The following is a 102,483-nucleotide window of genomic DNA, read 5'->3' as shown; positions in this document are numbered from 1 at the left end:
TCGAAGTGTAAACCTTGCTCAGACACACCCCCCATCATCGAAGTGTAAACCTTGCTCAGACACACCCCCCATCATCGAAGTGTAAACTGGTCTCTCTCGCCATTCTTGTGCGGATCCCCCCCGATTTTCACTTCGAACACGGGGGGTCGATTGATGCCAGTTGGACCTCCCACGACGCTCTCTCAGCGAGTCGTCGGAAATCAACCGGGCCCGTGTATTTGGAGCGGATCTTGTCGGAATCTCGCCACTGTCAGTAGTGATAGCGATCGTCGTTGATCTCCTTGATCGTGATCGTCGCTTTCGTCGGCACATCACCCGGGAGATCCTCCGGCCGCTCTTCGACCTCGTCTCTCCTTTTCCTCAGCAAGACGAGCCTCACGCTCACGGTATTCGTGTCGCAGGGCAGCGTGTGGACGTGATGGCTTCTTCATCAATGGACGCCGACGCCTAGGCTGTCAGGCGAACGTCTCCGACCTCGACGACCCAATTCGAGTAGTGCCGCTCTTGTACCAACTCTTCATCAATGCTCTTGCACCAACTCCTTATCAAGGATCTGGTCGTCGACATGGACCACTTCTATGAGCGGATGGAGGCCGTCGAACCGTACTGCTTGTACCGTTAAAACGCGGTCGTAGAAGTCGTTCACGACGCTCTCGACTGCCTCGTGACTGCCGAGACGGTCAAACACCGTTTCGTCCTCGCTCATTACGTGACTAACTTCTAGTGAGACGGATAATGTTGTGAACTCGAAGGCGTGAAGGGAGTTGGAATGGAGGCAAACGCTGGTTCGCCTCGCGGTCAATCGTCGTCTTCGGCCATCACCCGGTCGGGAATCGTCCCTCCCCCCGGCGTGTCACGCGGCATCGAAACCGAGCGCAACGTGAATCGCTTTGCCACCATGTCGTAGAGGAAGACGAGCGTCCCGAGGATGATCATCGTGTCGCCGGGGAGCCGTGCCCAGAAGAGGAACTGAACGAGATCGCTGTTGTAGAACGCGAGGCTCCGCGCGGCGGCGTAGCTCTGCGTGAATGCCGTCTCCAGTTGCAGGAATCCAACGGGGAGGACGGAGACGAACACCATGACCGCGAGGCCGACGTTCCACAGCCAGAACGCCCACCGTAGTCGGCGTTCGGCCCACTCACTGGGCTTCGTCGAGATGCGCAGCATATACGTGGCCATCCCGAGCGCGAGGAACCCGAACGCCCCAAACATCGCGGCGTGGCCGACCGTCAGATAGGTGCCGTGTTCGTAGTAGTTGATCAGGGGGAGGTTGATGAAGAATCCCAGCACGCCCGCGCCGAGGAAGTTCCAGAACCCGCTGGCGATGATGAACATGAACGGCAGCGTGTACGGGAACGCCTCGTCGCTCGTCGCGAGCGCGCGATACTGTCCCATCGCCTCGAAGAGGATGAGGATCAGGGGGATGAGCTCCAGCGTCGAGAACACCGAACCCAGGGGGATCCAGACGTCGGGCTGACCGACCCACCAGTAGTGGTGGGAGGCCCCGATGATACCCGATCCCATCACGAACAGGGCCTGGAACGCCACCGCCTTTTTGGCGGAGGATTTTCGAAGCAGGCCCATGCTTACGAGCGTGAGCCCGACAATCGCGACGATGAAGAACTCGAATGCGCCCTCGACCCACATGTGGACGACCCACCACCGCCAGAACTCCGTCATCACGATGTTCGTCTGGGGCGTGTAGAGCATGCCCGCGACGAACAGCAGGCCGATGGACCCACCCGCGTAGATGATCATGTGTGCCAAGCCGTAGCGAGCCTCCCGGTCGAGCATCGGCTTGAAGCCGCGCCAGACGAGGGCGGTCCAGAGGACGAAGCCGACGAGGAGGCCGACCTGCCAGAGTCGGCCGACTTCGAGATACTCTAGCCCTTCGTTACCGATGATCCACCAGAGCGGGCCGTCGATGTAGCCCTGCGCGCCGAGCCAGATCCCGGCGAGGCCACCGACCGCGGCGACGATGAGCGCCCCGAGGAGGACGTGAATAGCGGTCCGTTGCCGATCGGGTTCGTGGTTGGTCAGCAGTGGCGGGAGGAACAGTCCAGCACCGAGCCAGAGCGACGCAATCCAGAGGATTCCCAGATCGAGGTGGAACGTCTTCGCGAGTGCGAACGGGAAGGCCTGTACGATGTTGATGCCGAACACCTCCTCGATGCCGAAAAACGCGTGGCGCTCGACGTAGTAGTGGGCCAGTAAGCCACCGAGTAACACCTGTAAGGCAAACAACGCTCCCGCGAGCGGGATGAATCGCGTTGCGGCGCGCTGGCTGGGCGTCAGACTGATTTCGTCGGGAGCTGGAATCTCGAGGTCGTTGACTTCCGGCTCCGGAAGTTCGACGGATTTGTAGGCGAACACGCCGATACCGACGGCTGCGATGAGGAGCACCATACTGATGACGCTCCAGGTCATGGTCGCTCCGGTTGGCGTATTCCCCGCAGCAGAGTTGTACGGCCACTCGTTCGTGAAGCTGTGATCGCTCCCCGGGCGGTCCGTGTGTGAAATCCACGCGGTCCAGAGCGCGAAGTCCGCGAACTGTCGTGCCTCTTCCTCGGAATCGATGAAGTCGGCCGGGGCCACTTCACGGTACGTGACCTCGATATGGAATCCACCGTTCGTGAGCTCTATTTCGATGCGTTCCAGTCGCGCTCTGTACGTGATGGCCGTCCCTGTCGAGCTGGAGTCGTTCATCGAGCAGATCGTACTCCTGGAGTCGCTCGATCCGGCGGTAGATGGTCGAGACGGAGGCGTTACACGCCTCGCTCAGTTCCGGGGCGGACATCTCCTGGTTACTCGTCTGGATGAGGATTGCATGGGCGTACTCGTCTTCGAGTAGGGCACCGATTGCCCGAACGTCACTTTCCTCCGTCATTCACGGTAGACTACTGAGAGCGTACGCGGAGCTGTATGTAGTTCCCCGCCCGATTCTGCCATATGTTCGTGTGTATCCGTGGAGGGAATATTTAAAAGATCAGACTCGGTTGCCGAACACGCAACTGTGAATACGGAGTAGCATTGCGTGGTTGAGTTCGGCTCTACCGGACTCAGTTGATTCGTCAAATATGGAGGACCCGATTGCCGAGACATTCAATCGACGAGGTGAGCAGACCACGCTTATTGATTCGAGTGTGGAACGTAGCACACTGTTTTTGTCGTCGTACGGATAGCTGATGAATGTATGCCCGATCTCCATAGTTCGTATTCTCTCACAGATATTCAGTATGGCAAACTAACATATGATATTATGTGCTATCTCATGATAGATGCAGTGTGGAACAAGCGCCATCACTCACATCGGAGACAGGCCACGGAAAGGCTCGAGCACTCGGGGTGTCGGTAGGATTAACGATCGCTGCGACTGCCCTCTCGGCCATTGCGGGTGTTCTCATTGCCGTTCCGTTGTTCGTGCTTGGACTCGACATCGAAAGCACAGCCGTCATCGTGTCCCTTCTCATCAGCGGGCAGATCGGCTTTTTCGCCGTGGGCTATCTGTACGTTCGCCGTTATTCCCTCTCGATCCCTCTCGAACGCCCGGAGCGTCGTGACCTCGGCTATGCTATCGGTGGGGCCATCGCCGCACTCGTATTCGCTACCGGTGCGAGCGGCGTCCTCACGTGGCTTGGACTCACACCCGGAGCAGTCCTCGAGGAGATCGTTGCCCAGAACCCGATCGTGGCGCTCTGGATGGCGCTCCTCTCGATCGTTGTAGTCGCTCCGGTCGAAGAGTATCTGTTTCGCGGCGTCATTCAGGGTCGGCTCCGACGAACGTTCAGCCCGCCGAGTGCGATCGTTCTCGCCAGTGTGCTCTTTGGCTCCCTGCACTTCGGGAATTACGTCGGGTCAGCGAGAACCGTTGTCGGGTGGTCGCTGTTGATCGTCGGCGTTGGCGTCGTCTTCGGGAGTATCTATGAGCGCACGAACACCCTGATCGTTCCCATTATCGCCCATGCGATCTACAACACGGTTTTATTTACGGTCGGGTATGTCGCGCTGTAATGTCGGTATCGCGGACGTTCACCCTGACGTCGGGGATCGGATCGAGCGCCTCGTTCGTGTCCCCGAGGACCAACAGGGCGTAGTAGCGGAGATCGGTCTGCATTGGGACCTGCACGAGGAGCGCCGCGAGGATCAGCCCGATGAAAAAGACGATCACCGCGAGTACCAACAGCCGTTCGACCGACAACGATGTCAGAAACTCCCGATCCACGCATCGTCCGGGTCTTCGGTTGCGTATAACACCAGAGTACCGGCTATCGGATTTGACTAAAACGCTATCGGGATGATATATACGATTGGATGAACCAAGTCGCTGAGTCGATGATGAAACGAACGCGAATCGAATCGCACTCAGTCCTCCCGAATCAGGAGCGAAACGGCATCCACTCGAAGCGTGACATCCACGAATCGTACTTCTCGTCGAGCGTATACATCTCGAATCGGCGAACGGTGTACCAGTAAGCACCCAGCGGTGTGACCACACCGAAGAAGACCGCCAGTAGTCCGCCGACGATCCGAACGGCCTCGACAGGAATCGTGATGGGATCCCAGAGGACGGTTGACCAGAACTCGATCATCGCCGATACCATCGCCGCGCCCGCCGGGACTGCGGCCACTGCCGCGGCGCCGAAGCCGAGTACGACTACCAGCGAGTAGACGGCGAAAGCGGTTTTGCTCGGGACGACGACGTGTCTACTCCGTGTCACACGTACCTCGCCGAATCGCGGGAACACGGTGCCGATGCCGATTGCGACGACCGTCCCGACGACGCCAAGAATCGCACTCGCCGCGGTCAGCGCAACCGTCTCGATCGAGTCGAGAGGGCTCACAACACTCGAAATCGCCGTCGCTACGCCTGCCAATGGGAGACCGACTAATATCGCCGCCAGCGCGTACCCCCGAACGAACTGCTCACCGCGTATCGTCGATGTGAGCGTCAACGGCAGCATCGCACCCTCGTCGCCGAACGGGTTGAGCGCCGTCGCGCCGATCACCCACGTCCCATAGAGCGCTACCATGACCGGAAACGCCGCCGGTACCTCGCCCGTGGAAACGATCCCTTGAAGGAAGCCCGTGAACAAGAAGAGCGGATAGACGACGTAGACGAGCCGGATCGGTGCACGAATCGTCCGCCGCCAGACGTTCACAACCACCGAGCGGGTCGGTCGAGACGCCACGCTAGCGAGCACGCCGTTGCTCACCGAACCCGGTCGTGACGTCGTGGACGATGCCGGCCTACGCGTACGACCCTTCGTATCGGGTTTCACTGCGTCCATGTACCAGAGCCGCGTGGCTGCTCGCACATCCACGAGCAGCAACGCAGGGACGCCTACCACGACGAGGGCGACGGCGCCAATGGCCCGCACGAGCGAGGGATCGACACCGGAGACGCCGAGAAAGAACGCGTCGCCGAACCACGCGAGAGGGACGTCCTGTAACAGGGTGCCGAGCCGCGCCATGACCGTCCCGAGCGTGTTCGACATACCACACCCATATAGGCGAGGAACATGAGCGCGAAGATGACGGTCTTGTAGCGCGTGAGCAGTTCCGAACGCGCGAACACCGTCTTGAACAGGACGCCGAACAGGTGGCCCGCGAGGAGCGCGGAGACGAGAACCATCACTGCCGTGCTGAGGATGGCAGCGGCCGGCGTCGGCGTCCTAAGCACGACTGTCCACGTGATACTCACGACGAGCAGTGGTATCGCCACGATCGATAGCACACGAGCGAGTTCCGCGAGGAGGAGACCGCCAACCACATCGCGGGGCGGCACAGTCGTCAACATCCCAGTCTCGTGGTCGATCCGGGCTGTTTTTCCGACCGCCCGCATGGCGAATACGATGGTGAGGCCAAGCCAGCCGATCGCCGCTCCGCCGCGGGCGACCGGGAGCAGAAACGGTAGTTCGGCGATCTGGTGGCCGAAATGGTAGATAACGTACACGCCGCCCGCGGTCGGGAGGGCGATGAACAAGAGGACGAAAAATCCCATCCCCAGCAGTTGAATTGGATTCTTCCCTATCGCGCGGAGGCTGCGTCGGTACTCGATCCGAGCGATCCGGCGGGTGCGTTCCGGTGTCAGCCACTTCATCGCTCGATGACCGCTCGCTCATCGCTCGTCACGTCGAGGAAGACGTCTTCGAGCGTTCGCTCCTGTTCGGCACGGTGCGTGAGTCGTTCCGGGGTGTCCTCCGCGACGAGTGTTCCGTCGTGTAGCACGCCGACGGTATCTGCTACCTGCTCGACGACGGGAAGGATGTGCGTCGAGAGAAAGACGGTCATCCCCTCAGCCGTCAGTTCAGCGATGAGATCTCGAACTGTCCGAGCAGCACGGGGATCCAATCCTGATGTGGGTTCGTCGAGGAAGACGACGTCCGGTTCGTGCAGAATCGTCTGGATCAGGGCCGTCTTTTGTTTCATCCCCTTCGAGTACGTGTCGATACGATCGTTCGCCGCATCCAGTAGATCGAAGCGATCGAGGAAGGCATCGATTCGGTCGTTCATTACCATCTCGTTCATGTCCCGCAGCCCGGCGATGTATCGCAGTTGTTCGCGGGCGGTCAGTTCGTCGTACAGCGGCGGTTCTTCGGGCAGGTAGCCGATGTGGGGAACGACCGCGTCGCGGTCGTGGATCGGGTGGCCGGCGACATGCGCGCTTCCACTCGTGGGCCGGATCAGCGTCGTCAGCATCCGCATCGTCGTCGTTTTCCCGGCCCCGTTCGGGCCGAGAAAGCCGTAGACGGATTCAGGGGGGACCGACAGGTCGATCCCGGAGACGACGGGAGTGTCGCCGAATCGTTTGGTCAGACCCGTCGTCTCGATGGCTGGATCAGTCATTGGACGACCCCCACTCGAACGGGATGATTCGGACTGAGATGCCGATCGTGAAGAGCTACCATGTTCATTTCTCTAATCTTAACTGTGAATAATCTACCCATCTCTGTTAGTTTATAAAAACGTACGAATCCACAGAGGTATTACCGCCGTCTATGTCGGATGCCTCCGCTTCGCCGGATTGGGTCGGCGAGCAGCCCGGACTGACCGCGCTTGCACTGCTGAGCGGGCTCCTCGCGCTACTCGTCTTCCTGCCGTATCTCCAGTACGTCCTGTTTGGCGTCATCCTCGCGTACATTCTGATACCAGTCCAGCGGCGCCTCGAGCAGTACGTCATGCCGGCGATCGCAGCGATGACTGTCGTCGTAGCCACGGGACTCGTCGTCCTCATCCCGCTCGTCTGGATTATCGGGGTCGCTGTCCAACACTCACTCGGGATCGTCCACGTATTCGCCGAGGACAACTCGCCATCGAGACCATCGAGATCGCCCTCGAGGCCAACGGATACGTCATCGATCTCAACCCCCTCTACGAAGCGAATCAGGATCGCATTGCGACGGGCATCCAGGAAATCACGAGTGGAGTGCTCGACCTCGTTGGTGGGTTGCCGAGTCTCTTCATCGGGCTGACCATCGCGCTGTTCGTTTTCTTCGCCCTGTTGCGGGACGGGGATCGGCTCGTCGCGTGGTTTCAGTGGGTACTGCCGATCGATGAGGAGGTCCTCGAAGAGCTCCGCACGGGACTGGACCAGCTCATGTGGGCCTCGGTCGTCGGCAACGTCGCCGTCGCCGCCATTCAGGCGATACTACTCGGCATCGGACTGGCGATCGCCGATGTACCCGCCGTTGTCTTTCTCACCGTCGCCACGTTCGTTCTGACACTGCTGCCCCTCGTCAGCGCGTTCGGGATCTGGATTCTGGTTGCGGTCTATCTCGTCGCGATCGGCCGACCGACCGTCGGTGCGGCGATGGCCGTGTATGGACTGCTCGTCAGCCTCTCGGATTCGTACCTTCGTCCCGCGCTGATTAGCCGGACCGACGCCTTCGATTCCGCGATCGTCGTCGTTGGTATCTTCGGCGGGCTCGTCGTCTTCGGTGCGGTCGGATTGTTCATCGGCCCAGTCGTCCTTGGCGGCGCAAAGCTCGTACTCGATTGTTTCGCTCGAGAGCGCTAACTCAAACCCAGGACGTTCGATGCACTATGGCGCTTCTCGGCCACTCCAACGACCCGTCATCCCCACTGGATGTGCGATACGTGCGAACCGTGGTCTTCCTTGGTTCCTTATAGGCTATGTAGTCAGCGACCTCCTCGTCCGGTGTTCGTCCATCGAGCGCTTAATGCGGGCTGTGGAAGTTATAGTATTGTGTGTATCGTACCAATCACTCGCGGACGTCCGACCGACCGTCCACCCACGAATCGTGAGAGTGGTTCGACCCGCACTTTGAGGGCATGAACCGTTTCCCGATCGGGTTTCACTCGACGTAATCGAGCCGATCGCTCAGACCTAATCGAGAGATAGCAGTCCGATAACCGAATCCATCGGCGAGAAACACGGCCTCCGAGGGATCGTATTTCTCGCCGAGCCGATGCAGAAACGCAGCCGCCGGATCAGTGCCATGTCGTCCGAACAATTCTATGTGAACACGAAGCTGATTCTCGATGTCTATTGTATCGTATAACCAAGATCACTCTCTATTGATCTCGACAGCGGTCTCGTCGACCGCGACCCGATTCGGCCTCGCCGAAGGCAGGTTACATCAATCCGAATCGAGCAGTCCTAATAGAATATATCACTAAATACCTGGATCATATTATTTCTACATCAACTAATAAAAAAGGAACAAAGATATAAGTGAGACATTTTCATTAATATCTAAAATAAATATGAAGGAATCACCGACGATATCAGATACACCGACCAGTGTATTGTAAGATATCGTCGGCACCAACTCATACCAGGCAATAGCGCTTATTCAACGTTATCATATCTATTAGAGCAAGTTATTTCATAAAATTGTCAAGTAGGCGCCGTAATATTCCAAAGTATCTCCAACGTGGGTAGGCAGTTTAATTGGTACATACCGTTTTATACTAGCTCATCTATCTATTAGACATGGAACGCGTGTCACGAGATAGCACTGCAGCCCGTAATCGAAGAGTAATATCATATGTGAACAATGCGCTGTGTGGGAGGTATTATCCATTTTTATTATATAAGAAAGAATATGAGATCAGAAATACATTAGAAGTATATTCATACGTGATCGACGTAGTAATAGCAACAAAAAACGATGAGAACAAGAGCAATCCTGATAAAAGGACTAAAGAGAGTGACCGTGAATGATCTTCGTTTCCTCAGGCGAACCGATAGTGTAGAATAATTCGTAAGAGACGAACACGAGAACGTGTGTGATATTTATGGTGTGACTCTGTTTCGGAGGTAGTCACCGCTCTAGAATTGAGCATACGATGATAACAGACGTATGGCTGTAACGACTAGAGGGTTGCGAAGAATCAATCATAAAAAATACGATTACGATCTCTGGAATGTTATTTCAGATTATGCCTCTATGAATTATTGTATCTACTGCCCTCGATTGTTCGTTACATGCGAACAATTATGTAGGGCGGGTACGTGCTGCAGATATATGGTCAATAACGAATCACGCACGGTAGAAGCAGTCAATATCACACTGAAGATTCTCGAGGAACTGGAGCGGCAAAACGGGGCACGAGTAACCGAATTATCATCCGAACTAGGATATTCGAAAGGAACGATACACAGCCATTTAGCTACGCTTCTGAATAGGGAGTACGTCGCTAAACGAGGGAACGTCTACCGATTGGGTCTCCGATTTCTCAAACTCGGCCAAGTGGTGGCGGATCGGATTGAATTCTACGACATCATCAAAGAGGAATTGGAAGATATGGTTGAGCAGTGTGGAGAACTATCCCAATTTGCGATTGAAGAACACGGCAAAGCGGTATATCTACACAAAGCAGAGGGTGATAAAGCGGTACAGACCGCCTCTACGGTTGGTGCCCGCGAATACATGCACTGTATCGCGCTCGGAAAAGCGATACTGGCCCATATGCCCGAAGAGCGTGTCGACGAAATCATCGATACGCATGGTCTTCCAAAGTACACCGAACGGACGATCACGACTCAACCAGAACTCAAAGACGAACTGCAAGAGATCCGCGAACGTGGCTACGCGTACGACGACGAGGAGAAGATCGATGGACTTCGCTGTGTCGCTGCGGTGGTCAAACCGAACGACGAACTCATCGGAGCGGTCAGTGTCTCCGGTCCAGCGAGCCGAATGGAGGGAAAGCGGTACCGTGAGGAGATCCCAAACCTCGTGACGCGGGCAGCGAACGTCATCGAGATCAACTCGAAGTTCTCCTGATCTCAAGCGTCCCCACCTTTGTTCGCGACGTGCGAACTAGAGGGCTGATTACCACTCCATCCAATCCGGGTCCTCACAGCGGACGGTGTCGTCGACCGACTCAATGCGATCGAGGTCTTCCCGATCGAGTTCGAGGTCGCGCGCGTCGAGATTCGCCCGAGCGTGAGCGACGTCACTCGACCGGGGGATCGGTACGACGCCGTCTTTGTCGAGCAACCAGGCGAGGCTCACGGTTGCGGCCGATGTCCCATGTTTCTCGGCTATCTCCGTGAGTTCCGGAACGTCGAACACCGTCCCCTGTGCGAGCGGCGAGTACGCTACGAGGTGGATATCGTTCTCACGGAGGAACGCGTGAAGTTCGTGCTGCTGGAGGAGTGGATGCATCTCGACCTGATTCGCGTACAGCGGGACATCGATGAGATCCCGGGCGCGTCGAACGTCGTCGATCGTGTAGTTGCTGACGCCGATGCGATCGACGGCACCGGCTTCAACCAACTCCTCGAAGACCGGTAGCACTGTTTCGATCTCGCCGGATCGACGTGGCCAGTGGTGATAGAGCAGGTCGATCGTCTCTACGTCGAGTCGCTCTCTGCTCTCTTCGACACCCGAACGGACGTACTCAGGCGTCTTCTCCGGTTCCTCGAAATGACCAATCTTCGTGGCCACGAAGAGATCCTTACGGTCAACCGACGCGCGGTCAATCGCGTCGCCAACCTCCGGCTCGTTACCGTAGAGACGGGCCGTGTCGATGTGGCGGTAGCCCGACTCGATTGCGGCGGTCATCGTCTCTATGCCGCCCTCGCCGGTAAGGCTGTACGTTCCGAAACCGAGTCGATGCTGGCTATCGTCGAGCACGGAACCGACCTCGATCGCCGGCGACAAATACGTGCTGGTCCGAGATCGAACTCGATGGCAAGGGGACGATAATTTATATATCTCGCCCGAGTTCGTTCAAGCGATGACACTCGATACGATCCTCGTAGCCTTGGAAACCGACGGTGAACACGAGTCGCTCATAGAGGCGGTCCTCAACGTCGCGACGTCCGCCGATGTATCCGTGGTTCTCGGCGTCGTCCATCCCGAAGAGACGTTCGAGTCCGCGGTCCAGGGACTCGACGAACCCGCTCGATCCCCAGATGAGGTCGCCAAACGTAGCGAGTCCGTTCGCTCTGCTATCGAACGCTTCGAGGCCGAGGGCGTGTCCTGTAAGGTGCGTGGAGCCGTCGGTGATCCCGATGAGCTACTCGTTTCAATGGCAGAACAGATCGCTGCCGATCAGCTGTTCATTCAGGGACGTAAACGGACGCCCGCCGGGAAAGCGCTCTTCGGCAGTACGGCTCAAGCCGTACTGCTGAACGCCCCATGTCCCGTCACTTTCGTCCGGCAGTGAACCCGGACGTCCCGTATCCGATCGCGATAGTGATAGGAGTTCGACGCCTCCGTGGCGTCACCAACTAGATTCCGGATCGACGGGGTGGTCCGGATCCCCTCCGTCGAGAACCTGGAGCACATCCACGAAAACGGATCGGGTGAGTTCCGAGCGCGACGCCTCGGAGTACCACCCGACGTGTGGGGTGAAAACGACGGTTTCGAGCTCCGATAGCGGCGTGGCGGTCGGAGGCTCCTCCTCGCGGACATCGAGGCCGGCGGCAGCGATCTCGCCCGAAACGAGCGCCCCGTGGAGCGCGCTCTCGTCGACGATACCGCCACGCGCCGTGTTCACCAGAACGGCATTTTCACGCATTGAGGAGAATGCGTCGACGTCGAATAGACCCCTGGTTTCGTTGGTGAGCGGTGCGTGAACGGAGACGACGTGCGATCGATCAAGGAGGTTGCGGAAGGATACCTTCGTTACGTCGAATCCCGCCATTTCGGGCTCGGATACGTACGGATCGTAGACGAGCACGTCGACGTCGAACCCGCGGAGCTTCCTCGAGAGGCTCCGGGCAATCTTACCGAACGCGACGAGTCCGACCGTCTGCCCTTGAAGCCGGTCGATCGGCCGGCCGACGGTCCAGTCCCACGTACCGTCCCTAACGGCTCGATCGAACGTCGGAATCCGCCGCACGCACGCGAGCATCAATCCAAGCGCATGCGTCGACACCTCGTCGAGACAGTAATCGGGCACATTGACGACGGTGACGCCGTGGTCGGCGGCGGCACGCACGTCGACGTTGTCAACGCCGATACCAGCCCGACCGACGACCTCGAGACTGTTGAGCGACGAAATGACCCGTTCAGTAACGTGGGTATTCGCATCGACGACGAGGCCGTCGATCTCCGCCGCGACGTCGATCAGGTCATCGGGCATCCGAGCATCGGTCCTCTCGAGGCGCACGTCGGACGCGTCGAGCTCCTCCCGTATCGCTTCGGTGTCGATCACCTTGGTATCCGAGACCAGCAGTCGATGTGTCATACGTATACGGCTCGTAGGACTCGAACGAGGGGTAAAAAACCACCGTCGAGCGGTCACGTGGCAATCGATCGTTCACCGGTCGGGACTGCTTGATCGAAACGCGAATAGAGCGTCGTCCGGAGCCGTACTACGCGTCCGCGGGGGTGAACTCGGTCAGGTCCAGCTCTTCCAGCGTCGACGTCTGGGGGACGCCGTGGTCGTCCCAACCGCGGAACGCGTAGTACTCGTCGAGCATCCGGTCGAGCTCCTCGGGCGGGCAGTACATCCCCTCGGCGGGCCCCTTGGGGATCGGTTCGTTCATCACCCGGTACGACAGCGTGTCCGTCTCCCTGCTGGCGATTCCCCGTTCGACGTTAATCAGCCGCTCGAGGTTGTAGATCCGCTCGCCGATCCGCTCGACCTCCTCGATCGAAAGGTCCCATCCGGTCGCGGCGTTGATCGCGTCCCGGTAGTTCTCGTTGATCTCGGTGCCCCAGCCGCCCTCGCTGACGAACCGACACTGAGTAAGCGAGTCGCCGAGCGCGGTGTAGTGCTGGGAGCGGGCGGCGAACTCCGGCGTTCCCTCCGCCGTCTCGTCGTGTTCGCCGTCGTACTGGCGGGTCGGTCGGGTGTCGTGGTGTGAACCGCCCCGGGTCGCGGTCGCGTAGCCGATGCTCATCCCCTTGAGACCCCGTGGCGAGTGGGCCGCGAACTCAAGGCCCTTCGTTCCGTGTAGGTACCGCTCGGCCTCGTCTGAGCCGAGCGACGCCGCGAGCCTGAACGACCCCTCCGCGAGGTCGTCGCCGAACCCCTCGCGGTGGGCCGTCTGTGTGGCGAGTTCGACCAGCCCATCGGCATCGCCGAATTCGAGGTGATCGGACGCGTCCTCGGGGATCAGGCCCTTCTCGTGGCATTCCCTTGCGAAGGAGACGGTCACGCCCCAGCTGATCGCGTCCATCCCCAGCCGATCACAGAGATCGTCGGCCTCAATGACGCGCTCGACGTCGAACACCTCCTGCATCGGCGCCGTCGCGAAGAGGTTCTCGAACTCGGGGATCTTGGCCTCGGTGATCCCCTTCGCCTGGACAGAAACGTGCTTGCCGCACCTGACCGCGCAGTTCGCACACGTCGTGTCCTCGGTTACGTACTCGTCTTTCAGCGTCTCGCCGCTGATCGCTTCAGCCTCCTCGTCGGCGACCTGCTCGCCCTGGTAGTTTCGACGGCCCAGTTTTCCCATCTCGTTGACCGGGTTGACCAAACCGCTGGTCCCATATTCCTGGAGGCTCTCGGTCCCCTGCATGAGCGGTCCCATGCGTTGACCGACCAAGTCGCGGAGCGCGTTCTCGTCCGCCGGCGACGGCTCGAAGTCCCCCTCCTCGATCGCTACCGCTTTGAGGTTCTTCGAGCCCAACACGGCGCCGGTACCGCCTCGTCCCGCGACCCCCTCGCGGATCTCCGAGTCGTGAAGGAGACAGGCGAACCGGACCCCGTTCTCGCCGGCGGGTCCGGCAGCGATGACGTGCGTGTCGTGTCCCCGTCCCTCGCGGTCGCGGATGGCCTCACAAGTATCGTAGGTGGTCTCGCCGGCGAGGTCAGTCGCGTTCTTCAACCTCGCCCCATCCTCGTCGACGTGGAGGTACGAGAGGTCTTCCGCCGCCCCGTGGACGGCGATGGCCTCGAACCCGATCGACTTCTGTGCGCGGGGAAAGGTCCCACCGAAGGTGCTGTCGAAAAATCCGTTCGTCATCGGGCTGACGAACCCGACAACCCCACGACTCGTGCTCTGGAACGGCGTGAGGTTCATCGGGCCGACGGCGAAGACGACGGTGTTCTCCGGGTCGAACGGGCCGGCGTCGGTCGGAACGTGTTCGTGGATCAACTTCGCGGCGAGGCCGTTGCCGCCGAGGAATCTGCGTGCGTCCTCGGGATCGATCGATTCGACTTCCGTCTCGCCCGTATCGAGGTGGACGTGAAGGATCTCGCCGCCGTATACGGGTGGTAGGTCGTCTGGCATGTATTATCTCCTGCGTTCAGTCGAGCGGGCGGTTCGTGAAGACGGCTTCTCCGTACGCGTCGGGTTAATCACTCCGCCTCCGTCGGTTCGAGGTCCGCAAGGTCCCACTCGCCGGTGATGATCGCACCGGATTCGGGGTTGTCGGGTTCGACGATCACCTCGACGAACGAGGGCCCGTTGTGTTCGAAGGCTTCCGTCAGCGTCTCGGTGAGGTTCTCGGGCTTGACCACGCGGTCGACGTAGCCGACGTTGAACGCCTCGGCCATCTTCACGTAGTCGACGTCCGTCTCCTCGTCGAAGGGCGTGTTGAGCACGCGATCCCAGCCGTACTTGTCGACCTGGAGGTTCCGGATCGACTTCCAGCCGTGGTTGTTGACCACGACCCAGTTGACGTCGATGTCGTGTTCGACGGCGCAGGCGACCTCCTGGTTGCACATCAGGAAGCTCCCGTCGCCCTCGACGTCGACGACCTGCTTTTCGGGCTGGGCGAGTTTCGCCCCGATCGCCGCCGAGACGCCGAATCCCATCGTCGAGAAGCCCCCACACGAGATATTGGTCCGGGGTTCGTACACCGGGAACTCCGGGTTCGTCGTCTCCTGGGGCTGGCCCGCGCTCGAGACGACGAGCCCGTCGCGATCGAGCGCCTCGCGGACGCTCGCCAGGGCGCGGGAGATACTCATCGGCACGTCGTCGGTGTGGCGCTCCTCGACGCGTTCCTGCCAGTCGGCCCACAGCCGCTGGATCTCGTCGTAGTACGCGTTGTCCTCGGTGCCGATCTCCTCGATTCGGTCGGAGACGCCCTCGTAGAGCTGTCGGGTGACCACCTTCGCGTCGCCGAGGATGCCGACCTCGACCGGGTAGTTCTTCCCGACCTCCCGGTTGTCGATGTCGACGTGAATCAGCTTGCTCGGCGGGATCTCGAAGCTCACGCCGGGTTCGAACGACGAGGTGTGGAGGTCCGAGAACCGACAGCCGATGGCGAGAACCACGTCGGCGTTGCTCGCGAGCTCGTTGCCCGCCGTCGAGCCAATCCAGCCGGCGTAACCGACGAAGAGGTCGTGGTCCTCGGGGATGATCCCCTTGGCTTGGAACGTCGGGATGACGGGCGCTTTGAGGTGTTCGGCGAGGTCCTGGACCTCGTCCCAGGCTTCGGCGAGCATACAGCCCCCGCCGGGGACGATCACGGGTCGCTCGGCGTCGGCGAGTAGATCGGCCGCCTCCGCGATCGACTCGGGGTCCCCACCGGGTCGGCTGTGGGCGCGGGTATTCGCCGGGTCGGGGATCTCAACGTCCGCGGCCGCGCCCTGAACGTCCATCGGCACGTCCACGTGGACGGGACCGGGCCGACCGGTGACGGCAATCTGGAAGGCGCGTCGCAGGGTTCGCGGCAGGCGTTCGACGTCGTCGACGACGAAACTCGCCTTCGTGATCGGTTCCATCACGCTCGGAAAGTCGCCGGGTTTCTGGCGGTCGATCTCCTGGAGGATCCCCTCACCGTACTCGTGGGTCTGTGGCGCACCGGTGAAGACGACCATCGGGATCGAGTCGACGTAGGCGGTCGCGACGCCCGTGACGGTGTTGGTCGCTCCCGGGCCGATCGACGTGAACACCGCCATCGGCTCGCCGCTCGCACGCGCGTATCCATCGGCGAGGTGGGCCGCACCCTGCTCGTGGCGGGGCTGGATGACCTCGACCGCGGAGTCGTTGAACGCGTCGAGCAGGTTCGTACTCCCGTGACCTGGGATCCCGACGAGGTACTCTACGCCTTCCTTCTCGAGGTACTTGGCGATGATCTCGCCGCCTGTGAGTCTCGGCATACGTGACTTATCGGTCGAACCCCTCTATGATAAAGATTCGGCCTCGTCGCATGCCGATCACACGAGCCGTCGTCTACCGATGACCCGCCTCCCCGGACGGAGCGAGCGACGACTATCGTCCTCGACCATCGGCGCTTCGTCGGCGATCGTCCAGATATCGGCCGGCGGCCCGGTCACGGAAAGTCCGTTTACCGCCGTTACAGCGAGGGGATGACGTCGGACCCCATCACCTCGAACAGCCGCTCGGGTTCCGGGCTCGTGTTCGCGAGCGCGACCCGGTCGAACCCCTGCTCGGCGAGCCGTTCGACCTCGGCGGCGATCGTCGACGGGTCGTCGGCGATCAGGAACTTCTCCTCGACCTCCTCGCGGGTGGCCTGGTCGCCGAGGGCCTCGATCTCCCGCGGGTCGGCGATCGCCTTATCGAAGACGTCCTGGGTCGTCGCCCACCACGGACGGGTGGCGTCGTACGCCCGTTCGTACTCCTCGTCGTAGGAGACGATCACCAGCACCGTCGTCTCTATCTCATCGAGGTCGCGCCCCTCCTCCTCGGCGTAACGCCGGACCGCGGGGTACAGCCGATCGGTGAACTCCTCGCCGGTGAGGACCGTCATGAACCCGTCGGCGTAGCGCGCCGCGAGTTGCGCCGTGCTCGGACCGTTGGCGGCGACGTGGACCTCCGGGCGGGTCTCCGGTTTCGTATAGAGGTGTGCCTCGTCGAGTCCGAAGTGCTCGCCGTCGTAGCTGACGAACTCGTCGCGTTCGAGGAGTTCGAGGGCGATCTCGAGGGTCTCCTCGAGACGATTCCGACGGACGGGGTACTCGTCCCAGGACTCCCCCAGCGGCTTTTCGTTCATCGCCTCGCCGGTAGAGAGCCCGAGCACGACCCGATCGTCGTGCATCTCCCCAATGGTGGCGAACGCCTGAGCGATCCGACCCGGGTGGTAGTGGCCGGCCGACGGGGTCACGTACGTCCCGATCGGGATGTCGACCCGCTGGCTCGCGGCTCCCAGCCACGACCACGCGAAGCCCGCCTCGGCGTCGGTGTGAAACCAGGGGTGGAAGTGATCGGAGGTCCAGACGAACTCGTAGCCGGCCTCCTCGGCGAGTTGAGCGTACTCGAGGAGTTCGCTCGGGCTGTACTGCTCCTGATGGGCCATGTAGTCGATCGCGACCATGCTGGTCTTCCGTTCCGGGAGCGACCGTAAATGCGTTTCCAAACACGTAACAAATACGTCACAAATCGAGGGTATCGGCACGAAACGTTTTTGTGGCGCGTGCGAGATCCGAAGGCATGGGTGTTGGATACGCGACCCTCATGTACGACCCCGAGGAGATCGTCTCGGAGGGACTCGGCGACGTCGCCGCCTGCCGGTACGATGGCGTCGAGATCGGGCTCCCGAAGGTGAACCACATCGGTCCCGACCGCCTCAAGGGACTACTCGAAGATTACGGCATCGAGATCTACTGCGTGATGGCCGGCTGGCTGAACGACGCCGGCGACGTCGAGGAGGCGGTCGATGGCGCCGAGACCGCCGCAGCGCTGGGCGCAGAGTTCCTCGGCATTCTCCCCCCGCCGCGGGGCGTCGTCAACGACGAGACGTTCGGCGAATGGCTTGAGGAGATCGGCGCGGCCACGGGGGATGCCGGCGTGACGCCGGTCGTCCACCACCACGCGGGCGCTCACGTCGAGGGGCCCGACGAGATCCGCCGCTGGCTCGACGACGGGCCCGACGAGCTAGAATTGCTGTTCGATACGGCCCACTACTACGCGTACGGCGACGTCTCCGAGGGGATCGAACGCTTCGTCGACGACATCGCCTACGTCCACCTCAAGGACATCGACCCGCCGTCGGACTTCGAGAGCCATGTTGAGAACCTGACGGCCGGGAAGGTCGACTACGACAGTATCGTGACCTACTTCGGCTCATTCACCGATCTGGGCGACGGCGTCCTCGATTTCGGCGAGATCGATCGAACGCTCGAGCGCGTCGGCTACGACGGCCACACGACGGTCGAGATCGACAATCAGCACTCGCTACCGCTGGTTCACGCCAAGCGGAACATCTCCCACCTACGGGACGATTGATCGTGGTTCTGAGCGTCTCGACCTGTTCCGCTTCGTCGTGTTGGGTGGGACCGATGAACTCTCCTGTCCACCCGTTCCTATTCAACCCGTCGTTCATCCCTGCGATCGCCGTCTGCATGAATTCGTCCACGACGTGCGTCACGAACACCATCTCTCGCTCGACGTTCTGGGGGTTCGATAGATCCATCTCGCCGGCGGTCGGCGGGGGGACGAGCGGCACCCGTAGCGCCGGCGGGAGTTCGTCACCGCCCCCACCAGTGGCTGCTTGATCCTCCCCCTCGGCAACTGCCTGATCTTCACGGAGGGCGCTACAGCCGGCGAGTGCGGCGATCCCTCCACCCAGTCCCGCTGCACTCAGCTGTCTCATGAGATCACGCCTCGACACGCCGAGTTCGATTGACACTAGCCCCTCGTCTGCCGAGGTACTATCGTCCCGTGGCATGTGACACACTTGACCATGATCGGAATATAAACCTTTGGTAACCGTACCAAATCTGCAAAGCAGGGGAAAACGGCTATCGTGCGCCTCGATCGGACGGTCGAGCGATGTTGGTCTCAGATTCGTGTCCGCCGGCCTGTCTCGTTGCTCGTCTGAACGGCGTCCAGAACCCGTTGTACCTCGAAGCCGTCCTCGAAGTCCGGCCGATACCGTGTTCCGTCGGCCACGCTCGTCAGGAACTCGTAGTTCTCGTGGACGAACGTGTGCTCCCAGCCGACGATGTGGCCTGGTGGCCACCACGCATCTATGTAGGGATCGTTGGGATCCGTAACCAGGATCCCCTGGAATCCACGGTCGTTAGGACCGAGAACCCGGAGTTCGTTCAGCCGTCGGAGACTGAATTTGAACCCGCCTTCCGAACCGTATACCTCGATCGAGTTGTCCGCCTTCCGGCCGGTAGCGACGCGGGATCCCTCGAACACACCCACTGCACCGGAATCGAACTCGGCGATGGCGGAGTACTCGTCGTCGGTCGTCACCTCGCGCGTCCCGTCCCCGTCGGGCGCCGGTCGCTCGGGGATCTGAATCGTCAGCTGGCCGCTGACCCGCTCAACGTCCCCGATCAACCACCGGGCCAGATCGATCGTGTGCGAGCCGACGTCGCCGAGGACGCCCGTTCCAGCCCTTTCTTCGTCGGTTCGCCAGTTCCAGGGATCCTCCAGATCACCGAGCCAGTCCTGCAGACACCGGCCCCTGACTCGGTAGATCTCCCCGAACAGCCCCTCATCAATCAGTCGTTTCGCCAGCTGGAGGGCCGGTACGTAGCGGTAGTTGAAACCGACCCCCGCGATCGCGTCGCTGTCACGGGCCGCCTCGCGCATCCGACGGGCGGTCTCCAGATCCGTCGCGAGCGGCTTTTCACACATCACGTGGACGCCTGCCTCTAGCGCCTCAATCGTCGGTTCGGCGTGGACGTGCGTGGGCCCGAGGTTGTAGAAGACGTCCACCTCGTCGATCGCTTCGCTCCAGTCGTCGGTCGTCCGATCGAAACCGAAGCGATCCGCGGCGTCGGCGACCGCCGCCTCGTCGCGACCCACGAGGACCTTCCGGTTGACCGCGGGAGCGTCGGGAAAGAACATCGGGAGACGAGCAAGTGCGTTGGCGTGTGCCTTCCCCATGAACCGATATCCGAGGAAGCCGACGTCAAGCGTCATCGGTCACATCTCTCCTGTGTTCGGTCTTGGTCCGACGGGAGTGGGGCTCTAGCTTGAGTTCGTTTCCTGCCCGTGGTACGTGCGGTATCTGCCTGCCGACATCCGTGACTCCAAATCGCATCATTACATCGCTTGTCATATGCTGGCATAAAAGTTCCGTGACACAACGAACCGGACCGGTCAGGCGACGCCGAACGTCTCGATTTGCGTCATGACCGAGTCTACGTTCTCCGCGCTAACGAACGTCGGGCCCGTCGGCGTGTGCTCCGGGGTTAGAATACCCCAAAGCGCGTTCGATGTGAGATAGTGGGCCGCCAAGTAGCCTTGCAGCGCCGGTTGCTGTATAACCTGTGCCAAGTTGTAGCCCTCTTCGACCGCGTTGGCCTGATTTTGGGAGATGTCGACGCCGGCGTGGTACACTTCGCCTTGGAGACCTTCGTCCTCGATGTAGCTCAACGCCGGCTCCCCGGCGACCGGACCAAGCGTGAAGACGAGGTTCACGTCAGGATTGTTTGAGCGATGGCTGGCGAGCTGACTGATCACACCCGATGGATCGCCCGCCGGTACCTCGATCCAGTCGTGAGGGACGTTGTTGTTATCGAGGACGCTCTCGATCCCTTCTTGGCGGAGTGCGAGCGCCGAGTGACCTGGGTCATGGTTGAGAATCACGGCACCGCTTGGCGGAGAGCCGGTTTCACTCTCGAACAGCGGGAGACTCCGACTCGCCAGTTCCTCGCCAACCTCGCCCTCGTCCTGGCCAATGTAGCCGGTCCAAGGCATCGTCTGCTCGCCCCTCTCTGTGACGTTTGTGACGGTAACATAGATGCCCTCGTCTTCGGCGCGTTGGAGTGCGTCCTGGAACAGCGGTGGATCGGGTAACGTCACTGCAATGGCATCCACGCCGGCGTCGATGGCCGTTTCGATGTTGTCGACCTGCTCGGTGAAGGCCGACGACTCCTCCGGACCTTGGTAGGATGCAGTCACTCCGAGCTGATCGACGGCCGTGTTCCAGCCTTGATCCTGGGCCTCCCAGAACGGGTCTTCTCCCGGAGCTCCGTGGGGGATGTATCGTATCTCGATGTCCTCTGCCTGGGTGTCGCCTGCGGTTCCGCCATTGCCGTCAGCACAGCCGGCGAGACCGGCCACTCCGGCCGCACCGATCGCCGCCAACGCCTGGCGACGGGATAGCTGTTCGGACTCGAAGCTGTCAGGCAGCTGCCTCGGGATCATAGTCGTTTGGTATCAATAATCACGATATTATAAATGTACCGATTATCCGTTCAGATCTAGTATACGCCACCACTCGTGCTCCGCTCATCGCGGCGATGACGTACGCGGCCGTCTCGGCGACGTCGCTGACGTCCCGCTCAGCTATGGGGACGGTTTCCGAGTGGCGACCGTCTTCATCTCCTCAATCAGATCCTTCGCGCTATCTATGTCCTCTTTCGTGAACTCGTCCACTGTCCTTCCCGAATCGAGGAGGTGGAATCGATCGGCGATCTCGTAGGCGTTGAAGATGTTGTGCGAGATGTATATGGTGCCGATCCCCTGCTCTTTCGTCCGCTCGACCGTCTCCAGAACCTTCTCGGATTCCTTCACCGAGAGGTTCCGGAGCGGTTCGTCGAGGATCAGGAGGTCCGCATCGAAGTGTAGCGCCCGGCCGATCTTGATGCTCTGGGCTTCGCCGCCCGAAAGGTTCTCCGCCGGCAACTCGGGGTCGTTTAGCGACGCCAGGCCGATATCGTTCAGGACCGTCTTCGTCTCGTCGTACATCAGATCGAAGTCGAGCTGTCCGAAGCGGTTCGTCGGCTCCTTGCCGAGGAACAGGTTTCGGGCGACCGTCAGCGACGGGATCAGTTCCATGTCCTGGTAGACGACGCTGATCCCCCGCTCTAACGCTTCGTCGGGGTTCTTGAAGCTGACGCGCTCGCCCTTCCAGTAGATCTCGCCCGAGTCAGGCTGATGGTAACCGACGATGTTCTTGATGAGGGTGCTTTTGCCGGCGCCGTTGTCGCCGATGAGTGCGAGTACCTCTCCTTCGTTCACTTCCAGGGATACTCCCTTGAGTGCCTGAATGGACCCGAAACTCTTCTTGATGTCTTTCAGTCGCAGTAGTTGGTTTCTTTCGCTCATGGTGATCACCGTTTCTCCTGTCGGAGTCGATCGACGTATCGGTTGAAGACTACCGCGCCCACGAGGACGACTCCGACGAAGAACTGGTACCAGGCCGAACTCGCACCAGCCGCGACCAGCCCGGCACCGAACGTCCCGAAGGTCAGCGCGCCGAAGAATCCCGCGTTCGGGCTCCCGCGGCCGCCGAACAGCGCACAGCCGCCGAGGACGGCTGCCGCGATCGCCACCAGCGGGAGTTCCGTCTGGAGGACGGGACGGGCGGACCCGAACCGCGCGACGTGCATCAGGGCAGCGAACGAGGCGGCCATACCGGTCAGCATGAACGCGATGAGACGAGTCCGGGTAACTCGAATACCTCTGGCGCGCGCGGCGTCTCTATCGCTCCCGACCGCATAGAGATGGTTTCCGTAGCTCGTCCGATGGACGAGGTACAGCGCCCCGAGCAGGACGAGGAACATCCACAGGACCAGTGCCTCGAACCCGGCACCGAACTCGTAGCTGAAGATCTGCATGATCGCGATATCGCTTTCCAGCCTCGCGCTCCCGCTAAAGAGCAACAGCAGGGCCCCACGGATGGAGAACCAGCCACCCAGCGTGATGATGAAGGAGTGGATACCGGTAGCCGTCACCAGAACCCCGTTCAGCAGCCCGACCGTGCCACCCAGTGCGAGGGTCATGAGCATCGCAACAGATGGTGGAATTCCCTGATTGACGATGAGGATGAAGGCCATCGCCGACATCGCGTAGTTGGCACCGACAGTCATGTCGAAGTCACCACCGATCATCAGTACGGCGACCATGATCGCTACAGGGCCGATTAGCGCCGTTTGGCGGAAGATGTTCCCCCAGATGTTCGGCTGAAGCATCACCGAGGGGTTCAGGACAACGAACAGCGCGGTGACGCCGATCCACGTCAGAATGGCGACTAAGACGGGATACTTGATTAAGTACTCCAGTAACGGAGCTCTGACTCTGTCGACTACTGCGGACTGTGTTTCCGCACCCATGAGAATGTCAATCATTCCTGTGGTACATAAATGTTGTTATCGACTGAAACGAGCCATTCGTTCGGAAGAGCGCAGCGTGGAACGCGTCGAAGGTTGTGAGCCTGGCGTTCTGCTGAGTTTCCAGTGCTATTGTGGGAGAGTCGACGACTGAACGGCGTGGTTCGGAACGTGAGCGTACCGACACTCGTGTCGGTGCGTGAGCGTTGACCCGTCGTTTATCACGTCCTTCATGAGCGCGGGGACCAACCAGCCTGTCGTACCGATTGCTGCGATTACCCCTCCCGATCGGTTCGGGGGCGCTCGCCCTGGTACGCCCGGAAGAGGTCGACGATGACACGGAGGTCCTCGCGCGCCTCGGCGAACGTGGTGCGGACATCGGCGTCGCCCTCGACACACTGGATGAAGTACGCTATCTCCCGTTTGAAACTCTCGTCGTACGACGGCGTGGAGACCGTCTCCGAGAGTTCCTCGATGCCCCGTTTGACGCGGAGTTCGGTCGGTGTGTTCTTGATGAACGGGTTCGAGAAGTCGACCTCGACCATTCCGTCGGGTCCGTCGACGCGGATGAACTCCTCGAACCACTTCCGGTCAGAGTCGCCGGTTTCCAGTACACACCGAACGCCGTCCTCGTAGACGAGGTGCGCTGACGCGTACCGCCCCCCGGCGAAGACGTCGACGTGATCGATGCGCTCGACCTCGCCGAACAGTCCGCGGAGCGCGTTCACGTCGTGACAGAGGTGGTCGAGCTGGAAGTCGTAGGCGTCCGTGAGCACCTCGTCGTCGGTTCCGATCGCTTGCTCGATGTCGCTCCGTCGCTTGGCGGCGCTCTCCTCGATGAGGTCCGAAGGGGGGCTCCCACCGACGAGGTCGTACACCTCGTCGATGATCCGTCCGTGGTCGGGATCCACGTCGTAGGCCGTGACGAGGTCGATGGCCTCGAGGCCGTCGATCCGCTCTCGAGCCCGCTCGTAGGAGGGATCGTACCGTTTCATGTACGCGACCATCGCCGTCGCGTCGGAGACCTCGTCCGCCTCGACCATCGCGGTCGCGTCCTCGAGCGTCGCCGCGATCGGTTTCTCGACGAGCGTGTGGATGCCCGCATCCAACGCGTCGACGACGACGTCCGCGTGCGCCTGCGCCGGCGTGAGGACGATCACCGCGTCGAGTTCGTCGCCGCGTTCTTCGAGAAGCGGTTCGTGGGTCGCGTACACGTGGGGGACGTTGTACCTGTCCCCAAGTTCGGTAGCCCGGTCTTCGGCCGGGTCGACGAATGCGTACAGCTCTGCGTCCGGGAGCTCCGCTAGGTAGGGGATGTGCATGATCTGTGCGACCGTGCCACAACCGATGACTCCGAATTGCATCGTCCCCTGGTTTCCGACAGGTGGTGTTATACCTTCGGGTGAGGCGCCTCCGCCGTTCGTGGGCAGTACGGGAACGGCTGGCGAGTGGGAGCGTATCCTCGTCACCGACGACCACCCGTATATGGATGCGTGGTGGCCAACGGGCCACATCATCGGCTGGGAGCACGCCTTCGTCCATGAGAACTACGAGTTCCCGGATTCGAACGAGACGATCAAGACAGTCGTCTCGTTCGAACGATGAGGGAGCGACACGCTCCACAGAGGTCGACGTCGTCAGCCCGACTGCATCGGCGTGACCCCGGCGACCGTCTACTCCGTCACGAGTTCTCGGATCGCGGCTAGTGCTCGGTCGTCGTCCCCCGCGGCGCTGTACTCGAACCCGACGTGGCGGTCGTATCCCGCGTCGTCGAGCACGGCGAGGATGTTCGGATAGTTCAGCTCTCCCGTCCCGGGTTCGTGGCGGCCCGGGACGTCCGCGACGTGGACGTGACCGATGGCGTCGAGGTTCTCCGTGATGGTCGAGATGATGTTACCTTCGGTGATCTGCTGATGGTAGATGTCGAAGTTGATCTTCACCGCGGGACTCTCGACCTCGCGGACGATGTCGAAGCCGACGCTCGACTCTTCGAAGAAGTAGCCCCCGTGGTCGACGGTAGTGTTGAGCGGCTCGACGATCAGCGTGACGCCCGCGGCTTCGGCCGTCGGCGCGACTTCCCGGAGGCAGGCGACGACGCTCTCGTACATCTCTGCGCGCGTGTAGTCCTCTACCTCCGGTCCGACGAGGACGATGAGGTTCGGGCAGTCGAACCGCTCTGCGACCTCGATCGACTCCTCGATATCGCCGACGACGGCGTCCTGCTTCGTCGGGTCCGTCAACGCCCGCTCGAGTTCCTCGGGACGCCGGGGTTCCGTGTTCGCGGCCATCCCGGCGACGGACACGTCGTGTTCGTCGAGGCGGGCCTCGACGGCGTCGAGGTCCTTGTCGGGCCAGGTCCAGAACTCGACGGTGTCGAAGCCGTGATCGGCGACGCGGTCGATGCGGTCGACGAACGGCACGTCCTCGTAGATCATCTCCAGACAAATCGACGGTCGAATCATCGACGTCGACCCCCTCGTTCCGGACCGGTATCTTGCGGTATCGTCTTTGCTTCGAGTGATGAGTTCATGTGGTGGAACCTCTCTGGTGTGGGACGCGAGGGAGACCCCTTACGGTTCGACTAGGATCTTCACGTGATCCGTCTCGGAGTCGAGCAACGCCTCGAAGCCCTCCTCAGTGATGTCCTTAAGGTCGATTCGGCCGGTGATGAACGCGTCGGTGTCGATGTCGCCAGCCGCGAGCGACTGGATGATGGCGTCGAACTCGGTCCTGAACGACCGCGGGGGGAACCCGTAGCAGTTCGTTCCCACGACCTTCCGTTCGGTCGTGACGATATCGTTTATGTTAGTTGATATATCAGAATCGTTGAGACTCCCGACCGTGATCGTTCCGTCGCGCTGTGTACTCTGGACGGCTGCGTTGAACGCGGGACCGATTCCGGCGAACTCGAATGCGATCTCCACACCGTCGTCGGTCTCTTTCTTGATCGCGTCGACTGCGTCTTGGTCCATCGGATCGATGCCGACGTCGGCCCCGAGTTCGAGAGCGACCTCGCGGCGGCTCTCGTTCGGTTCCGACACGAATATGCGCTTCGCCCCGGCCGCAGTCGCGGCGCGGACGACCGTGAGTCCGATCGGACCACAGCCGAACACGCCGACCGTGTCGCCCGCCTGGAGCCCCGACTGCCGAACCGCATGGAGGCCGACGGCGAGCGGTTCGACGAGCGCGCCGTCCTCCAGCGTGACGTCGTCGGGGAGAACGTGCACCTGCTGTTCGGGAACGACTGCGTTCTCCGCGAACCCGCCAGCCCCGGTGTGGAACCCGACGGCGGCGGCGTTTTTACAGAGATTGTACTTCCCGTCCTCACAGTAGAGACAGTCGCCACAGGGAATGTTCGGCTCGACCGTCACGCGATCGCCGGTGGCGATGCGCGACACCCCCGCGCCGACCTCGCTCACCGTCCCGCTGAACTCGTGGCCCAACGTGATCGGGATGTTTTGTCCGGTTCGGGGGTTCGGTTCTCGGGACGTGATGTGGGGACCGATCCGGTACTCGTGCAGATCGGACCCGCAGATACCACAGGCTTCAATCTCGATGCGGATATCCGTCTCACCGACGGGGGTACTTTCGATGTCCTCTACACGAACGTCTCCGCTGTCGTGGAATCGTGCTGCTCTCATTGGTTGGCTCCCAGTTGTCGCTTTCGTGTCGACGAACCGTATGATCGGATACACCATGGGGTTAAATCGCTTTCCATCAGTTTCAGTACATACGTCGTATCACGAGCGTTGGCCGCTTTCCGAGGTGTACTCTCCGATCCGGTCGTCCGAATTCGGTGCGGTGTGGCCCAGCACGGTGGCATTGACGCGGACGTCTTCGTCCGCGACCCCGAGCGTAGCATCGAGGGCGATCGCCCCCTTCGTCGGACCGTAGGGGACGTGCGGTTCACCGCGAGACCCGTTTCAGTCCCGCTGGACGTACATCACGGGACAGGACCCGTTGAGGAGTACCTGCTGGGCGTGGTCGCCGAAAACGGCCTTGCCGGCCGGCGACCGACTGGCCCCTCCGATGACGATACGGTCGACGTCGAGGTCGTTCGCCATGCGAACGATTTCGGAATCCGGATCCCCGATGACACCGAGGATCTCGTAGTCGACGTCGGACTCCTCGAGTCGGGCCGCTGGCGTACTGATGCTGTCGTGGCGTGCCGCGAGTTCGTCGGGTGGGATGGTGCCACCTGCGGATTCGATCTGCATCTGTTCGAGGAGATCCTCGTACTCATTGCGCGGGAACACGTGGAGGAGATGGACCGTCGCTCCGGTCGGGGCTGCAACGGCGAGTGCTTCGTCGAGCAGTGTATCGACGTGATCACGGTCGCTCGGACCGGCAGCGAGAAGAATGCTGTCTATCGACCTTGGCATATACTAGCGCACTCGATATTCGCATATATCGTTTGTGATTCCGAAAGCGTACGCCTATACCGTTCGTCCGGGAGTGACGTGACGAGACGAGTGGAACGCAGGTGACGACGACCGGAAGCGTCACTACGGAGCGTCTGCCCTATCTCGAATCCAGAAACTATTTTTCGACGTGCTACGACGATGTTTCTCATGGGTACCGGATACGCCACGATAATGTACGGCGCTGAGGAGATCGAGCACGCACTCGGCGACATCGCCGCCTGCCAGTACGACGGGGTCGAGATAGGTATCGAAAAGATCCGAGCCGCGGGGGCCGAGAACGTCGACCGGTGGATCGACGACTACGGACTTGAGCTCTACCTCGCCATGGGAGAGTGGATCGAAACCGAGGCGGCGGTCGAACGAATGGTCGACGTAATGCCGACGATTGCCGACCTCGGGGCCGAGTTCGTCGGAATACTGCCACCACAGCGCGGTCGACACGACGAATCGACCGTCGAAGGGTGGCTGTCGCGGATAAGCGACGCGGCCCTCGATGACGGGGTGAGGCCGCTTGTCCACCATCACGGCGCGACGGCGGTCGAGCAACCCGACGAGATACGCCACTACCTCGACGCCGTCGACGGGCTGGAACTCGTGTTCGACACCGCCCACTACTACCCGTACGGCGAGAACTACCCCGAGGGAGACGTCACCGACGGCATCGAGCGGTTCGCCGACGACATCGCCTACGTCCACCTCAAGGACATCGACCCGGTCAAGGACTTCACCTCGAACCGTGACGCGCTGTCGAACGCCGACTTCCATCTCGACAACGTCATCAATTACTTCCGATCGTTCGTCGACCTCGGACAAGGTATTCTCGATTTCGAGGGGATAAACGAGGCGCTGTCGGAGGCCGGCTACGACGGCCACTACACCATCGAGATCGAGAACCAAACGGAGAAACGGCTCGTCCACGCGAAGCAGAACTACGACGTCTGGCAGCAGGTTCGCGGCGACTGAGCCCACGATTCGCCGGAACGCTCCGGTATCCCGATCGTGAAACGACGGGGGCGGGACGCGCGCCTAGAACAGTGAACGACTCGGGAACGAATAAGAGAGACTCACGCGGGCAAACGACACCTCACCGACGTTCTTCTTCGCCCGACTCGAGTTTGATAGCCACACAGAGGTCTACGAGAGGGGGTGATCCGACGCCCCAGTGTTCTTGTTCGTCGGAGCGGACGACGACCGCTCCACAGAAACCGGCAGTGACGTCCGAGCAGCTACGACTTCTCGTGTTCGCGGACGACGTTCCAGTCGAGTTCGATGCCCAGTCCGGGTTCGTCGGGTACAGCCATGGTCCCGCCCTGAATCAGATCGTCACCTACGACGAGGTCCTCCCACCACCCGACTTCCCGGGCGTGGTACTCGAGGCCGTAGAAGTTCGGGACCGTCGCGCCGACGTGTGCGGTCGCGACGGTGGCGACGGGACTCCCGATGTTGTGGGGGACGAGCGTCTGATAGTAGGCCTCGGCCATGTCGGCGATCTTCTTCGTCTCGGCGATCCCGCCGGTCTTCGGAACGTCGGGTGCGAGGAAGTCGACGGCCTGTTTTCCGATCAGGTCGCGGAAGTCATGTCGGCCGTAGCAGTTCTCGCCGGTCAGCAACGGCACGTCGACGCGCCGTTTCAGTTCGCGCAGCGCGTCGACGTTCTCCGGCGGGAGCGGGTCCTCGACGTACGCGAGATCGTACGGCTCGATGGCGCGACAGAGCCGTTCTGCCGTCTCGGGGTTGAAGTTCCAGTGAAGGTCGACGCCGACCTCGGCGTCGGTTCCGACCTCCTCGGTCACGGCCTCGACGATGCGGCGCTTGTGCTCGATCTCCGGCGGGTCGAAGTGGCGCGACTTCCGGTTGAGTTCCCGTCCGGACGGGACGTCGAGGTCGAACTTCACGAGATCGAAGCCGTCGTCGACCGCCATACGAGCGGCACGCGCGTAGGCCTCGGGCTGGTACGTCTCCTCCTGTTGGCCCTCCTCTGCGGATTCGACCATCGCTTCACCGGCGTGGCAGTCGGCGTACACCATCACTTCTTCCCGCATTTTGCCGCCGAGCAGCTGGTAGATCGGCTGGTGGAGGAGTTTGCCGGCGGCGTCCCAGAGTGCGATCTCGACGCCGCTGATGGCGATCGTCCCGATACCCTGTTGGGAACCACGTCCCGAGAGACTCGCGCGCATCAAGTTGTAGAGGCGCTCGACGTCGGTCGGATTCTCCCCGACGAGGACGGGTCGAAGGTAGTCGGAGATGACCTCGTGGACGCCTGGCGAGGGATACGCTTCCCCGATCCCCGTCACGCCCTCGTCGGTCTCGACGGTGACGATCGTCCACGGGAAGTTCCCGTCGATTACGGTCGTCGATAGGTCGGTGATCTCGGCCGGGTGGCCGTCGGTACGGTCGGGTTTGTCGTCGAAATCCGCCCACATCGTGGCGGCGAGCTTCGACGCGAAGTCCTCGTACATGAATACCGTGAACCGAGTTTCTTCGAGAATGCCTTGTATGTTATGCTCAACGGTCCGAGGACTTCCGTCGAGACGGCCGATGAACGATGCACCGGCTCGAGCGCGATCGGCCACCCCCAAAGTTATTATCTCGTACCGATCTATCGATAGGACATACGCCATGCGAGATAGACCACTTTCAGTGCCGATCCGTATCGCTCCCGATCACGCCTACGATCAACCCGCTCGTGGAGGCGGACACAGCCGATGACCGATCGAACCAAAGAGGCCATCGAATCCGGAGCCCATCCGATCGGCACGTGGATCTCGATCGGGCATCCCACGGTCGCGGAGGTCAATGCCCGCCTCGGCCTCGACTTCCTCGTCATCGACATAGAGCATACGACGATCAATCTCGAGACCGTCGAGGACATGGCGCGGGCGGTCGACGCCGCGCCGGGCGAGACCGACACCGTCGTTCGGGTCCCGTGGAACGATCCGGTTCGGATAAAACGCGTTATCGACATCGGCGTCGCCGGCATCATGGTTCCCATGATCGGCTCGGCGAAGGAAGCCCGGGATCTCGTCAATGCGCTTCGGTATCCGCCGGAGGGGATCCGCGGTATCGCGGGAAGTCGCGCGACGGGCTACGGACGAAACATGGAGGAGTACGTCACCACCGCGAACGGATCGATCCTCACGATCGCGCAGATCGAGACCGAGGACGGGTTGGATAACGTAGCGGAGATCGCCAACGTCGACGGTATTGACGCCTTGTTCGTCGGGCCCGCCGACCTCTCGGGAACGCTCGGCATGTTCGCCGAGTGGGAACGCGAGGAGTTCAGGGACGCGGTCGAACACGTCATCGAGACGGGACACGAAGCGGGGGTCCCCGTCGGAACGCTCACGGTCGATCTGAACGACATCGAATCGACTGTTCGGGACGGCTTCGACTTCCTCATCGCGGGCAAAGACACCACGCAAATGATGGAAAGCACCGAGCGCGCCATCGAGACGTACGAGAACGCGCTCGCCTCCTCACCGGTCTCGGACCGCTGAACGCGGTGAGCGCCCAACGGAAAGCGACGTCAACCGGCCGCCCGAGGATCGACCGTTCGACCCACTCTTCGCTATCGCCTTACCATCATCCCCGAGCGGCGCTACGACGGGACGGATGGCCACGCATTCGTCGGCGTCGGTCCACTAGTGTTATCCGTGGACCAGACCATCGTGAGGACATGGGACGGACGAAGTTCGATTTCGAGGGAGAGACCGTTATCGTGACTGGCGGCAGTTCCGGGATCGGGCGTGCGATCGCGTTGGAGTTCGGACGGGCGGGCGCGACGGTGCTGAACGCCGATATCCGTGCGACATCGAAGGACGTCGATGCGCAAACCCCCACACACGAAGCGATCGAAGCCGACGGAGGAACCGCGGAGTTCGTCGAGACGGACGTATCGGATCCCGACGCGTTGGCTGCCGTCGTCGAGCGAGCCGAAGAGATCGGTGTCGACGGACAGAACTCGACTGCTCGGAGGACGTCGTCCCCCGGCGTCGACGTGATGGTCAACAACGCGGGTGTGTTCGTGCGTGAGGAGATGCTCGACGTCTCGATCGACGACTTCGAGTTCATTCACGACATCAACTCGAAAGGTGTGTTCTGTGGGTGTCAGGTCGCAGGCCAGGCCATGAAAGACCGTGGCGAGGGAGGGGTGATCATCAACACGGCCTCCATCAGTTCGACACACGCCCAGAAAAACCAGGTGCCGTACGATTCGACGAAGGGAGCCATTCGGATGATCACGCGGGGGGCGGCGCTCGAGTTCGCTGAACACGACGTCCGCGTCAACGCCGTCGCGCCCGGACACATCGCGACCGAGTTCGGCGCCGGCGCCGAAAAGAAGGAACAAGCGGTTGTGGCCGACGATCTCGTCAAACCGATTCCATTGGATCGCCCCGGCTACCCGGAGGACGTCGCGCCGGCAGTCCTCTTTCTCGCGAGCGATCAGGCCGGGTACGTGACCGGCGAGACGATGTACGTCGACGGCGGCTGGCAGGTCTTCTGAGGTCCCATAGAATTATATCGGGGGGCCGGCTTGGTGTACGCATGCGGGCACTCGTACTCGATGCCGACTGGAGTCCCCGATCCGACTACGACCTCTCCGAGTCGGAGCAGGAGACGAGAAAAGCGATGAACAGCGCCGCCGTCTGGAAGGACCCGTCCATGTCGGTCGAGCAGCGATCGCGGCCGACGCCGGACGACGACGAAGTGCTCGTCCGGGTTCGGTACGCGGGCATCTGCGGGAGCGACGTCGCGATGATCGAGACCGACGACGACGGCTACATGCATTACTCGGCGTACACGCGCTTTCCGAACGTTACCGGACACGAGTTCTCGGGGGAGGTCGTCGAGACCGGCGCCGACGCGGACCTGTTCGACGAGGGCGATCTCGTAACGGCCGAAGTGACTGATTACTGTGGCCGATGTCAGATGTGCCGACAGGGCTTTCATGGTCACTGCGAGAACTTCGAACAAGTCGGCTTTACCATCCCTGGCGCGTTCAGCGAGTACGTCGCTGTTCCTGAAAAGATTCTCTGGAACATCGACCCGTTATGGGAGAGCTACGACGACGAAGAGACGGTTCTAAAAGCCGGAGCGACGATCGAGCCGAGCACCATTTCCTACTACGGCCTGTTTCAACGGGCCGATGGCATACTCCCGGGCGACTATCACGTCTACCATGGTCTCGGACCGATCGGACTAACTGGCATGAACGTCTCGCGGGCTGCAGGCGCAGGCAAGGTCATCGGATTCGAACCATCGGATCGACGACGCGCCGTCGCTAACGAACTCGGCTTTGAACACGTTTACAACCCGATCGATACGGATCCGGTAGAGGTAGTCAATGAACTGACTCGAGGTGAGGGAGCTGACGTCCACGTCGAAACAGCCGGTGCGGTGACACAGACGTATCCGGCGATTCAAGACTCGCTCGCGGAGCGGGCGAACGTTGTCCACATCAGTAACGCGGCGACGGCGCCCGAGGTCGAACTCCGGAAACTCCAAGGAAACAGTGCACAGCTCTACGGCTCCGAGGGTCATACTGGTCATCAAGTGTACCCCCGAGTGATTCGTCTAATGGCCGCAGGCCACCTCGACAACCTTCCGATAGTTACTTCGACGTTCGGTCTTTCGGACGCGGACAACGCAATCGAACAAGCCGCTGAACGCGTCGACGGGAAGGTCCTGATTGAGATGTGAGTTCGGGCTAGGGACGCTGGTCGAGCGGTCGCTAACCAGCACCGATAACCCCTGCCAGAACGATTTTCGAAAACTTCGTTCGAACGTTCGTTCGTCACACTCGAACATCAGCTCGGAGTCGTCGTCATATTTGTCTAACAGAAAACAGCTATCATATCGTACGATTCGGGAATAGAGAGGCGAGGACGACTAGCGACCGGCCGTCGATGGGAATTTCGAACATCGATCGTCGCAACCAGGATCTGTTCGCAATGGACGAACGATAGTGTGAGGAACGTTCCCAACGTCGATTGGACGCCGTTATACGGAACGGGTACTTAGCATCGAAAGACGTGGTCGATTTCGCCACTCTAACGGCGGGTCGAGTAATGCATTTGCGAGTCGCGAACGGACGGCCCGCGGCATGTCCGGTGTTCCGAAGCGACGACTTCAACTTTCTATTACAACCGTATGTCTGTTACCCCTCCACTTTTCGATCATAGATCCCTTATATACAATGGTATCCTATATTATATATTGACAAAATGAAATAGAGTAGTGGCTGAAGTGGTTCCACATGTCGTGGATAAGTAAATACTTCTCCGGCGAGGGCGGTCGCACGCTGAGGAAAACCGGTAAGCAACGAACGATGCCGGTCGGTCGCTTCATCAGTACTCGACCCCCGCGGCGATACGGTTCGAGTATCGTGACTAGGAACCAGTAATAAGATCCGGTTCACTACATTATATTACAACATACTGTTGCCGTTCGAAACTCGCTCAATGACGAGATCAGCTAATCACTACGACGTCATCATTATCGGCGTCGGTGGTATGGGAAGTGCAGCAACGTATCACTTATCAAAGCGCGGGCACGACGTTCTCGGATTAGAACAGTTCGACATTCCTCACGAGAACGGTTTCAATCACGGCGTCACTCGGATCATTCGCAAGGCGTATCTCGAGGACCCGGAATATGTACCCCTTGTTCACCGAGCTTACGAAAACTGGAGAACGTTACAGGAGGAGAACGGACGCAAGTTGCTTCACCTTCACGGGTCGGTTACGGCGGGTCGACCGGACGAGAGGAATTTCAACGGTACGATTGGGGTCTGCGAAGAACACGATTTGCCGTTCGAAGTGCTGAGAAGCGACGAACTCTCGGCCCGATTTCCCGGGTATCAGCTACCGGACGGATTCAAAGGCGTGTACCAGCCCGACGGCGGCTTTCTCGCGTCCGACCGGTGTCTCGTCGCTCACGTCGAAAAGGCGTTCAATAACGGTGGCGAGATACACGCTCGAGAGTGGGTCCGCGACTGGGACGCGACCTCGTCAGGCATTCGCGTCGAGAGCGAGGACGACGTGTATACGGCGGACAGACTCGTCATCAGCGCCGGTCCGTGGGCCCAAGAACTCGTTGAGAAACTTCAGGCGAACGCGACTCCTGAACGTCAGGTACTCGGTTGGTTACCGCCTGACGAACCACCGAACTTCATCCCCGAACGCTTCCCGGTTTTCACTGTGACGCTAGACGGCGAACCGTTCTACGGTCTCCCGACGGTCGAGGTTCCGGGGTTCAAGATTGGCCGCCACCACCACCTCGAACAGGAGACGACACCCGCCACCCTCGACGAAACCCCGCGTCCAGAGGATGAGAGGCCCCTCCGTGACGCCGCGGAGGAGTACTTCCCCGGCAATGCTGGTCCGACGATGCGACTCACGACCTGTCTATAACGAACTACCCTCTCTATATGAACCGCTCTACTCGTCAAACGTTATTCCATACCCCCACTGTTGTAACTGTGTTTCTACCTCATCGAGATGATCGAGACCGACTATGACGAGCGCTTCCCGGAGATCAGTCAACGAAACGTTATCGCCGAACTGATTCTCGAGTGTCCGGAGTGCATCCCGTTCGTCGCTTTTTGTCTCAGCATGAAGAAACAACGGGACACGATCACGTCCATCTTGCACGCTACTTCGGCGAAACTTGTATGGGATTTGCATTGGTTGCGATTCCACCTGCTGTGGATCGTCTGCTTTCTCCTCTTCAGGAGCGTTCGGATATGATATATCGTCATGTGGTTTATCAGTCGACGAGGGAGCGCTTTCTGCGTCCGGATCGGGATCCTCGGCGAACGGATTCTCTCCTGCTCCCTGTTTCATGCCCGTCATGCTACCACCACCTGATGGTCTATATCGCCTGGCTCGGGCGGATTCGGCGCCTCAAGTCCGACTTCCGATTCCAAGTGTCGGGCTATGAGATCGAATTGAGCGAGTGTCTCGATCTCGTAGTCACGACGCCGGTCGCGAAATTCTCGAACGTACCTAAATGCCGAGCATTGTCGCATCCAGCATCCCTCCATCAAGGATGCACGTTCACCGATGATCTCCGGGATCGGGTAGTCCATCTCGCCAAGAATTGTTCGCTGATCACGTGTATCTTTGAATCCGATAGGTACTGCTGCTAGTACACCGACTTGAACGCCGAGCTGCTCCTCGAGGCCTCCCACAAGTGATTCAAGTCCTTGGACGGCTGCTTTGCCCTTCGCACTCGGTTCGACTGGAATGACAAGTGATCGAGTGGCGTGAATCGCGTTGTAGAGATGGGGGCCTTCCGTTGCTGGTGGGTCACAGATGAGGACGTCGTATTTGTCGGGAACGCCTGCCTCTCTGAGTACGCGAAGGAGTTGTGCGTGCATTCCGAACGCTTCTCCCATGGCTTCGGATTGCTCTTTTTCTCGCTGAAGGTACTCTGCGAGATCCGAGAGCATGTTGTGTTCCGGTATGATGTCGACCCCTTCTACAGTACGGATGAGATCGTTCAGATCGCCTTTCGGTCGGCGGATCATATGTCGAACGAGATTATCGACGGGCTCCGTTCGTTGGTCATCAACGCCAAAGAGACGCGAGAGATCGCCGTCTTGCGGGTCAAGCGGAACGACAAGCGGTTTGAGGCCCGCTCGCGCGTGAGCAACAGCGAGATTGGCGGCTGTCGTGGTCTTCCCGACTCCACCAGCCTCGCTGTACGTTGAATACGCCAACATACCTTGTTCATGACTTTGGATCTTTATGAATGTTCGTCAGACAAACTAAGGAATGAAAACATTTCTGTGTTGTAGTGAACATCATCGATGAACACCATCACTGAACAACTATAATGGATGTATTCTATGAACATACTTAATGAACACGATCGATAGATGAATACAATGAACACTAGCTGCTGATGCGGTTCATGCAGGTTATTAATTCGTATGTATGCGTATCACGCGGGTTGGCGTTGCTGGTTCTTTCCGCGCACGGGGGCCGTCTGTTCGTCAAGATCGACGTCGCGCCAGCGAATGCCTTGACGACCGGTGCGGCCGTCGTGTTCGGAGCGAAAGACCTCGGCTGCCTCAGTCCGGCGAGGCGAGCTGGCGGTCGTGAATCGGATCGATCCGGTCTGTGAGGCACCCACCGGTGTGACCGTGCCCGACCGCGACGACCTCCGATACGATACTCAGTGCGATCTCCATCGGTTCACCGCCGCCTAGGTCGAGACCGACCGGAGCCGCGATACGGTTTCGATCGTGGTCGGACAGTGTGGTTCCATCGTCCTGCAGCGCCGATTCGAGCTCCTCGAATCGTTTTCGTGGCCCCATTAGCCCGATATACGGCACTTTCGTCTCGAGGGCCGCTTCGAGAGCGAGTCTATCGTCGATGAAGTTATGAGACATAATGACAACGGCTGTTCGTTCGTCAAGCCCGGCCTCGGAGAGATCAGTCGGATGGATCGCCAGAACGCGTTCTGCTGCAGGGAACGCTTCCTTATTCGCTCGCCCGCCACGGGCTGAGGCGACCGTGGCCCGAAGACCAACTTGCGTTGCGAGGCGCGCAACCGCTTGGGCATCCGGCTGACTCCCGAATATGACTAGCTGCTGTGGGGGCTCTACGCCGTCAATAACGAGCATGATCTCTCCTGATTCGGTCGAAACATGTATTCGGTCGATTCTTCCATCAACTGCGCACGCTCGCGCATGATCCTCGATATCACTGACGACCGAGTCGGGCAGTGAAACACGGCTGTGTACATGGTCAGTATACGCTGATTGAAATTCTCCAATGCTAGTCCGTGCCCCGACCGGGATCGATGGATCATTGCTTTCGACGACTGTTATGAGGCTACACGCTCGGCGGTTCGCGTAGGCATCAACCGCTTGCTGCCAGGAATCATCAACCGGTTCGATGAGGACATCGATAACCCCATTACAGCCGAGACCAAGCCCCCAGCCGTCGTTATTCGTGAGGTCATACGTGACAACGGTCGGGCGTCCCGATTCGAGAACTTCGCTTGCGACCGTTCGTAGCGGGTCCTGGAGACAACCAGCGGTAATACCGCCATATGACGTTCCATCGGGTTCGATAACCATTTTCGCTCCCGGTCGTCGATAGGCTGCCCCCTCGACATCGACCACGGTCGCAACTGCAAGCGAAGAATCGTCCTCGATAGCATGCCTAATTCGTTCGAAGAGTTCGGGCGTGGTGGCACTCCACGAACCCGTCGCTCCGTGCATAGAGTAGCTATTCGACCGGCACATATATGTGTTATCGTCGCACATGACTTCTTCATACCCATGGAAATCGACATTATATTGAACGGGACTAAACGGACGTTTGAAGCCGAACGCTCGGATTCACTTCTCGATGTCCTCCGACGCAACGGTTACACCGGCGCGAAACGCGGCTGTGACACGGGTAACTGTGGATTCTGTACCGTGACCGTCGATGGAGAACCCGAACGCTCCTGCATCAAGCCGGTTGCCACCATCGACGGGACGGACGTCGAGACTATCGAGAGTCTCGGCACGCAGGACGACCTCCACCCCGTTCAAGCAGCGTTCGTCGACAACGCTGCTCTCCAGTGTGGATTCTGTATCCCGGGAATGATCATGCAGTCGCGAAGCTTGCTTGAAGACAATCCCGACCCAACCGAAGTCGAAATCCGCGAGGGTCTCTCGGGGAATCTCTGTCGATGCACCGGCTACGAGAAGATCATCGATGCCGTACAGGACGCCGCCGGACGAATGAGCGGCGATCAGACCGTTGCTACTGACGGTGGCGACCTGACCCACGATACAAGGACCTGTTCGAATGGGGTGTTTAACGACGGTGAGCACAAATGAGTAGGACTGACGACTCAACAGGCGATGACGATCGGCACCAGTCCTCGTCGGTCGAAATCGAACATCCACTCGAATGGGAAGAGACGCCGAACAATCGGAAAGCAAAGAGCGAGCGACGGGCCATCTCCAAACGCGAAGAGAAAAACGACGCTCGAAAAATCGTCACGGGCGAATCGAAATACACCGCCGACTACGCGCAGAACTTCCCTGATCTCGCCGAGGCGGCCGTCTTGCGATCTGATATCGCACACGGGTACGTAACCGAGATCGATACGAGCGCTGCCGAGGACATGGACGGCGTTTACGCGGTTATCACACCGGATTCGGAGGAAGTACCCGATGCGATGTACACCTCCGCAGGACAGTCCTACCCCGAGCCGAGTCCGTGGGATCTGAACGTCCTCCGGCGCAAGGTACGCTTCGTCGGTGATCCGATCGCAGCGGTAGCGGCCAAGGACGCCAGCACTGCAAACAAGGCTACCAGAGCGATAGACGTCACGTACGAGGAACTGGACGCCGTGTTCGACACGGAGGAGGCGATGAAGCCCGACGCGCCGCAGATACACGATGATGACCGGGTGGAGAACAGCCAGTCGGGTGCGGACTACGCACGGAACATCGAGGCTCACACGGATGGCGAGATCGGTGATGTGGATGGCGCATTCGAGGAGGCAGCGACCAGGGACGACTGGATCGTCACCGAAACCGAGTGGGAGACGCCCTATCAGTCCCATTGTGTTCCCGAGCCGCATACGACGATCGCGCATCGCGATGAGGACAATCGGTTTCACCTCATCACGAGCACGCAGGTCCCGTACCACACGCGCCGGCAACTCGCGCACTTATTCGACGTCCCGATTCGGGATATACGGGTGAGCAAACCGCGCATCGGTGCCGGGTTCGGCTCCAAGCAGTCGATGCTGATCGAGCCCATCACGATGGCGCTGATGCTGGCCGCCGATCGGCCGGTGAAACTAGAGGTCACGCGCCGCGAGGAGTTCTACGCGATGCGCTCGCGACGTCCCGCCCGCGTTCGACTACGGAGCGTCGTCACCCAGGAGGGCGATATCGAGGCCCTCGACATGTCGGCGGTGACGAACTCCGGTGCGTATGGTCCGCATGGACTGACCGTCACGGGATCGATCGCGACCAAACCGCTGCCGCTGTACACCCACACGCCGAACATCCGCTTCGAGATGAAAGCTGTCCACACGAACCTCCCGATTGGGGGCGCGATACGCGGTTACGGAGCCCCTCAGGGGCACTTCGCGCTTGAGGGCCACGTGGACGAGGTCGCCGCCGAACTGGAAATGGACCCTCTCGAACTCCGCTCGCGGAACCTCATCGGAAACGGCGATATTGACACCGCGTCGGGCATCACGATGAAGGGCGAACACGTCCGTCGGATCCGCTCGTGCGGTCTCGACGATTGTATCGCCCGCGGGAAGGCCGCCATCGGTTGGGATGACGTCGAACAGCCCGACGAGGACCACCTCCACCGAGCCTGCGGTGTCGCCCTCACCGCGCAGAAAAGTGGCGTCGCCGGCGACGAACTCGGCACTGCACACATCAAAATGAACGAGGACGGCTCGTTCATCCTTCAGACGGGGGCCGTCGATATCGGTCCCGGCGCGGACACCGCGATGGCCCAGATCGCCGCGGAAGTGCTCGGGATCGAGCCCGAGAACGTTCTCGTCCAGCCCTCGGATACGGATATCTCCCCGTTCGATTACGGCGCCTACGCCTCCTCGACGACGTACGTTACCGGGAGTGCGGTGAAAGAGGCCGCCGAGGACGCGCGAACGCAGCTGCTCGAGTTCGCCTCGCGGATGCTCGAGGAGCCGACGGAGGCCCTCGAGACCCGCGAGGGAGCGGTCCACTCCGAGCAGACCGGCGAATCAGTTACGATAGAGGAGATCGGTTACGAGTCGATCTACGGCGACGAAGTGCGCGCACAGGTGATGGGCCAGGCGAGTTTCTGTACGGACGAATCGCCGCCGCCCTTTGGCGCGCAGTTCGCCGACGTGACCGTAAACGAACACACCGGCGAGTTCGAGATCCAAAAACTCGTATTCGCGGTCGACTGCGGCGTCGCTATCAACCCGGATCTCGCGGAGGGACAGGTCGATGGAGCGATGCATATGAGCTACGAGCTCGCGGTATCCGCGGGGCTCTCATTCGACGAGGACGGGACACCCGAGACGCTCGGATTTCGTGAGTACGGGATGCCGACGGCAGCCGATCAGCCCCCGCTTGAATCGATTCTCGTCGAAACGCACGAACCGACGGGCCCCTTCGGCGCGAAATCCGTCGCCGAGATCCCCGTCAACGGCGTTCCGCCGGCCCTGAGCAACTCGATTCGCCGCGCAGTCGGGGTTCGAGTCAGCGAGCTTCCGATCACAGCCGAGAAGATACGGGCGCAACTCGAAGAGAGCTGACTGACGCGCTACGGGTGCGCTTCGTGTCGGCTACGCGTCCTCCTGCCGTCAGACGTTACCTTGGTCGATTCCGAGTCGGTCACTCGTTCGGTCTCCGGGATGGCTGCGGTAGTCACCTTCGCCCGCTGGAACTCTCCCTTCTCTCAAGAACTAAGACACTCCTCCTACAATCGAAACGAGTTCCGCGAGAACGACTGAATCGATGCGACGATCACCGACAACATGACAGACTTACTGATAACCAACGGAACGATCATCACACAGAACGAGGACAGACAGATCATTATCGATGGTGCGGTCGCCGTGACGGGCGACCGGATCACCGATGTCGGTTCTGCCGACCGCCTTGAGGCCGAAACATCACCAGATCAACTACTCGACGCCGAGGGCGGCGCGGTGATACCGGGGTTGATCAATGCGCATACGCACGTCTCCGATATCTTCTTGCGTGGGGCGTTCACACAAGATCGGGGCCTGTACGACTGGTTGTTCAACGTGAAACAACCGGCACTCTTCGAGATGCGTCCCGAGGAGCACGCACTCGCGGCGCAGTTATACTGTATCGAGTCGATACAGTCGGGGATAACGACGTTCGTCGAGAACGATACGGCACTCGACTGGACGGACCTCGAACCGACACGACGCAAGCTTGACGTGTATGACGATATGGGCGTACGAAACATCTACGGTGCCGGGATACGGGATCTCGTGCCTGATCGGGGATTCGAACAGCTGTTCGAGGACATCACGGCACGAGATCCTAGATCGGTTCATCCGGGTTCGGACGCGCTCATCGTCGAAACCGAAGACGCTCTCGACAACACCGCTGCTCTCATTGAGGAATTTCACGACACCGAAGGTAGACAGTCGGTCTGGCCGGCGCCTGCAACGCTCGCGACGACGACGTCGGACGCGCTTCAGGGTGCGTATCGGCTCGCCGAGGAGTACGACGTGATGACGACGACCCACGTTGCAGAAGCAAAAGCCGAAGTCAGAGAGCGGGGTGCACTCTCGAGTATCGAGTATCTCCGTAATATCGGGTGTCTCGGCGACCGTGCCCTACTCGGTCATTGCGTTCAGATGAACGCCCGCGATGTTCGACTGCTCGCCCGGTCCGGTACCGCAGTCGTGCATAACTACCGAGCGAACATGCGACTCGCAACCGGGTTCGCACCGGTCGTCTCAATGCTCGATACCGGCGTGCTGACGGCGATCGGCACGGATAACTCGATCCTGAACGACACCGTCAATCTCCTCTCCGACGCGGGTGCCGTCGCGACCGCACACAAGGGATATCACCGGGATTCCAGCGTGATCCCTGCGCAGAAAGCGTTCGATATGGTGACCTGTGATGCCGCCGAGGCTATCGGACACGCCGAGAACCTCGGATCGATAGAGGCCGGTAAACGCGCAGATATCGCTATCGTGGATCTCGATAAACCACACCTTACACCGTCGCCCGATCCCGTACATGCGCTCGTCTACGGCGCCCAAGGGTCCGAAGTGGAGACAGTCCTCTGTGCGGGCACTGTACTCATGCAAGACCGGGAAATCATCCCGATAGATGTGTCGCTTTCTGCGGTCCTCGCAGACGCCACGGCGACCGCCGAAGATCTCATTGGAAAAGCGAAGATCGAATAGCGATCCCGTGTCCCTACTCCGAGTGATCTTCTATAGATCGTTAGGATGGTCCCGGGAGGGATTAGTCGTCCTCGACCGGTTCGGAGACGGGTGGAACGGTATCCGGTGCGTCGAACAACGGGCTGGAGTGACCCGGAACGAACGTGTTCAACGCGAGTGCAGTGAGGCCGGTGACGATGACCGACTCCCCGAAGAACGTCTGTGCACCGGGGGGAAGTCCAGCGAGAGCCTCGGGAACGAGTTCGACCCCTAGCCCGAGTCCGAGCGCGGTAGCGATGATCACCATGTTGCGTCGGTTCATCTCGATGTTCAGAAAGAGGAGTCGCATGCCGCTCGCGGCTACCATGCCCACCATGATCAACACCGCACCGCCGAACACGGCATCGGGAATCGTCGTCACGATCGCCCCGATCTTCGGGACCAGTCCGAGAACGACGAGGATGCCGCCGCCGATACCGACGATGTGTCGGCTCATGATCCCGGTGAAGTTGATGATACCGACGTTCTGGGAGAAGGAGGTCTGGGGAAACGATCCGAAGACGGCGCCGATGGCGCTGACGAATCCGTCAGCGAAGATACCGCCACGGAACTCATCCCCCGTTGGGTTCCGTCCTTCCGCAGCGGTTATACCAGACATGTCGCCGATCGTCTCCATGCCCGAGACGAGGAACAGGAACGCGAACGTGAGGAGCGGAACGGCTTCGAGGCTGAACCCGAATTCGCCAGGCGTAGGCACCGCGAACCACGCGGCGTTGGCGACCGGACTGAAGTCAACGACTCCGAGCCCGATCGCGATAGCGTAGCCGACGCCGATACCGATGAGGATGCTCATCATTCGCCAGACGCCTTTCAGGAGCAGGTTGAACAGGACGGCGATCACCAGAACGACTAGGGCGAGCCCGATGTTCTCTATCGACCCGAAGTCCTCCGCTCCGACCCCGCCCGCGGAGTACTCCATTCCGACGGGGATGAGATATAGCCCGATGATGATGACGATGAGGCCCGTAACGAGCGGCGGGAAGAACGACTGGAACCGCTTGAACTGCCACCCCAGCAGGAAGGGGACCGCGACCGCTGCGACGACGATCGACCCGAAGACGACGTCCAGCCCGGAGCTCGCACCGATGGAGGTCATCGCCCCGACGAAGGCGAAACTGGTCCCCATGACGATGGGGAGTCCGGCGCCGACCGAGCCGACGGTGTAGGCCTGAACCATGGTCGCTACCCCGGCGAACAGGATTACCATCTGAACCAAGTACGTCGTGTCCGCGGCGTCCAGCCCGACTGCCCCCGCAACGATAAACGCGACTGCGGTCGAGGGAACGATCATGACGGACACGTGTTGCAATGCGAGGAGAATTGATTTGGGCAACGGTGGTTTTTCGTCGAGACCGTACGCTAATTCAATCCCTTTATCGCTTTCATTGGACATTTTCTAACCGAGTGATGTGTGTGGGATATGTTAAACCTTTGCATTGGTGTGGTCTCCCGACCGTTCCCGCCAGTCGCCGTCAGGGGACTGGCCGCGGCCGGAACACGCGTTCAATATATACAAACCCCGCCGTTCATGGCGGGTTGGCCTCGTACCTCCGACGCGGTTCGTGCGGTGTCTCAGCCAATCAATTACAATAGTATGTTTGTAATTACTGCTGCTATCCCCCACTGCCCGCTCGTTCTTTCGCCTTGTTCACCATACACAAACGGGCCGTTAGGAGCCTCGACGAGGGCGGATATGACTACCCTGCCAATCGCTCCAGGCGTGCGGCCGGGGCACCGCTTTCTACCGCCACTGTTCTCATGGTCCGGACGAAATCCACTGAATACTTGACGTATCGGTGAACGGTCGTCACTGCTCGTCGTCGAGTATCTCGGAACTCCTCCGTGACATGTTGACGTTTACTTCGATGATGTTCGCCGTCCGTATCACCAGATCAATGATCTCTCGATACTGGGACTCGTCACCGAACATGCTCTTCGGGCCGGAAACGCTCATCGAACCCAGTACGGATCCGTCGCGGGATCTGATCGGCGCACCGATCGCTTGAAACCCTTCGATCTCCTCCTCGTCGTTTTGCGAGTATCCCTGCTCACGGACCTCCGCCAGTTCCTCGAACAACCGCTCCCGTCGGGTGATGGTCCGTTCAGTACGAGCGGGTAACCCGTGGTGGTCGACGATCTCCTCGACCCGCTCTCGGGGGAGATACGCGAGGATCGCCTTGCCCGAAGCGGTGATGTGCAGGTAGTCCCGTTGCTGGAATTTGGCCAATTGATAGTCGTCCCCGACCGCCTGCTCTCCCTTCGATTTGTACAGGTTGTGGCCGCGCCCGTTTTCCTCGACGACGAGATGAGCATACTGCCCCGTTTCCGCGGCTACGCTGTCGATCTCGCTCCTCCCGATCGTGTAGAGGAGGCTTTGGTTCCGGACGTACTCGCCGAATATCAGCATCTCATACGACAGCCGATAGCCGGTGTCGGCCTTCGTGACGAGACCGCCCTTTTCGAGCGATTTGAGATAGGTGTACGTCGTACTCTTGGACTCGCCGCGGTGATCGGCGAGCTCCGTGACTCCCGCTCCATCCAGCCGCATCAGGGCACGCATGATATCGACCGCCTTGAGCACGGTCGTCAGTGTCCGCGGTTCAGAGGGCGTGTCGTTAGTTGGCATGGTCTGGTATCTCGTGCAGACCCCCTTCAATATTTTGCCGATGTTCGTTATATACAAACGACAGGCGCCGTCTAGTCGAGAGCGAGCAGGCAGAAGGGCCAGTATCTCCACTTCGTTCAAATCGGTTTGGGGTGGGTTTGGACGCGGGACTCGTAACCGTGGACGGCAAAATCGAATCGCGACGTCGACGGACCTGACGCGTCTCGTTTACGTACTAGGATCGTCGGCCGACTATGCCATATCAGCCCCGCCCTCGGTTGCGCCGAGGGCGGGTCGCTGTTGGCGGGACCAAGAGACGAGATCAACGGGGAACGTCTCGTGTACACGCCGTAATAGCCCTCTCACCTCGAGAGGGGCGCCTCCGCTCCAGGATCGGTCGAAGACGTACCACTACCAGTTATGTAGCCATACGGAGAAAGACGAACGATGGCTGTCGAGACAGTGATCGAAAACGGGACGATCGTCACCGGCCGGGACACCTTCGACGGGGCGCTCGCGATAGACGACGGAACGATCGTCAGTATCGGGGCCGAACACGCCATGCCGGAAACCGAGCGAACCGTCGATGCCTCGGGACTGCTCGTGATGTCGGGCGTCGTCGATCCGCACGTCCACATCGACGACCACGTCTCGCTCGATACCTATGAGACCGCTACCAGTGCTGCTGCACTCGGCGGCGTAACGACGGTTATCGACTTCGCGTGGCAGGCGTACACCGGTGCGGGAAGCCCGTGGGACGAAACGGGATCGCTACGGGAGGGCGTCGAGCGAAAACGCGAAAACGGTAGCGAAGCCGTGGTCGATTTCGGGCTTCACGGTGGTATTCTCCGGGAGGATTCGGCCCTGTTCGAAGAGATGGGCCCCCTCGTCGACGAGGGCATCACCTCGTTCAAGATGTACACCACCTACGAATTCGGGCTCTCGAACGGCTTCATTCGCGAGGTTCTCGAACGGTTACGCGAACTGGATGCCGTCGGCGTCGCTCATACGGAAGACGATAGCGTCTGTGAATCGCTGACGACCGAGTTCCGGACCGAAGGTCGAGACGATCCGAAATGGCTCCCCGAGGCCCGGCCGGATTACGCGGAAGCCATGGCCGCCGACGACGTCGCCAGACTCGCGTCCGAAACCGGAGCCAAGTACTACGGTATCCATACTTCGTGTCGAAAAGCGGCCGAAGCGCTCGCACGATACCGGGACGACGGGAGCCGTATTCGCGGGGAGACCTGCACTCACTACACGACGCTCACGGATGAGATCTATCGGGAGCTGGGAAACCTCCCGAAGATTGCGCCGCCGATTCGTACCGAGGACGACACCGACGCGATGTTCGAATACCTCCGCAACGACACGTTGAGCGTCGTTTCCACCGATCACGTGGCGCAAACCCGCGAACGGAAGGAGACCAGCGAGTGGTGGGAGGACCCCTTCGGCGCGAACGGTCTTCAAACCAGCCTCCCGGTGTTTCACGACGAAGCGGTGAACAACCGAGGGTTGTCCTATCCGTTTCTCGTTCGCGTAATGTGTGCGAACCCGGCTCGGACGTTCGGGCTTGCGAAAAAGGGGACGCTCCAACCGGGAACCGACGCGGACATCGTGCTGTTCGATCCGAACGAGACGTACACGATCTCGGCTCGGAACAACGCTTCGGTCGCCGACTACACGATCTACGAAGGTCGTGACGTCACCGGCAAGGTAAAGCGCACGTATCTCAGGGGGCAACTCGTCGCGGACGAAGGGAACGTCGTCGGCGAGCCCGGTCACGGGGAGTTCGTTCCGCGCGAACGTCCCGTCTGGAGTGACGAGTAGCCGAGATCGATCAGCGAGACGTGATCCCGTCGCCGTCGCTGTAGAGCCGAAAGAGATAATTACGCCGACTCTCGATTCCGAAACGGCTACACGCTAGCACCCACTATGAGTTCGTTAGAGTTCGAGATCGAAGAGCGGACGTTTACGGCGGAACTGCTCGAGGACGAGGCACCGGAATCGGTCGAAGCGATGCGGGAGTTCCTCCCGCTGGAGTCGGAGCTGATGCACGTTCGGTGGAGCGGCCACGCGACCTGGATCAACATCGACGAGATCGAGCTACCGGAGCTTCCACGGGAGAACCATACGGTGTATCCCTCCTACGGGGACGTCCTGCTGTATCCGGGCTACCGGAACGAACAGGAGATTCTCGTCCCGTGCGGATCGACGTGTTTCAAGAGTCCAGCGGGCGAACTCGCCGGCAACCACGTCGCGACGCTGGATGCATCGCGCGAGGAACTCCGGGAGATGGAACAGGAAACGCTCCGAACCGGAATGAAAGACGTGACGGTTCGTCTGCTGGAGTAAGCAGCCCGCCGCGTCTCCGCAGTACTCGCGGGTTCGTTCTCCGAGGCGTTACTCGGTCGCCAGATCATAGAGCGTCTCCGCGAGCAAACGTGTCGTAGTAGCGCAGTCGTTCCAGTCGGTCCATTCCGCCGCGCTGTGCGAGTGCCCGCCTTCGGAGGGTGCGAAGATAAGCCCCGCATCGGTCGCTCTCGCGACGTGCATCGTATCGTGCCCGGCTCCGGAGTGCAGTTCCAGAGTGTCGATCCCCGTTCGGGCGGCTGCGCCGCGAAGGGCCGCGATACAGCGTTCGCTCATCGAGGTGGGTTCGATGTCGTACGGGCGGCTGAACGCCGTCTCCACGTCGCGCTCGTCTTCCAACCGGCTCAGACAGTGACGGATACTCGAGACGATCCGTTCCATAGACTCGTACTCGACGTCGCGAATATCGACCCCGAGATGGACTGCGCCGGGAATGACGTTGATTGAGCCCGGTTCGACGTCGAACTGACCGACGGTTCCGACGGCGGTGTCGCTGTCCGTCTCGACGATATCGTTCGTCGTCGATTCGATCTCGAGCGCCAGTTCGCTCGCTGCGGTCAGCGCGTCGGTGCGTGCCTCCATCGAGGTGGTCCCGGCGTGATTCGCCTCACCGAGGACGTCGATATGACAGCGGATAGTGCCGGTGATGTGTGTCACGATGCCCGCAGACGCGGGGGCGTCCTCCAACCGGGCCCCCTGTTCGACGTGGAGCTCGAGCCACGAATCCCACTCGGTCGCGTCCAACCGTCCCTCGCCTCCGAAGCCGATCCGGTCGAGTGCCTCGCCGAGCGTCACGCCGGTGTCGTCGGTGACCGCGAGTGCATCCGCCACGCTCGTCGCACCGATCGCGACCGACGACCCGAGCACGCCGTCGGAGAACCGTCCACCCTCCTCTTCGGTGAACGCCACGACCTCGATGGGGCGGGTCGGGGTCCGGTCGGCGTCCTGCATGGCACGGATCGATTCGAGGCCGGCATACACACCGAGCACGCCGTCGAAGATCCCACCCGAAATGACCGAATCGAGATGGCTGCCGGTTGCAACCGCCTGCGCGGCCGGATCCACGCCGTCGGGCACCCACCGTCCGGTGACGTTGCCGACGGAGTCGATCGACACGTCGAGCCCTCGCTCGTCGAGTCTCTCGACGAAGTACTCCCGAGCGTGCCTGTTGGCGTCCGTCCCCGTCAGAACCGTTCGGCAGTTCCCCTCCTCGACGGGTACGGTCCCGAACTCGGCGGTCCGCGTGATGTCCGTCCGGAGCCTCTCCGCATCGATATACTGGTGGAGCTGCTGATCCATTCGTCTGGCCGTGATATGGTACCACACGGCTTCTTTTGAAGGTATCGGAAATATGTCCCCCTGTACCGCTCGGGAACTGCCCGTCCGTCCGCCGTCGGGTCCGGGTATCCGTCGATTGGGGAACGGTACCACCGTCGGTGGACCCTGTTTCCGGGGGCTGGCCGTCGGATACGACGTTATTCCCCGTCGTTCCCCATGGATGTCGTGTCAACTACCCCACCCTAAGCGCCTTCGGCGCTTTGAGGGCGGGGCTTGTCCATGAACTTGAAGAAAGATTTAAGTGAAGAGTGACCCCCATTTGAGATGCGATGACGAAACTCACGGCCGAGGACCTGAACCAAGCCGACAAAGAACGGTTCGTCGACGTGCTCGGTGGCGTGTACGAGGAGTCGCCGTGGGTGGCCGAGCGAACCTGGTCGAAACGGCCGTTCTCCTCTATCGACGATCTACAGCAGTCGATGGCCGATACCGTTCGAAACGCCTCACGGGAGGAACAGCTGGCGCTGTTGCGGGCCCATCCCGATCTCGGTGAACGGACCGAAATGACCGACGAATCACAGGAGGAACAGGCCTCCGCCGGGCTCGACGAGTTGCACCCCGATCGGTACGAGACGTTCCAGCGACTGAACGAGACCTACCGGAAGAAATTCGGCTTCCCGTTCATCATGGCGGTGAGGGACGAATCGGTCGATGCGATTCAGGGGGCGATGGAGGATCGCATCGACCACTCTCGGTCTAGGGAGTTCCAGACCGCGTTGGACGAGGTCAACGTCATCGCCGAGTTCCGACTCGAGGAGCTAACGGTCCCGCGCGAGGACACACGAGAACAACGCACCCGATGACGACCGGACGGCCCGGTACTACGATCACCGCAGTACCGAGACACGAACCATCGACACAGCACACATGAGTCAGAGCAACGAAACCGATACCGATTCACGGAGTACCGATCGACGAACGATGAACTACGGGAAGAAGAAGGTCGCAGTCTACCGGACGTACGCGAGTCCGCTGGAAAACGTCCGTACGATTCCGGAGTCGCCGTTCGACGGTCGGGACAACATCCTCTTCGGGCTTGAGGTCCGCGTACAGTTCGAGGGCGAGGAGTTCCTGCCCTCGTTCAGCGAAGCGGACAACAGCAAGGTGGTGGCGACGGACTCGATGAAGAACTTCGTCCTCCACCAGGCAGGGGAGTACGAGGGGGCCACACCGGAGGGGTTCCTCAATTTCGTCGGGACGGAGTTCCTCGAGACGTACCCTCACGTCGAAGCGGTGAAGATGTCAGCCGAGGAGTACCCGTTCGATAAACGGCTGGTTCCGGGCGAGGACGGGTTCGAACCGAGTGACCTCGTGTTCCGCGTCTCCAACGACGAATCGGCGTTCGGTGAGGTCTACCTCGTGCGGGACGACGACGGCCCCCGGATCGAAGAGCAGACGAGCGGCCTCACGGGTCTCGAACTCGTCAAGGTGAAAGGGAACTCGTTCACCGGCTACGTTCAGGACGAGTACACGACGCTCCCGGAACGGGAGGATCGTGCCCTCTATATCGCTCTGGACGTCTTCTGGACCTATACCGATCCCGCGGATGCGCTGGGAGAGGAGCCACAACGGTACGTGCCGGCCGAGCAGGTCCGTGACATCGCCCAGGTCGTCTTTCACGAGGTCGATTCGAACTCGATCCAGGACCTGATCTACCGGATCGGCCTTCGCGTCCTGGAACGATATCCCCAGATCGAGTCCGTCAGTTTCGAGGCGAACAACCGAACGTGGCTTGAGGTCCGTGAGGACCTGAAGGGGGACGCAAAGGTCCTCAAGGAACCACCCCGGCCGACCGGCTATCAACAGTTTTCGATGGACCGCAGCGACCTGGAGGAACGATGAGCGCGGGATTGACGACACACGTTCTCGATACCAGCCGCGAAGGTCCCGCGTCCGGTGTCGACGTGACGCTCCAACGGGTGGACGACTCGGGCGCTACGGAGACGATCGATCGAGGGACGACCAACGACGACGGGCGGCTCGACGAACCGTTGTTGACTGCGGACCAGATGGAAACCGGCACGTACCAGCTCCTGTTTGACGTCGGGGACTACTACCGCCAGGAACAGTCCGAATCGTCGTTCTTAGAGACGGTTCCCGTTCGATTCATCATCGATGACGTAGACGAGCATTACCACGTGCCTCTCCTCCTGTCGCCAGGGGGGTACACGACTTACCGCGGGAGTTGACTCCCCCTTCACAAACGGCCGTCCTCGGACGGCGGATCGTTGCTGAGCGCTTCGGACGACGGGGAGCGTCGACACGGCTGGTACGCGATGATCGCTGGAGATGACGGTGGCGATAGCGGATGGATCAGAGCGAGGTGATGGGTCCCCCCATGCGTTATGATATATTCGTGCTCGAGGAGCGTCTGCAGGTGTGTGCCGTGCTTTTCGGGAGGTCGAGGTGGGCCGCGAGCTGGGTCGTGCTCGCTCCGTTCAGACTCGCCAACCCATCGATGAGCCGGAGACTGGTCTCTACAGCTTGTACCGTGTCCGCCTTCCTTAACGCTATACGTTAGTACGGACCACGATATTTGACGTGATAAGTATATGGTCGCTCCGGCCGGGCTGACGGGTCGATCGAACCGAACAGCGGCCGTTCGATGTGTACAACGACTACGCGAACGGCAATCGCCGCTGGCTGCTCTACTGCGGTGACAGGTTCCTCCCCATCGTTCGATCGCACTCACGACGTCGTGACACGTATCGGCACTCGTGAACAACGACGTCGTAGCGGGATCGAACGGTGAAAACCCCGTTCGGACCGAGGATGCCGTAGTACCATGGCCATCGACCGTGATCACCGTCACGGATCGGACCGGATGCGAGCGAATCTATTCAGGTCCGTGGGGGTATCGATGTCTCGAATCACCCCCGGATCCCCGGTTTCGACGAGGACGGCATCGTCGCTCCCCACGACGAGGTGACGCGCCCCGGTGTCCCCTGATAGCGTCGAGAGCGCTCCGAAATACGACGCGTCAAATAGAACCGGGTTGCCACGTTGGCCTCGATACGCCGCCACTACTATATCGGCGTCATTCGACCGGTAGGCCGCTACGAGCCGGTCGATCGTAGCGGGGTTCACGAACGGCATGTCCCCCAGTGAGACCACGGCGGCATCGACGGACGCATGCCGCCGGACGCTCTCGATACCGGTTCGAACGGATGTCGCTTGTCCGTCCGCGTACGCCTCATTAACGATGGTCCTGGCCTCACGGGACTCGATGGCCTCCCGTACCTGACGACGGTCGCTACCGACGATGACATACACCGGTGTGATCCCGGAGTCAACGAGTGACTGAACCGACCGCGTGATGACCGATTCCCCATCGATCTCGGCGAGGAGCTTGTTCGCATCGCCGAACCGGGAACTGGTCCCGGCAGCAAGGACGATCCCTGCGACAGCATCCGATCGCGTAGGCGAATAGCGTTCGGGCGGCGTAACCGTGGGAAGTTCGGCCTCCTCGACCATGGGTGAGATGGATATCCCGCTCTGCGGGTATCGCTTTTACCCCACGACTCCCACCCGTAAAGGGTTATCGGCACCGTTCTGTCGGCAGGGATCGGCGCTTCCAGCTTCGACGATAGATCTCTAGTCTCCGTTCAAGTTAATTGACCACGCCGACCGACGACCTTCACTCGGTCGATGATGACAGCAGCGCTGTCGTCTCAGTAGCTCGTGTATCACGTCCCTCCTCCGGCGGGAGCAGTGAATCCTCTTTTCACTGTTCGGCGCTACGCACGATCGACTCCTCCTTTCAGAAGGGGGACAGACCTGTTATCCTCCAGTAACGGATGCGAACGGTCGAGCGAGTCGTGGGGCGAGTGGCCGGGATGACCGTCCGGCGGCGACCTACTGACGAACTCGGGGGTCGCGGGTCGCCGATCGGCGACCCGTTCCATCACCGGCGTGCTCGACGTCCATGCCCTTGACGGAAAGTGTCAGGCGTGGCGAAGGCGGGCTCACAGAGTTCGAGGTGTACTAGGTCGTCGGCGCCGTCGTGTTCGTTCGCGAGGTCAAATAGCCGGCGAATCTGTTGGGTTCGACTCGTGCTACCCGGCGTGATACGGACCGATCGGTCACCGGTTCCTGTCCGCGGGGCGTCCCCTTGGCTGTTAGGACCGGTCGGACGGTTCCCGGTCGGGCCGGTGGTTTCCACCCACCGCCACCGTCCATACAAGACCACCCTTATGTCAACGCCGGACCACACATCTCGGAATGGCCGATCACGCGACGGCCCTCCTCGACGAACTCGAACTCGACGAGAAGGTCAGCCCCGTCCACGGCGCGATCGATCCCGAAGGCACCGCGACCGGCTATTTGCCGGGCGTCGAGCGCCTCGATATCCCGCCGCTCTGCCTCGTTGACGGGCCGATCGGCGTCCGGATCCCCGGTCGAAAGGCGACCGCGTTTCCGGCTTCTCTCGCGCTTGAGGGAGGGGACTCCGCGCTACCGCTTAGTTGAATGAGTATCGATCTCTATAGGTTTCTTTTAAAGGACTTGTTACAACTACTCGTTACAAACAAGCATTTCAAATAGCTATTGTAAACTCCACTAGTCACCTGACTTGTCCGTTTTGAACCTTCTATTCCCCATATAATGGAGATAGCGTTATGGGCTGTCTGTGGCTCATTCGAGCAACGCTACAAATGCTTGTTGCAAATAGATGTTTGAAATACGTCCTACAAATGTTTCTATCACATGTTAGTTTTGTTTGCATTGTCTGACGAAAGCTTATGATTCAAGCGCTCACTGGTTTGCTCAATGCTCTCGTATGCAGTATACAGCGAAGCCGGGGGCGTAGGGAAGACAACACTCAGTGCGAACCTGGCAATTGCACATGCTCGAGCGGGATTAGACGTTCTCGTGATCCCGTTAGATCCACAAGATGGTGATTTGAGCTATCTATTCGATGCGGATCAGAACCGGGCAGATAGCGAGACTGATACATTGGTTCATCATCTCGTTAACCGTGAGAAAGGGGATTTCTTGGATCTGATACAGACCGTTGAGCACGGTGTCGATATCATTCCAGAACATAACCGACTGGAGGATCTCGGTGAGGCACTTCGACAGGAGCAGGAGGCGCGGAGCGACTTCGGTGAATCATTCCCGATGTGGACACAGCTACAGCGCGTGCTACGGGAAGCAAACGTCCACCAGCATTATGATGTCCTGATTGTCGACCCCCCGGCGAGCTCGGGCCCACAACTATACAACGCCTTAGATGCCACTCGAAATCTAGTTCTTCCACTTGAGCCGTCTGGGAAGGGCCAAGCATCGGTCAGTGGCTTGGACGACCTAGTTACGAACCTCGAAGAACAGTTAAAGATCAACATTGGCGTCCTCGCTGCGGTCCCGAATCGAGTGAAAGGGACTCGAGATCAAGATGCGATTATCGAGGAAATCCAGTCACAGGGCTTTGATGTCCCAGTGATCTTCCGTGATCGAACATCCCTGTTAGAAGGGTGCTGGCGCAAGAAATGCAGCGCCTTCACCTATATCGATAAACACCGCGCCCGCCAGCGTGACTATGAACTCGAGACACTAGCTCAGTTCGATCAACTCGCTCGTCATCTCGAAGCGGAAGGAAACATCGATGCTCCAAATCCCCCTGATTCAGGACGCCTAGATCACGAACGTGAAACTAAGGAGGTCCAAGTATGACGGGCCTGAAATCTGGCTCGGGTGACGATCTATGGGGTGACGAACCAGTCGACGAGGGCGAAAAGGACACAACGACTTCCGAACCCGAGTCTGAATCCGAATCGACAACGACTGCAGAACAGACGGATAAGACGGCGGATACACCAGCTAAATCCCCTTCTAGTACCAGAACTGAAGGTCCAGACTCGACGGGGCAGGAGCAACCCTATATTGTTCGACGAGCGATTCAGGATAAATCAGTGCAGTTCGAGCGAGACGAACGACTGACTTTTTTCGTTCACGATGACGTGATTGAGGGCGAACGCCAGCTTCTCACGAATGTCGAGACAGCCTTCGGGCGGGATGTTCCTAAATTCGATGTTCGGGAGGCGGTCTACCGTGCTGCACTCCAGAACCAAGACGATGTTCTCAACGAACTCATAGAGATGGGGTACTCTCCCAATACGGAGTAACGGCAGTTTTGTAGAGAGTACCTCTATCCGTCGTTTTGGGCTGAGACAGCTTAGTCTTCGGCTCGATCAAGCATTTCACTCGCACGTTTGGCCCCTTCATTTGCGTCGATATGCGAATAATGATCTTTGGTTGTTTCGAGACTCTGGTGGCGCATGAGATCCTGCGCGGTCCCGCGATCCATTCGGTAGAACGTATCGCCAATTCCACGGCGAGCTCCGTGAAGCTGGAGATACCCGGGGCCTTCGGGTGGGGTCGGGATCTCGAGCTCTGCGGCCTCACAGAGTCGTTTCATCACACTTCGGGCACCAGTCGTCGTGATCGCGGGCGGAACGATTTGGTACTCCCGTAACATCTCCTCAATTGAACTCTCCTCGAGAATCGCTTCTATCGACTCTTCGTCTTCACCCTCTACTTCGCGAAGGTGCGTGCGAGCACACTGATAGAGCGATGGTGCATGTCGCGTCGGGAAGACGGGCCAGTCATCGGTTGGTGGATCGCTAATCGTTCGATAGCGTTCGACGGCGGGAATCGCCTGCTTGAGTAACCATGCTGACTGCCGCTGCTGATTTTTCCCGAGCACGGAGATCGTCTGCTCGTCGAGATCGACATCCCGCCAGCGAATGCCTTGGCGGCCGGTGCGATTGTCGTGTTCGGAGCGGAAGACCTCGGATGCACGCACTCCAGTGAACGCGAGCACGGTGACGAGAGCGCGATCACGCGCTTCAACCTTGGCGTCGAATCCTTTTTCGTCGATAGCGTTGTGAGCGCGTTTATTGACGTAGTTAAGGATCTGGGTCCGTTGGTCTGGTGTCCAGAACTGTTGTTGGGACTGCTGGGAGGCGGATCGTTCGGGCATCGATTCTTGCGCGAGTCCGGCTCGCGCGTAGTTCTCTTGGAGATAGCCCCACTTGGAGGCCCAGCCAAGGAAGGCTGAGATCGTGTTATAGTAGGTCCAGGCGGTTGAGCGGGCGATGCCACCGCCTGTCGTCTCGGCTTCGTTTGCGGCGACACGGCGACGGAGGTGTTCAGCGTAGTGAGCGAGAACGGTTTCGTCGAGCTGTTTGGAGCTCTCGATATCCCGTTGAGCGAGCCAGTCGATCCAGCGGGTGATAACGCGTTTTGCGTTGCGCCGGTAGTTTCCTGAATCGTCACCTTTGGCTTTCGCATTGAGAAACTGCGTCAACCCTTCTTGGAGGGTCGGTAGACTGGATGCAGTGGTTGAACCCTGGGGTTTTGGGTCTGGCATGGGGGTGGATGAGTCGAGGGCGCGGGGGGTGGTAAATCTACTTATGACTTGTGAGTTAATCAAAAGTGGACTTCCTACCCGACGCATCAGCTGTATTTCGCAGATACAACGCTGCTATCTCGAGGATAGTATTTTATAAACTCCATAATGCTACATAGAAATCCGAATAGTGCCTTTCTACCCGATTCCAGTCTCCTTCTTCAGCAGCGTCAGCGTATTATCTGCTGTCACCATCGGCGAGTGCTTGTACTCACCAGTCAACTCCACCTGGACGAGCAGATCCACCGCGCGCCAGATCGAATATAGCAGACACGCGAACGCGAAATAGAAGAACCGCAACCCGAAATTCTTGGAGGTGGTTGCCGCCATGAAGCGTTTAATCGACTTGTAGCCACTCTCGATTTCCCACCGGTAGCCGTACTCAGTGAGGAAGCCACTGCCTCGGTTCGTCATAAACACCGAGTACTGCCGGTGGTCGTCGTGCTCAGCGTTCTCTTTGCGCCGGTAGATCAGCGTCGTCTCGTGCCACTCGTTGTTTCCGAGATGGAGCTTGCGGTTGGTCTCGTACCGATTCTGGCCGTGTTGGAGCAATCGCTTTGCCTGAGCTTTCTCGCTGGTCTGCATCCGCTTCGGTACGACGTAGGAGAGCCCGCGCTGACTGATCATCTCTAGGACGTGCTGACTATCGAACTCCCGATCCATCAGCACGTTGTCGACGTGAACGAGGCCCTCAGCAGAGTTGAGCAAGTCTTCGACTATTTCTTTGCGTGATTCACCCCTCTTGACCGGGCGAGCATCCAATACAATTGGAACCGCATTGCCAACCAACTGTACAGTGGCCCACTGATAGGCGTACTCGTCGGTCTTTTCTTTCGTGCCGATGATCTCGTCTTTGTAGCCCGCTCGATCACCCGTGAAGGGATCCGCTTCGGTGATGTCGATGGCGACAATCCCGGCACGGAAGAACTGCTCTGTCTCCGCAACGCCGTTCAGGAGCCGATTGATGACCTGGCGGTACATCTCTCGGACTTGTGGAATCGAGAGATCACGGATGTGCTCGCGATGGGCGTGCCCGAGTGGTGTTCGCTCCCGTGTTGACTCGTGAATATAACTGCGAGCGCCCTCGTTGGCGGCCAGGTTCTCACGCAGCCCCAGATAGGTCTGTAAGCCCCAGTAGGCATTCTCGTGAATCTCACAGCCGCCTCCACGGTCTAACGAGAACGCAGGGAAGACGACACGACTGACGTGCTCGGTAACTGTCTCTGCTTTGCTGAGGATGGTTTGATTGTCTAGATCCGTTTCGTCAGCGTCCTCAGCTCGAGGCGGGAGGTTTCGTTCTGGCTCGCGCGGAACGGCAACATTTGCGTTCTGCGCTTTGATGAGAATTGTTCGAGCCGCCGTCTCGACGGTGTCGCGGAGGTCGGCTGTAAAACGCTGGTGCCAGCTACGCCACAGTGTCGACTGATCTGGTACCATCTCAAGACCGAGTCGCTCGCAGAGATCTGGGTGTTGGCTGAGGTATTCGACAAGTGCGGTCTCGTGGTCCCACCCGTGGCATTCTTTCAGAAGGAAAACGCGAAACAGCGTACCATCGGATAGCGTGCCGAACTCTCGTAGCAGTCGTATAGTTCGAATTGGAAGTAGGCCAGCGGAAGCGAACAGACGAACTGCTCGAGTGAGTTGTGAGCTTCATGATCGAACCACGCTTCCGAGACAGTTCGAATGTCTTCCTCATACTCACGGCCATAAATACGTAAAGAGATTTGGTGGATTAATGCTGTCGAGTGCAGCGAGCGCGGCATCCTGAAGTTCGTCCAGTGAGTCGAACAAACGGTTACCGAGTACCTGATTAAGCTTCTTCCAGCACTCCTCCGCGGGGTTCACCGGAGCTGAACCCCGCGGCAGGTAACACAGTTCTATCGGCGTATCCTCGACGAACTCTTGGACTGCGTTCGCCGTGAAATACGAAGCGTTGTCCAAGACGACGCAGATTTTCTCGCCAAATTCTGTCTGAAGAGCGTCCAACAGCCGGATCGTCGTGTCGCTGTTGAAGTTCTCCTCACACGGCAGGAAGAACGACTCGTCTGTATCGCTGACCGCACCGAGTAGCCTAATGGAATCCCACTTGCCCGTCACTGGCAGTGACGGGCGTTCGCCTTCGGGAAACCACGCAGAAATCAGCTTCGAGAGAACCTGTCGCGTCTGGTCTATGGCGAGGATCGTGTACTCGTCGTCCAAATCGTCCGTCTTTTTTTGAACCCGTCTTGAAATGCATCCTGTGCTCGCTCGTCGGACTTGTAGTACTCCGGCCGGGCTGTCTTCCACGACAGCCCGGCCTCAGTCATCAACCGCCGGACGTGACGGTCGCAATAGTCGACGTCGAACTCTTCGGAGAGGTACTCGCTGGCGAGCGGAACAGACCACGCGGGCGCGTCAATATCGACTTCCTTCGGCGATTCGTGGAGGACATCCACGAATCGCTCGTGTTCCTGATCGGAGAGTTCGGAGGGACGACCGGATCGTGGCTCGTCGTAGACAACGTCCTCGAACGGCTCAGTTTCGAGCCGTTCGAGACGGCTGAACCATTTCGACGCCCAGCTCTCGGAGAATCCGTAGAGTTCGGCGGCGGCTTTCTGGGTGAGATCATCGATCTCTTTGTAGGTGATCGCTGCCATCAGCCGCTGTACCGCAGCACCGTCATCGACCTCCGCCAAGATCTGGCGGAGGTCTTCGGTAGAGACGTTCTCCAGATTCGCCATATCGACGACAGGGACTCGAACTCTATGAACTTTTAGCCGTCAGTATCAGAGTCCGGGAATTTCTACGATGTCGATGTCGCTGCTGAGACGTGCACTTGTCTCGACTGGCAGCGACGCGAACCGGAAGGGGGCTGTAAGCATATGCGCCGCGCCGATATCGAAATCGATGCAGGGCACGTTCCCCGACCAGACGGACGCCTCCCTTGCACAGAATCGGAACAGCAGCCAAATTCGATACTGTAGGCTGTCAGCAGCCAGATGGGCTTAATCTTATTCTTAACATTAAGGATGGGCTAGACCGAAGCCCTGGGAAGCTAGCTAACGGAACTCTCGTCCACGGTGAATTCTGCAGTCATAAGTGCCGACTCGAGGCGCGCGATTTCATCGGCACACTCCAACTCGCCGATCCATCGATCGGGGAGTGCATCTGCTCCGAATCGAGCTCCCGCGATAGCTCCCGTAACTGCACCGACGGTGTCGGTGTCATCTCCCATATTTACAGCAGAGATGATGGCATCCTCCGCCGTGTCCGCTGTAAGTCCGTGATACAGCGATGTTTGCAGCGTATCGACCACGTAGCCGCTTGCACTGAGCGTGTCGTGATTGATACCGTCCGGAACCGATCGTATCGCTGTGAGGAGTTCCTCGTTTATCCGGCGATGGACACGCCGATGAGCGTCCCAACGCCGTAGGTAAGACCAGCTGCGGCGAGTCCGATCACGACCTGTCTGGTGCCAGAATAGAGCACGCTGCGGCCCGTCAACACGGTGATTGCAGCACCGACCACAAAGAGAGCAATTGCACTCAACAGGAGACTCGCCCCGACAGCAGTGAGTCCGGTGAATGCGAAGAACGGGATGACGGGGACGATCGCTCCCAGTGCGAAAAGGATGAACGACGCACCTGCAGCCTCCCAGGCAGACCCGCCCAACTCTTCGGGATCGATGCCTAACTCCTCACGAGCAAGCGTATCGAGCGCTGTGGCCTCGTCTGCTACCAGACGTTCTGCCAATTGCTCTGCTTGCTCTCTGGAGAGGCCTTTCGCTTCGTAGATAAGCGCCAGCTCTTCTGCCTCCTCTTCGGGAACTTCAGCGAGTTCGGCGGCCTCGATGTCGATCTGGCGCTGGTAGAGTTCCCGCGAACTCTGGACGGAGAGCCACTCGCCCATCGCCATCGACCCGGCACCGGCGAGCAGCCCGGCTAATCCAGTGATGAGGATGGCTGTCGCGTTGAGAGCGGCCCCTGCGACACCCATCACGAGACTCAGGTTCGACACGAGGCCGTCGTTCGCACCGAGAACGGCCGCCCGGAGGGCGTTACCACTCGATGCGCGATGTCGCCCTTCGAGGCGGGCAAGGACGTTCCCTTCTGCGCCACGGCCGGGTGCCTCGGCGATTGCAGCAAGCAGGCGATCGTGGGATCGTTCGTCAGCCACCATCCCCGTTCCTTCGACTTCCGGTTGCGTGGCGTATCCTGCACCACCAGCTGCTTCTCCGGCACGCATCGTCGGGGCGACGACGTCAGGACCGAACCGTCGGGCGAGCCACGCGAGAACACGAGCTCTCCAAGACGGCCGTGGAGTAGACATATCGGTGCCCGCCTCGCGAAGTTTCTCGACCCAGAAATCCGCGTGTTCACGCTCGGTCGCCGCCAAGCGTCGATACACGTCGGCGAGCTGCGGTTGAGATTCCGCTGCGGCCATGGCCTCGTAGACGGTCGCACTGTCTATTTCGTCCTGTATATTTCGACGATACCGCGTAACGTCGTCACGCACGCTCATTGGCGAGACTTCGGTGAGAAGTGCCTTAGTAATATCAGAGGAATAGCAGTCTGCGGATGGGAATTGAGTGCGAAACGAAACTCCCGCCGGTTCTCAAACGCGATCTTGAGCGAGTGGGTGGGGAAAAGTCACTCTATGTAGATTGTCGGCTGTTTCTCGAACCGCTCCCGACACTCGTCGCTACAGAAATAGTACGTCTTCCCGCCGTGCTGAAACGTAGCGACGGCGTCATCAGACGTGAGTTCCATCCCACAGACCGGATCGGTAGGCATTCATCAGAATGCTTCGGCGCCCACCCGAATGGTGATTTCGGAACGCCGCCAACACGTATCTATTAGGGAACGACGGCCGAATTCGGCGGTAACTCTGATGGTTCGATTTTCTCTCCGACTCTTCCGGATTCTGGGCAAACTCGTCCCGTTTGTGATACTCTTTCTTTGCGATCGGCGTCGGTTTTTGCTCTTCGGACGCTCCCGTTCGATCTCTCGAGAGACGCACGCCCAGCGTGCCCGCCGGCTTCGCGACGCAATGCTCGATCTCGGGCCGACGTTCGTGAAAATTGGACAGGTCCTTTCGACTCGCCCCGATGTCGTCCCACAGGTGTATGCCGAGGAGTTCGTCACGCTCCAGGATGCGGTTCCGACGGGGCCGTATCGCGAGATGATCCCCGCGCTCGCAGATGATGTCGGCTATCACTCCTACGATGACTTCGAACCGGAACCGATTGCAGGTGGGTCACTGGCGCAGGTCTATCGGGCGACGTATCAGGACGATCACGTCGTCGTGAAGGTTCGACGACCTGGTGTCAAAGACCTCATCGAGACCGACCTTCGCATCATCCGCCGACTCATCCCGCTGGTGATGCTGCTTGCCCCGGCGCGCCTCCAGTTTTCGCTCCGAAACATGGCTGACGACTTCGAGCGCATCATTCTGGAGGAACTCGACTTCGAGCGGGAAGCCCGAATGATGGCAGAGATTCGGGCAAACTTCGAACGCGACGGCAACGAGACGGTCGTCATCCCACGTGTCTACCAAGATGTTTCCTCGGAACGTGTGCTCACTATGGCCTACGTTAAGGGGACGAAGGTCACCGATGTCGACGAACTCGAAGCCGAGGGACACGACCCGAGCGAGGTCGCCCGAGACGTGGCGAACGCGTACTTCACGATGGGGCTCGAACACGGGGTGTACCACGGGGACCCCCATCCCGGCAACCTCGCCGTCGACGAGGAGGGACGTATCGTCTTCTACGATTTCGGGATGAGTGGCCGATTCACGTCGGCGATGCAGAACAGCGTCGTAAACCTCTATCTCGCTGCTGTCAATCGGAACGTGGATGGAATCATTGACGAACTCATCGCACTCGGGGCCCTCGACCCCGATGCTGATCGAGCCGCCGTTGGGCACGTCCTCGAGTTAGTCATCGACGACCTGGAGGGCAACGAGACCGTGAACTGGCAGCAGATCATCAGCGAAGTGACCGGGATGCTCCACGAGTTCCCGTTTCGCATTCCGCCCGACATCATGCTCGTCCTCCGAGTGGGCTCGATCAGCGAAGGGGTTCTCAGACAACTCGATCCGGAGTTCGATTTCCTCGCCGCGGCACAGGCATTCCTCCGCGAGCACGGGTTCATGGAACGGGCAGCTCGAATGAAACTCGAGGAGATGCGGGGTGAACTTGAGGCGTCGCTCTGGGCACTCCTCCGACTCCCAGCGAAAATCGAGCAAGAACTTGACGCACGAGAGCAAGAGCGTATTCAGGTTACCGCTCGTGCGCAGGCTCGAGACTCGCGCTCACTCGGATATGCGATTCTGACAGCGGCGTCTCTCCTCGGAACTGCGCTACTCGCCACTCTCGACACCACCTATATTCTAGTAGGATTGGGTGTCACCCTCGTCTTCCTCATCCTGTTCGTCGCTTCATCTGAGACTTGACTATGTTATTAGCTTTCACCACCGTGTTCAGAGTCTGCTCCGTGTTCGTGCTCCGTGTACCATCGTGGCTCGGGCCACTGAAAACCACCTTCACGGTAGATGTCGAACACACCCCGATCGATGTCGTCTCGGATGATGTCGGCGGTCATCTCGTCGACGCTCACGAAGTGACACAGCGGGTGACCGGGATAGGCGACCGCATTCTCGAGGACGCCAATGACGAGACCAGTGGACGGGGCACGAATGACTTCGATGTCGTTCTTGAAGTGATCGGAAATCGTGAACAGCGGGTCACCCTCCTCGACGAGCGGGTGTGGTCCCCACTCAATCTCGACGAGACCCCCGGTTTCTGCGCGGAGCCACGTTTTCTCGCCGTCGCGGGCGACTACGCGCGTCCAGCCGGGCCAGGAAACCGGTCGGTCGGGAAGTACCTCGTGTTCGGCGAGGACGCTCGCGACGCAGTGGAGCGCCCTGTCGAGGTGCGCCGTCTGGAACCGATGGGCGCGCCCCATCTCGACCGTGACCGTCGGAATACCATCCCGACAGGCCACACTTCGGAGCGTCCCACTTGAGCCCTCACCGTCGAGGATGACGCTCGTGCCGAACGCCCTGGCGAGTCGTTCGACGTCGGGGTCGCGCATATCGGCGCGGACGTGGTACATCGTCGTGCGGTTGCGCGTCGACGTGTGGAAGTCCAGCCCGAGATCGCACTTCGAAATGAATTCCTCGTAAATCGTGTTCGCGAGCCGTTTTGCCATCGTAGTTCGGGCGTTGCCTGGGAACGACCGATTGAGGTCCTCGTCGTAGATGGGGATGTAGCGCTGCTGGGCGAGAAATCCCGGCACGTTCAACACGTGGAGGCAGACGAGCGCGCCGTGGAGGTCCTCTGGCTCGTAGTGATCTGCGACCTCCTGAATGATTTTGACGCCGTTGAGTTCGTCACCGTGAACAGCAGCGGTCAAGAAGATACACGGACCCTCGGACTCGCCATTGATGACCGTAACTGGGATTTCGAGCGCATCATCGTGATACGTCTCGCTACAGGCGAAGCGGAACGTCTGCTTCGTTCCCGCATCGATGGTCCGTTCACCGACCGAAACGTGCTGTGTCGTCATCGGTGCCCCCTCATAGCATTCGGGTGAACCGGATCGCTCGTCTCCCGGGCCTGTTTGCTGTTCGTGAGACGATACCCCTGTTCACGCAGGGCTTCGAGAATCGGCTCGGGGTCGAGAACCTCATGGACGTGGTGGACGCCATCGGGAACCGTCGTATCGCGGATGGCCAACGCCACAGTTGCCGCGACGATTCCCGTCACTCGGCTCTGTTCCCTCCCGTCGATCGCCGTCATCAGCGTCTTCGCGGTCGAATTCTGCTGCCCATCGACCTCAACCGTCACGGCGAAGCCGTCCCCGCCGACTGAGAGCGTCGAGACGAGGTCCGTCAGTCGATCGAGCCCGATCGCCTCGGCGGCTGGACGGTACAATCCGAGCCGTGAGAGTCCATAGACTGCCGAGGTGACGCCCCGCGAGTCGAAGCACAGGTACGTTCTGGCTGGCACGTCAAGGGTCCTGTGGAGCACGTGCTGGTCCGCGAAGTCGAAACTGTAGGCCCGTCGTCGGCCATACCGAGGAAACTCTACCGGTACTGGATTCGAAAACCCACGAATCGAACGGGAGTGTCCAGCTGCGGAGACCGCGAACTCCCGACCGATTCGCTCGAGCGTCCATCGACTCGCCGCGGGACCGAACGCCTCCCCGAGACCGAGGAGCACGCCGATCCGGATGTCCGAGACCGACGACAACTGGTCGGCCAGGCGTTTCGCCAGTAGATTCGTGACGCCGGGTGCGAGCCCAACGCTCAGGACTGCTGTCGCACCACCATTTCGTGCGAGGTCGCCGAGTTGTTCGACCTGGCGGAAGAACTCGTCCGAGGCCGTGATGTCGACGTAGTCGATTTCCCGTTCGAGACACGCCTCGACGAACGCTGTTCCGGACTGATCCACGCACATCACGACTTGGTTGACGTCTTCGAGGACACGAGCGTACGACTCCGTCTCTTGGAGATCGAACGTGACACCAGAGACGTTGTCTCCCAGCTCGCTAGCGACGGCGGTCGCCTTCGTTCCGTCACGACCAGCGATAATCACTGCGCCTAGTTCGTCAGGCGCAGTGGCCAGTTCCTCCGCTATTGTGTGACCAACCGACCCATAGCCCCCGACGATCAGCGTCGTCATGCAGAGAGATCGACCCCCTTGAGCCGGCGGGCGTTGATGGCGACGATGATCGTCGACAGCGACATGAAGACCGCCCCGATCGCTGGCGACAGCAGAATCCCAATCGGGGCGAGAATTCCGGCGGCGAGAGGGAGCGCGACGACGTTGTACCCGGTCGCCCAGACGAGGTTCTCCTGCATCTTCCGGTAGCTCGCCTTCGAAAGCTTGATGAGACGGACGACATCCAGGGGGTTGTTGTCGACGAGGATGATGTCACCCGACTCAATCGCGACGTCCGTCCCTGAGCCGATGGCGATGCCAACGTCGGCTCTCGTGAGTGCGGGGGCGTCGTTGACGCCGTCACCGACCATCGCGACCAACTTTCCTTCGGACTGGAGTGCTTCGACCTTGGTGTCCTTCTCCTCGGGCAGTACCTCCGCGAAGTACTGGTCGATGCCGAGTTCCTCGGCGACTGCCTTCGCGACGTCCTCGGAGTCGCCGGTCAGCATCGCCACTTCAATGCCCATCGCGTGCAGTGCCTCGATGGCCTGCCGGCTCTCCTCCCGGATAACGTCCGCAAGGGCGAACGCCGCCACGACCTCAGCCTCGTCATGAATGAGGTAGATGACGGTCTGAGCGTTCGCGCCGGCTTCGTCGGCGAACGAGACGATCTCGTCGGATCGTTCGATCCCGAGTTTCTCGATTAGGTTGGGGCCACCGAGGTGAATCGTCTCGCCGTCGACGGTCGCCCTGACACCGAGCCCGCGAAGGTTCTCAAAGTTCGAGACCTGCGCCCGTCGGACGCCGCGTTCCTCGGCAGCGTTACGGATAGCGCGAGCAATCATATGTTCGGAGTCGCCCTCGACGCCCGCAGCGACCTCGAACGCCCGTTCCTCGTTCCAGCTACCCGCCGTCTCGACGTCGACGACGCCCTGCTCACCCTTCGTGAGTGTCCCCGTTTTGTCGAACATCACCGTGTCGAGGTTCCGAGCCTCTTCCATCGCGATTCGGTCGCGAATCAACATCCCGTTCTGAGCAGCGGTGGAGGTATTGATCGCGACCACGAGCGGGACGGCTAGGCCGAGCGCGTGTGGGCAGGCGATGACCAGGACGGTCACGACGCGTTCGAGGACGCCGATATTGAATCCGACTGCGACGACCCACGCGACGGCTGTAATGCCTGCAACGGCGAGGGCGATGTAGAACAGCCACCCCGCTGCGCGGTCGGCGAGCAATTGGGTTCGAGATTTTGATTGCTGGGCTTCCTCGACGAGTCGCATGATACCCGCCAGCGCCGTCTCCTCCCCGGTCTTGGTCACCCGGACACGCAGGCTGCCGTCCTGGTTGACCGTCCCGGCGACGACCTCTACGCCGGGTTCCTTGTCGACTGGACGGGACTCGCCGGTGATCATCGACTCGTCGACGGACGACTCCCCTTCGACGACCTCGCCGTCCGCGGGAACGGAGGCTCCTGGACGGACGAGGATGACGTCGCCTTCGGACAGGTCGGACACGGGAACCTCCTCCGTGTCACCGCTCTCAGTGACGCGCTCGGCGGTATCGGGCATGAGTTTCGCCAGCTCGTCGAGTGCACCGGAGGCCTGCCGGACCGACCGCATCTCCATCCAGTGGCCCAGCAGCATGATGTCGATCAACGTGACGAGTTCCCAGAAGAACGGCGTCGTCCCCTCGAGGAACAGGCTCGCAATCGAGTAGACGAATGCGACGGTGATGGCCAGCGAGATGAGCATCATCATCCCCGGCTCGCGGTTTTCCAGTTCTGTGCGAGCCATCGAGAGGAACGGCACGCCACCATATGCGAAGATGATTACCGAGAGAACGGGCGTGATCCAGACGCTCCCGGGGAACGTCGGTGCGGTATAGCCGAAGATGTCCTGGATGAACTCGCTGAAGAAGATGACTGGCACCGAGAGGACGAGCGACACCCAGAACCGCCGTCGGAACATCTGTTCGTGCCCCGAGTGGTCTGTGTGTCCACGGTGGTCCTCGTGTTCCCCCTCGTGGACGGGTGCGCCGTGGTCATGAGACTCGTGAACGTGCTCGTCAGCTCCGTCGTGAACGTGTTCGGTTTCGGAGTGAGAGTGCCCGTGCCCGTCGCCGTGTTCGTGCGCTTCGTGTTCGTCCGTCTCTGTCGCATCCGTCGAGGCCGTCTCGGCGTTACGGTGTCCCTCGTGATCTGACGGATGGACGTGCTGATCGGATGATGGAGAGACAGTATCTCCCGTCTCTGAACCTGCTTGTAGCTGGCAAATACGGCAACACGGAACCGTATCATCGGGCTGGCGGGGAGAACGAGGGTCTGATGACGACTCGTCCGATTGGTCGTGATGGGGATGATTGCTCATGAGTTGTATATCGGTGCCATCCCTCCTTTGATTTTGTCCGGTCTCTGTAACTGAGAGTGGAGAATCTGGGAGGACGAGTCCGCGAGAGCGAACGGCGAGGTCCTTCGCTGACTGAAACTTCGCTCCGCAGTCTCTTAGGCGAGTGCGGTGTATCCAGCATCTTCGACGGCCTGTACGAGTGCTGTGACGTCAGCGTCTCCCTCAACAGTCGCATGCTCGGCTTCACGATCGGCAGTCGCATTGGTCACGCCGCTCACGCCTCGGAGTGCCCCCTCGACGGTCTGCTCGCAGTGCTCACAGCTCATTCCCTCGACTGTGATAGTCGTCATACAGGTATATCTACGATTGCCTCTCTTATGCGGATTTTCCCTTTGATCCGGTGGTGAATCGAGTTTTATTTCTTCGAAAGCAAAGCTAGAACCGACACAATACGCTCGCCGATAGTGAACATTGCAGCCTCAGCCGAGCAGGAATCGAGTCCACGGATACCGCTCAACGAGCGGTTCGCCGCCAATCTCGTACCGTTCGATGTAGGCATCCAGTCCCAGTATCCGTCCTGCCCCGAATGCAGCGACGGAGAGAAACACGAGCATGTACGCGAAGTCACCGTTGATGTAGCCGTGTTCGATTTCCCAGTTCCCGAGATAGAACAAGAGCATCATGAACGCGCCCCAGAATGCCGCGAGTCGAGTTAAGGCACCGAAGACCAATCCAAGGCCGATGAATACCTCTCCCCACGGGACCGCGATGTTCACGAAGTCGACGAACCACGGCGTGTTTCCCATGGCAACGAACAGGTCCGCGGCCGGACCGCCGTTGTTCGGGACTGCCCCCGTCAGATAACCCCCCGCGCTGAAGCTTCCGGAGAGCACCTTATCGAGCCCACTCTGGAGGAACGCGAGTCCCATCATCACTCGAAGTGCCAAGATGAACCAGACACTCAACGTGTGTAGTTTCCCGCGTGCCGTGAAGCCCCCGATGGTACTCTCCAGCTGTACTTCTTGTGATGCCATATTGTAAGATGGTTCACGAGTAGCTACAAAAAGGTCATCCTGACGAAGGGGATTAGTCGACGATAGAAGCGATCCTACGATTGAGCAAGTGGTTGTAGTAAGTGGTTTAAGTAGGGCGTCGGTTCGGAGTCGTTCGGGAGGGTGTCAGCGTTCGATCCGAATATCGTGCTGAGTTGTGATGAGCGTCCCATCCGGTTTCGATTGGAGGAACAGCCGGTATCTCCCGGGGGTCGGAAACTGCGCGCCGAATTCGACTCGTCCGCTGTCGGGACTCGTCTCCTCAGGGTGGACGTGTAGGTAGGCGAGATCGCCTTCGCGGAGCGCAACGAGATGGCCGAGTGCGCCCAGGTACGGATCCAGACGCGACACGGGCTCGCCGTCACGCCTGATATCGAACGTTAGCTCAGCCGGCTCACCGGCGAGAATTTCGTCAGTCTGGAGGTCAACGACGTATCCATCTGCTGTCGCACGTGGTGACGTGTCCGGACGTGGAGCAACCTCGATCTCCCCTGAAGCAAAGAGGTCGAATCCGAGTGTCATCGGTCGACTGTCGACGACCAAGTCGATGAACGCTCGGTAGACACCGGGATCAGAGAGTGTGAATGATTCGACACGCCAAGTTCCATCGGCGTCAAGCGTCGGATGGAGATGCTGGAATCGAGTTAGGTCTCGACGGACGACGATGAGGTGACCACGCTGTCCGTGAGCCTCGTCGAACTCGGTCACTACATTGCCACTCGACGTGACGACCTGGAAGCTCCAGTCGAGCGGGTCACCGGGTGTGAAGTGCGTGTCCGTCGGGACGAAGCGGAGTCCATCTGCGTCGACCGAGAGTCCGCCCAGTGTAGCGTGTCCACCAGGCCCGTATCCCTTGGGAGGACTGTGACTCCCGTGTTCGGAGTGATTCTCCATAGAGTAGATATGGTCCGTTTCGGATTTACCGGTTGCTCCGATCTGGTATTGCGAATCGACTTCTCTGTTGGTTCGTGGATCGGCCTCCAGTTCACAATCGGGAGGTCGACCCGTCAGTAGCGCTCACGACGTCGGCGTGACAGCCTCGGTTTCGAGCCGGGTTTTGAAGAAGACGAGTTCCTTGTTGGTGTGGTCGTAGAGCTTTGCCTTCCCGTCGAGGACAGTCGTGAACACCCACTTCAGGAAACGACCACGACGGTTGTTCGGGAAATCCATCCAGACGGCGTGTGACATCCGGGTTCCATCCTCGGCCTCTTCGAGTCGAATGGTGCCACCCTCGGGGATTCGAACGGTGACGAGACCGCGAAGGAGCGGATAGTACGCTGTCCCCGTCCAGACCGCCACGTTGGGATAATCGATGTAGGAGAACCGACCATGCAGATCGGCGTACATGCCGGCAACCTCTTCGCGCTGGTGGAACGTTGCTCCCTCCTGCGGGCGGTTGTCGGGCGTGTCGTATTCGAGCCCGTAGTGTTCCTCGGAATTCGACGCCGTCCAGTTGACGGGGTCGGTCACGTACTCCCAAATTTCACCAGGGGTGGCATCGATGACGATTTCGGCTTTGTCGGTTACATACATTGGATGGCCTCCAGTTCGTCTCCTATCGAGCGATGACGTTGTACAGCCACGCGAAGGGGTACACGAGGATGAAGCTGATGACGGCCGCCTCGATCATGCCAGCCACGGTCCCGACGACCGTCGGCTCGAAGAACATGTGCCACTGCTGCATCATCTCGACCGCACCCTCGTAGACGCCGATGGCTCCGAACACGCCGAGCAGGAGCATGACGATGGCAGACACGAGTGCCGCAGCGCCGGCGAGCGCCAGTGCGTCAAGATGCATCACGTCGGAGGCCATTCCCATCTCGTACGGTTCTTGGTCGGTGGTAGCAGTACTCATGTGTAGAGATACGTCCGACTGGTTCAATTGGTTTGCTGCTTAGAATCGAACGTACACGCCGCATCGGCGATGTCGATCAGGAATACAAGATGGATAGAAGATACGGCAGCGATCTCGAGACGGATTTCGAGACGAGTACTCGTGTCGTGACTGGACTAGTCTACAGTAGAAGTACTACTCTCCGGAGAGAAGAGCAGTTACCGGCGTAGAAAACGACGATTGGAGTTGCCGATACGTTCGTAATGTCGGTATTGAAGCCCTCTGGCTAAGCATTCGTGAGAATCACAACTGGTACATCGATGTCTTTCCATCTCTCAGGCATGAACGAGTCCACCGGCAGATCGAGGTGGGATGGATGAATCGGCGGCGGGCCGATACAGTCGTCGGTGGCCTAGTCGCTGCCGTCCTCATCGTCGGCGGTGCGCTCAGTTGGCAAGCGTACCAGCAACAGCAGGCCTTCGAGCAAATGGGATCGATGATGGGAACATCGATGGGGGCGGTTCACGGAACGAACCCGCTTTGGTACGTCCTCGGGACCCTCCTCGTCTCGGCTGTCATCGGTGGAGGGTATCTCGCGGCTCGGGACGACCTCACCAGCACAGATGTAAAGGACCGCTCACAGAATGAGATGGCGGTTCCGACCGACCCTGAGATCGCCGAATCGTCGGAGGGGACCACCCAACCAGATGGGGCCATCAATCCAGAATCTCAGCCACAGGCTCGCGTGTTAGACCTCCTTCCGGAAGACGAACGCCGTATCCTCGAACCAGTCCTATCCTCGCCCGGTATTACGCAGATCGAACTGCGGGATCGCTCAGACTTCTCGAAGAGCAAGGTAAGTCAGACGGTCAGCGCCCTCGAGAAGCGCGGATTGTTGTATCGTGAACGGCAGGGGCGGACGTATCGAATCTATCCGAGTGACGACTTGCAGCAGAATCAAGCGCACTAGCAATCGCTACCGCGAACTAGAACCGTTTGGTACCATCGTCATCGGTGCTGAACTCGAGACGAGCTACGTCCGTGTGACCCCGTTTTCACCAGCCGTGTCTATATTGCGTGCAAGTTCTATTTCGCCGGGGTCGCGGGGTGTCTGTCCCAGCCGAGGGGTCAGATCCATCGACGAACTCGTCACCACGATCACCGACTACTGGCACAGCAAAGATGCCGACCGACTGAACGAAAGAGACCGAGAGCGTTAGTCGGCTGTGTGAGCGTGCTCACCGTGCTCCTCATCTCCAATCGAGTCCGAACGGTGCAGCCAGTAGAGGAATAGGAAGAACACCGTTGCGAGGATGTTCAAGACCATCTTGTAGTTCATCTCTATCTTCACCTCTGCAATCTGGACGCTCGATGGGTCTGGGATGACCCCCGCCCCGAGGAAGATGAAGTGAATGACAAAGCCCGTGAGCACGGCGGAGACGAAGATCATCCCAGAGAGGATGGCCGCGAATTTCGTGCCGTAGTACTCACGGTACGCGTCCATGATCGGCGGGACGATGAGGTCCGCATAGATGTATGAGAGCACCGATCCGAACGGCAGGCCGTTGGCGTAGAGAACGGCGCCGAACGGGACGTTTCCGACCGAGCAGACGAATGTCGCGACGCCGATGACCGCACCCAAGACTGCCGTCCAGAAGACGTACACCGGGAGTCCGAACGTCGGCCCGGAGAAGACGGAGGTCCAGACGCTCTCGGGAATGAAGCCAGCGATGAGCCCGGCGAAGATGAAGCCGATGGCGATTTCGTCCCAGAGCATCCCCCACTCCGACCACTGCTTGTCCGCGAGCGCTTTCCAACCCGAGAGGGAGATCGCCTACTCGCGAATCGTGGTATTGGCCTCTTCCGGGTCGAAGCTGTCCTTACAAGACTGCGAGCAGAAGTAGTAGGTCTGACCGTCGTGTTCAGTCGAGTAGTCGGCTTCCTCGGGGTTGACCTCCATCCCGCAGACCGGATCCTGGACGGTCGAGTCGCCCTCGTCTTGAATGTTCTCTCGGGCCTGCTCGATGACCTCGTCGGGCGTGAGGTAGACGAAGCCGAAGGCCATCAGGCCGATCAGCATGAAGCCGCCGACGACGTCCGCGACGAGGAACTGCCAGCCCAGCAGGAGGTAGATGACGATACCGATCTCGATGACGAGGTTGGTCGACGCGAACATGAACGCGCCGAGGGTGGCCGCCGCCGAGCCCCCTTTCTTGAAGAGGTTCTTCGCGGTCGCGATGGCGCTGTAGGAACACGACGAGGAGACGAACCCGAACAGCGACCCGTACCCGATCTCCCGGAAGCCGTGGCCCTCTAACAGGTCCGAGACCTTCTCGTCGGACGTCCAGGCTTCGACGCCGCCGGCGATTGCGAAGCCGATCACGAGCGCCCACCACGTGATCCACGCCATCGCAGCGGTCGTCGTCAGGAACTGGCGCGTGCTCTCGACGAAGAACGGCCACAAGGGCTTCGATGTCGTGACGACACCGAGTGCGACCGTCGCGAGCGCGATGACGGCGAGGATCGCGTATTCCTTTTTCTCCATATAGGATACATGGGGTTCGATCTTTTACGGAGCTTCGGCTAACACTCCAGGGTGAGACAGGGTCGTAATTTTCTGTCCGGAACGTGTTGACGACGGAGATACCAGACTCTGAATCAGCTGGTGAGCTGGACACGGACAGCTACTCCCTCAATCCGCGTTTCGCATGACTCGTGAGGGCGAGATCCTCGTTTCATCAGCACCGTCTTCAATAGCAGTAGTCAGAAAACGTCCCAGCCCATCCATGTACCTATGGCTGAGCTAGATTCAACAGATGCAGTTATCTTGGAGCTGTTACTGGATGACGCCCGTCGGTCGTTTCGTGAAATTTCGGAGGAGGTGGACCTCTCTCCACCGACCGTTTCAAATCGTGTCGACCGACTGCGTGACCTCGGCGTCATACGGCGGTTCACGGTTGACGTGGATCGAACGAAGTTCGCCGACGAGGACGAGTGTCTCGTGGTAATCGACACGCGACTCGCCCATGCTGAAGACGTCTTCTCCCAGTTGCAAGATGTCGACGGGGTGGAACACGTCTTCTACACAGTCGACTCGACGGTGGTCGTCAAGGCGGTTCTTCCCCCGGCCGAACTCCGGTCGCTGCTCACTGACACGCTGAGCGACGATCAGATCGAGGATTATCACGTGACGTCAATTCTGGGTTCTTCGTGGCAGCCGCAGCTCGGAACAGACGACCTGACGATTGAGTGTACGATCTGTGGAAAACCAATCTCGGAGGATGGTCAAAAAGTAGAGGTGGACTCCGGAGACCTGTATCACGTCTGTTGCTCGTCGTGCGCGGAGAAAATCGTCGAGCAGTACGAGTCCCTGAAACAGGCAGCCGACGAGTAGACGCGGCAGTCTGAATCAGGTCTTTGTCCGCGGTTACAAACCATGGATTGGTCAGCCTGCTATTTTGGGATGTGAAACAACTGGAGCGTCGATTCGCTCCAACGTGAAGTCAGACGCTAATTCATCTATGCACCAGATGACCGAGGTCTACCTTTTCGAGCCCTTAAGCGGACAGGACGGAATCGTTTGTTTCCCCACTTGGATCGGTAGCCACAACTCAGGAAAAGGAGTCGGTCGTAGTACTGAACGCGATGGCTCAAATCAACGATCTGCTCGACGATTCGACCCGCGAGTGTATCGACAACTGTCATGAAGCTGTGAAGGCGTGCGCCCATTGCGCCGACGAGTGCATCGGTAAGGGCGAGGAGATGGAAGAGTGCCTCCGACTCTGTCGCGACGTAGTCACAGTCGCCTCGACGTGCGCTCAGCTCTGTGCATCGGGCTCGCAATTCAACAGCGACATCGCGGAGACGTGCGCCGACGTGTGTGAAGCCTGCGCCGACGAGTGTGAACAGCACGACCACGACCACTGTCAGGCTTGTGTCGAACCGCTCCGCGAGTGCGCGGAGTCCTGCCGCTCGATGGCGTAAGCCACAACCGCGTCGGTTCTCCGACGTCGATTTTCTTTTTCACTCTCGGACACTCACCCGACCAATTGCGGATACGACAGTCCGGTCGTTCGCCCGTGACCGAACAACCTACTGTCGTAGTAGCCCTCCCTGTGCGTATGACAGACGAGACGGACGACATTCGCATGTAGCTCGTCGAGCGCGGGTACAACAACCGCGACCTCATCGTCCTCAAGTACGCGACTCCCGATGGCACGCGGCTCTTCCAGCGAGAGTTCGCCGCACAGGTTGTATCTGAACTCGTTGACTGCTGCGAGGGACGTCTCGGCGCCTGATCTCGAACCCTCCGAGGTCATTCGGTACTACTCTTCCCAGGCACCCGGCCACTGGCGTGCGTCCGCCCGAATTACCCCATACATGGTTCGGCGTCGAGTTTCCAGGTCTTTGAGCGCGTCGTCGAACTCTTCGTTTGATACCGTTGGAACACCAGCGTCGCGGAGGACGGCGAGGTCTGGTGAGGGCGGCTGCTCGTCGGACGGCGTCGCGAACGTGCTGACCGTGTCGAGGTAGTTCTGGACACTCGAGCGCGCGTTTTTGAGAATTGAGTTGCCGGGCCTGTCCTCCTCGGGCGTCGCTTGCTGCCAGAGGGTCAGGGCGTCGTCGAGACTGGCGCCACTCAGCACGGCGGCGGCCTCACGGTCGTCGGTGTAGAAGTAGTGCAGGATGGGGTAGGCCTTGTGATTGGCTGTCAGTTCGTTCAGCGCTGTAGTGATACTGTTGAGTGGGAGCGCGACGTCGTCGAACGCGCTACCGTTCCAAGTAGTAGTGACGATCGATTCGCCGTCCAGTCCGAGTCCACTCACGTCCTGCGCAAACGAGCGTTTCTGCGTAACTGCGTCAAGGACGGAGAGGACGTAGGTAATGCTCAGTGTCACCAGTAACATCCCGCTGGCGGTCATCAGCGCAGTCAAGATCTGCCATAGGCCATCTCGGGGCGCGAAATCGCCGTTCCCCATCGTGAACAACGAATATCCCACGAAGTAGAATCGTTCAGCCCAGGAGATGGGGCCCGTGTCGATGGTGTCTCTCAGAGCGTTCTCAGCACTCGCGAAGACGAACATCCACCCGCCCCAGAGCAGGGCGATCCACATCCCAAGCCCGAGGGCGAGAACCACCGGACCGGCGAGCGTCCGAATGCGAGGGCTGTAGGTTCCAACGCGTCGTAGCAGTTTCCAAGTCCCCCGCATCAGGCGTGCGGTAAGGGGTCCGGCACCGGCCTCGACCCAGAGGGTCGTCCACAGGAGGTCGGTCACGGCTACGATGAGCAGACTTACGCCCAAGCCGAAGTAGAGATAGTTCATTGGTCTGTCGTTCTCCCCGAAGTCGGATCAAACCGCGCAGGGACAGGCGGCGAGTTCATCGTCGATGGTGGTGACATCTGAACCATTATTGTGAGATGCACTAGTCGGCGGCCTGTGCCTGTCCGCCGCTCTGTCTCATCTCGGCCGGATTCTTCATGCCTTCCTTGACGCCGAAGTGGACCAAAACGGCGTTGACCGGGAACGCGAAGACGAACCCAACAGATAGCGAGAACGCGAGTGCGCCCCAGAACAGCAGATCGGAGATGTGGGCCTGGCTGGCGATCAGCAGATCAGTTCCGATAGCAGCGATCTCCATGATGGTGATGCTCGGCGTCTCGCTATAGAGGGCGTCAAGCATCGCCTCGCCAAAGCCGACGCCCTCCTGCATCAGCGGGCCGACTGTCAGGGCGTAGCCGAATAGATACGCGAGCGCGAACGTTCCTGCAGCGACGAGGAGTGTACTCTGAAGTGCGAGCAGGCCCGCGAGGAGCGCGAACCCGAGGACTTCACCGGCACCACATCCCGAATAGCAGTGAGCGGTCGAGCGGAACCCACGCCGCCACACCGAATCGTTGCTGATCTGGGTGCGGCCAGAGTACCAGTAGACCGCCAAGCCGAACGGCCCAGAGTAGAGGACAACCAACGTCCAGACACCTTTCATGAGTGACGGCAGCGCCTGATTCCGCTCGCGGATGTCCCACCAGAGGGTGCCGACGGACGCGAGGACGAACAGCGCCCAGACACCCATTACGAGCGGGTCTGAGAGGATTGGTTTCATTAGGTGCCGTACCGGTGCGAGCGCGTGTTCGATCTGTATGAGGAGTCCCTGGAGTGGCATAGTCTATGGAATATCTGAAGGAATTCGAAGCTGTGCGGTATCCTCCGCGGGTTGGTGAATCGGTACATGACCTAGTAGGGGAAGGGAACTTTCTGCAGTTGTGGTTAACATTCCAAAGTAGATCGTCTCACTATCGCTGGCTTTCAACCGATCCATGACGAAGAGGCAGTCAATCCTCACCCTCGGCGAATTCGGCAGCTACGGACGATTCTGTTCCTCAAAAACGATTAGAACGCCCGATACACGTTCTCGAACGTTCTCCTGCGCGGGTTCACACCCACCGCGATAACTCCTGAGGGGTCCTATGACTAACCGAGGAGAAAGACAATGACCACCTTCAAACTCGGCCGCTGGCTGCTCGTGGCGCTCGCGATCGTCGGACTCGCGTTCGCTGCGCCTGTGGTCAGCGCACACGGCAACGAAACGACTGCAGACGACGCGCCCCCGTACGACGGGACCACCGCCGACTGGGCGGCCTGGATGGAAGGCCACATGACCGAACACATGGGCCCCGGTGCTGTCGAGTGGATGGAGTCGCACATGGGTGTGACCGTCGACGAGATGGCCCAAGACATGGGTGACGACGACTACAACGGCGGGATGTACGGGCAGGGCCACTGCTGACGACCCTGACCGTTTCGATCGCTTCGACAGAACACCGCGACTCACTAACTCAAGATAATGACGCAACTCACCACTCACATCGGACGCACTGCTCGGCGACTTACGCTACTCGCCGTCCCGCTGCTGGTCGCGACGACCGGCACAGCTGCCGCTATGGGCGGCGGCTACGGCGGCGGCATGATGGGCGGAGGATGGGGACTCTTCGGCGGCGCGATGGGGCTGTGGGGTCTCCTCTGGATGGGGCTACTGCTCGCATTCCCGCTTTACCTCATCTTCACGCTCGCGAGGCGTAATGGAGGTGGAACCAACGAACGGCCGCTGTCGGTCCTCAGAGATCGCTACGCGCGTGGTGAACTCTCCGATGACGAATTCGAACGACGGCGTGAGCAGCAGGAACGTACCGGATGATCCATCCAGTGTCAGTTCCACCACGGATGACTCCATCCCCAACGACCGCTTCGAAACCCCACCCTTAAGACTCCTAGTAATGTAGTATGTTGTATGAAGTACACAATACAAACGTCCGTCTCCAATGATTTCGACCAGGTGGTCGAGACGACAATCGATGCGCTCAAAGACGAAGGATTCGGCGTTCTCTGTGACATCGACGTCCAGGCGACGTTCAAGGAGAAACTCGGCGAGGAGTTCCGACAGTACCGCATCCTCGGTGCGTGCAACCCGGCACTGGCACACGAGGGCCTGAACGAGGAGATCGAACTCGGCGCACTCCTTCCGTGTAACGTCATCGTCTACGAAACGGACGATGGAGACGTCATCGTGAGTGCAGTCGATCCGCAACAGCTGGTTGGCATCGCCGACAACGAGGCGCTCGACTCGATCGCCAATGAGGTCCACGACCGGTTCGAGCGCGTCCTCGCCAGTGTCGTGGACGAACTCGAATCCTCGTCGGAGGTCTAAGCATCGATGTCGTCATCGAATCAACTCGACACTACAACCATCGTCCTCCTCATCCTCGGGGCAATCATCGTTCTCCCCCTGCTCACGATGGGAATGGGATTCGGCGGGATGATGGGCTACGGTGGAATGATGGGCGGATACGGGACGACCAGCGGCTGGTGGCCACTCGTTGGGATGCTTGTGCCGCTGGTCTTCCTCCTCGTCCTGCTGGGTGGAGGATATCTCATCTTCCGTCGCGTGACGGAATCGCAGTCGTCGCGGAATCCTGCGATGGAGGAATTGCGCATGGCGTACGCCCGTGGTGATCTCACTGAGGAAGAGTTCGAAACCCGCCGAGACAAGCTCGAACGCTCGGAGTAATCGGTGCGACCAGCAGCTCCGGGGTTGCTCACGTACGCAGCCTTGGAATCCGAAATCTGTGACCCTCACAGCTTTCAGATGCGAATAGAACTGTGCAAAAAGTACAATATCATACTAGATACTATGATCGAAGTACTCCTCTTCACGCAGGAAACCTGCGGGGCGTGCGCAACGCAGCGAGAGAAAAACGAGGGCATCGAGGACGCGTATCCAGACATCGAATTCCGGAAGGTCGACATCCAGACCGATCTGGGGACTGCCAAGGAGTACGCTGTCCGAAAGACACCCACGACACTCGTGTACGCAAACGGGGATCGAACTGAGGAGTTCATCGGCATCGTCGAGCGAGACGAGCTGGAGGCGGCTATCGAAGACGCAGACCAGCAATCGACCGGACTCGCGGAGCGGCTCGCCAGTATCGTACGCAGATGACGGAACCCAACACACAGACAATGACTTACAGTAGACGCCAGTTTCTGGGAGCGCTCGGAGCCAGCACAGTCGCGACAGCGGGACTCACCCGGCCCGTCACTGCCCAGGAGACGCCCGTCGTCAGGATGGGCAACAACTACTTCGACCCGATCGGGCTCCACGTCGAGCCCGGTACGACCGTCCGCTTCGAGATCGCGGCCGGAACACACTCTGCGACGGCTTACGAGAGCCGAATTCCGTCCGACGCCAGCGCGTTCGATAGTGGAGTCATCTCGTCGGGAGGGTTCGAACATACGTTCGAGGAACCGGGCACGTACGACTACTACTGCATCCCGCACAAGTCGGTCGGGATGGTCGGTCGCATCGTCGTCGGCAGTCCCGGCGGGCCAGCTGAAGCGAGTCCGATACCGGACGGTGACGTACCCGAGAGCGACGCGATCGTCGAACAGGGTGCAATAGCGTATGGGTCCAGCACCGGCGGTACCAGGAACTCCGATGGCGGAATGATGGGCCCCGGGATGGGGTCTGGTCCTGGAATGATGAATGGCCGAAACGGTGGCTGGGGTGGCGGGCTGCCGCTCGTCGGCGGGGCACTCGGACTGATCGGGCTGGTCGGTGGACTCCTCTACTGGGCACTGGGTCGAGGTGACGCACCTCCCGAGAGCGACGATTCCGCGATGGAAACCCTCCAACGCCGATACGCACGAGGCGAGATCGACGAAGCGGAGTTCCAACGACGCCGTGAGCGATTGGTGCAGAATCAAGAGAACTGAAGCCTGCCTGGGTCTGCGCGTGTGGAAGTCCCGACGCTCGTCGAGTACAAGCCAGTCTCCAATCTCGATGTGGGACGACCCGTGCCGAAATCAGGTGTCATTAGCAGAGATGCATGGGCACAGCGATTTATCTCGATAGCCACCGTACGTTTTACGAGCCATGGTCCGGTGCTACATCTGTGAGTCACAGTGTACCAGTGACGACGAGGTGTTCGTCTGCGAGCACTGCGGGGTCTCCTGCCACCGGCACTGTATGGAGGATTACGACACCGATGTCTGCCCGAAGTGTGTCGGCGAGCCGATGATCGGAGCGATCGAGTTCTAGTAGCTCCGTCTCACGCCTACACCGCGGACAGCCCGGAGTCGAAGTATATGGATGTTCGACTGGCGAAATACGTTTTTGACTCGTGCCCGTAGCACAGGTATGTCTACGACCGTCGAACTCCCCGACGCCGACGAGGCCTGTGCGTACTGTGGGTCACGTATCTTCGACCACGACCCGATCTGTGTACGTGACTGTAACGACGATTGTGGCTCACCAATGTACTTCTGTAACTATGCCTGTCTCTCGACCTATGTGGACGAAAACGACCTGACGACGGGCAACGCGTGCGAGTGGTCACCCGGCGAAAACGACTGCTGCTGAGTGGAATCATCTCGATGAAGACACGAAGCAACGGTTCTGTTGAAATCCTCAGGACCTGACAGGAAGGCCGTGCTGCATATAGAGGGTGAGTTCAGCACCAGTCGTGGGTTGATTGCACGTAGTGGGTGGACCCCCAGATGGGCGTGAAAACCCACTAACCGTCTGATTCTGCCTCTTTGGGGTCGATCTCTTCAACTAAGGACTCAACTTCAAACTCTTCGCTATCCACTAACTCCTCAATAGAGCCTATGATAGACGGCCCTTGCAACTCTGCTTCGAGGTCGTCATCCAACTGCCCGATTTCCTCTAAGAACCTACGGACGCCCGTTTTGACGCTTGCCCGTCCCTCAGATTCCACAAACTCCGTTACTGTGTCTCCCAAGTTAGCTGGGAGTAAGTCCTCGTCTTGGACGGCGACTCGTCGATGGAGTTCAAGGGCATTTTCATACCAGTAATGAGATTTGGTATGGTCGCGATAGATCTCATCAGATCGGTCTAATATCGGTTTCAGGTCTGCTGCATCAACACCAGCTAACTCACTCAAGAGGCGCATGAAATTGTCTGGGAATTCATACGCCCGAGGGTTACCCTGCAGTATCAGGTCTAACTCGTCGCTCAGGATACTCACTAAATCATCAGGGCGACAGCGATAGATTTCGATGAACGCCTGTATGCATTCCTCTGGCCCAGAAGGAAAGCGATTCAACATGAAATTGAATAACTTCTCAACGACAGGCTTGAGGTCAGAATCTGCATCACAGCCCTCTTCCTGCAAGTAAATGGGGGCGTGTCCGATTTTTCGATGACCCACCTGGGCGGCATAATAGAGTTGCCAATCCGGTCCGAGGCTGCCATTTTCAGAGTACTCCTTGAGGCGAGAGGCGAGATCATCTGGGACGAGGTCTGGGCGTGTGTATCCGATTGAGGTCAGGGCGTACACAAGCCATCCCTGACGTTCGTCGGGCTTTCCTAACAATTTCTCAATTGCTGGCACTGCCTCCGAAACTAGTTCTGGACGTTGGTAACCAATTGCCCCGAGTGCTTTGGCGCACTCTCTAGCCACTGCCCACTCGGAACTGCGCTTGTACTCTTTCCGATTCAAATTCGAGATGAGAGCATCAATCGCTGATTCAACAGTTGCCGGCGAAATTCTATGCAGATAGCCAGAATCGATCGGTACGTCCCTGATAAGTCTATGTTGGTCGAGATCCTCAAGCATAGACGTCGACGCCATTGGATCTGATCCGTCCCACCGAGGCAGATATCGGTCGGGCGGACGTGTGCTCAAAAAGAACGCTAAGGTAGTCGCGGCTTCTTTCGCAGGTTGGATACGCCGTTCGTTCACCTGGTCGGTCAGGGCTGCGACGAGGGCGTCCAAATCACAGACGCGGGAGCAGAGCAACATATGCTCCCGAAGAATGACTGCTGCATTCGCACTAATTGCGAACTCATCATGATTCAGGCATTCAGCTACAGCCTCGACGAGAATTTCCCGAAGGGAGTTGACCTGATGCCGCTTATCTGTATTCCAGTTCTTCTCTCGATAATCGTCAAAAGTTCCTTTTGGATCGTCTGACTCAAGTACAGCCTCAACCAGCGGTGTGAATTCCTTCTTGTTGATGTGCGCAATCCCACCAGTCATTGAGAAAGTGGGTAGTTGTCCTCAGATTCGTACGGCCATGGACTAGGCCTTAGTTTGATATCGTGGGACGTCCTCGGCCTGTCGGAAATCGGTACGCTCGCCATACGTGAGGGGTTGGAGAAGGGGAGCGAAAAGGGTTCGGAGGGCTACATGACTGCCACCCTCACAGTCTCACGTCCCTGCGGTGCGACACTGACTACACTGAGCTTGTGCGCGACCAGCCGCTCTAACACGTCGACGGAGAGACCGACGCCGACGTGGACTATCTCGACGCTCCACCCCACGTCGTGGCCCTTCTCTCCGTTCTCGTGCTTGTTGGTGTACTCCTTTACTATCTTCCTCAACCAGGCTACAGCCAGTCTCGACTCGTTCTCTTTTGATTATCGCAGGTGCCGCCGTACTCGGAGGGGCCGGTGTCGTACTCCACAGAGCCACTCTCACGGCAGTAGGCGTCTTTGGGCTGTTTCTACTGGGGTTTTGGCAAACCGCCCTCAGCGTGTTCATCCTACCCGTTGCCGCTCTTCTCGTGGTCGCTGCTCTTGTTGACCGACCGGAGAACACCCCGACGAACATCCCCAACCAATCCTCGTAAGTCCAGTATCCTCGATTCGATAGACCTCATCCAAACCTGGGGCCGTGCGAGATACGCGCTATGTATTCAGCACGCCCCTAACTAACTATCAGTTACCGAGGGTTTCAACAGAGCCGAAGCAACGTATCGGCCGTCCCCCAAGTCAGGAGACATCACTGGAGCGGTACTGGCAGCCGACCAAGCTTATGGACGCAGTCGACGAACCTCCCTAGTGGTTCACTATGTCCACAGAGCGTACGTCCGACGGCTTGCTCCGCATCGTCCTGATCGTCCTGGCGGTAATCGTCCTATTCCCGCTGTTGATGATGGTGTTCGCGATGCCGATGATGGGCATGATGGGCTGGTGGTGGGGCGGCGGGATGGCTGGCGGTCTCTCGCCGCTGTGGGGTATCGGGATGATGCTCGTCTGGCTCGTCGTCCTCGTCGGTATCGGCTATCTCCTCTATCGCGGCCTCGTCGGCGGTGTCGGGTCATCGCTAACGGGCGATAGAGCACTCGAGGAACTCCGAGTGGCGTACGCTCGCGGTGATCTCTCCGACGAAGAGTTCGAGGAGCGGCGGACGAAACTCAGCGGCGAGGAGTCGCAATAGCACGATCATGTCTCCGACAGTACAGCGGCGGGAGTTCTTGACCGCGCTTGGAGCTGGCATCGCAGGTCTCTCTGGCTGCGTCGGGAATCTCCCTGGCAGTGGCGACGGCGTCGACAGGACGATCTACGTCGGAGCCTACCACTGGGGCTTCGTCATGTTCGATGACTCCGGGGAGGAACAGGAGCGTGTCAGCCTGCAACGGAACGATGTTCTTCGCGTCGTTTCGTTCAACACGCTCTCGAGTCAAGCCATGCAATCCCTTCCCCCGTCGATCCGCGAGGCTCTTCCCGACCACGAGACACTCGAAGAACGAAACGAGGAACGTATCCCGCCCCCGGCCGACGGCGACTTTCACGAACTGCTGGAGGAGGCGAACGAGCAGTATCCCGACCACAGCCTCGCAATCATGCCATCCGGACAGGTTCACATGGGTGGTGGCATGATGATGCATTCGGTTGCGCTCCCGCAGAGCGCCACCAGACCTGTTGTTCGTCAACTCGGTGCGACACGACGTGGTGATTACACGCTGAGTTGCCTGACCTACTGCGGTTACGGCCACCCCTACATGGAGATCGACGGCGGCATCGTCGTCACGTGAGTGCTCGTCACTGCCACGAATCGACGGTCAATTACTTCCAGTACTATCGTCGGACGAACCCGCGAACTGCCTCGCTTGCTCAATCCAGGCCGTCACTCGTGATTCGCTGAGACCGAGTTGGTCAGCAAGCTGGACTGGGTCTGCGGCTACGAGTAGCGTCACCGTCGTGATCCCGGCGTCGTGGAGACGCTCCTCATACGTCGGACCGATCCCGTCGAGCGTCTGCAGCGACTGATCCTGGTCAGCCTCCGCTTCAGCCTCATCTTGGCTGACCGTGGCCGACTCCTCAGTCTGTGTTACCGACCGCTCACGGAACCACGTCGCGACACGAGGCCACAACTCCGCGTGAGCCTTCCCTGAGACGGCCATCCCGACATGGCCGGTCGGGAATTCGTAGATGTCGGTGTCCTCACTCGGAATAACCTCGGTGAAGGGCTTGCTCGCGTCAGGCGGGATGAGATGGTCGAACGAGCCAATGATCTGTAACACCGGCATCGTGAGATTCCCGATGTCGACAGGGGTGCCGTCCAGTACCAGTTCGTTCTGGTAGAGTGCGTTCTTCTGGTAAATGTCCTCGATGAACTGGCGGTAGGCTTCTCCCGCGACGTCAACCCCGTCACGTACCCAGCGTTCCATACGGCCGAAGTTCTCGACGGCCGTCTTGTCGTCAAGGTTGTCGAACAGAATCGTGTATTTGCCGAGGTACGTGTCGACGGGATTCATCTGGGCGAACCCCGTCGCGAGAAACTCCGCCGGGACATTTCCGTACGTCTCGGTAATCGCTTCTGGATCGAAGTACTCCTTGCTTCCCCATTGTTCGAGGATACCACCCGTATCGTCGAAACACAATCCCGTGGCCATGAGGCCAAGAGTACGAACCTTCTCTGAATGGAGCGCCGCGTACATCGTGCTCAGCGTCCCGCCCATGCAGTAGCCGAGGATGTTGATGGCGTCAGTGCCAGTTCGCTCACGGACGACGTCGGCGCAGTTGTCGATGTACCGATTCACGTAGTCGCCCAGCGTCAGCGATGCGTCGAGTTGGGACGGCTCACCCCAGTCGATGAGATAGACATCGAAGCCATCCTCGAGAAATCGCCGAACCACGCTTTTGTCGAACTGAAGGTCAAGGATGTAGGGACGGTTGATCAACGCATAGACGACGAGGAGAGGCGTGTTGTGCGGGTCGTCTGTGAGTGACTCGTAGTGGAGGAGATCGAGTTTGTTCTCGGAGTAGATGACCTCACTCGGAGTCTGCCCGACCTCGACGGAAGCGAGATCTTCGAGCCGATCCGGAAGAAGGCGCATCTTCTCGGCGGCGTCCGCTCCCTGGGTGAGCATTCTGCATTGAATCTCCAGTGGGGCTGTGAACGGATTCATGGTCTTAACCTGGCTGTACGGACGAGTCACTCCGGGAGCGGGTCGATCAGCACTGTCGCTGTTCCATCGAGGACGATCTCACCAGCGTCGTTTTCGATGCGCGTCGTGAGCCGATATCGGTCGCCTTCGAGTTCGTCGACGATCTTGCATTGAGCCGTCAGTGATTCGCCGATGTCGACCGGGCGTCGGAACTCGAGGTTCTGCGAGATGTAGATCGTGAGGCCGGGGAAACACGCGAGCGCGGCGCTGATCAGTCCGGAGACGAGTGTCCCGTGGACGATCCGGTGGCCGAACCTCGTCTTCTCAGCGAATGCGTCGTTGAGGTGGAGAGCGTTCGTGTCGCTGGTCGCTTCGGCGAATTTCCGAACGTCGTCGTCTGTGATTACCTTCGAGAAACTGACGCTGTCACCCTCCTGGAGCGATGTGGGATCTTCGATATCGATATCGAATTCGCCTTTTGCGCGGCCATATGGCAGGCGAGGGAGAATGGCTCCACTCGCCTCGACGAGATGTGGGTGAGGAGTCTCGACGTACTTCTTGGGGGCGCCTTCGAATAGTTCGAGGCAGTCCGTCGAACAGAAGTAGAATGACTCTCCCTCGTACTCGGTGGTCGGTTCTACAGCGTCCGGTGGGATTTCCATCCCGCATACGGGATCAACTGGCATGGGTACAGTCCGGGAGTTTCGTTAAGGATCGGGCGTCACGACTTGTCGGATGGATTCGATAGCTGTCTAGAGAATAACGGAGCGGCTAAGCATCAACGTATGCGTGACTCCTTTCGGGACCCCGCAAACTCCGTATAGCCACATACGATTTATAAACCAGAATGTCTGGGTCATAGTCCTTCTACCCTCCGATTTAGGGAGGATTCGGAGATTTAGATACACTGTGTATTATCCCAGTTGTACACAGTAGATTTACGTGGGTCGCCGCCGTCGGTCGAGCACGAACCATGGAACCCGACGAGGGAGACGCTACACCCGGGGAAACACCGGTCGAGATGGCCATCCAGCAGTACCTCGACAGCGTCGAGGCTGGTAACTCCAGGAAGAACTTCGCGTCGACCCTCGCGACGTGGCGAACCTGGCTGCGCGAGGAGCGCGGTGTGACGGACCTCGAGGACTTGGACGTCCTCGACTGCCGCCGATACGCGCGTCATCTCAAAAAGCAGGCCCGCGACGGCGATTTGAAAGCGAGTACCGCGACCACCTACTACGCGTACGTCCGCGCGTTCCTCACGTTCTGCGTCGCCGACGAGCTCCTCGATACGAATCCGGCCAAAGCGAAGCGTGCCACCGACGAGCTCCCCGAGGATCTCGGTGACGCCGACCGGCAGTTCTGGCGGGAAAAGGAGCGGCGGGCGATCATGCGCTACGTCGACGAATGTGTCGACCACGCCCTTGACGAGGAAGCGGACGTGAGTCGTAATCGAGCCTTTCGCGACCGAGCAATCGTCTATCTCCTGGGACTCTCGGGCGTTCGCGGCGCAGAGGTGTTCGCTGAACCCTCCGACGACAAGCGGAACGGCATCACCTGGGGAGACGTCCAACTCGGCGCCGGTGCCGTCCGCGTCCTCGGGAAGTCACGCGAGTATGAGTACGCACAACTTCCCGAGCGGGCCGCCACGGTACTAGAGCGGTACAGGACTGTCCTCGGTCCACCGACCGACGAGTGGCCAGTCTTTCCCAGCGGGCACGCTCCGTCGAAATATCGCGCCGTTCGCGAGCAGCTGGCCCACGAGGGAATTTCGGACGACGAGATCGAGACCATCCTCGACGACAGTGATATCGACACAGTGCTCCGAGAACATGAGGTCGTCCCATCAGCGCTCTCGACGAACGGTGCTCGCAACCTGATGAAGCGGCTGTGTGAGGACGCTGACCTCGACGTCGACGGTGACTACCTGAAGCCACACGGTGCTCGTCGAGGACTCGGCCACGAACTCTACGCGAGCGGCCACGCTGAACTCGCCCAATCAGCGCTTCGACACGCGAGTATCGAGACAACCCACGAATCTTACTCCGACATCCAGGCAGCAGAGACCGCGAAGCAAGTCGACGATCTCCTCGGGGAGTGAGTTAACCAACACGCTCCAATTGTATGGAGACTGTTGGTTAAAGCAGATGGGAACTCCCCCGACCATCAGTTAATTCTAATATTAAGATTAATTCTGGATATGTCCGGTCAACAGTAGTGACTCAGCTATCATTGGTTACGGATGGAAGCATGAGAACTCCCAGGCTTTGTTGAGCACTTGAGGTCTGAGAGGTTTCAGGAGTCGTGCTGAACGTAGAGCGCGAATCGGTCACGAGCCAGTCGTCTGGCGAGACCTCAGAGCGCAAGATACAGAGGAACGTCATTGCACTCACCAGTCGGTGGAACGTTTACTGATGCAGCCGTTGTTATGTCGCCATGGTCGCCACGTATCCGATTCTGTCCCTGTTGGTCATCTTCGCGCTCTCATTGCTGATCGTTCGTGTTGGCTCGATTGCATTGGAGATGACCGGCCTGTCACCGGATGTGGCTTCCTTCCAAGCCACGTCGGCCTTTTCCGGAGCAGGATATACGACTGAGGAGGCCGAGCAGACTGTCGCGACAGCTGGCCGTCGAAAGACCGTGAAAGCACTCATTCGGCTCGGCAGTATTGGACTCCTCGGCGCAATTTCGTCACTCATTCTTTCGTTCACACAAACGAGTGACGGCCATCTATTGAACTTGGCATACATCCTCGGTGGCGCTGGTGTGATCATCCTTTTCGCACGGAGTCGGTGGTTCAACCGCATCGTCACTCCCTTTATCGAATGGGCGCTCAGCCGGACGACGGAGTTGGAGGTCAGAGATTACGCTCAGTTGCTTGGGCTGCAAAGCGAATATCGAGTGGCAGAAGTTGATATCGAAGCGAGTGACTGGCTCGCCGAGAAAACGCTTGCAGAATTGGACTTGCCGTCGGAAGGGGTGTTAGTTCTTGGCGTTATGCGAAACGGTTCGTACATCGGTGCGCCGCAATTGGAGATGGAGATGAAACCGGATGACACCCTCGTTCTATACGGAAAACGAGACCGCTTACAAGAACTCTCAGATCGTCAAGCAGGAGATACGGAGGCTCGTGACGATGCTATCGAAGACCACGAAGAAACTCTCGAACAACAAAAGCAACTAATCGAACAATAAGCACTCTCATTCTAACGGCTGGTCCAGCAGGAGGCGGGTGAAAATAAACAGACTCGTAGTGCTGAATACGGCCTCATTGTCTCGCACGGAGTTTGTGTCAGCTATTAATGTTTTCAATAGAGCCAACTCCCAATACCGTACGTGTGTCTATGAGTTCCTCTACGATATTTAACATTAAGATTAGAATTAAGGGAAATACGGTCTTTTCGTAGTCTCACAACAAGGCGCCAAGATAGCGGTAGCTTAGAGCTACCATGGTAGCTCTGAGAGAACATTCATCGGGGAAGACACCATGAATACCAGCTCAGATCAAAAGGCGCTCACAGCCATTAACCATCGCTTCCGACAGTCGCAGCGACGGATATGGCGTTCGAAGTACCAGCCAACCTGGAGGCAGCGAGAAACCGCTCTCCTCGAGATTATCCTGACGAACCCTAGGAAACCTCAGCCTCTTCCATATCCGGTTCGTCGAATTCGAGTGCCTCTCTAACGGCTGCGGGAAGCGTCGGCCGCGGTGCGTCCTCGTGGCGCTGCACCCGCTCAGATTTTTTCGTCTCCTCGTAGACCGCGCGTGCAACCGGGACGCCCCGCAGGAAATTATGCTCGTAGAGGATCTCAACCCCACGCTCGGTCGGTCCCCAGAACTTTGACGGGAGGTCTCGCGTCGACACGTTGGGTTCGTGAACGTAGACATCGAGGATTCCTGCCTCTTGGAGTGTCTCGAGCTGGTCGAGGATGGCCGCCTCGTTCTTCGGAATCATGTAGTCGAGCTCGGCCAACGACGCGAGGTGTGCTGGGTGACCGAGGATCAACTGCAAGATGAGGTGGCGCGTCTCCTGGGAGAGCAGCTCACGCATCCGCTGCTGCTCTGCGAAGGGGTCCTCAAACCCTTCCGGGGCCGTGTCGCTCATACTGTAGAGTAGTGGGTTCGACTGCATAACGGTTTGGGTTGAACAAGTCAATAGAATCGTCGAAGTACTGAGTCAGTTAGAAACGTCTTTTACCCAGCCAGTACTGATCCCGCGTATGAGTGCTCCATCCGTTCCCCCGAACTCGGGCGAGATCATGAAGGCTGTGCAGCAGGCCTTACGCGGGCTCGACGTCGGATCGACGGAGGCCGTTCGAATCCTCTCGTGGGCAAACAGTGAGACACCAGCAATCTACGACCGTGATCAAACCGCGTATCTCGTCCTCGGGAGCTACCGTGATCCGTATCTCCGCCGAGTACGGGCAGTCAGTGATCGGCTGAACCGGCGATACGGAACGTATGCCTTCCTCATCGGAGACCTCTCAGACATCGATCTTCCGCGCCTTCCGGAGTTCCGGGTGAAGTTCCATATCACGGCGACACTCTGCGATTACGTGGCTGCCGTGTTCGAGCAAGACGCGGGCGGGGAGATCAACGAACTCGGCAAACTGGGCGAAACCGAGTACTTCGAAAAGGCGTACGCCTTCCCCCGTGCCTACCAGTGGGAAACGGAGGACCATCTCACCGACGAACGTGACGTAGTCGCTGCTGCTGCGCAAATCATAGCTGCCACCGACATCGATGACGAGACAAAGACTGCAGAACTCGAGGCCCTCGTCGAACAAGCGGACGACGCTGGGATCGACATCTCGGTCGATGTGGTGAGAACCACGCTTGAGGAGCACGATATCGAGGTTCCGTCGTACAGCTGGGTGCATCTGAACGACTTCCGTCTCTTCGAACTCCACGGGCGATGTTATCCCTGGACGACTGAGGAAGAGCTACTCGACGCTACAGATGATCTTCCGGGGTCGCCGAGACCGGGGTGGGAACAACGGTAAGACTTGTTTTAACATTAATTCTAATCTTAAGGATAAGTCTGTCACTGTTGCTCGGCATCAGCGTGTCCAATCGAGGGTCATCTTGTCCGAGAGAAAAAGCCGGAGTTCCCACGGATTTGAATATGCCCTCATTGAAACGGCGCTGCATGTGATCAGGACAAGAGCGAGATTAATCTTAACTCTAAGATTAAGCTGGATTGGCGCCTGTTATCAAGAGACATGAGTCGGAAATTCCTTCCCAGTATTCGACTTAACGGGAGCTACCTAACGGAGGTGTAGCTTGGAGCGATTCCACATCAGACACCGACTTTACGACATCGACTAGGTCGTCCCGTGAGATGGGGTCAATCTCTTCGCGAACTCCGTCGACTGTATAGAGAATCGACGCCGAAATCTCACGCTCAGGATACAGCTCCCGAAGTACGTGATAGTAGACACTGAGTTGTTTTCGATACTCGGCTTCCGCGTGCCGACCACGGTCGGTCTTGTAGTCGACCACTTCGATGCGGTCGCCTCGAACGTGAACGAGATCGATAATCCCGGAGATCATCACGCGAGTCCCGTCGACGTCCAGCGGAAGATAGGCGTCCTCCTCAACGAGCAGGTCGCCCGACAGGCCGTCGAGAAACGACATCACGTGCTGTTTGTCGTCCCATCCGGGGTCGTCCCGATTCAGTTCTACATCATCGCCGCGCGCGTACGCTTCCGCAAAGTCGTGGACGTCGGTACCGAACGCCTTCCCCATACCATCGTCGACGTCCTCGAAAACATCCTCACGCATCAGCGAATGTGGTGAGTGTCCGACCGGTCCCTCCGGTGTCGGTACCGTGATCAGCAACTCCGTCTGCTCGGTTTCGTCTACGGTGTCCGCATCAGGTTCAGTGTCCCACGCTTCGATTTCGACCGGGAGTTCTTCGAGGAACGTGTTTGGGTCCTCCCCGGCCGAGAAGATCACGTGGCTCTCGGCGCGCGTAATCGCCACGTAGAGCAGTCGGCGCTCCTCGTCGTACTCCCTGGGCAAACACCGGCGGAGGACGTCAGTCCGCCAGTTATCGTACACGTGGGGGAGGCCGTCAGCCTCGGCGTAGCGTTTCCGCTGTCGGAGTTCGGCCGGATCCTGAAACGTGATCGTTCCATTCCCGCCGCCCGATGGCGGGAATCGCCCACTGCTCATGTTCGCGAGCACGACGATCGGATGTTCGAGCCCCTTCGCTGCGTGAATCGTCTGGACCGTCACTGAGTTCGCACCGGCATTCGCGTGAACATCGTGGGTACTGCCCGCTTCGATGCCGCGCTCGATGAACCGGATAAGGTCTCCCCGAGTCAGTGTCGTCGCGGTGTGTACAGACTGAATCGTGTGGAGGACGACGTCGGCCGTAGCACCATCGTACCCGTACCGCGAGAAAACGCGTTCGGCCACCCCGCCGAGCGTCTCCAGTTCTGTCAGCTTCTCGCGGAACGAGCGCATGTTCTCGGGATACGCCTCAGTCTCCAGGACGTGCTTGATCTCATCGAGTGTGTAGCCTGCTTGCTCGAGGACGACCGACCAGCCGCGGTCGGTGTCGGATTCGAGGATGCGGAGCCACGCTAGCAGTAACTTCGCCTGGGGCGTGCGGAACAGCTCGATCCCGCCCTCGTACGCCATCGGCAATCCGTACTCCTCGGCGGTCTGCAGCAGGTCGCGGCCGAACTCTCGCGTTCGCGTGAGAACTGCGACGTCTCGATACTCGGGCGTCCGAAGCGACCCGTCATCGGCCTCAACCCGGTAGGCGTCGTTGCCGACGATATCCTGAATCTTCGCGACCACCGACTCGTGTTCCTCCGGGCTCGCGATCGCTTCGATCTGGGTGTTCTCGTGTTCGGTGTTGGTCGAGAGTGAAACGATTCGATCCTGGATGGCCTCGACATCGACGTTGTCCCGGTTCGCCGCCGGAACGAGTAACCCGTGCTCCGAGAAGTCAAGGATCTCCTGGGTGGAGCGGTAGTTCTCGATAAGCTCGATGGTATGAATGGCTGCGTTGAATCACTAGACTGCGTCGGGATAGGTCGCTAAATCAAAGGAGTTGAAGCGGGAGACTGCGAGTGTCCATGACGCAAATCTCCCGCTTCACTGGCGAGATTGTCCCGATTTCTCAAAGAGTTACTGGCGATGGAGACGAATCCGCCGCTCCGGAAGGAGGCGGCGGATTCGCCGACTGTGCGCTTGTTTCCCTCCATTGTCTGCGGATTTACCTCGACACGTCTTACCGGATGACTATTGACCTGCTGAAGGAGATGCCACAAATAACCGGGGAGATCGGCCTCAGCGCGGCCGAACTCCCCTCTCCATCCACGTTGTGTAAAGCGTTCGACCGGATCAGTATGAGCGTCTGTCGAGTGTTGCTGCGCCAGTCGGCGCAGCTACACGATCCCTCGAAACACGCCGCTATCGACGCCACATTCTACGAACGCTCAGCTGCGAGCCGTCACTACTGCCAGCGAATAAGCTACCGTGTTCAGAAGCTGAAGGTCACGAAACTCGTCGATACAGAGTCTCAAGCTGTTCTTGACGTTCACTGCTCAACAACTCGGGAAGGAAGCGACGCAGACCTCGCCGAGCAGATCGCCCGCATTCCGGCGGGCGATCTGCGGTCTCTTGCCGCCGATAAGGGCTATGACAAGAAGTCACTCCGCGAAGCATTGCGTGAACTCGGTATCAGACCGCTGATCAAGCACCGTATCTTCGCTCCGTACGACCACGCTCACAATGCCAGAATCGACGAACACCGCTACAATCAGCGCTCTATGACTGAAACCGTGAACTCGGCTGTCAAGCGCTCGCACGGCGAAGCCGAGCGAGCGCGTTCTTGGTTTCGTGAGTTCCGAGAAGTCGCCCTGATGTGTGTCGTCTACAACATCAAGCGTGCTGTGAAACGGTGAATTCCGCCGCAGTATGGCGATTCAACACAGCCACCTTAACCCACATATTGGAACGATAGCCACGGCACCGGGTCGAACGGTGCAGGAAACGGTGACAACACAGGGACCATGGGGCGGCAACATGGATGTTCGCGATGCGGCTGAAGGCAGTACAGTATATCTGAATTCGTTCAACGAAGGTGGGCTTTTGTTCGTTGGCGACGTCCACGCTTCACAAAGTGATTCGGAGTACACAGGAATTGCAGTCAAGTCGATCGCGGAAATCGTACTGCGGGTCAGATCGTAGACGCGCAGGTTCCGGGTGTCTTCCGAATCGAAAACGATGAGAGCATTATCCATGTAGACTCAGCGAAAAACGCTGGCTCACCAGAAGACGCTATCAATAACTGTTTCATTGCGCTGATGGACGAACTCGTTAACCAACATGGGTTGAGTCAGCGGGAAGCCTACGTACAGATGAGTATCAATCCTGCAGTGACAGTTCGTGTCTATCAGTTCGTGCATCCTGGATTTTTCACGATCGGTGTCAAACTCGAGAAGGCATTTCTGGATTCCTATAGTTGATCGTTTATCTGAAGTAGACGAGAAAACTACGCAGCTACTAGTTTAGCTACGTGGTGCTACCGGACGGAAAATCTCGGACGCGCCTCAAAAATACCGTGTGTCCGATAGCAGGTACCGGACGACCGCGTGAGTATAAGTCGATTCGCCAGCACGTACGGGTTGTCTCGTATTGAACAGTACGCCGCGGTTGGTCTCTCGCCGACCGTCTGGGGCGCCGAGACGCGAGCAGACATCCGGAAGAACCTCGAGCACATCCACGAGAACCTCTCGGCTGCGGTGTGGCTGAGCGGTCTCGAACTCCCGGTTCGATTAGCAGTCATCCCCGAGGGCGCCCTCCAGGGGTTTACGGACGAGGTGTTCGACATGGACCACGCCGAGTACCGCGAGGAGATCGCGATCGACATTCCCGGCGAAGAAACCGACATTCTCGGCGAGTACGCACAAGAGTTCGGAATCTACCTCGTCGCGTCGGCCAAAGAACGGGCCCCTGAGTACCCCGAGAAGTTCTTCAACACGGCGTTCGTGATCGATCCGGACGGGGAGATCGTCCTCAAACATCGGAAGCTCACGCCGCTGTTACCAGTCGAACGGTCGGTGTCGCCTCACGATGTCTGGGACGACTGGGTCGATGCCCACGGTGACGACCTCGATTCGCTGTTCCCGGTCGCGGATACCGATATTGGCCGCATCGGCGTCTCACTCGCTATCGAGGGCGCTTACCCCGAGTATGTCCGCGGACTTGCGATGAACGGCGCCGAGATCGTCTGCCGCATCGCCTGTCCAGAACCGCTCGTGGCCAACGGAGGCTGGCGAATTCAGAACCGCGCTCGGGCCCTCGATAACTCGGTGTACGTCGTCGCCCCGAACCTTGGAACGTACTACCTCACACCCGATGCCGACACGCCCGTCGACACCTTTGGCGGCGACTCGATGGTCGTCGACCATGACGGCACGGTTCTGGCAGAACACGAGTATGGCGCGGGCTCGTCGTACGTCGCCGCGACGATCGATGTCGAAGGGCTCCGGGAGTTCCGGTATCGCTCGCCGCTGACGAACTGGCTGAAGGACCTGCGGACAGAACTCTGTCAGGTGATCTATGATCGTGAACTGTACCCGCCGAACCTCTGGTTGGACAGCCAGCCGGTCGACCACGAAACCTACGCAGAGGAGGTGACCCAGGCGCGGATCGACGCGATGGTCGACGCCGATATCTGGGTGCCGCCGTACTGGGAGCGCGAGGACGCAGACGACATGGATACGGCGGGTGATCGGACCTGAATGTCCCATTGATCGTACCGCTGGGATGACCTAGAAGGTAGATGTCGGGGGCAGAAAGTACACTCCGGCGCTCTTTTCTGCCGTTGGGGAATCCCAGTTCTGTTCCATACTATTGTAGTTGTCACATAGTTAGTTCGGAAAGATGGCGGTAAGCAGACGTCGCGAATCTGCATGGCTTGCTCGGGGAGTGAGCTAGGTCGCGGCTTGTTTCTGAGCGCCTGATTTTACGAGAAACTCAGCCGATCATCGGGTAGAAAATCGACTGACTTCGGAAACTCCTTTCCCGCGTTTGCCATAGCTCTAATCCAACAGCGACTCCAATTGGTATGATTCTACCGTAGACTGAGGAAATTGGGCTCTATTTGGCATGGCGAGTCACGTCGTCGAGGCCGAACAACTGCACGTCGTCACGTTCGGAAACCGCTTCCTGAACCGAGTGAGTCACACCGTTTCGTGTGAACAGCGCGTACTCGATGGTGACGTCACCGCCAGCGTTCGGTGACCATCGGATTTTGTCCGCGTGCTCTTCGAGCGAGGCGAGTGCGCCGTAGTCAAGTGGTGCGTTCGTAAACTTACATTCGCCGACGACCATGGTTCCGTCCGCCGTGAACCCGACGACGTCCACCTCGTGTTCCTTGTACCACCACCGTCCGATGTCGAGAAACGTCTCGTTTGGGTACAGTCTAGGGAGCGCACTCTGACAAAGTCCCTCGAATTCGGGACTGACGAAATCCGCGAGTTCTGGCTCGATGACGACCGCGTAGGCGTCGTCGCCCAACCGCTCGTACCGATCCTCGTTCCCGTAGACGAAGCGGAACCAGAACCGGAACAACGGGTCGAGAATCCGGTAGCGTCCGCGACGGGACTTCGCCTTCTCTTCCGTGATCGGGACCTCACGTTCGATGAGTCGAAGTCGTTCCAACTTCTGTGTGTACGTCGAGATTTGTTTCCCATCGATGCCGACGACCTGTGCGATTTCATTCGACGATGTCTTGCCCGCCGCGATGGCCGTGAGAATCGCAAAGTAGCGATTCGGATCCGTGAGTTCGGTTCGGAGGACGTACTCCGGTTCGTTGTGGAGGTACCCCTTTTGGGAGAGGACTTCTTCCGTGAGTATCGTTCCGAGATCGTGATCTAATTCGATGCCGTCGAGGTAGTACGGGACACCACCGAAGACTCCCCACGTAAAGATCCGCGCCTCCGGCGTGTAACTCTCCGGGAGGAACTCTTGGGCGGCGGAGAAGTCGAGCGGTCGAAGGTCGAGTTTCTCCGTGAACCGACCGTACAGTGGGCTGTTACCTAGCAGCGTCGCCTCCTCCATCATGCTGATCGATGACCCGATGAGAATCAGCGTTCCCCCGGTGTTCTGGAAACGATGATCCCACAGCCGCTGAATGACCGACGGAAGGCTACTGTCGGCGTCGATAAGGTACGGAAACTCGTCGAGAACGACGATTCCGTCCTGGTCGCCGAGATACCCGAGCAACGCTTCCCACTCTTGCTTGATCTGCGTGATACCCGGGAAGGACTCGGACGCGACATCCATGAACTCGTCCAGCTGAATCTGAGGGGTCGTTTCCGTCGCCTGGTACACGACCGCGTCGTCTCGCTCCGCTAATGAATGCTGAACGAGCTGAGTTTTCCCGAGACGACGACGGCCGAAGATGACGACCATCGCAGCTTCTTCCGACTCGTAGCAGTCACCGAGCCGTGAGAGCTCTGCCTCCCTGTTCACGAAGCGATTCATGTCTCCCCCTCTGCGGTGAAGCTGGATAATACTTCCGAATAGGCTATTTGTAAATAGCCTATTCGGGAATAGGCTATTCCAGGATTGGTTATTGTGCGCTACGTTCGCTGATGTTCCCGGCTAGCAGTAGCCACTTTCAGTAGGGTTCGTCATACCGCACGCACGAGAGGAGCGCCTGCCAGATACTGAAGGGCCGAGTAGCGGGGAGAGCTACAACGAATCATAGCAGGACACCCCATGATTCACCAACAACCTCCTGCCGACCGAAGTACGTCAAGGGCGCCCTATCTCCTCTATACCGTCATATCAGTATTGTTAGCGAGGTCTTACCGAGACAATTTTAGCAGATGGGGCCGGTCTAAGGTCGCGAAGAGACCCCCCGCCAGCGACGTCTTTTTGCGCACCACTCACCTAGTTTATTCGGACCATGGCGATCAAGCAGATGGACAACGTCCTCATCGTGGTCGAGGACCTCGAACCTGCGAAGGCGTTCTTCACAGAGCTCGGCATGCAGTTGGAGGGCGAGACGCGCGTCGAGGGAGAGTGGGCGGATCGCGTCGTGGGCCTTGAGAACGTCCAGAGCGACATCGCCATGATGCGGACCCCCGATGGCCACAGCCGCGTCGAGCTCTCGAAGTTCATCACGCCCGAGGCCACCCGCGACGGTTCCGAGGAACCGGCGGTGAACACCCTGGGGATCCGCCGCATCATGTTCACAGTCGACGACGTCGACGAAGTCCTCGACCGTCTCCGTTCCCACGAAGCCAAACTCGTGGGCGAAGTCGCCCAGTACGAAGACGTGTACCGCCTCTGCTTCGTGCGCGGCCCCGAAGGCATTATCGTCGGGTTGGCCGAGGAGCTCGACGGAGCCTAGCGGGTCGCTCCCACGCTCTTGGCGGTCACCGTTTTGAGCCCGGGCATCCCCGGGAATTAGGACCAGCCGGAATCAGGGCGACGACCCGTTCCGAAACCCGGTTAGTCGCCGCCTGGCGGTAACTACGCACACCTATCTATCGGCTGTTTCAGTAGAAATAGTGTTAATATAATAGAATTTCAACAGAGCCTCCTGGTTTACACAGCGGCGGTTGCATCCGGGGCCGTGCCTGCCTTCGAGAAGGTGCGTAACGTAGACACATACCATCTGATCGGTTACCGGCCCTTCTGTCCGTCCGTATTGAATAGACGCGACGATCAAGAGGCTTCCATGGCCAACCTCGTCTACGTCATCAACGCATCACTCGACGGCTACATCGCCGACGAGAACGGCAACTTCGACTGGGCACAGCCATCTGAGGACGCGCATGTCTTCTTCAACGACCTCCAACGATCGGTGGGCACCTTCCTTTGCGGCCGTCGCATGTATGAGACGATGCGGGTGTGGGACACCTTTCTCCTCGACGACCTACCCGAGGTACAACGCGAGTTCGCCGAGGCGTGGCGGGATACCGACAAGGTCGTCTACTCGACCACCCTGGACACCGTGCCGGAACCGCGGACCCGTCTGGAGCAGACGTTCGACACCGAAGTGGTACATAGCATGAAAGACCAAGCCGACCGCGACCTGTCCATCGGTGGCGCCGGCCTCGCTGCCGAGGCCATCCGGGCAGGTCTAGTCGACCGGTATGTACTGCGCTTGGTCCCGACGATCGTCGGTGGGGGGACCCGAGCCCTCCCCGACGCAGCGCGGGTCGACCTCGCGCTCAACACGACACGTCGTTTCGACGACGGCTCCGTCCTCGTCGACTACAGCCTCCGATGACCAAATCGACCCCTAAACAGGCAGCGGAAGAGACCACCAGTCAGATCAACGGAACGGATCACCTTCACCTGTAAACTACGCGGGTGTATCTACCGGCCAATCCGCGACCATCGGCCGTGCAAGATACGCGCGCTGTATGCAGCACGGTCGCTGAAACCCATCACTGATTGAGGGTTTCAACAAAGCCAACATAGACTACATCCCCGCGTCCTCGAACGCCCGTTCAAGCGATCGCCCCTCATCGATCAACCGGTCTACGTCTCGTTCCGTCTGAGCGACGGTCTCGGCGGCCGGGGTGACATCCTCAACGGCGTCACGGTCGATTGCAACCACTCCGGATTCGTCACCAACAAGCACGTCTCCTGGCTCGATCGATACACCACCAATCGTGACCTGAACGTTCCGCTCGACCTCTTTGCGTCCGCTCGGCCCGCGAGGCGTAACTGTCCGTGCGAAGACGGGAAAGCCGAGATTTCGAACCCCGGCGACATCCCTGACGGCTCCATTCGTAACCACTCCTCTCACACCAGTTGCTCTCGCGTATGTCGAGAGCAACTCTCCCCAGACGGCCTCCTCAACGCCGTCATTAGTATCGACCACGATGACCTCGTCTTCGAGAGCAGTATCGAGAGTCTGAACGGGGGCCCAGAGTGCTGTAGGGTCAAGCACGACTGTTCGGACCGTCCCAGCGAACGTGCAGTCGGAATGGACCGGCGTAATTGCGGAGGCCAGCGTTTCCACGCTTTCGTGTTTCGTGTCCGCGACTGCGGATGGAGAGCACTGCTCCAACCGATCGAGGAGTGTGGCGTCGATCGGACCGGTATCCGTTGACATACACTCTCAGAGGAGTGCATCGCATAAAACACCAGTGCAGGACCCTGTTCGATCCTGAATAATGACTGTAGCTGCCGTGGCTGCGGACATCGGCAGCGCCGTTTCCCTGTTCGATTTCGATACAGAAGCGGACTGAGCCGCAGATGATCTACGAGAGCTCAGTAGCCAATTCCACATACGAATCAACCACCATATCAGTCGAGTGGAGGGAACGTTAAACCGATTCACCAGGATCGTCTTCATTCCCGCTGCCTGCGTACCAGCGACGGGAAAGCGTGGGGTGCAACCGTCGTACACTTGTCACCTCGATCTCAGCGTTGATTGAATCCCCCACAAACGCGACCTGCTCTGGGAATTGAAGAGCCGTGAGCAATAGCCAGTGGATTCATGATGATATCGAACGGTCTGTAGCACAGCATGACTGCAGCAAAGGGATACAACATCACCGGGATCGAGCTTACCGATGATCAGTACACGGTCGAACAAAGTCTGTTCCGGAACAAATACACCGTTCGTGACGCCGCTGGCACCACCGTTCTGAAAGGCAAACAGAAGATGCTCAAGATGAAAGAGGAATTCCCGTTTGTCGATGCCAACGGCAAGACCGTCTTTACCGTCAAAGCCAGCGGAATCATCGACGTTGCAGGTGATTACCTGCTCACCGATTCCCGGACGGGCGACGAGTTCGTGATCCTCGATAACGACTATTCCCTTCTCCAAGATACATGGACCGTCCGAGACAGCGAGACAGGCGCCCCACTTGCCAAAATCACTTCTCGTGGCGCACTCGCAACACTCGCCCGGAACAAGCTTTCACTCGGTGGATTGATTCAGCACAAATACGAAATCACTGACGCAGACGGTGCGCACGTTGGGACGATTCGTGGCAAACTATCGCTCCGAGACCGCTACGAAATCACCATCGACGACGCGAGTACGGTCCCGAAAGAGTCGATCATCGCTGCGGCAATCGTTATCGACGCGATTCAAGGCAATTAGCTCAGTGGAGGCGCTAACCTGCCTCCCGTGACATCTCTCGGCGAGCAGATCAGGAGCAGGTGGTCATTTTCGAGCGAGACGGCATTAACGAGGTCGCGTTTCTCGAGGCGCTTCGGTGGGCCGTCAACGACGACGGTCTCCTCATAGGGTACCTCTAGACGACGGCGATCAGCCCAACACGCATCGTCTCCATTAGAAGAATGAGCCACGAAGCGATCGAGCGCCAGATCTGGTGGACATGGATTCTTCGATGGCGTGTTCCCAGAGCGATCGCTGAAAATAGGACACCGTAGAGAGCTACTTGGGACGAGGCGTTCGTGTCTCGGAGGATTCGTTTGCAGCGTTCATACCGACGGTCACGCCATCTGCGATCACCTTGTAGAGAATCCCCATCATCCCCGCGTAAAAGGCGAGAAAACTCCCAAGAGCGAGGAGTGCGCCAACCAGTGAAAAAACAATATTATCGACGCCGCCGATGGCAATCCCGATAAGGAGACCAAATCCAGTCGCGAGACCAATGACGAAGATATAGACGATCAAATCGAGGCCATACCGCACCCCATCGATGACATTGACTGTTGTCATAGCAGTAGTACAGTTTGTTACTACTCCAATATATATTTTCATTCTGTCAGAAAAGATGCTAAGATCGCTCTAAAGGCGAGGTTGGTCCAAGAGAAATAGTCGGACGGTATCGGCGATTCCACTCACCCCTGCTTCGGACTACAAGAAGTCTCCCCTTCGTTTGGAAACTGTAGCTGTCGATCCTGAGATATGATCAAATGTAATGCCCTCCAAGTTATACAGAGATATAACCAGCCGCCTTGTGCAACTTTTGTCTCCAGAGTCAGCTGATGTTGCACAAGCCTTCCACTGCAAGGGAGATCGCCACTCACGGATACGGAATGATCGATCTGTCTCAAAGGACTGGTTCCCTCATGGTCGAGATTACATACGAGAATACCAACGAGGAGGTAACGACTGTTCACGCTGCTGAAGCGAATATACCGTCCCAAGACCCCCATCTTCAAATATGAATTACAGAAGATGGGTGTGCTGATAGAGAGGATGATGCAGCAGAGCGTTGCCTGCAGGCCGTCTAGGTAACAGATTGAAATTATCTACTCCCGTAGTGCTGTCAAGGTATCGAGATAGCCACCTCGCCCGTAGTATTTCTTTTCGTACCCGTCTGGAATTACAGCAGTCTTCAGAAGCGAATTTCTGACCTGATTACTGTTGTAGCGCTGATTGTGGCCCTTTACGAGGGCAGCTGCCCCCGCTACTTGAGGTGCAGCCATCGAGGTCCCTGCAAACCAGTCATATCCGTACTCAGCACCGAGATACGTACCATCCTCAGCGAACTGTGGATACGCGACTGTGTTCACGATATTATCGTACGTGAACTCACCACCTTTTCCACCTGGTGCAGCGATGTCAACCGCACCAACGCCATGTGTCGTATAGGTCGCCGGTGAGTGGGGCGGTTCCTCATACTCGCCAGTAGCAGGATCGAATCCAAGTAGACCCGTAGCGCTGGTTGTGATTCCACCAGCAGTTTGGGACGAGTCCGTCTCGTCTCAGTTAAACTGGAGGCTCTCACCCCAGTTGCCACTCGCATGCGTATGGAGAGTTCCTCGTCGTCGTGCATAGTTCCCGACGCGTTGATGGACTTTCCCCCAGAATTTGCTCCAGCCCTCCTCGCGCATGTTCCACGTCCAACCGAGGCTAAGATTCACAGCGTCACAGCCGATCTCGGCAGCGTAGACGAGAGCCGCAATAACCGACCCCATCCATGTCTCACCCCAGTACTCGGGAGGGAGATCCTCCTGACCGCGGCTATTGAGTGTTGCATCGAAGACACGCAGATCAACGAGGTCAGTTCCGGGCGCGGAGCCGATAACACCACCTTCCGTTCGATCATTGGCGGCAACGATACCCGCAACGTGTGTGCCGTGTGCCCCTCCGTAGGGCTCTCCGATCCCGTACTCGTCGGTAGCAAAGCTTTTCGAGAGATCGAGGTCGACTTGTCCATCGAGATCGGGATGACCAGCCGCGATACCGGAATCGATGATCGCGACTCGAGTCCCTTCTCCCCTGGTGATGTCGTGAACCTCGGGAATCCCTTGGTCCTGCTTATCCCACTGATACTGGTACAGGTCATCACCTTCCTCGGGGTAGTCAATCGTCTCCTGACGTACCGGTTCGTATGGGTCGCGTGCCATACGCATATCCGGTGCGAACTCGGCTCGCGAACCACTGAGCTGCTCTTCGGTTGCCTGCACCACAAGAAGGTCAACGGGACTCAGATCGTGGATGATCTCGACATCATCTTCGTTTCGAAGGCTTG

General features: G+C 59.2%; 95 protein-coding genes and 11 pseudogenes. 49 read left to right on the top strand and 57 right to left on the bottom strand.

The window, feature by feature from the left end; genetic code table 11:
- Window positions 1-250 precede the first annotated feature (250 nt).
- Window positions 251-385, bottom strand: a complete 135-nt coding sequence (locus QRT08_RS15055; protein ID WP_286046790.1) for a hypothetical protein — start codon at window positions 383-385, stop codon at window positions 251-253.
- Here QRT08_RS15055 and QRT08_RS15050 point away from each other — a divergent pair.
- A pseudogene (locus tag QRT08_RS15050) lies at window positions 385-607 on the top strand (2Fe-2S iron-sulfur cluster-binding protein); the annotation flags it as partial. The gene QRT08_RS15055 and the pseudogene QRT08_RS15050 sit on opposite strands and share 1 nt — an antisense overlap.
- On the opposite strand, the gene QRT08_RS19050 reads toward QRT08_RS15050, so the two are convergent.
- From QRT08_RS19050 to QRT08_RS15040, 3 genes and pseudogenes are all read right to left on the bottom strand, one after another.
- Window positions 521-706, bottom strand: coding sequence for a globin domain-containing protein (locus QRT08_RS19050; RefSeq protein ID WP_483299968.1), 186 nt, complete (start codon window positions 704-706; stop codon window positions 521-523). The pseudogene QRT08_RS15050 and the gene QRT08_RS19050 sit on opposite strands and share 87 nt — an antisense overlap.
- A 92-nt stretch (window positions 707-798) precedes the next feature.
- A pseudogene (locus QRT08_RS15045) lies at window positions 799-2,589 on the bottom strand (cbb3-type cytochrome c oxidase subunit I); the annotation flags it as partial.
- 7 nt (window positions 2,590-2,596) lie between these two features.
- A complete protein-coding gene (locus QRT08_RS15040) occupies window positions 2,597-2,797 on the bottom strand; it encodes a winged helix-turn-helix domain-containing protein (RefSeq protein ID WP_286046786.1) in 201 nt (66 codons plus the stop codon).
- 488 nt (window positions 2,798-3,285) lie between these two features.
- Between QRT08_RS15040 and QRT08_RS18910 the strand changes: the two genes are divergently transcribed.
- Window positions 3,286-4,011, top strand: a complete 726-nt coding sequence (locus tag QRT08_RS18910; protein ID WP_286046781.1) for a CPBP family intramembrane glutamic endopeptidase — start codon at window positions 3,286-3,288, stop codon at window positions 4,009-4,011.
- Here QRT08_RS18910 and QRT08_RS15030 read toward each other — a convergent pair.
- The 3 genes from QRT08_RS15030 to QRT08_RS15020 form a co-directional block, all read right to left on the bottom strand.
- Window positions 3,986-4,222, bottom strand: a complete 237-nt coding sequence (locus QRT08_RS15030; protein WP_286046780.1) for a DUF7544 domain-containing protein — start codon at window positions 4,220-4,222, stop codon at window positions 3,986-3,988. The two genes, QRT08_RS18910 and QRT08_RS15030, sit on opposite strands and share 26 nt — an antisense overlap.
- Window positions 4,223-4,376: 154 nt before the next feature.
- Entirely contained in the window at window positions 4,377-5,495 is a 1,119-nt protein-coding gene (locus QRT08_RS15025; RefSeq protein WP_286046779.1) for a hypothetical protein, read from the bottom strand.
- A 601-nt stretch (window positions 5,496-6,096) separates the two neighbouring features.
- On the bottom strand, window positions 6,097-6,846 hold the full coding sequence (locus QRT08_RS15020) for an ABC transporter ATP-binding protein (RefSeq protein ID WP_286046778.1): 750 nt from the start codon (window positions 6,844-6,846) through the stop codon (window positions 6,097-6,099).
- A gap of 152 nt (window positions 6,847-6,998) precedes the next feature.
- On the opposite strand from QRT08_RS15020, the pseudogene QRT08_RS15010 reads away from it, so the two are divergent.
- A pseudogene (locus QRT08_RS15010) lies at window positions 6,999-8,017 on the top strand (AI-2E family transporter).
- Window positions 8,018-8,177: 160 nt separating this feature from the next.
- On the opposite strand, the pseudogene QRT08_RS15005 reads toward QRT08_RS15010, so the two are convergent.
- Window positions 8,178-8,597: pseudogene (locus QRT08_RS15005) on the bottom strand (IS6 family transposase); the annotation flags it as partial.
- 894 nt (window positions 8,598-9,491) lie between these two features.
- Between QRT08_RS15005 and QRT08_RS15000 the strand changes: the two are divergent.
- Entirely contained in the window at window positions 9,492-10,253 is a 762-nt protein-coding gene (locus tag QRT08_RS15000) for an IclR family transcriptional regulator (RefSeq protein ID WP_286046775.1), read from the top strand.
- A 48-nt stretch (window positions 10,254-10,301) separates the two neighbouring features.
- Here the strand turns inward: QRT08_RS15000 and QRT08_RS14995 are convergent, their stop codons facing one another.
- Window positions 10,302-11,108 carry an aldo/keto reductase gene (locus QRT08_RS14995; protein WP_286046774.1) on the bottom strand — a complete coding sequence of 269 codons (807 nt, stop codon included), beginning with the start codon at window positions 11,106-11,108 and terminating at the stop codon, window positions 10,302-10,304.
- A gap of 103 nt (window positions 11,109-11,211) precedes the next feature.
- Between QRT08_RS14995 and QRT08_RS14990 the strand changes: the two genes are divergently transcribed.
- Window positions 11,212-11,643 carry a universal stress protein gene (locus QRT08_RS14990; protein WP_286046773.1) on the top strand — a complete coding sequence of 144 codons (432 nt, stop codon included), beginning with the start codon at window positions 11,212-11,214 and terminating at the stop codon, window positions 11,641-11,643.
- Between the two features lie 57 nt (window positions 11,644-11,700).
- Here the strand turns inward: QRT08_RS14990 and QRT08_RS14985 are convergent, their stop codons facing one another.
- The 4 genes from QRT08_RS14985 to QRT08_RS14970 all read right to left on the bottom strand — a co-directional run bounded on the left by QRT08_RS14985 (window position 11,701) and on the right by QRT08_RS14970 (window position 17,654).
- Window positions 11,701-12,669 carry a C-terminal binding protein gene (locus tag QRT08_RS14985; protein WP_286046772.1) on the bottom strand — a complete coding sequence of 323 codons (969 nt, stop codon included), beginning with the start codon at window positions 12,667-12,669 and terminating at the stop codon, window positions 11,701-11,703.
- A gap of 127 nt (window positions 12,670-12,796) precedes the next feature.
- The gene (locus QRT08_RS14980; RefSeq protein ID WP_286046771.1) at window positions 12,797-14,662 is read right to left on the bottom strand and encodes an aldehyde ferredoxin oxidoreductase family protein; all 1,866 of its coding nucleotides are present in this window, start codon (window positions 14,660-14,662) and stop codon (window positions 12,797-12,799) included.
- 68 nt (window positions 14,663-14,730) lie between these two features.
- A complete protein-coding gene (locus QRT08_RS14975; protein ID WP_286046770.1) occupies window positions 14,731-16,479 on the bottom strand; it encodes a thiamine pyrophosphate-binding protein in 1,749 nt (582 codons plus the stop codon).
- Between the two features lie 197 nt (window positions 16,480-16,676).
- Entirely contained in the window at window positions 16,677-17,654 is a 978-nt protein-coding gene (locus QRT08_RS14970; RefSeq protein WP_286046769.1) for a TIGR03557 family F420-dependent LLM class oxidoreductase, read from the bottom strand.
- Window positions 17,655-17,770: 116 nt separating this feature from the next.
- Here QRT08_RS14970 and QRT08_RS14965 point away from each other — a divergent pair, with 116 nt between their 5' ends.
- Window positions 17,771-18,565: a sugar phosphate isomerase/epimerase family protein gene (locus QRT08_RS14965; RefSeq protein ID WP_286046768.1), complete on the top strand. Its 795-nt coding sequence runs from the start codon at window positions 17,771-17,773 to the stop codon at window positions 18,563-18,565.
- Window positions 18,566-19,120: 555 nt separating this feature from the next.
- Here QRT08_RS14965 and QRT08_RS14960 read toward each other — a convergent pair.
- The 5 genes from QRT08_RS14960 to QRT08_RS14940 form a co-directional block, all read right to left on the bottom strand.
- The gene (locus tag QRT08_RS14960; protein ID WP_286046767.1) at window positions 19,121-20,218 is read right to left on the bottom strand and encodes a Gfo/Idh/MocA family protein; all 1,098 of its coding nucleotides are present in this window, start codon (window positions 20,216-20,218) and stop codon (window positions 19,121-19,123) included.
- Between the two features lie 180 nt (window positions 20,219-20,398).
- Window positions 20,399-21,448, bottom strand: coding sequence for a substrate-binding domain-containing protein (locus QRT08_RS14955; RefSeq protein ID WP_286046766.1), 1,050 nt, complete (start codon window positions 21,446-21,448; stop codon window positions 20,399-20,401).
- 141 nt (window positions 21,449-21,589) lie between these two features.
- Window positions 21,590-22,351 (bottom strand): ATP-binding cassette domain-containing protein, encoded by a 762-nt coding sequence (locus QRT08_RS14950; RefSeq protein ID WP_286046765.1) that lies wholly within the window; start codon window positions 22,349-22,351, stop codon window positions 21,590-21,592.
- A 5-nt stretch (window positions 22,352-22,356) separates the two neighbouring features.
- Entirely contained in the window at window positions 22,357-23,358 is a 1,002-nt protein-coding gene (locus QRT08_RS14945; RefSeq protein ID WP_286046764.1) for an ABC transporter permease, read from the bottom strand.
- 272 nt (window positions 23,359-23,630) lie between these two features.
- The gene (locus QRT08_RS14940; protein WP_286046763.1) at window positions 23,631-24,719 is read right to left on the bottom strand and encodes a Gfo/Idh/MocA family protein; all 1,089 of its coding nucleotides are present in this window, start codon (window positions 24,717-24,719) and stop codon (window positions 23,631-23,633) included.
- A 58-nt stretch (window positions 24,720-24,777) separates the two neighbouring features.
- On the opposite strand from QRT08_RS14940, the gene QRT08_RS14935 reads away from it, so the two are divergent.
- Window positions 24,778-24,960 (top strand): hypothetical protein, encoded by a 183-nt coding sequence (locus tag QRT08_RS14935; RefSeq protein ID WP_286046789.1) that lies wholly within the window; start codon window positions 24,778-24,780, stop codon window positions 24,958-24,960.
- 68 nt (window positions 24,961-25,028) lie between these two features.
- Here the strand turns inward: QRT08_RS14935 and QRT08_RS14930 are convergent, their stop codons facing one another.
- The 3 genes from QRT08_RS14930 to QRT08_RS14920 form a co-directional block, all read right to left on the bottom strand.
- A complete protein-coding gene (locus QRT08_RS14930) occupies window positions 25,029-25,790 on the bottom strand; it encodes a hydroxypyruvate isomerase family protein (protein ID WP_286046762.1) in 762 nt (253 codons plus the stop codon).
- Between the two features lie 135 nt (window positions 25,791-25,925).
- A complete protein-coding gene (locus QRT08_RS14925; protein WP_286046761.1) occupies window positions 25,926-26,996 on the bottom strand; it encodes a 2,3-butanediol dehydrogenase in 1,071 nt (356 codons plus the stop codon).
- Between the two features lie 282 nt (window positions 26,997-27,278).
- The gene (locus tag QRT08_RS14920) at window positions 27,279-27,737 is read right to left on the bottom strand and encodes a universal stress protein (RefSeq protein ID WP_286046760.1); all 459 of its coding nucleotides are present in this window, start codon (window positions 27,735-27,737) and stop codon (window positions 27,279-27,281) included.
- 189 nt (window positions 27,738-27,926) lie between these two features.
- On the opposite strand from QRT08_RS14920, the gene QRT08_RS14915 reads away from it, so the two are divergent.
- Window positions 27,927-28,742 (top strand): sugar phosphate isomerase/epimerase family protein, encoded by an 816-nt coding sequence (locus tag QRT08_RS14915; RefSeq protein WP_286046759.1) that lies wholly within the window; start codon window positions 27,927-27,929, stop codon window positions 28,740-28,742.
- A 263-nt stretch (window positions 28,743-29,005) separates the two neighbouring features.
- Here the strand turns inward: QRT08_RS14915 and QRT08_RS14910 are convergent, their stop codons facing one another.
- Window positions 29,006-30,238, bottom strand: coding sequence for a mandelate racemase/muconate lactonizing enzyme family protein (locus tag QRT08_RS14910; RefSeq protein ID WP_286046758.1), 1,233 nt, complete (start codon window positions 30,236-30,238; stop codon window positions 29,006-29,008).
- Between the two features lie 246 nt (window positions 30,239-30,484).
- Here QRT08_RS14910 and QRT08_RS14905 point away from each other — a divergent pair, with 246 nt between their 5' ends.
- The 4 genes from QRT08_RS14905 to solA all read left to right on the top strand — a co-directional run bounded on the left by QRT08_RS14905 (window position 30,485) and on the right by solA (window position 35,191).
- Window positions 30,485-31,276 (top strand): HpcH/HpaI aldolase family protein, encoded by a 792-nt coding sequence (locus tag QRT08_RS14905; RefSeq protein WP_286046757.1) that lies wholly within the window; start codon window positions 30,485-30,487, stop codon window positions 31,274-31,276.
- 179 nt (window positions 31,277-31,455) lie between these two features.
- Complete coding sequence (locus QRT08_RS14900) at window positions 31,456-32,283, top strand: SDR family NAD(P)-dependent oxidoreductase (RefSeq protein ID WP_286046756.1); 828 nt, start codon at window positions 31,456-31,458, stop codon at window positions 32,281-32,283.
- 41 nt (window positions 32,284-32,324) lie between these two features.
- Window positions 32,325-33,479, top strand: a complete 1,155-nt coding sequence (gene iolM / locus QRT08_RS14895) for a scyllo-inosose 3-dehydrogenase (RefSeq protein WP_286046755.1) — start codon at window positions 32,325-32,327, stop codon at window positions 33,477-33,479.
- A 761-nt stretch (window positions 33,480-34,240) separates the two neighbouring features.
- Window positions 34,241-35,191, top strand: a complete 951-nt coding sequence (solA, locus tag QRT08_RS14890; RefSeq protein WP_286046754.1) for an N-methyl-L-tryptophan oxidase — start codon at window positions 34,241-34,243, stop codon at window positions 35,189-35,191.
- Window positions 35,192-35,218: 27 nt separating this feature from the next.
- Here solA and QRT08_RS14885 read toward each other — a convergent pair whose 3' ends face one another.
- The 3 genes from QRT08_RS14885 to QRT08_RS14875 form a co-directional block, all read right to left on the bottom strand.
- Entirely contained in the window at window positions 35,219-35,623 is a 405-nt protein-coding gene (locus QRT08_RS14885) for a DUF7970 domain-containing protein (protein WP_286046753.1), read from the bottom strand.
- Window positions 35,624-35,628: 5 nt separating this feature from the next.
- Window positions 35,629-36,504, bottom strand: a complete 876-nt coding sequence (locus QRT08_RS14880; protein ID WP_286046752.1) for a ParA family protein — start codon at window positions 36,502-36,504, stop codon at window positions 35,629-35,631.
- Window positions 36,505-36,855: 351 nt separating this feature from the next.
- A complete protein-coding gene (locus tag QRT08_RS14875) occupies window positions 36,856-38,013 on the bottom strand; it encodes an XdhC family protein (protein ID WP_286046751.1) in 1,158 nt (385 codons plus the stop codon).
- A 60-nt stretch (window positions 38,014-38,073) separates the two neighbouring features.
- Here QRT08_RS14875 and QRT08_RS14870 point away from each other — a divergent pair, with 60 nt between their 5' ends.
- The 3 genes from QRT08_RS14870 to QRT08_RS14860 all read left to right on the top strand — a co-directional run bounded on the left by QRT08_RS14870 (window position 38,074) and on the right by QRT08_RS14860 (window position 42,701).
- Window positions 38,074-38,622, top strand: coding sequence for a (2Fe-2S)-binding protein (locus tag QRT08_RS14870; protein ID WP_286046750.1), 549 nt, complete (start codon window positions 38,074-38,076; stop codon window positions 38,620-38,622).
- On the top strand, window positions 38,619-41,060 hold the full coding sequence (locus QRT08_RS14865; RefSeq protein ID WP_286046749.1) for a xanthine dehydrogenase family protein molybdopterin-binding subunit: 2,442 nt from the start codon (window positions 38,619-38,621) through the stop codon (window positions 41,058-41,060). The genes QRT08_RS14870 and QRT08_RS14865 overlap by 4 nt, the downstream gene beginning before the upstream one ends.
- Before the next feature lie 222 nt (window positions 41,061-41,282).
- Window positions 41,283-42,701, top strand: a complete 1,419-nt coding sequence (locus QRT08_RS14860) for an amidohydrolase (RefSeq protein WP_286046748.1) — start codon at window positions 41,283-41,285, stop codon at window positions 42,699-42,701.
- A 61-nt stretch (window positions 42,702-42,762) separates the two neighbouring features.
- Here QRT08_RS14860 and QRT08_RS14855 read toward each other — a convergent pair whose 3' ends face one another.
- On the bottom strand, window positions 42,763-44,133 hold the full coding sequence (locus tag QRT08_RS14855) for a uracil-xanthine permease family protein (protein ID WP_286046747.1): 1,371 nt from the start codon (window positions 44,131-44,133) through the stop codon (window positions 42,763-42,765).
- Window positions 44,134-44,547: 414 nt separating this feature from the next.
- Window positions 44,548-45,366: an IclR family transcriptional regulator gene (locus tag QRT08_RS14850; protein WP_303650374.1), complete on the bottom strand. Its 819-nt coding sequence runs from the start codon at window positions 45,364-45,366 to the stop codon at window positions 44,548-44,550.
- Between the two features lie 426 nt (window positions 45,367-45,792).
- On the opposite strand from QRT08_RS14850, the gene QRT08_RS14845 reads away from it, so the two are divergent.
- Window positions 45,793-47,175 (top strand): dihydroorotase, encoded by a 1,383-nt coding sequence (locus tag QRT08_RS14845; RefSeq protein WP_286046745.1) that lies wholly within the window; start codon window positions 45,793-45,795, stop codon window positions 47,173-47,175.
- 105 nt (window positions 47,176-47,280) lie between these two features.
- A complete protein-coding gene (locus QRT08_RS14840; RefSeq protein ID WP_286046744.1) occupies window positions 47,281-47,700 on the top strand; it encodes a DUF3830 family protein in 420 nt (139 codons plus the stop codon).
- Between the two features lie 48 nt (window positions 47,701-47,748).
- On the opposite strand, the gene QRT08_RS14835 is transcribed toward QRT08_RS14840, so the two are convergent.
- Entirely contained in the window at window positions 47,749-49,017 is a 1,269-nt protein-coding gene (locus QRT08_RS14835) for a Zn-dependent hydrolase (protein ID WP_286046743.1), read from the bottom strand.
- A 308-nt stretch (window positions 49,018-49,325) separates the two neighbouring features.
- Between QRT08_RS14835 and uraD the strand changes: the two genes are divergently transcribed.
- From uraD to uraH, 3 genes are all read left to right on the top strand, one after another.
- Window positions 49,326-49,859, top strand: a complete 534-nt coding sequence (gene uraD / locus QRT08_RS14830; protein WP_286046742.1) for a 2-oxo-4-hydroxy-4-carboxy-5-ureidoimidazoline decarboxylase — start codon at window positions 49,326-49,328, stop codon at window positions 49,857-49,859.
- A 64-nt stretch (window positions 49,860-49,923) separates the two neighbouring features.
- A complete protein-coding gene (gene pucL / locus QRT08_RS14825) occupies window positions 49,924-50,898 on the top strand; it encodes a factor-independent urate hydroxylase (RefSeq protein WP_286046741.1) in 975 nt (324 codons plus the stop codon).
- A complete protein-coding gene (uraH, locus tag QRT08_RS14820) occupies window positions 50,895-51,245 on the top strand; it encodes a hydroxyisourate hydrolase (protein ID WP_286046740.1) in 351 nt (116 codons plus the stop codon). Before pucL ends, uraH begins: the two co-directional genes overlap by 4 nt.
- A gap of 154 nt (window positions 51,246-51,399) precedes the next feature.
- Here the strand turns inward: uraH and QRT08_RS18905 are convergent, their stop codons facing one another.
- Both QRT08_RS18905 and QRT08_RS14815 read right to left on the bottom strand, forming a co-directional pair.
- Window positions 51,400-51,570, bottom strand: a complete 171-nt coding sequence (locus QRT08_RS18905; RefSeq protein ID WP_369684853.1) for a helix-turn-helix domain-containing protein — start codon at window positions 51,568-51,570, stop codon at window positions 51,400-51,402.
- A 294-nt stretch (window positions 51,571-51,864) separates the two neighbouring features.
- Window positions 51,865-52,530, bottom strand: coding sequence for a nucleotidyltransferase family protein (locus QRT08_RS14815; protein ID WP_286046739.1), 666 nt, complete (start codon window positions 52,528-52,530; stop codon window positions 51,865-51,867).
- A 747-nt stretch (window positions 52,531-53,277) separates the two neighbouring features.
- On the opposite strand from QRT08_RS14815, the pseudogene QRT08_RS14810 reads away from it, so the two are divergent.
- The 3 genes and pseudogenes from QRT08_RS14810 to QRT08_RS14800 form a co-directional block, all read left to right on the top strand.
- Window positions 53,278-53,490, top strand: a pseudogene (locus QRT08_RS14810) (hypothetical protein); the annotation flags it as partial.
- A gap of 333 nt (window positions 53,491-53,823) precedes the next feature.
- Window positions 53,824-54,726 (top strand): ParA family protein, encoded by a 903-nt coding sequence (locus QRT08_RS14805; RefSeq protein WP_286046738.1) that lies wholly within the window; start codon window positions 53,824-53,826, stop codon window positions 54,724-54,726.
- Window positions 54,723-55,178 (top strand): DUF7970 domain-containing protein, encoded by a 456-nt coding sequence (locus QRT08_RS14800; RefSeq protein ID WP_286046737.1) that lies wholly within the window; start codon window positions 54,723-54,725, stop codon window positions 55,176-55,178. Before QRT08_RS14805 ends, QRT08_RS14800 begins: the two co-directional genes overlap by 4 nt.
- A gap of 50 nt (window positions 55,179-55,228) precedes the next feature.
- Here the strand turns inward: QRT08_RS14800 and QRT08_RS14795 are convergent, their stop codons facing one another.
- From QRT08_RS14795 to QRT08_RS14785, 3 genes and pseudogenes are all read right to left on the bottom strand, one after another.
- Window positions 55,229-56,425, bottom strand: coding sequence for a tyrosine-type recombinase/integrase (locus QRT08_RS14795; protein ID WP_286046736.1), 1,197 nt, complete (start codon window positions 56,423-56,425; stop codon window positions 55,229-55,231).
- 177 nt (window positions 56,426-56,602) lie between these two features.
- Window positions 56,603-58,227, bottom strand: a pseudogene (locus QRT08_RS14790) (transposase).
- Window positions 58,163-59,184, bottom strand: a protein-coding gene (locus tag QRT08_RS14785; protein ID WP_286046735.1) for an IS630 family transposase whose coding sequence is annotated in 2 segments (ribosomal slippage) — window positions 58,163-58,671 and window positions 58,671-59,184 — 1,023 coding nt in all. Because the reading frame shifts where the segments join, the coding sequence is not laid out codon by codon here. Before QRT08_RS14785 ends, QRT08_RS14790 begins: the two are co-directional and overlap by 65 nt.
- A 45-nt stretch (window positions 59,185-59,229) precedes the next feature.
- Between QRT08_RS14785 and QRT08_RS14780 the strand changes: the two are divergent.
- A pseudogene (locus QRT08_RS14780) lies at window positions 59,230-59,427 on the top strand (hypothetical protein); the annotation flags it as partial.
- 71 nt (window positions 59,428-59,498) lie between these two features.
- Here the strand turns inward: QRT08_RS14780 and QRT08_RS14775 are convergent.
- From QRT08_RS14775 to QRT08_RS14765, 3 genes are all read right to left on the bottom strand, one after another.
- Window positions 59,499-59,813 carry an ADP-ribosylglycohydrolase family protein gene (locus tag QRT08_RS14775; RefSeq protein WP_483299970.1) on the bottom strand — a complete coding sequence of 105 codons (315 nt, stop codon included), beginning with the start codon at window positions 59,811-59,813 and terminating at the stop codon, window positions 59,499-59,501.
- 20 nt (window positions 59,814-59,833) lie between these two features.
- On the bottom strand, window positions 59,834-60,964 hold the full coding sequence (locus tag QRT08_RS14770) for a VIT1/CCC1 transporter family protein (RefSeq protein WP_286046734.1): 1,131 nt from the start codon (window positions 60,962-60,964) through the stop codon (window positions 59,834-59,836).
- A 128-nt stretch (window positions 60,965-61,092) separates the two neighbouring features.
- Window positions 61,093-61,236 (bottom strand): YHS domain-containing protein, encoded by a 144-nt coding sequence (locus QRT08_RS14765; RefSeq protein ID WP_286046733.1) that lies wholly within the window; start codon window positions 61,234-61,236, stop codon window positions 61,093-61,095.
- Window positions 61,237-61,492: 256 nt separating this feature from the next.
- Between QRT08_RS14765 and QRT08_RS14760 the strand changes: the two genes are divergently transcribed.
- Window positions 61,493-62,899: an ABC1 kinase family protein gene (locus QRT08_RS14760; protein WP_286046732.1), complete on the top strand. Its 1,407-nt coding sequence runs from the start codon at window positions 61,493-61,495 to the stop codon at window positions 62,897-62,899.
- Window positions 62,900-62,907: 8 nt separating this feature from the next.
- Here QRT08_RS14760 and QRT08_RS14755 read toward each other — a convergent pair whose 3' ends face one another.
- The 3 genes from QRT08_RS14755 to QRT08_RS14745 are packed head-to-tail and all read right to left on the bottom strand — an operon-like array spanning window position 62,908 to window position 67,078.
- Complete coding sequence (locus tag QRT08_RS14755) at window positions 62,908-64,014, bottom strand: succinylglutamate desuccinylase/aspartoacylase family protein (protein WP_286046731.1); 1,107 nt, start codon at window positions 64,012-64,014, stop codon at window positions 62,908-62,910.
- Window positions 64,011-65,132, bottom strand: a complete 1,122-nt coding sequence (locus tag QRT08_RS14750) for a saccharopine dehydrogenase family protein (RefSeq protein WP_286046730.1) — start codon at window positions 65,130-65,132, stop codon at window positions 64,011-64,013. Before QRT08_RS14750 ends, QRT08_RS14755 begins: the two co-directional genes overlap by 4 nt.
- On the bottom strand, window positions 65,129-67,078 hold the full coding sequence (locus QRT08_RS14745; RefSeq protein WP_286046729.1) for a copper-translocating P-type ATPase: 1,950 nt from the start codon (window positions 67,076-67,078) through the stop codon (window positions 65,129-65,131). The genes QRT08_RS14750 and QRT08_RS14745 overlap by 4 nt, the downstream gene beginning before the upstream one ends.
- A gap of 24 nt (window positions 67,079-67,102) precedes the next feature.
- Between QRT08_RS14745 and QRT08_RS14740 the strand changes: the two genes are divergently transcribed.
- The gene (locus QRT08_RS14740; protein ID WP_286046728.1) at window positions 67,103-67,312 is read left to right on the top strand and encodes a hypothetical protein; all 210 of its coding nucleotides are present in this window, start codon (window positions 67,103-67,105) and stop codon (window positions 67,310-67,312) included.
- A gap of 299 nt (window positions 67,313-67,611) precedes the next feature.
- On the opposite strand, the gene QRT08_RS14735 is transcribed toward QRT08_RS14740, so the two are convergent.
- The 5 genes from QRT08_RS14735 to QRT08_RS14715 form a co-directional block, all read right to left on the bottom strand.
- Entirely contained in the window at window positions 67,612-67,806 is a 195-nt protein-coding gene (locus QRT08_RS14735; protein ID WP_286046727.1) for a heavy-metal-associated domain-containing protein, read from the bottom strand.
- A 129-nt stretch (window positions 67,807-67,935) separates the two neighbouring features.
- Window positions 67,936-68,490, bottom strand: coding sequence for a DoxX family protein (locus QRT08_RS14730; RefSeq protein ID WP_286046726.1), 555 nt, complete (start codon window positions 68,488-68,490; stop codon window positions 67,936-67,938).
- 144 nt (window positions 68,491-68,634) lie between these two features.
- A complete protein-coding gene (locus tag QRT08_RS14725; protein WP_286046725.1) occupies window positions 68,635-69,402 on the bottom strand; it encodes a hypothetical protein in 768 nt (255 codons plus the stop codon).
- 123 nt (window positions 69,403-69,525) lie between these two features.
- Entirely contained in the window at window positions 69,526-70,041 is a 516-nt protein-coding gene (locus QRT08_RS14720; protein WP_286046724.1) for an SRPBCC family protein, read from the bottom strand.
- Window positions 70,042-70,063: 22 nt separating this feature from the next.
- Window positions 70,064-70,363: a hypothetical protein gene (locus QRT08_RS14715; RefSeq protein WP_286046723.1), complete on the bottom strand. Its 300-nt coding sequence runs from the start codon at window positions 70,361-70,363 to the stop codon at window positions 70,064-70,066.
- Window positions 70,364-70,718: 355 nt separating this feature from the next.
- Between QRT08_RS14715 and QRT08_RS14710 the strand changes: the two genes are divergently transcribed.
- Window positions 70,719-71,312: a helix-turn-helix transcriptional regulator gene (locus tag QRT08_RS14710; protein ID WP_286046722.1), complete on the top strand. Its 594-nt coding sequence runs from the start codon at window positions 70,719-70,721 to the stop codon at window positions 71,310-71,312.
- A 246-nt stretch (window positions 71,313-71,558) separates the two neighbouring features.
- On the opposite strand, the pseudogene QRT08_RS14705 reads toward QRT08_RS14710, so the two are convergent.
- Window positions 71,559-72,887 (bottom strand): annotated as a pseudogene (locus tag QRT08_RS14705) (permease).
- A gap of 249 nt (window positions 72,888-73,136) precedes the next feature.
- Here QRT08_RS14705 and QRT08_RS14700 point away from each other — a divergent pair.
- The 3 genes and pseudogenes from QRT08_RS14700 to QRT08_RS18900 form a co-directional block, all read left to right on the top strand.
- Window positions 73,137-73,736 (top strand): AsnC family transcriptional regulator, encoded by a 600-nt coding sequence (locus tag QRT08_RS14700; RefSeq protein WP_286046721.1) that lies wholly within the window; start codon window positions 73,137-73,139, stop codon window positions 73,734-73,736.
- Window positions 73,737-73,987: 251 nt separating this feature from the next.
- Window positions 73,988-74,326: a four-helix bundle copper-binding protein gene (locus tag QRT08_RS14695; protein ID WP_255198976.1), complete on the top strand. Its 339-nt coding sequence runs from the start codon at window positions 73,988-73,990 to the stop codon at window positions 74,324-74,326.
- Window positions 74,327-74,463: 137 nt separating this feature from the next.
- Window positions 74,464-74,647: pseudogene (locus QRT08_RS18900) on the top strand (DUF7967 family protein); the annotation flags it as partial.
- 20 nt (window positions 74,648-74,667) lie between these two features.
- Here the strand turns inward: QRT08_RS18900 and QRT08_RS14685 are convergent.
- Window positions 74,668-75,666, bottom strand: a complete 999-nt coding sequence (locus QRT08_RS14685; RefSeq protein ID WP_286046719.1) for a potassium channel family protein — start codon at window positions 75,664-75,666, stop codon at window positions 74,668-74,670.
- 100 nt (window positions 75,667-75,766) lie between these two features.
- Entirely contained in the window at window positions 75,767-76,504 is a 738-nt protein-coding gene (locus QRT08_RS14680) for a DUF4396 domain-containing protein (protein ID WP_286046718.1), read from the bottom strand.
- 327 nt (window positions 76,505-76,831) lie between these two features.
- On the opposite strand from QRT08_RS14680, the gene QRT08_RS14675 reads away from it, so the two are divergent.
- From QRT08_RS14675 to QRT08_RS14640, 8 genes are all read left to right on the top strand, one after another.
- Window positions 76,832-77,128 carry a hypothetical protein gene (locus QRT08_RS14675; RefSeq protein ID WP_286046717.1) on the top strand — a complete coding sequence of 99 codons (297 nt, stop codon included), beginning with the start codon at window positions 76,832-76,834 and terminating at the stop codon, window positions 77,126-77,128.
- A gap of 57 nt (window positions 77,129-77,185) precedes the next feature.
- The gene (locus QRT08_RS14670) at window positions 77,186-77,536 is read left to right on the top strand and encodes an SHOCT domain-containing protein (protein ID WP_286046716.1); all 351 of its coding nucleotides are present in this window, start codon (window positions 77,186-77,188) and stop codon (window positions 77,534-77,536) included.
- A 93-nt stretch (window positions 77,537-77,629) separates the two neighbouring features.
- Window positions 77,630-78,046 (top strand): DUF302 domain-containing protein, encoded by a 417-nt coding sequence (locus QRT08_RS14665; protein ID WP_286046715.1) that lies wholly within the window; start codon window positions 77,630-77,632, stop codon window positions 78,044-78,046.
- Between the two features lie 6 nt (window positions 78,047-78,052).
- Window positions 78,053-78,406 (top strand): SHOCT domain-containing protein, encoded by a 354-nt coding sequence (locus QRT08_RS14660; protein WP_286046714.1) that lies wholly within the window; start codon window positions 78,053-78,055, stop codon window positions 78,404-78,406.
- 123 nt (window positions 78,407-78,529) lie between these two features.
- Window positions 78,530-78,838, top strand: coding sequence for a thioredoxin family protein (locus tag QRT08_RS14655; RefSeq protein WP_286046713.1), 309 nt, complete (start codon window positions 78,530-78,532; stop codon window positions 78,836-78,838).
- Between the two features lie 20 nt (window positions 78,839-78,858).
- A complete protein-coding gene (locus tag QRT08_RS14650) occupies window positions 78,859-79,611 on the top strand; it encodes a plastocyanin/azurin family copper-binding protein (RefSeq protein WP_286046712.1) in 753 nt (250 codons plus the stop codon).
- Window positions 79,612-79,771: 160 nt separating this feature from the next.
- A complete protein-coding gene (locus tag QRT08_RS14645) occupies window positions 79,772-79,936 on the top strand; it encodes a hypothetical protein (protein WP_286046711.1) in 165 nt (54 codons plus the stop codon).
- A 99-nt stretch (window positions 79,937-80,035) separates the two neighbouring features.
- The gene (locus QRT08_RS14640) at window positions 80,036-80,257 is read left to right on the top strand and encodes a hypothetical protein (RefSeq protein ID WP_286046710.1); all 222 of its coding nucleotides are present in this window, start codon (window positions 80,036-80,038) and stop codon (window positions 80,255-80,257) included.
- Between the two features lie 154 nt (window positions 80,258-80,411).
- Here QRT08_RS14640 and QRT08_RS14635 read toward each other — a convergent pair whose 3' ends face one another.
- Window positions 80,412-81,899, bottom strand: coding sequence for a hypothetical protein (locus QRT08_RS14635; RefSeq protein ID WP_286046709.1), 1,488 nt, complete (start codon window positions 81,897-81,899; stop codon window positions 80,412-80,414).
- A gap of 146 nt (window positions 81,900-82,045) precedes the next feature.
- Window positions 82,046-82,243, bottom strand: coding sequence for a hypothetical protein (locus tag QRT08_RS14630; RefSeq protein ID WP_286046708.1), 198 nt, complete (start codon window positions 82,241-82,243; stop codon window positions 82,046-82,048).
- Between the two features lie 469 nt (window positions 82,244-82,712).
- Here QRT08_RS14630 and QRT08_RS14625 point away from each other — a divergent pair, with 469 nt between their 5' ends.
- Together QRT08_RS14625 and QRT08_RS14620 are read left to right on the top strand one after the other, a co-directional pair.
- Window positions 82,713-83,081: an SHOCT domain-containing protein gene (locus QRT08_RS14625; RefSeq protein WP_286046707.1), complete on the top strand. Its 369-nt coding sequence runs from the start codon at window positions 82,713-82,715 to the stop codon at window positions 83,079-83,081.
- 7 nt (window positions 83,082-83,088) lie between these two features.
- Window positions 83,089-83,679, top strand: coding sequence for a cupredoxin domain-containing protein (locus QRT08_RS14620; protein ID WP_286046706.1), 591 nt, complete (start codon window positions 83,089-83,091; stop codon window positions 83,677-83,679).
- 27 nt (window positions 83,680-83,706) lie between these two features.
- Here QRT08_RS14620 and phaC read toward each other — a convergent pair whose 3' ends face one another.
- Both phaC and QRT08_RS14610 read right to left on the bottom strand, forming a co-directional pair.
- Window positions 83,707-85,056: a class III poly(R)-hydroxyalkanoic acid synthase subunit PhaC gene (phaC, locus tag QRT08_RS14615; RefSeq protein WP_483299967.1), complete on the bottom strand. Its 1,350-nt coding sequence runs from the start codon at window positions 85,054-85,056 to the stop codon at window positions 83,707-83,709.
- A gap of 26 nt (window positions 85,057-85,082) precedes the next feature.
- Window positions 85,083-85,721 (bottom strand): MaoC/PaaZ C-terminal domain-containing protein, encoded by a 639-nt coding sequence (locus QRT08_RS14610; protein ID WP_286046704.1) that lies wholly within the window; start codon window positions 85,719-85,721, stop codon window positions 85,083-85,085.
- A 287-nt stretch (window positions 85,722-86,008) separates the two neighbouring features.
- Between QRT08_RS14610 and QRT08_RS14605 the strand changes: the two genes are divergently transcribed.
- Window positions 86,009-87,133, top strand: coding sequence for a tyrosine-type recombinase/integrase (locus QRT08_RS14605; protein WP_286046703.1), 1,125 nt, complete (start codon window positions 86,009-86,011; stop codon window positions 87,131-87,133).
- Between the two features lie 335 nt (window positions 87,134-87,468).
- A complete protein-coding gene (locus tag QRT08_RS14600; RefSeq protein WP_286046702.1) occupies window positions 87,469-88,227 on the top strand; it encodes a TrkA C-terminal domain-containing protein in 759 nt (252 codons plus the stop codon).
- Window positions 88,228-88,661: 434 nt separating this feature from the next.
- Here the strand turns inward: QRT08_RS14600 and QRT08_RS14595 are convergent, their stop codons facing one another.
- Window positions 88,662-89,138, bottom strand: a complete 477-nt coding sequence (locus QRT08_RS14595) for an ArsR family transcriptional regulator (RefSeq protein ID WP_286046701.1) — start codon at window positions 89,136-89,138, stop codon at window positions 88,662-88,664.
- Window positions 89,139-89,253: 115 nt separating this feature from the next.
- Here QRT08_RS14595 and QRT08_RS14590 point away from each other — a divergent pair, with 115 nt between their 5' ends.
- The gene (locus QRT08_RS14590; protein WP_286046700.1) at window positions 89,254-90,036 is read left to right on the top strand and encodes a DUF8170 family protein; all 783 of its coding nucleotides are present in this window, start codon (window positions 89,254-89,256) and stop codon (window positions 90,034-90,036) included.
- 250 nt (window positions 90,037-90,286) lie between these two features.
- Here the strand turns inward: QRT08_RS14590 and QRT08_RS18895 are convergent.
- Window positions 90,287-92,047 (bottom strand): annotated as a pseudogene (locus QRT08_RS18895) (3'-5' exonuclease); the annotation flags it as partial.
- 77 nt (window positions 92,048-92,124) lie between these two features.
- On the opposite strand from QRT08_RS18895, the gene QRT08_RS14580 reads away from it, so the two are divergent.
- From QRT08_RS14580 to QRT08_RS14570, 3 genes are all read left to right on the top strand, one after another.
- Window positions 92,125-92,955 (top strand): IS5 family transposase, encoded by an 831-nt coding sequence (locus QRT08_RS14580; RefSeq protein ID WP_286046699.1) that lies wholly within the window; start codon window positions 92,125-92,127, stop codon window positions 92,953-92,955.
- 13 nt (window positions 92,956-92,968) lie between these two features.
- A complete protein-coding gene (locus QRT08_RS14575) occupies window positions 92,969-93,241 on the top strand; it encodes an acetamidase/formamidase family protein (RefSeq protein WP_286046698.1) in 273 nt (90 codons plus the stop codon).
- A gap of 404 nt (window positions 93,242-93,645) precedes the next feature.
- Complete coding sequence (locus QRT08_RS14570; RefSeq protein WP_286046697.1) at window positions 93,646-94,797, top strand: nitrilase-related carbon-nitrogen hydrolase; 1,152 nt, start codon at window positions 93,646-93,648, stop codon at window positions 94,795-94,797.
- 358 nt (window positions 94,798-95,155) lie between these two features.
- On the opposite strand, the gene QRT08_RS14565 is transcribed toward QRT08_RS14570, so the two are convergent.
- Window positions 95,156-96,544: an ATP-binding protein gene (locus QRT08_RS14565; protein ID WP_286046696.1), complete on the bottom strand. Its 1,389-nt coding sequence runs from the start codon at window positions 96,542-96,544 to the stop codon at window positions 95,156-95,158.
- 427 nt (window positions 96,545-96,971) lie between these two features.
- Here QRT08_RS14565 and QRT08_RS14560 point away from each other — a divergent pair, with 427 nt between their 5' ends.
- The gene (locus tag QRT08_RS14560) at window positions 96,972-97,418 is read left to right on the top strand and encodes a VOC family protein (RefSeq protein WP_286046695.1); all 447 of its coding nucleotides are present in this window, start codon (window positions 96,972-96,974) and stop codon (window positions 97,416-97,418) included.
- Window positions 97,419-97,748: 330 nt separating this feature from the next.
- Window positions 97,749-98,303 (top strand): dihydrofolate reductase family protein, encoded by a 555-nt coding sequence (locus QRT08_RS14555; protein ID WP_286046694.1) that lies wholly within the window; start codon window positions 97,749-97,751, stop codon window positions 98,301-98,303.
- Window positions 98,304-98,498: 195 nt separating this feature from the next.
- Here QRT08_RS14555 and QRT08_RS14550 read toward each other — a convergent pair whose 3' ends face one another.
- Entirely contained in the window at window positions 98,499-99,137 is a 639-nt protein-coding gene (locus QRT08_RS14550) for an RraA family protein (protein ID WP_286046693.1), read from the bottom strand.
- Between the two features lie 417 nt (window positions 99,138-99,554).
- Here QRT08_RS14550 and QRT08_RS14545 point away from each other — a divergent pair, with 417 nt between their 5' ends.
- Window positions 99,555-100,136, top strand: a complete 582-nt coding sequence (locus QRT08_RS14545) for an LURP-one-related family protein (protein WP_286046692.1) — start codon at window positions 99,555-99,557, stop codon at window positions 100,134-100,136.
- A gap of 297 nt (window positions 100,137-100,433) precedes the next feature.
- Here QRT08_RS14545 and QRT08_RS14540 read toward each other — a convergent pair whose 3' ends face one another.
- Window positions 100,434-100,721 (bottom strand): hypothetical protein, encoded by a 288-nt coding sequence (locus QRT08_RS14540; RefSeq protein ID WP_286046691.1) that lies wholly within the window; start codon window positions 100,719-100,721, stop codon window positions 100,434-100,436.
- 536 nt (window positions 100,722-101,257) lie between these two features.
- Window positions 101,258-102,358, bottom strand: a pseudogene (locus QRT08_RS14535) (S8 family peptidase).
- Between the last annotated feature and the right edge of the window lie 125 nt (window positions 102,359-102,483).

This window comes from Halalkalicoccus sp. NIPERK01, from assembly GCF_030287405.1.
Lineage (GTDB): Archaea > Halobacteriota > Halobacteria > Halobacteriales > Halalkalicoccaceae > Halalkalicoccus.
This window is presented reverse-complemented; position numbering and strand designations above follow the sequence as displayed.

Coding starts and splice junctions, on each gene's coding strand:
- QRT08_RS19050 (WP_483299968.1), bottom strand. CDS start 706: ATGAGCGAGGACGAAACGGTGTTTGACCGTCTCGGCAGTCACGAGGCA.
- QRT08_RS15040 (WP_286046786.1), bottom strand. CDS start 2,797: ATGTCCGCCCCGGAACTGAGCGAGGCGTGTAACGCCTCCGTCTCGACC.
- QRT08_RS15025 (WP_286046779.1), bottom strand. CDS start 5,495: ATGTCGAACACGCTCGGGACGGTCATGGCGCGGCTCGGCACCCTGTTA.
- QRT08_RS15020 (WP_286046778.1), bottom strand. CDS start 6,846: ATGACTGATCCAGCCATCGAGACGACGGGTCTGACCAAACGATTCGGC.
- QRT08_RS15000 (WP_286046775.1), top strand. CDS start 9,492: ATGGTCAATAACGAATCACGCACGGTAGAAGCAGTCAATATCACACTG.
- QRT08_RS14990 (WP_286046773.1), top strand. CDS start 11,212: ATGACACTCGATACGATCCTCGTAGCCTTGGAAACCGACGGTGAACAC.
- QRT08_RS14985 (WP_286046772.1), bottom strand. CDS start 12,669: ATGACACATCGACTGCTGGTCTCGGATACCAAGGTGATCGACACCGAA.
- QRT08_RS14980 (WP_286046771.1), bottom strand. CDS start 14,662: ATGCCAGACGACCTACCACCCGTATACGGCGGCGAGATCCTTCACGTC.
- QRT08_RS14975 (WP_286046770.1), bottom strand. CDS start 16,479: ATGCCGAGACTCACAGGCGGCGAGATCATCGCCAAGTACCTCGAGAAG.
- QRT08_RS14970 (WP_286046769.1), bottom strand. CDS start 17,654: ATGGTCGCGATCGACTACATGGCCCATCAGGAGCAGTACAGCCCGAGC.
- QRT08_RS14965 (WP_286046768.1), top strand. CDS start 17,771: ATGGGTGTTGGATACGCGACCCTCATGTACGACCCCGAGGAGATCGTC.
- QRT08_RS14960 (WP_286046767.1), bottom strand. CDS start 20,218: ATGACGCTTGACGTCGGCTTCCTCGGATATCGGTTCATGGGGAAGGCA.
- QRT08_RS14955 (WP_286046766.1), bottom strand. CDS start 21,448: ATGATCCCGAGGCAGCTGCCTGACAGCTTCGAGTCCGAACAGCTATCC.
- QRT08_RS14950 (WP_286046765.1), bottom strand. CDS start 22,351: ATGAGCGAAAGAAACCAACTACTGCGACTGAAAGACATCAAGAAGAGT.
- QRT08_RS14945 (WP_286046764.1), bottom strand. CDS start 23,358: ATGGGTGCGGAAACACAGTCCGCAGTAGTCGACAGAGTCAGAGCTCCG.
- QRT08_RS14940 (WP_286046763.1), bottom strand. CDS start 24,719: ATGCAATTCGGAGTCATCGGTTGTGGCACGGTCGCACAGATCATGCAC.
- QRT08_RS14930 (WP_286046762.1), bottom strand. CDS start 25,790: ATGATCTACGAGGACGTGCCGTTCGTCGACCGCATCGACCGCGTCGCC.
- QRT08_RS14925 (WP_286046761.1), bottom strand. CDS start 26,996: ATGAGAGCAGCACGATTCCACGACAGCGGAGACGTTCGTGTAGAGGAC.
- QRT08_RS14920 (WP_286046760.1), bottom strand. CDS start 27,737: ATGCCAAGGTCGATAGACAGCATTCTTCTCGCTGCCGGTCCGAGCGAC.
- QRT08_RS14915 (WP_286046759.1), top strand. CDS start 27,927: ATGGGTACCGGATACGCCACGATAATGTACGGCGCTGAGGAGATCGAG.
- QRT08_RS14910 (WP_286046758.1), bottom strand. CDS start 30,238: ATGTACGAGGACTTCGCGTCGAAGCTCGCCGCCACGATGTGGGCGGAT.
- QRT08_RS14905 (WP_286046757.1), top strand. CDS start 30,485: ATGACCGATCGAACCAAAGAGGCCATCGAATCCGGAGCCCATCCGATC.
- QRT08_RS14900 (WP_286046756.1), top strand. CDS start 31,456: ATGGGACGGACGAAGTTCGATTTCGAGGGAGAGACCGTTATCGTGACT.
- iolM (WP_286046755.1), top strand. CDS start 32,325: ATGCGGGCACTCGTACTCGATGCCGACTGGAGTCCCCGATCCGACTAC.
- solA (WP_286046754.1), top strand. CDS start 34,241: ATGACGAGATCAGCTAATCACTACGACGTCATCATTATCGGCGTCGGT.
- QRT08_RS14885 (WP_286046753.1), bottom strand. CDS start 35,623: ATGAAACAGGGAGCAGGAGAGAATCCGTTCGCCGAGGATCCCGATCCG.
- QRT08_RS14880 (WP_286046752.1), bottom strand. CDS start 36,504: ATGTTGGCGTATTCAACGTACAGCGAGGCTGGTGGAGTCGGGAAGACC.
- QRT08_RS14875 (WP_286046751.1), bottom strand. CDS start 38,013: ATGCACGGAGCGACGGGTTCGTGGAGTGCCACCACGCCCGAACTCTTC.
- QRT08_RS14870 (WP_286046750.1), top strand. CDS start 38,074: ATGGAAATCGACATTATATTGAACGGGACTAAACGGACGTTTGAAGCC.
- QRT08_RS14865 (WP_286046749.1), top strand. CDS start 38,619: ATGAGTAGGACTGACGACTCAACAGGCGATGACGATCGGCACCAGTCC.
- QRT08_RS14860 (WP_286046748.1), top strand. CDS start 41,283: ATGACAGACTTACTGATAACCAACGGAACGATCATCACACAGAACGAG.
- QRT08_RS14855 (WP_286046747.1), bottom strand. CDS start 44,133: ATGTCCAATGAAAGCGATAAAGGGATTGAATTAGCGTACGGTCTCGAC.
- QRT08_RS14850 (WP_303650374.1), bottom strand. CDS start 45,366: ATGCCAACTAACGACACGCCCTCTGAACCGCGGACACTGACGACCGTG.
- QRT08_RS14845 (WP_286046745.1), top strand. CDS start 45,793: ATGGCTGTCGAGACAGTGATCGAAAACGGGACGATCGTCACCGGCCGG.
- QRT08_RS14840 (WP_286046744.1), top strand. CDS start 47,281: ATGAGTTCGTTAGAGTTCGAGATCGAAGAGCGGACGTTTACGGCGGAA.
- QRT08_RS14835 (WP_286046743.1), bottom strand. CDS start 49,017: ATGGATCAGCAGCTCCACCAGTATATCGATGCGGAGAGGCTCCGGACG.
- uraD (WP_286046742.1), top strand. CDS start 49,326: ATGACGAAACTCACGGCCGAGGACCTGAACCAAGCCGACAAAGAACGG.
- pucL (WP_286046741.1), top strand. CDS start 49,924: ATGAGTCAGAGCAACGAAACCGATACCGATTCACGGAGTACCGATCGA.
- uraH (WP_286046740.1), top strand. CDS start 50,895: ATGAGCGCGGGATTGACGACACACGTTCTCGATACCAGCCGCGAAGGT.
- QRT08_RS14815 (WP_286046739.1), bottom strand. CDS start 52,530: ATGGTCGAGGAGGCCGAACTTCCCACGGTTACGCCGCCCGAACGCTAT.
- QRT08_RS14805 (WP_286046738.1), top strand. CDS start 53,824: ATGCTCTCGTATGCAGTATACAGCGAAGCCGGGGGCGTAGGGAAGACA.
- QRT08_RS14800 (WP_286046737.1), top strand. CDS start 54,723: ATGACGGGCCTGAAATCTGGCTCGGGTGACGATCTATGGGGTGACGAA.
- QRT08_RS14795 (WP_286046736.1), bottom strand. CDS start 56,425: ATGCCAGACCCAAAACCCCAGGGTTCAACCACTGCATCCAGTCTACCG.
- QRT08_RS14770 (WP_286046734.1), bottom strand. CDS start 60,964: ATGAGCGTGCGTGACGACGTTACGCGGTATCGTCGAAATATACAGGAC.
- QRT08_RS14765 (WP_286046733.1), bottom strand. CDS start 61,236: ATGCCTACCGATCCGGTCTGTGGGATGGAACTCACGTCTGATGACGCC.
- QRT08_RS14760 (WP_286046732.1), top strand. CDS start 61,493: ATGCTCGATCTCGGGCCGACGTTCGTGAAAATTGGACAGGTCCTTTCG.
- QRT08_RS14755 (WP_286046731.1), bottom strand. CDS start 64,014: ATGACGACACAGCACGTTTCGGTCGGTGAACGGACCATCGATGCGGGA.
- QRT08_RS14750 (WP_286046730.1), bottom strand. CDS start 65,132: ATGACGACGCTGATCGTCGGGGGCTATGGGTCGGTTGGTCACACAATA.
- QRT08_RS14745 (WP_286046729.1), bottom strand. CDS start 67,078: ATGTTCCGACGGCGGTTCTGGGTGTCGCTCGTCCTCTCGGTGCCAGTC.
- QRT08_RS14735 (WP_286046727.1), bottom strand. CDS start 67,806: ATGACGACTATCACAGTCGAGGGAATGAGCTGTGAGCACTGCGAGCAG.
- QRT08_RS14730 (WP_286046726.1), bottom strand. CDS start 68,490: ATGGCATCACAAGAAGTACAGCTGGAGAGTACCATCGGGGGCTTCACG.
- QRT08_RS14725 (WP_286046725.1), bottom strand. CDS start 69,402: ATGGAGAATCACTCCGAACACGGGAGTCACAGTCCTCCCAAGGGATAC.
- QRT08_RS14720 (WP_286046724.1), bottom strand. CDS start 70,041: ATGTATGTAACCGACAAAGCCGAAATCGTCATCGATGCCACCCCTGGT.
- QRT08_RS14715 (WP_286046723.1), bottom strand. CDS start 70,363: ATGAGTACTGCTACCACCGACCAAGAACCGTACGAGATGGGAATGGCC.
- QRT08_RS14710 (WP_286046722.1), top strand. CDS start 70,719: ATGAATCGGCGGCGGGCCGATACAGTCGTCGGTGGCCTAGTCGCTGCC.
- QRT08_RS14700 (WP_286046721.1), top strand. CDS start 73,137: ATGGCTGAGCTAGATTCAACAGATGCAGTTATCTTGGAGCTGTTACTG.
- QRT08_RS14695 (WP_255198976.1), top strand. CDS start 73,988: ATGGCTCAAATCAACGATCTGCTCGACGATTCGACCCGCGAGTGTATC.
- QRT08_RS14685 (WP_286046719.1), bottom strand. CDS start 75,666: ATGAACTATCTCTACTTCGGCTTGGGCGTAAGTCTGCTCATCGTAGCC.
- QRT08_RS14680 (WP_286046718.1), bottom strand. CDS start 76,504: ATGCCACTCCAGGGACTCCTCATACAGATCGAACACGCGCTCGCACCG.
- QRT08_RS14675 (WP_286046717.1), top strand. CDS start 76,832: ATGACCACCTTCAAACTCGGCCGCTGGCTGCTCGTGGCGCTCGCGATC.
- QRT08_RS14670 (WP_286046716.1), top strand. CDS start 77,186: ATGACGCAACTCACCACTCACATCGGACGCACTGCTCGGCGACTTACG.
- QRT08_RS14665 (WP_286046715.1), top strand. CDS start 77,630: ATGAAGTACACAATACAAACGTCCGTCTCCAATGATTTCGACCAGGTG.
- QRT08_RS14660 (WP_286046714.1), top strand. CDS start 78,053: ATGTCGTCATCGAATCAACTCGACACTACAACCATCGTCCTCCTCATC.
- QRT08_RS14655 (WP_286046713.1), top strand. CDS start 78,530: ATGATCGAAGTACTCCTCTTCACGCAGGAAACCTGCGGGGCGTGCGCA.
- QRT08_RS14650 (WP_286046712.1), top strand. CDS start 78,859: ATGACTTACAGTAGACGCCAGTTTCTGGGAGCGCTCGGAGCCAGCACA.
- QRT08_RS14645 (WP_286046711.1), top strand. CDS start 79,772: ATGGTCCGGTGCTACATCTGTGAGTCACAGTGTACCAGTGACGACGAG.
- QRT08_RS14640 (WP_286046710.1), top strand. CDS start 80,036: ATGTCTACGACCGTCGAACTCCCCGACGCCGACGAGGCCTGTGCGTAC.
- QRT08_RS14635 (WP_286046709.1), bottom strand. CDS start 81,899: ATGACTGGTGGGATTGCGCACATCAACAAGAAGGAATTCACACCGCTG.
- QRT08_RS14625 (WP_286046707.1), top strand. CDS start 82,713: ATGTCCACAGAGCGTACGTCCGACGGCTTGCTCCGCATCGTCCTGATC.
- QRT08_RS14620 (WP_286046706.1), top strand. CDS start 83,089: ATGTCTCCGACAGTACAGCGGCGGGAGTTCTTGACCGCGCTTGGAGCT.
- phaC (WP_483299967.1), bottom strand. CDS start 85,056: ATGAATCCGTTCACAGCCCCACTGGAGATTCAATGCAGAATGCTCACC.
- QRT08_RS14610 (WP_286046704.1), bottom strand. CDS start 85,721: ATGCCAGTTGATCCCGTATGCGGGATGGAAATCCCACCGGACGCTGTA.
- QRT08_RS14605 (WP_286046703.1), top strand. CDS start 86,009: ATGGAACCCGACGAGGGAGACGCTACACCCGGGGAAACACCGGTCGAG.
- QRT08_RS14600 (WP_286046702.1), top strand. CDS start 87,469: ATGGTCGCCACGTATCCGATTCTGTCCCTGTTGGTCATCTTCGCGCTC.
- QRT08_RS14595 (WP_286046701.1), bottom strand. CDS start 89,138: ATGAGCGACACGGCCCCGGAAGGGTTTGAGGACCCCTTCGCAGAGCAG.
- QRT08_RS14590 (WP_286046700.1), top strand. CDS start 89,254: ATGAGTGCTCCATCCGTTCCCCCGAACTCGGGCGAGATCATGAAGGCT.
- QRT08_RS14580 (WP_286046699.1), top strand. CDS start 92,125: ATGACGCAAATCTCCCGCTTCACTGGCGAGATTGTCCCGATTTCTCAA.
- QRT08_RS14575 (WP_286046698.1), top strand. CDS start 92,969: ATGGCGATTCAACACAGCCACCTTAACCCACATATTGGAACGATAGCC.
- QRT08_RS14565 (WP_286046696.1), bottom strand. CDS start 96,544: ATGAATCGCTTCGTGAACAGGGAGGCAGAGCTCTCACGGCTCGGTGAC.
- QRT08_RS14560 (WP_286046695.1), top strand. CDS start 96,972: ATGGCGATCAAGCAGATGGACAACGTCCTCATCGTGGTCGAGGACCTC.
- QRT08_RS14555 (WP_286046694.1), top strand. CDS start 97,749: ATGGCCAACCTCGTCTACGTCATCAACGCATCACTCGACGGCTACATC.
- QRT08_RS14550 (WP_286046693.1), bottom strand. CDS start 99,137: ATGTCAACGGATACCGGTCCGATCGACGCCACACTCCTCGATCGGTTG.
- QRT08_RS14545 (WP_286046692.1), top strand. CDS start 99,555: ATGACTGCAGCAAAGGGATACAACATCACCGGGATCGAGCTTACCGAT.
- QRT08_RS14540 (WP_286046691.1), bottom strand. CDS start 100,721: ATGACAACAGTCAATGTCATCGATGGGGTGCGGTATGGCCTCGATTTG.